The organism is Modestobacter caceresii (assembly GCF_000761485.1).
Lineage (GTDB): Bacteria > Actinomycetota > Actinomycetes > Mycobacteriales > Geodermatophilaceae > Modestobacter > Modestobacter caceresii.
This window is the reverse complement of record NZ_JPMX01000042.1, coordinates 1-89,229: the sequence shown is the minus strand read 5'-3', so window position 1 is coordinate 89,229 and position 89,229 is coordinate 1. Positions and strand designations below refer to the sequence as shown.

General features: G+C 74.1%; 72 protein-coding genes and 3 pseudogenes. 34 read left to right on the top strand and 41 right to left on the bottom strand.

Annotation, left to right across the window (positions count from 1 at the left end; translation table 11 throughout):
* Window positions 1–862, bottom strand: a pseudogene (locus IN07_RS23965) (hypothetical protein); the annotation flags it as partial.
* Window positions 863–1,523: 661 nt separating this feature from the next.
* On the opposite strand from IN07_RS23965, the gene IN07_RS10665 reads away from it, so the two are divergent.
* From IN07_RS10665 to IN07_RS23960, 6 genes are all read left to right on the top strand, one after another.
* The gene (locus tag IN07_RS10665) at window positions 1,524–2,435 is read left to right on the top strand and encodes an alpha/beta hydrolase (RefSeq protein WP_197058432.1); all 912 of its coding nucleotides are present in this window, start codon (window positions 1,524–1,526) and stop codon (window positions 2,433–2,435) included.
* Complete coding sequence (locus tag IN07_RS10660) at window positions 2,432–3,157, top strand: YveK family protein (RefSeq protein ID WP_197058431.1); 726 nt, start codon at window positions 2,432–2,434, stop codon at window positions 3,155–3,157. The genes IN07_RS10665 and IN07_RS10660 overlap by 4 nt, the downstream gene beginning before the upstream one ends.
* Entirely contained in the window at window positions 3,157–4,647 is a 1,491-nt protein-coding gene (locus IN07_RS10655) for a hypothetical protein (protein ID WP_197058430.1), read from the top strand. Before IN07_RS10660 ends, IN07_RS10655 begins: the two co-directional genes overlap by 1 nt.
* 72 nt (window positions 4,648–4,719) lie before the next feature.
* Window positions 4,720–5,853, top strand: coding sequence for a sugar-transfer associated ATP-grasp domain-containing protein (locus tag IN07_RS10650; RefSeq protein WP_036335699.1), 1,134 nt, complete (start codon window positions 4,720–4,722; stop codon window positions 5,851–5,853).
* A 76-nt stretch (window positions 5,854–5,929) separates the two neighbouring features.
* On the top strand, window positions 5,930–6,685 hold the full coding sequence (locus tag IN07_RS10645) for a hypothetical protein (protein ID WP_036335697.1): 756 nt from the start codon (window positions 5,930–5,932) through the stop codon (window positions 6,683–6,685).
* Window positions 6,682–7,674: a sugar-transfer associated ATP-grasp domain-containing protein gene (locus tag IN07_RS23960; RefSeq protein ID WP_052091122.1), complete on the top strand. Its 993-nt coding sequence runs from the start codon at window positions 6,682–6,684 to the stop codon at window positions 7,672–7,674. Before IN07_RS10645 ends, IN07_RS23960 begins: the two co-directional genes overlap by 4 nt.
* A 30-nt stretch (window positions 7,675–7,704) precedes the next feature.
* Here the strand turns inward: IN07_RS23960 and IN07_RS10635 are convergent, their stop codons facing one another.
* Window positions 7,705–8,580 carry an ATP-grasp fold amidoligase family protein gene (locus IN07_RS10635; RefSeq protein ID WP_052091121.1) on the bottom strand — a complete coding sequence of 292 codons (876 nt, stop codon included), beginning with the start codon at window positions 8,578–8,580 and terminating at the stop codon, window positions 7,705–7,707.
* A 112-nt stretch (window positions 8,581–8,692) separates the two neighbouring features.
* Here IN07_RS10635 and IN07_RS10630 point away from each other — a divergent pair, with 112 nt between their 5' ends.
* Window positions 8,693–10,543 carry an ABC transporter ATP-binding protein gene (locus tag IN07_RS10630; protein ID WP_197058429.1) on the top strand — a complete coding sequence of 617 codons (1,851 nt, stop codon included), beginning with the start codon at window positions 8,693–8,695 and terminating at the stop codon, window positions 10,541–10,543.
* A 98-nt stretch (window positions 10,544–10,641) separates the two neighbouring features.
* Here IN07_RS10630 and IN07_RS10625 read toward each other — a convergent pair whose 3' ends face one another.
* The 7 genes from IN07_RS10625 to IN07_RS10595 form a co-directional block, all read right to left on the bottom strand.
* Window positions 10,642–11,640 carry a glycosyltransferase gene (locus IN07_RS10625; RefSeq protein ID WP_052091120.1) on the bottom strand — a complete coding sequence of 333 codons (999 nt, stop codon included), beginning with the start codon at window positions 11,638–11,640 and terminating at the stop codon, window positions 10,642–10,644.
* A gap of 2 nt (window positions 11,641–11,642) precedes the next feature.
* A complete protein-coding gene (locus IN07_RS10620) occupies window positions 11,643–12,764 on the bottom strand; it encodes an acyltransferase family protein (protein WP_036335695.1) in 1,122 nt (373 codons plus the stop codon).
* Window positions 12,765–12,939: 175 nt separating this feature from the next.
* Complete coding sequence (locus IN07_RS10615; protein ID WP_052091119.1) at window positions 12,940–13,491, bottom strand: acyltransferase; 552 nt, start codon at window positions 13,489–13,491, stop codon at window positions 12,940–12,942.
* The gene (locus tag IN07_RS10610; protein WP_036335693.1) at window positions 13,492–14,745 is read right to left on the bottom strand and encodes a polysaccharide pyruvyl transferase family protein; all 1,254 of its coding nucleotides are present in this window, start codon (window positions 14,743–14,745) and stop codon (window positions 13,492–13,494) included.
* Window positions 14,742–16,355: a lipopolysaccharide biosynthesis protein gene (locus IN07_RS10605; protein WP_081975324.1), complete on the bottom strand. Its 1,614-nt coding sequence runs from the start codon at window positions 16,353–16,355 to the stop codon at window positions 14,742–14,744. Before IN07_RS10605 ends, IN07_RS10610 begins: the two co-directional genes overlap by 4 nt.
* On the bottom strand, window positions 16,352–17,341 hold the full coding sequence (locus IN07_RS10600; RefSeq protein WP_156119128.1) for a glycosyltransferase: 990 nt from the start codon (window positions 17,339–17,341) through the stop codon (window positions 16,352–16,354). The genes IN07_RS10605 and IN07_RS10600 overlap by 4 nt, the downstream gene beginning before the upstream one ends.
* Window positions 17,342–17,537: 196 nt before the next feature.
* Window positions 17,538–18,458, bottom strand: coding sequence for a hypothetical protein (locus IN07_RS10595; RefSeq protein WP_036335692.1), 921 nt, complete (start codon window positions 18,456–18,458; stop codon window positions 17,538–17,540).
* A 307-nt stretch (window positions 18,459–18,765) separates the two neighbouring features.
* On the opposite strand from IN07_RS10595, the gene IN07_RS10590 reads away from it, so the two are divergent.
* From IN07_RS10590 to IN07_RS10560, 7 genes are all read left to right on the top strand, one after another.
* Window positions 18,766–19,917, top strand: coding sequence for a hypothetical protein (locus tag IN07_RS10590; protein ID WP_036335691.1), 1,152 nt, complete (start codon window positions 18,766–18,768; stop codon window positions 19,915–19,917).
* Entirely contained in the window at window positions 19,914–20,573 is a 660-nt protein-coding gene (locus IN07_RS10585; RefSeq protein WP_036335689.1) for a CHAP domain-containing protein, read from the top strand. Before IN07_RS10590 ends, IN07_RS10585 begins: the two co-directional genes overlap by 4 nt.
* An 18-nt stretch (window positions 20,574–20,591) precedes the next feature.
* A complete protein-coding gene (locus IN07_RS23955) occupies window positions 20,592–21,563 on the top strand; it encodes a glycosyltransferase family 2 protein (RefSeq protein ID WP_052091117.1) in 972 nt (323 codons plus the stop codon).
* A 156-nt stretch (window positions 21,564–21,719) separates the two neighbouring features.
* Window positions 21,720–22,841, top strand: coding sequence for a hypothetical protein (locus IN07_RS10575; RefSeq protein WP_036335688.1), 1,122 nt, complete (start codon window positions 21,720–21,722; stop codon window positions 22,839–22,841).
* 5 nt (window positions 22,842–22,846) lie between these two features.
* Complete coding sequence (locus IN07_RS10570; RefSeq protein WP_036335687.1) at window positions 22,847–23,896, top strand: glycosyltransferase family 4 protein; 1,050 nt, start codon at window positions 22,847–22,849, stop codon at window positions 23,894–23,896.
* Window positions 23,897–24,245: 349 nt separating this feature from the next.
* The gene (locus IN07_RS10565; RefSeq protein WP_036335747.1) at window positions 24,246–25,130 is read left to right on the top strand and encodes a tyrosinase family protein; all 885 of its coding nucleotides are present in this window, start codon (window positions 24,246–24,248) and stop codon (window positions 25,128–25,130) included.
* 14 nt (window positions 25,131–25,144) lie between these two features.
* Window positions 25,145–25,468 (top strand): hypothetical protein, encoded by a 324-nt coding sequence (locus IN07_RS10560; protein ID WP_156119127.1) that lies wholly within the window; start codon window positions 25,145–25,147, stop codon window positions 25,466–25,468.
* Window positions 25,469–25,665: 197 nt separating this feature from the next.
* On the opposite strand, the gene IN07_RS10555 is transcribed toward IN07_RS10560, so the two are convergent.
* Window positions 25,666–27,204 carry a sugar transferase gene (locus tag IN07_RS10555; protein ID WP_036335745.1) on the bottom strand — a complete coding sequence of 513 codons (1,539 nt, stop codon included), beginning with the start codon at window positions 27,202–27,204 and terminating at the stop codon, window positions 25,666–25,668.
* Between the two features lie 438 nt (window positions 27,205–27,642).
* On the opposite strand from IN07_RS10555, the gene IN07_RS25190 reads away from it, so the two are divergent.
* The 3 genes from IN07_RS25190 to IN07_RS25735 all read left to right on the top strand — a co-directional run bounded on the left by IN07_RS25190 (window position 27,643) and on the right by IN07_RS25735 (window position 31,123).
* A complete protein-coding gene (locus IN07_RS25190; RefSeq protein WP_036335683.1) occupies window positions 27,643–28,674 on the top strand; it encodes a hypothetical protein in 1,032 nt (343 codons plus the stop codon).
* A 116-nt stretch (window positions 28,675–28,790) separates the two neighbouring features.
* The gene (locus IN07_RS10545) at window positions 28,791–29,300 is read left to right on the top strand and encodes a diguanylate cyclase domain-containing protein (RefSeq protein WP_052091116.1); all 510 of its coding nucleotides are present in this window, start codon (window positions 28,791–28,793) and stop codon (window positions 29,298–29,300) included.
* A 1,025-nt stretch (window positions 29,301–30,325) separates the two neighbouring features.
* On the top strand, window positions 30,326–31,123 hold the full coding sequence (locus tag IN07_RS25735) for a hypothetical protein (RefSeq protein WP_197058428.1): 798 nt from the start codon (window positions 30,326–30,328) through the stop codon (window positions 31,121–31,123).
* Window positions 31,124–31,259: 136 nt separating this feature from the next.
* On the opposite strand, the gene nrfD is transcribed toward IN07_RS25735, so the two are convergent.
* The 3 genes and pseudogenes from nrfD to fdh all read right to left on the bottom strand — a co-directional run bounded on the left by nrfD (window position 31,260) and on the right by fdh (window position 36,860).
* The gene (nrfD, locus tag IN07_RS10535) at window positions 31,260–32,360 is read right to left on the bottom strand and encodes an NrfD/PsrC family molybdoenzyme membrane anchor subunit (protein WP_036335681.1); all 1,101 of its coding nucleotides are present in this window, start codon (window positions 32,358–32,360) and stop codon (window positions 31,260–31,262) included.
* Window positions 32,357–33,484, bottom strand: a complete 1,128-nt coding sequence (locus tag IN07_RS10530; RefSeq protein ID WP_036335678.1) for a 4Fe-4S dicluster domain-containing protein — start codon at window positions 33,482–33,484, stop codon at window positions 32,357–32,359. Before IN07_RS10530 ends, nrfD begins: the two co-directional genes overlap by 4 nt.
* A gap of 31 nt (window positions 33,485–33,515) precedes the next feature.
* Window positions 33,516–36,860: pseudogene (gene fdh, locus IN07_RS10525) on the bottom strand (formate dehydrogenase).
* A 512-nt stretch (window positions 36,861–37,372) separates the two neighbouring features.
* Here fdh and IN07_RS10510 point away from each other — a divergent pair.
* From IN07_RS10510 to IN07_RS10495, 4 genes are all read left to right on the top strand, one after another.
* Window positions 37,373–40,012 carry a putative bifunctional diguanylate cyclase/phosphodiesterase gene (locus tag IN07_RS10510; protein WP_156119125.1) on the top strand — a complete coding sequence of 880 codons (2,640 nt, stop codon included), beginning with the start codon at window positions 37,373–37,375 and terminating at the stop codon, window positions 40,010–40,012.
* Window positions 40,009–42,636, top strand: a complete 2,628-nt coding sequence (locus tag IN07_RS10505; RefSeq protein WP_036335668.1) for a diguanylate cyclase domain-containing protein — start codon at window positions 40,009–40,011, stop codon at window positions 42,634–42,636. The genes IN07_RS10510 and IN07_RS10505 overlap by 4 nt, the downstream gene beginning before the upstream one ends.
* A 34-nt stretch (window positions 42,637–42,670) precedes the next feature.
* The gene (locus IN07_RS10500) at window positions 42,671–43,492 is read left to right on the top strand and encodes an MBL fold metallo-hydrolase (protein WP_036335666.1); all 822 of its coding nucleotides are present in this window, start codon (window positions 42,671–42,673) and stop codon (window positions 43,490–43,492) included.
* Between the two features lie 150 nt (window positions 43,493–43,642).
* Entirely contained in the window at window positions 43,643–44,635 is a 993-nt protein-coding gene (locus IN07_RS10495) for a glucosyl-3-phosphoglycerate synthase (RefSeq protein WP_036335664.1), read from the top strand.
* A gap of 92 nt (window positions 44,636–44,727) precedes the next feature.
* Here the strand turns inward: IN07_RS10495 and IN07_RS10490 are convergent, their stop codons facing one another.
* Both IN07_RS10490 and IN07_RS10485 read right to left on the bottom strand, forming a co-directional pair.
* Window positions 44,728–45,393 carry an HAD family hydrolase gene (locus tag IN07_RS10490; protein WP_036335662.1) on the bottom strand — a complete coding sequence of 222 codons (666 nt, stop codon included), beginning with the start codon at window positions 45,391–45,393 and terminating at the stop codon, window positions 44,728–44,730.
* A 74-nt stretch (window positions 45,394–45,467) separates the two neighbouring features.
* A complete protein-coding gene (locus IN07_RS10485) occupies window positions 45,468–46,574 on the bottom strand; it encodes an NDMA-dependent alcohol dehydrogenase (protein ID WP_036335661.1) in 1,107 nt (368 codons plus the stop codon).
* Window positions 46,575–46,705: 131 nt separating this feature from the next.
* On the opposite strand from IN07_RS10485, the gene IN07_RS10480 reads away from it, so the two are divergent.
* Together IN07_RS10480 and IN07_RS10475 are read left to right on the top strand one after the other, a co-directional pair.
* On the top strand, window positions 46,706–47,227 hold the full coding sequence (locus IN07_RS10480) for a DUF5946 family protein (RefSeq protein WP_036335659.1): 522 nt from the start codon (window positions 46,706–46,708) through the stop codon (window positions 47,225–47,227).
* Window positions 47,228–47,268: 41 nt separating this feature from the next.
* Window positions 47,269–47,943 (top strand): TetR/AcrR family transcriptional regulator, encoded by a 675-nt coding sequence (locus IN07_RS10475; protein WP_052091115.1) that lies wholly within the window; start codon window positions 47,269–47,271, stop codon window positions 47,941–47,943.
* Window positions 47,944–48,028: 85 nt separating this feature from the next.
* Here the strand turns inward: IN07_RS10475 and IN07_RS10470 are convergent, their stop codons facing one another.
* The 3 genes from IN07_RS10470 to IN07_RS10460 form a co-directional block, all read right to left on the bottom strand.
* Entirely contained in the window at window positions 48,029–48,655 is a 627-nt protein-coding gene (locus tag IN07_RS10470; protein ID WP_231558100.1) for a TetR-like C-terminal domain-containing protein, read from the bottom strand.
* 91 nt (window positions 48,656–48,746) lie between these two features.
* Window positions 48,747–49,079, bottom strand: a complete 333-nt coding sequence (locus tag IN07_RS10465) for a hypothetical protein (RefSeq protein ID WP_036335654.1) — start codon at window positions 49,077–49,079, stop codon at window positions 48,747–48,749.
* A 15-nt stretch (window positions 49,080–49,094) separates the two neighbouring features.
* A complete protein-coding gene (locus IN07_RS10460; protein WP_036335652.1) occupies window positions 49,095–49,985 on the bottom strand; it encodes a 1,4-dihydroxy-2-naphthoyl-CoA synthase in 891 nt (296 codons plus the stop codon).
* Between the two features lie 124 nt (window positions 49,986–50,109).
* On the opposite strand from IN07_RS10460, the gene IN07_RS10455 reads away from it, so the two are divergent.
* Window positions 50,110–50,904 (top strand): endonuclease/exonuclease/phosphatase family protein, encoded by a 795-nt coding sequence (locus IN07_RS10455; protein ID WP_036335651.1) that lies wholly within the window; start codon window positions 50,110–50,112, stop codon window positions 50,902–50,904.
* A gap of 44 nt (window positions 50,905–50,948) precedes the next feature.
* On the opposite strand, the gene IN07_RS10450 is transcribed toward IN07_RS10455, so the two are convergent.
* Window positions 50,949–51,620 (bottom strand): Pr6Pr family membrane protein, encoded by a 672-nt coding sequence (locus IN07_RS10450; RefSeq protein WP_036335649.1) that lies wholly within the window; start codon window positions 51,618–51,620, stop codon window positions 50,949–50,951.
* On the bottom strand, window positions 51,617–52,090 hold the full coding sequence (locus IN07_RS10445) for an NUDIX domain-containing protein (protein ID WP_036335648.1): 474 nt from the start codon (window positions 52,088–52,090) through the stop codon (window positions 51,617–51,619). Before IN07_RS10445 ends, IN07_RS10450 begins: the two co-directional genes overlap by 4 nt.
* 82 nt (window positions 52,091–52,172) lie before the next feature.
* Here IN07_RS10445 and IN07_RS10440 point away from each other — a divergent pair, with 82 nt between their 5' ends.
* Both IN07_RS10440 and IN07_RS10435 read left to right on the top strand, forming a co-directional pair.
* Window positions 52,173–52,520: a VOC family protein gene (locus IN07_RS10440; RefSeq protein ID WP_231558099.1), complete on the top strand. Its 348-nt coding sequence runs from the start codon at window positions 52,173–52,175 to the stop codon at window positions 52,518–52,520.
* Between the two features lie 29 nt (window positions 52,521–52,549).
* The gene (locus tag IN07_RS10435; protein ID WP_036335646.1) at window positions 52,550–52,846 is read left to right on the top strand and encodes a hypothetical protein; all 297 of its coding nucleotides are present in this window, start codon (window positions 52,550–52,552) and stop codon (window positions 52,844–52,846) included.
* 46 nt (window positions 52,847–52,892) lie between these two features.
* Here the strand turns inward: IN07_RS10435 and IN07_RS23950 are convergent, their stop codons facing one another.
* The 12 genes and pseudogenes from IN07_RS23950 to IN07_RS27045 form a co-directional block, all read right to left on the bottom strand.
* Window positions 52,893–53,489, bottom strand: coding sequence for a hypothetical protein (locus IN07_RS23950; protein WP_052091114.1), 597 nt, complete (start codon window positions 53,487–53,489; stop codon window positions 52,893–52,895).
* On the bottom strand, window positions 53,489–55,180 hold the full coding sequence (locus IN07_RS10425) for a PHP domain-containing protein (protein WP_036335645.1): 1,692 nt from the start codon (window positions 55,178–55,180) through the stop codon (window positions 53,489–53,491). Before IN07_RS10425 ends, IN07_RS23950 begins: the two co-directional genes overlap by 1 nt.
* Window positions 55,181–55,304: 124 nt before the next feature.
* Window positions 55,305–56,027 carry an IclR family transcriptional regulator gene (locus IN07_RS10420; RefSeq protein ID WP_231558098.1) on the bottom strand — a complete coding sequence of 241 codons (723 nt, stop codon included), beginning with the start codon at window positions 56,025–56,027 and terminating at the stop codon, window positions 55,305–55,307.
* Between the two features lie 44 nt (window positions 56,028–56,071).
* Window positions 56,072–57,082: pseudogene (locus IN07_RS10415) on the bottom strand (PDR/VanB family oxidoreductase); the annotation flags it as partial.
* A gap of 78 nt (window positions 57,083–57,160) precedes the next feature.
* The gene (locus IN07_RS25185) at window positions 57,161–57,481 is read right to left on the bottom strand and encodes a hypothetical protein (RefSeq protein WP_064972399.1); all 321 of its coding nucleotides are present in this window, start codon (window positions 57,479–57,481) and stop codon (window positions 57,161–57,163) included.
* Entirely contained in the window at window positions 57,478–58,569 is a 1,092-nt protein-coding gene (locus IN07_RS10405) for an aromatic ring-hydroxylating dioxygenase subunit alpha (RefSeq protein WP_036335643.1), read from the bottom strand. The genes IN07_RS25185 and IN07_RS10405 overlap by 4 nt, the downstream gene beginning before the upstream one ends.
* 78 nt (window positions 58,570–58,647) lie before the next feature.
* Window positions 58,648–59,418, bottom strand: a complete 771-nt coding sequence (locus tag IN07_RS10400; RefSeq protein ID WP_036335642.1) for a TIGR03084 family metal-binding protein — start codon at window positions 59,416–59,418, stop codon at window positions 58,648–58,650.
* Window positions 59,415–60,959, bottom strand: a complete 1,545-nt coding sequence (locus tag IN07_RS10395) for a class I adenylate-forming enzyme family protein (protein WP_231558097.1) — start codon at window positions 60,957–60,959, stop codon at window positions 59,415–59,417. Before IN07_RS10395 ends, IN07_RS10400 begins: the two co-directional genes overlap by 4 nt.
* An 18-nt stretch (window positions 60,960–60,977) precedes the next feature.
* The gene (locus tag IN07_RS10390) at window positions 60,978–62,243 is read right to left on the bottom strand and encodes an ABC transporter substrate-binding protein (protein WP_036335640.1); all 1,266 of its coding nucleotides are present in this window, start codon (window positions 62,241–62,243) and stop codon (window positions 60,978–60,980) included.
* Window positions 62,240–63,451: a branched-chain amino acid ABC transporter permease gene (locus IN07_RS10385; protein WP_036335639.1), complete on the bottom strand. Its 1,212-nt coding sequence runs from the start codon at window positions 63,449–63,451 to the stop codon at window positions 62,240–62,242. The genes IN07_RS10390 and IN07_RS10385 overlap by 4 nt, the downstream gene beginning before the upstream one ends.
* Window positions 63,444–64,337 carry a branched-chain amino acid ABC transporter permease gene (locus IN07_RS10380; protein ID WP_036335638.1) on the bottom strand — a complete coding sequence of 298 codons (894 nt, stop codon included), beginning with the start codon at window positions 64,335–64,337 and terminating at the stop codon, window positions 63,444–63,446. The genes IN07_RS10385 and IN07_RS10380 overlap by 8 nt, the downstream gene beginning before the upstream one ends.
* 25 nt (window positions 64,338–64,362) lie before the next feature.
* The gene (locus tag IN07_RS27045; RefSeq protein WP_036335637.1) at window positions 64,363–65,925 is read right to left on the bottom strand and encodes an ATP-binding cassette domain-containing protein; all 1,563 of its coding nucleotides are present in this window, start codon (window positions 65,923–65,925) and stop codon (window positions 64,363–64,365) included.
* A gap of 235 nt (window positions 65,926–66,160) precedes the next feature.
* Here IN07_RS27045 and IN07_RS10370 point away from each other — a divergent pair, with 235 nt between their 5' ends.
* From IN07_RS10370 to IN07_RS10340, 7 genes are all read left to right on the top strand, one after another.
* On the top strand, window positions 66,161–67,039 hold the full coding sequence (locus IN07_RS10370) for a PaaX family transcriptional regulator (RefSeq protein WP_231558096.1): 879 nt from the start codon (window positions 66,161–66,163) through the stop codon (window positions 67,037–67,039).
* 61 nt (window positions 67,040–67,100) lie between these two features.
* Window positions 67,101–68,009: an SDR family NAD(P)-dependent oxidoreductase gene (locus IN07_RS10365; protein WP_036335636.1), complete on the top strand. Its 909-nt coding sequence runs from the start codon at window positions 67,101–67,103 to the stop codon at window positions 68,007–68,009.
* 5 nt (window positions 68,010–68,014) lie between these two features.
* On the top strand, window positions 68,015–68,878 hold the full coding sequence (locus tag IN07_RS10360; RefSeq protein ID WP_036335729.1) for an amidohydrolase family protein: 864 nt from the start codon (window positions 68,015–68,017) through the stop codon (window positions 68,876–68,878).
* Entirely contained in the window at window positions 68,875–70,419 is a 1,545-nt protein-coding gene (locus IN07_RS10355; protein ID WP_036335634.1) for an acyl-CoA synthetase, read from the top strand. The genes IN07_RS10360 and IN07_RS10355 overlap by 4 nt, the downstream gene beginning before the upstream one ends.
* On the top strand, window positions 70,416–70,874 hold the full coding sequence (locus tag IN07_RS10350; RefSeq protein ID WP_036335633.1) for a MaoC family dehydratase: 459 nt from the start codon (window positions 70,416–70,418) through the stop codon (window positions 70,872–70,874). The genes IN07_RS10355 and IN07_RS10350 overlap by 4 nt, the downstream gene beginning before the upstream one ends.
* A gap of 87 nt (window positions 70,875–70,961) precedes the next feature.
* Window positions 70,962–71,534, top strand: a complete 573-nt coding sequence (locus IN07_RS10345) for an LOG family protein (RefSeq protein WP_036335632.1) — start codon at window positions 70,962–70,964, stop codon at window positions 71,532–71,534.
* A 10-nt stretch (window positions 71,535–71,544) separates the two neighbouring features.
* A complete protein-coding gene (locus IN07_RS10340; protein ID WP_036335631.1) occupies window positions 71,545–72,660 on the top strand; it encodes an NAD(P)/FAD-dependent oxidoreductase in 1,116 nt (371 codons plus the stop codon).
* 22 nt (window positions 72,661–72,682) lie between these two features.
* On the opposite strand, the gene IN07_RS10335 is transcribed toward IN07_RS10340, so the two are convergent.
* The 6 genes from IN07_RS10335 to IN07_RS10305 form a co-directional block, all read right to left on the bottom strand.
* On the bottom strand, window positions 72,683–73,432 hold the full coding sequence (locus tag IN07_RS10335) for a sulfite exporter TauE/SafE family protein (protein ID WP_036335630.1): 750 nt from the start codon (window positions 73,430–73,432) through the stop codon (window positions 72,683–72,685).
* Window positions 73,433–73,560: 128 nt separating this feature from the next.
* Window positions 73,561–74,430: a WecB/TagA/CpsF family glycosyltransferase gene (locus IN07_RS10330; protein ID WP_052091113.1), complete on the bottom strand. Its 870-nt coding sequence runs from the start codon at window positions 74,428–74,430 to the stop codon at window positions 73,561–73,563.
* 150 nt (window positions 74,431–74,580) lie between these two features.
* Window positions 74,581–80,100 (bottom strand): pectinesterase family protein, encoded by a 5,520-nt coding sequence (locus tag IN07_RS25730; protein ID WP_052091112.1) that lies wholly within the window; start codon window positions 80,098–80,100, stop codon window positions 74,581–74,583.
* 269 nt (window positions 80,101–80,369) lie between these two features.
* Window positions 80,370–81,596: an MATE family efflux transporter gene (locus tag IN07_RS10315; protein WP_156119123.1), complete on the bottom strand. Its 1,227-nt coding sequence runs from the start codon at window positions 81,594–81,596 to the stop codon at window positions 80,370–80,372.
* Between the two features lie 22 nt (window positions 81,597–81,618).
* Complete coding sequence (locus IN07_RS10310; protein WP_036335628.1) at window positions 81,619–82,899, bottom strand: O-antigen ligase family protein; 1,281 nt, start codon at window positions 82,897–82,899, stop codon at window positions 81,619–81,621.
* Window positions 82,896–83,813 (bottom strand): glycosyltransferase family 2 protein, encoded by a 918-nt coding sequence (locus IN07_RS10305; RefSeq protein WP_036335627.1) that lies wholly within the window; start codon window positions 83,811–83,813, stop codon window positions 82,896–82,898. Before IN07_RS10305 ends, IN07_RS10310 begins: the two co-directional genes overlap by 4 nt.
* A gap of 143 nt (window positions 83,814–83,956) precedes the next feature.
* Here IN07_RS10305 and IN07_RS10300 point away from each other — a divergent pair, with 143 nt between their 5' ends.
* Window positions 83,957–85,297 (top strand): Wzz/FepE/Etk N-terminal domain-containing protein, encoded by a 1,341-nt coding sequence (locus tag IN07_RS10300; protein ID WP_036335625.1) that lies wholly within the window; start codon window positions 83,957–83,959, stop codon window positions 85,295–85,297.
* On the opposite strand, the gene IN07_RS10295 is transcribed toward IN07_RS10300, so the two are convergent.
* The 3 genes from IN07_RS10295 to IN07_RS25725 form a co-directional block, all read right to left on the bottom strand.
* Entirely contained in the window at window positions 85,290–86,315 is a 1,026-nt protein-coding gene (locus IN07_RS10295) for a GGDEF domain-containing protein (protein ID WP_231558095.1), read from the bottom strand. The genes IN07_RS10300 and IN07_RS10295 overlap by 8 nt on opposite strands.
* A 208-nt stretch (window positions 86,316–86,523) precedes the next feature.
* The gene (locus IN07_RS10290) at window positions 86,524–88,578 is read right to left on the bottom strand and encodes a bifunctional metallophosphatase/5'-nucleotidase (protein WP_052091110.1); all 2,055 of its coding nucleotides are present in this window, start codon (window positions 88,576–88,578) and stop codon (window positions 86,524–86,526) included.
* Window positions 88,579–88,757: 179 nt separating this feature from the next.
* A partial coding sequence (locus IN07_RS25725) for a hypothetical protein (RefSeq protein WP_231558094.1) occupies window positions 88,758–89,229 on the bottom strand: 472 nt, incomplete at its 5' end.

The window sequence follows — 89,229 nt, the reverse complement described above, 5'->3', positions numbered from 1 at the left end:
GGTTCCCGGTGCTCATGCCGCGCAGGCCGTCGACCCGCACGTTCTGGATCTGCAGGATGGCCTTCGGTGCGTTGGCGGCGATGCCGTCGGTCTGCGCGCCGCTCACGGCGCCGTCGATGTGGACGCCCTCGATGTGCACCGTGCCGGTGCAGTTGCGCACGTAGATGGCCCGCTGGTCATGGCCGGCCACCTTGGCCGACGGCAGCGCCCGGATGCTGCCGCCGATGATCACCGCGTTGCGGCAGTCCGCGATCGTGATCGGGCCGACCGCACGGTCGGTGGGCAGCTTGATCAGCACGTCACCGCCGCGGCCGCTCACCGTCGTCAGCGTGTCGGTGGCCGTCACGTTGGTGACGGGGTAGTTGGCGTAACCGGCGGGCGGCGCCCAGCTGAGCGCTGCACCGGAGGTGGTGGCCGCCGGCGCGGGGGCCGGTGCGGCGACCTGCTCGACCTTCACCGGCGCGGGGGCAGGAGCGGGGGCCGCCACCTCGGTACGGGGCGCCGCGGGCGCAGGGGCAGGAGCAGGGGCGGGGGCCGGGGCTGACGAGGAGGCAGCGAGGCTGTCGGCCCGCGCATCCGCCGACGCACTGGCCCGGGCGCCACCGGTCGTCTCCTTGACCGCGTCCTCGGTCGGGGCCTGCGTCTCGGCCGCGACCGGCGCGGGGGCGGCCTGACCGGGCGCGGGGGCAGCGACGTCGGCGGCGGGCACCGGCTCGGCCGCACCGGTGGCGGCTTCGGTCACGGGCACGAGGCACCCGAAGGCGATCGCGAGGGCGAGCCAGCGGCTGCGGCCACCGCCCATGATCGCGCGGCACGTGGCCGAGGCGGACTTTCGTGTGGAGACGAAACGGGAGCGAGGCACGCAGCGGAACGTAGCAGTTTGATTACGTCACGCCACAGCCTTGTGAAACTGCTGAGTCCGGTGATACGAGAGTCACATTCTGTGACTGTCGTTCCCGGAGCAGCCGGCCTCCGGCGCGTGAGGGCGCGCGGGCCTCGCCAGGTTCATCGGCAGTTCATGCGCCGACCGGTACCGACTGACAGCACATCGTCGATCCTGTCCCCGGTCACCTGTGCGGCGTGCACCCGAGCAGCACTCCGTGGCCCGGGCGCGCGACGACGCAGCGCCCACCGCGGCACCCGATCAAGTGAACGAGCTACCGCTGCACGGGCGTGCGCGGACTAAACTGGCCGCTCGCCACGCTGTGGGAACTCGACGAGTAAGGACGCACGGCAGTCACCGTGAGCGATCACAACCCGTCGAAAGTGAGTCACGTCACTCACGACCCGCGAGCAGCGCGGCCTGACCGCCCTGGCCGTGACAGCGCTCACGGCGACCACGGAGCCCTGGACGCTAGGTTCGTCACGTTGCGAGCCACCCCGTACCCCGCGACGGCAAGATGATGCAGCGCAGCCGCGCAGCACTGATGAGCCGACGGCCTCGACGAGACCCGGCCCCGCTGTCCTCGAACACCAGGGCCCTCGTCCGTCGCCGCCCGACGGATTCGAGAACCCCGATGCACGTGAAGAGCCCCGCCGCGTCGCGACCCGGCCTCCCCGCTGCCGCGCTCGGCGTGACCGCCCTGGTCCTGACGCTGAGCGCCTGCTCCTCGTCGTCCGAGCCGACGGCTCGGCTCGACCCCGGCCCGGACAACGTGCGCGTGGAGGAAGGCCTCACCTACTGGTCCGACGACCAGAGCGAGCTGAAGCTCGACGCCTGCCTCCCCACCGACGCCGAGGGGCCCGTCCCGGCCGTGCTGATCGTGCACGGCGGTGGCTTCACCGAGGGCGCGCGCGACAGCAGCGGACTGCGCACGCTGTGCGAGCTGACGGCCGAACAGGGTGCGGCCGCCTTCTCGGTCGACTACCGGCTCGCACCGGAGTTCACCTACCCCGCCCAGGTCGACGACCTCGCCAACGCGGTCCAGTGGCTGCGCGAGCCCGCCCAGGTGGAGGCGTTCGGCATCGACCCGGCCCGGATCGGCGCCATCGGCAGCTCGGCCGGGGCGATCATCGCGCAGAGCCTGGCCACCCGCGGGGAGGGCCCGCTCGACACCGGTGCCCGGCTGGGCGCGGTGGCGTCCCTGAGCGGCGTCTCCGTGCTGTCCCCCGAGGGCCTGGAGCTCGGCCGGCCCAGTGAGCAGGCCGCCGACCTGGTGCTCAACTACCTCGGCTGCACCTCGGTGGCCGACTGCCCACAGTCGGTGCCGGCCTCCCCCATCACCGGGGTCGACCCCTCCGACCCACCGATGCTGCTGGTCAACGGCACCGACGAACTCGTACCCGAAGAACAGCCCGAGGCGCTGGCGACAGCGCTGGAGGACGCCGGCGTCCAGGTAGAGCTGCTGATCGTCGATGCACCCAGCCACGGGATCACGCTGCTCGACAGCGACGTGCGACGTGCGGTCCTCGCCTTCCTGGAGGAGCAGCTGTGACCAGCACGCCGGACTCCCGCACCCCAGCACCCGAGAGGACCCCCTACATGACCATCGACACCGCTGCGCCCCCGCTCCCCCGGTACCGCCACGAGGACCCGGGCTCCATGCACCTGCGTGACGTGCTGCGCGTCATCCGCCGGAGCTGGATGATCATCGTGGCCGCCGTCGTCGCCGGCCTCCTCGCCGGCTGGCTCGTCACCGTCTTCATGCCGGAGCGCTACGAGACCGAGACCAAGGTGCTGGTCGACCCGGTCGTCTCCGTCGAGGCCACCGACACCCTGTCCCAGGCGTCCGCGCTCGTCGCCGACCGGGTGGAGACCTTCGCCGCGCTCGCCCAGACCCCCGCGGTGCTCGACCCCGCCATCGACGCCATCGGCGCGGACGTGGCCTCCACCGACCTGGTGGACAACGTCACCGCGGAGGTGCTCCCCCGCACGTCGATCATCAACATCACCGTCGAGGCGGGCACGCCGACGAACGCGGCCGAGCTCGCCAACGCGATCGCCGCCAGCCTCATCACCCAGATCGAGGGCGACGCCGCCGCCGCCACCCCGATCAGCCTGACCGGGACCGTGGTCGAGGCGCCGGAGATCCCCGACGAGCTGGCGTCGCCGCTGCTGCTGCTCAACCTGCTGGTGGGGCTCGCCGTCGGCCTGCTGGTGGCCTTCCTGGTGATCGTGTTCCGCCAGGCGCTCTCCGCGGGCACCCGGGGACGCTGATGTCGGCACCGCCGACGACGGCTGGGGCCCCCGCGCGGTCCGGCCCGGGAACACCGCCCGGGCCCGCCTGGGTGGTCTTCGCCGCAGCTCTGGCCTTCGTCCTGGCCGCCCTGGCCTGGATCGAGCCGGCCCTGCCGCTCGCCGTGCTCATCGCCCTCACCGGGGTGCTGATCGCTGCGTTCCGACCGAAGCTCTTCGTCCTGCTGGCGCTGGTCGTGATCATCCTCTCGGCGCCGATCCAGAACGTGCTGGGACAGGTGGGCACCTACGCGGACGAGGGCGTGATCGCCCTCGCCTTCGTCGCCCTCAGCACCCGTCGCCTGGTCACCGAGGGACGACTGGTCTGGCTGCCGGGGACCGGCTGGTTCCTGGGCTTCCTCGTCGCCGGGCTGGTCAGCGCCGCGCTGGCGGAGGTCCCCGCCGGGCTCGCCGTCCCCGCTGCCTTCATCGCCGTCAAGGGCGTGGTCTTCGCCTTCGCCATCGCGCAGCTGCACTGGACCCGCGACGACCTGGCCCTCCTGGTCCGCCTCGGCGTCACGGCGATCGTGGTGATGGCCTTCACCGCGCTGCTGAACCTCGCGCTCCCGGCAGCGTGGGCGAACTTCACCACCGGACGGCCGCCGATCAGCTACATCGGCCCGTTCCCGGCGATCAACGGTGTGTTCCAGCACCCGGCGGCCTTCAGCCGGTTCAGCGGGGTGCTCGCCGTCGGCGCGCTCGTCTACGGCCTGGTGGTCCGCCGTTCCCTCGCCAACACGATCCTCGTGCTGCTCTCCGGCGGCCTGGCCTTCCTGACCTTCCAGGTCAAGTCCATCGTCGGGCTGCTGGCCACGCTGGCGGCGGTCGGCACCCGCTTCCTCCGGCCGGTCGGGGTCGCGGCGCTCCTCGCCGTCGGTCCGCTCGTGGCGCTCCTCACCGTGCCGCCGCTCGCGGCGCTCATCGGTGGCGACATCGACATCTACCTCAACCAGGACTCCGCCCGCTCCATGCTCACCGCAGGCGGGGTCACCGTCGCGGCGCAGTTCTTCCCGCTCGGCGCGGGGTTCGGCCGGTACGGCAGCTCGACGGCCGCCGACGACTACAGCCCGCTGTACTACGCACTGGGCTTCCCCGGCCGCTACGGACTGGGCCCGGGGCCGGACTCCGGTCAGTTCCTCAACGACTCCCAGTGGCCGGCGATCTACGGCGAGACCGGCTGGTTCGGCGCGTTCTGCTTCGCGGCCGGGCTCGCCTGCATGCTCGTCGCCCTGCTCCGGCGCGTCTCCGCCCGCGAGGACGTCCTGGTCCGCTGGATGCGGATCACCGGGGTCGGCTGGCTGGTCCTGCTGCTCGTGGAGTCCGCGGTGGCCCCGGTGTTCGTCTCGTCGCCGTCCTTCCCGTTCGTGTTCGCGGCCGCCGGCGTCATCGCCTCCCTCCGCGTCGACGCGCGGCAGGCCGCGGCCCTGGGACGCCCCCCGGTCACGGGACACCGAGAACCGACCGTTCCTTGATCGTCTTCGGGCACAATGCCGTGGCCGGCCGACACCCCGGCGCCCTCGTGAGTCAGCGGTAGGAGGAGGAACGTGACCCTGAGCAGGCTGCAGCGCAACAAGTTGGTCTGGCTGTGGGGTTATCGGCCCGCGGACATCACCGCCTACGGCTTCGACGACGGGCGCCCGGCCGCCGACGCCGGCCGGTACCTGGGCAGCGACTGGAACCGCAGGTTCGTCCAGGACGTCGTCAACGACCCGCGCAACCACGTCCTCACCGAGCACAAGTGGGTCTTCTACCGCTTCGCCGACGGCTTCGGGTTGCCCGTGCCGCCGACCATCGGCTTCTTCGACAGCGTCCAGGGCACCACCTGGGACGGCGAGCGCCCGCTACGGACCGTGCCCCAGGTCCTCGCCGAGCTGGACCGTGTCCGTCCGACCGGGCTGGTGGTGAAGCCCGCCGGCGGGGGGCAGGGCGCGCAGATCACCATCCTCGACCGGATCGACCACGCGACCGGCACGGCCACGACCCGCACCGGCGAGGAGACCACCCTCGAGCGCGTCTTCGCCGCACTCGACCCGGGCGGTGAGCGCGGGGTCAGCGGCTACGTCCTTCAGCACGCCGTCCGCAACCACCCGGAGCTGGCACAGCTCGCCCCCACGACGACCAACACCTGCCGCGTGCTGACCACCGTCGCCACCGACGGGACCGCGCACGTGCACGCCGCGAGCATCCGCCTCGGCCGACGCGGCGGCATGATCGACAACTGGGGGTCCGGCGGGGTCAGCATCCCGATCGACGTGGCCACCGGCGTGATGGGCCCGGGCATCCTCAAGGGCGTGCCGGGTGACCTGACCGAGCACCCCGACACCGGCGAGCGGTTCGCCGGCCGGGAGCTGCCCCTGTGGCAGGAGACCGTCGAGCTGTGCCGCCGCGCCGCCGTCCTCTTCCCGGGGCTGCGCTTCCTCGGCTGGGACGTCGTGATCGGCCCGGACGGGCCGATGCTGCTGGAGGGCAACGTGCACTGGAGCCTGCGCGGCTCCCAGATGCTGGCCGCCGACGGCTGGCTCGCCGATCCGGACACCCGGGAGCGGGTCGAGGGCCTCGGGGTGCCGCTGCCCACCGGCCGGGTGTCCCGGCAGGTCGCCGCCGGGGTGCTCGCCCGCGGTCGGGACCGCGCCCGTCGGGTCGCCCGGCGGGTCGGGCGCACCCTCACCTCCCGATGAACCCCGGTACCGGACGGGGCCACCCGTTCGGTACCGCACCCGGCCCGTGACCCCTGGAACGAACGAGAGGACGGCGATGAGTGCCGCCGAGGACCACGAACCCGAGGACCACGCCCCCGTCCGACTGCTGTGGACCGGAGGCTGGGACTCCTCCTTCCGGCTGATGCAGGCGCTGCTCGTCGAGCACCGGCCGGTGCAACCGATCTACGTGGTCAACCCCGAGCGGCGCAGCACCCTGCTGGAGCTCACCACGATGGCCCGGATGCGCGAGCAGCTGCTCCAGCGGCTCGACGACCCGGCGATGCTGGCCCCGGTCGAGATGCACCTGCGCTGGGACTTCCCGCCGTCGGAGGAGCTCCAGGCCCTCAACGCGTCGATCCTGCGCAACGGCACCTGGATCGGCAGCCAGTACGTCTACCTGGCCGGTGTCGCCGAGCGGCTCGGCTGGTCGGGCGTGGAGGTCTGCATGCAGGCCCACGACGACGGCCCCACCGCGCTGCACCGCCTGGTCTTCACCGACGACCGCGGGACGCTCAGCTCCGCGCCCGAGGCGCAGATGTTCCGGTTCTGGTCCTTCCCCGTCCTCCGGACGACGAAGGGCGAGATGGCCGAGATCGCCCGGGAGCACGGCTTCCTGGACCTGCTGTCCCAGCGCTGGTTCTGCCACGACCCGCTCGGCGACCTGCCCTGCGGTCAGTGCCGGCCCTGCCAGCTGACCAACCGGGACGGCGTGACCTTCGCTCCCCCGGCGCTCGTCCTCGGTCGCAAGCTCGTGCGGACCCAGCGCCGGGTCACCCGGGCCGCCAGGCGCCGGGTCCGGCGCACTGCATGACCAGTCGCGCCACGCTGCTGCGCACCATGGCGCGGCTGGAGCGGCGCCAGTACGCCGGCCGCCTGCACCCGTCGATGTGGCGACGCGGCTTCCTCTCCAACCGCTGGTACGCCTACCCCGGCATCCACGACCCCGCCGTCCCGTTCATCAGCGACGCCGCGGTCGAGGCACGGCTGCGCCGGCTGAACGACCCGGCCGGCGCACGGCTGCTGGAGGACAAGAACGTCTTCGCCGACGTCGTGGTCGCCCGCGGCCTCGCGGCTGCCGCCCCCGAGGTCTACGGCGTCGGGCTCCGCGGCACGGTGCACGGCCGGTCGGCCGCGGCGCTGGACCGGATGCGGACCGCGCCGGACGTCGTCCTCAAGCCCCTCGACGGCGCCGGCGGACGCGGGGTCCGCATCGTGGCGGGCGAGCGGGTCGAGGGCCTGGTCGCCGGCGAGCCGGGAGCCGCCGTGCTCGTGCAGGAGCGGCTGGAGCAGCACCCGCAGCTCCGGGCCGTCCACCCGGGCTCCCTCAACACGCTCCGCGCGCTGGCCATCCGGCTGCCGGACGGCGACCCGGTGGTCGCCGCCGCGGTGCACCGGTGGGGCACCGCGGCCAGCGGCGCCGTCGACAACGTCAGCTCGGGCGGTCTGTGCAGCGCCGTCGACCTCGCGACCGGGCGCCTCGGTCCGGCGGTGGGGCGCCCACGGGAGCGGGGGCGCCCCACCTACGACCGGCATCCCGACACCGGGGTGCCGATTGCCGGGGAGACCGTGCCGCACTGGGGCGAGGTGCTCGACCTGGTCGGGCAGCTGATGACGGCCTTCCCGGAGGTGACGCACGTCGGCTGGGACGTCTGCGTCACCGACCGCGGCCCACTGGTGCTCGAGGGGAACGCCGGCGTCCCGAACCTCAACGTGTTCCAGTTCCACGGGTCCTTCCTGGCCGACTCGCGCGTGCGCCGCTTCTACATCGACCACGGCCTGCTCGCCGCCCGGCACGCCTGAGCGCCGCGCGCCCGGCGGCGGCCGCGCCGCTCAGCGCAGGGGGAGCAGCCCTCTGCGCCCGGTGACGGGGAGCTGCCACCAACTGCCCAGCAGCCGGTCCAGCTCGGGCTCGTACCGGGCCAGGCCGGCCGCGGGATAGGGGGTCAGCTCGCCGAACCACAGCACCCCGTCGTGCTCGTAGAAGTCGACCCGCATCATGTCGAAGTCCTGCGCGAGCAGGGAGGCCGCCTTCAGCATGTCCTCGAGGCGCTCGGGGCGGGGGGTGTCGGGCCCCGCGACGTAGCCACCGGTCCAGGGCATCGGCTCCCAGTCGGTGGTGTAGTACCGGGCCTTGTGCACGGCGCCGTCCTTGCTGTGCACGGCGACGGCGCGGGGCTGCCCGTCGAAGACGAACAGCTTGAGGTCGGCGGGCACCTCGCCCGGCGTGCCGATGAACTCCTCGACCAGGAGCCCGGGGCGGGCCGTGCGGTAGGCCCACTCGCCGCTGCGCCGCCAGTACGGCTCGTCCACCCAGCCGGCGACCTCGACCGCCAGCTTCTCGACGTCGGCGGGGCCACCGCTGATGATGACGCGCTGACTCGCGTGGTTCGGCTTCAGCACCCAGTTCTCGGGCAGGTCGACGTCACGCAGCTCGGCGACATCGGTGCCGAACCAGTACGTCTCCGGCGTCCGGGTGAGATCCGGCGCCAGCCGTGCCGCGTGCTCCTTCATGGCCAGCTTGTCGCAGGTCGCCCGGAGCAGGTCCCGACGGTCCCGGGTGATCCGCCACTGCACCTTGTCGTTGAAGGTCTCGAAGCCCATCACGGGAGGGAGCCGACCGTGCCGGAGGTAGAACTTCCTCGCCCGGCGCAGCTGGACAGGGACCAGCCGCTGCAGGTCGAGACGGGGGAACGGCGCCGGGGCCACGGCGCACACTTCAACAGACCCGCGACTGCGCCGCAAGGTCGCCCCCCTCGTCCCCACGCTCAGTGTGGGCCACGACGCTCCTCGTGGCCAGGCCACGACGGTAGGGTTCGCCGTGACCAAGACCCCGGCCGGGGTCGTGCACTCGAGTCCGGGAGGGCAGTTGTCACTGCCGAAGCAGTGGCCGACCCCCACCAGGGTCGTCCGGCGCTACAGGACCGCCTGGCAGCAGTTCGGCCCCTTCCTCGGCTCGTCGAAGTCGCGCATCGCGCTGATGGCGGGCGGCTCGGTGATCGCCGGCCTGGTCGAGGCCGCGCTGCTGGCGCTGGTCGCCTCCCTCGCCACCGCGCTGTCCCAGGGGCAGACGGAGGTCGACGCCATCCCCGGACCGCTCGACGTCACCGCCCCGCTCGTCGTCCTCTGCGCGGTGGGCATGGGGCTGGCCGTCTTCCGCGGCGCGCTGCAGGTGTGGCTCGCCTACGTGCCCGCCTCGATGAGCGCGTCGGTGATGGCCGCCCTCCGGCGTGACCTGTTCGAGCGGTTCACCTCGGCGTCCTGGAAGATCCAGTCGGCCGAGCGCGACGGGCACTTCCAGTCCCTGATGACCACCCAGGCGATCCAGGCCTCGGCGGCGGTCACCACCCTCTCCGAGGGCATCAGCGCCGTCCTCATGTTCTTCACGCTGCTCGCCTCCGCCTTCCTGCTCAGCGCCCCGACGGCGCTGATCCTCATCGGGGCCTCGGCGGTGCTGTTCGTGATGCTGGCCCCGCTGGCCCGCCGCCAGCGCGGCCACGCCCGGGCGCTGAGCGCGGAGAACGTCGAGTACGCCAAGGGCGTGCAGGAGATGGTGCAGCTGGCCGAGGAGACCCAGGTCTTCGGGGCCAACCGGGCCTACCGCGAGGCCGTCGAGAAGATGATCCAGGAGGTGCGCCGTCCGCTCCTGCAGACCCGCTTCCTCAACCGGGCCGTCCCGGCGCTCTACCAGAGCGTCGCGTTCTTCCTGCTGTTGCTCGCCCTCACGATCGTCCACCTGTCCGGGGCGACGGCGATCGGCGAGCTCGGCGCGGTCGTCCTCATCCTCATCCGGTCGCTGACCTTCGGGCAGCGGATCCAGGCTTCCTCCACCCGGATGAACGAGCTGATCCCCTACATGGGCCGGCTGCGCCGTGCGCTCGACCACTACGCCGGGCACACCCGGCAGGACGGCGACCACCCGCTGTCCCGCGTCGAGCGGCTCGGCATGTCCCACGTGGACTTCGCCTACGACTCCACGGCGCCCGTCCTGCACGACGTGTCCTTCGAGGCCAGCCGCGGTGAGGTCATCGGCATCGTCGGCCCGTCCGGGGCCGGGAAGTCCTCCATCGTGCAGCTGCTGCTGCGCCTGCGGCAGCCGACCAGCGGCTCCGTCACGGTCAACGGCCAGGACGCCCGCGACTTCCGGCTCAGTGACTGGCGGCAGCGCGTCTCCTACGTGCCGCAGAGCCCGCAACTGCTCTGGGGCACCGTCGCCGACAACATCCGCTTCTACCGCGACGACATCTCCGACGCGGAGGTCGAGGAGGCCGCGCGCAAGGCCTCGCTGCACGAGGAGATCCTCAGCTGGCCGAAGGGCTACCAGACGGTCATCGGGCAGCGGGCCGCGGCGATCTCCGGGGGCCAGCGCCAGCGACTGTGCCTGGCCCGCGCCCTGGCCGGGCGTCCCGACGTGCTGATCCTCGACGAGCCCACCAGTGCGCTGGACGTCAAGAGCGAGCAGGCGGTCCAGGAGTCCCTGGCGCGGATGAAGGGCGAGGTCCTGCTCTTCCTCGTCGCGCACCGGGTGTCCACGCTGTCGATCTGCGACCGGGTCATGGTGATGGGGGCCGGCCGGCTCCAGGCGATCGACGAGCCCCAGGTCCTGCTGCGCGACAACGACTTCTTCCGGGAGATCACCGCCATCTCGCAGGCCGGGCACAGCGTCATCTGACCCCGCCCGCGACCGGCACGGGTCGCGCCGGCTGGGTCAGCAGGCCGGACGAGCGCCCCGTGCGCCGTCCGGCCCCCTGAACCGCCGCGCGGCAGTGGTCAGGGCCGGGAGAGCGACGTGCCGGACTCGCCGGTCGTGCCGGGGTCGGTCTCGACCCGGACGCGCGCCGCAGCCGCGACGACCTCCGGGCAGAGCTCGTCGACCTCGACGGCGAAGCCGATCCCGCTGCTCTTCATCAGGCCCGCCAGCTGCTGCTGGTGGTCGTCGACGTGCTCGCCACGGGAACGGCGGCGGACGACGGCGATCGGCGCGATGCCCATCTCCAGCAGCCCGAGGACGCTGCCGACGCCGGCGTGGGTGATCACCACGTCCGCCTCGCGCGCGTACCGCTCGAAGTCCCGGGCGGGCAGCTCGCGGTGGACCTGACCCGGCAGCTCGACGGTCGGCTCGGTCTCCCCCAGCTGCCAGACCGTGTGGTCGTCGGCCAGCCCCAGCTCCAGGACGCGGTCGACGATCGAGTGGAACGGATAGCCGCGGAGCGTGCCGAGCGTGATGAACAGTCTCGCCCGCCCCTCGCCCTGCACCGCTCGAGGCACCATCCGGAACGCCGAGAACACGCTCGGGTGGGTGCCCCAGCGGCCTCCCGCCCAGCCCGGGTGCTGTGTCCGCAGCTGGGCGAAGCGCATCGCGGCCAGGACCCGGCCGCTGACGGAGGGGCCGTTCACCCGCGAGACGCTCTCGATGTAGAGCGTCGGGATCCCGGCCAGGTGCGCGGCAGGCAGCGCGGCCAGCGCCAACGCCGACCCCGTGCTCACCGCGGCGTCGAAGTGGTCCGACCGCAGCCGAGGCAGGATCGACCGGAACGCCCGGGCGATCTGCAGCCCCTCCCGCGGACGGATGTAGGGCACGTGCAGGACGTTCCGGCCCGCCAGGAGCGACTCGCTCTGGGCGGTGGGGAAGGTGATCCACAGCGAGTCGGCGGAGGCCCCGAGCCCCGGCGCCAGCCGGACCAGCTGGGCGAGATGACCACCGGTGGAGGCGGCCAGCACGAGCCGCCGCTCGGCGCCCGGCCGGAGCTCGGGCAGTTCCCGGGGCATCGTCATTCCCTCGTCTCGGTGGGCCGGGGCGTGAGGTCGCGCTGCGGGCTGACCGCCGCCTCCGGGTCGTTGGGGGTGGGGTCCTGCCGCACCCCGCGGGGACGGGGACCGCGGAGGAAGGCCGGTGGCGCGTACAGCCAGCGGACCCGGCTGGTGAGCCGGGCGAGACCGAACGACGCGAGGACGGTGAGGACCACCAGCGCCGTCTGCACGCCGACGTCGACCCACCGCGGCCACGCCGGGTCCAGCAGCGCGATCAGCGCGGTCGCCGAGACGATGACGTAGAGGTGCAGCAGGTACAGCTTCAGGCTGGCGGTGCCCATCGAGGTGAAGATGCCGAAGCCCGGCAGCCGGACCAGGTACCGCGTGAGCAGGATGCCGACGGCCACGGCGGAGAGCTGCCCGACGAGCACCACCAGCGGGACCCAGCGGAAGCCCAGGACGATCAGCGCGGTGGACACGAGGAGGGCGGCGAACGCGATCCCGAGGTGCACCGGCCGCGCCCGCTCGACGAGGTCCCGGATCTCCCGGGAGAACACCGCGCCCAGCACGAAGAAGAAGAACAGTGCGCCAACCCGGTTCCAGCCGATGTTGTGCGCGTCGACCAGGCCGCTGGTGAAGAGGGTGGAGACCAGACCCGAGCCGGCCAGCTGTGCCCAGACCGGTGCACGGGCGATCAGCCAGCGGCCGAGCGTGAACAGGAAGAGGGCGTAGAGGAACCAGTAGCTGCTGCTCGGCCAGAACAGGATGAGCGGCAGCGCCAGCGGGTCGGTCGCGGGGATCTCACCGAGCTCGCCGTTGAGCCCGGGGACGACGAAGTAGAAGACGGTCCGGATGATCGACCACAGGACGTAGAGGTACAGCAGCGGCAGGAGCCGGCGCTTCCACAGGGCACGGAACTTCGTGGCCCCGTGCCGGCCGGCGAAGATCCCGGCGATGAGGAAGAACGCGGGCATCGGGAAGAGCTCGAAGACGGCCTTGGCCCGGCCGAGCACCGCGTCGACGTCAGCGGTCTTCAGGTACAGGGTCACGTGGTAGGCGATGACCATGAAGATGGCCAGGCCCTTGACGGGCTCGAGCCACGCGAACCGCCCCGTCGTCGGGGCTGTGCTGTGGGCGCTCATCGAGGATCCGTTCTTCCTACGGCCTGGTCCGTCGCCCGACCGTGTCCGGTCATGTGATCCCGTGGTGACCTGTTGGTCATCCGCGCGGACCCTAACAGCCGGTACACCGGCGACGAGGGGACCGTGATCATCGGACGGCTGACCCGGGACAGGTTCACTTGACCGGGGACGGCGTTCACTCGACCGGGGAGGACGCCGGCTCCGCCAGCGACGGTGCCGGCTCCGAACCCGAGGGGCCCAGGCGCCGGATCAGCCGTGCCGGCACCCCACCGTAGACGCCGTCGGGCTGGGTGTCGGCGCTGACCAGGGTGCCGGCGGCGATGACGCAGCCCTCACCGATGGTCACCCCGCCCAGGACGGTGACGCCGGCGCCGAGCCAGGCGCCGGCCCCGATCGTGATCGGGGCGCTGACCGGTGCCCCGGCGCGCTGCTCCCGCGGCCCGATCTCGTGGGAGGTGGGCAGCAGGCTGACCCCGGGGCCGAGGTGGACCCGGTCGCCGATGACGACGCGGGCGTTGGCCCCGATCGTGGCGTTGACGTTGACGAACGCGCCCCGGCCGATCTCCAGGTGGTCGACGCCGCCCACGAAGCGGATCCACGGGTAGACCCGGGCGCTGCCGTGCACCCGGACGCCCAGCGCCCGGAGCAGGCGCGCCCTGGTGCGCGGCGCCCAGACCGGGCTGGCGGCCACCGTGCTGGCCAACGCGCCCCGCAGCCTGCCGGCCATCTACGCCTGCCCGGTGGGGGCGGAGGCCAGCAGGTCGACCGTGTTGCGCTGCGCCATCGTCACGACGCCCGGGAGCGCCTGCCGGATGGACTGCCGGGCTGCCGAGTCCGCAGGGAGGACCTGGTCGACCACGTCGACCACGACCGCCGAGAAGCCCGGGACCGCGTCGATGCGCAGCTCCGGCGTCCCGAACAGCTGCATGAGGCCCTCGACCTTGCCCTGGGACGCCAGGGTGATCGCCGGCACGCCGTGCAGCAGCGACATCACCGCCAGGTGCATGCGCCCGGTCACCGCGATGCTCGCCCGCGCGGTCAGCCCGCGGACCTGCGCCGGGGTCAGGATCGACGGCACGCCGCTGACGTCGGGGAGCTCGCCCACCCGCGCCATCAGCGCGGCGCAGGCCTCCATGTCGCCGCTCTGCGCTCGGTCGACGTGCGGGAGGACCAGCACGTGCAGGCCCCGCTGCAGCAGCGCCTCCACGACGCGGACGTACTCCTCGGTCTGGTCCACCCGGCCGGCGAGCAGCCCGCTGACGTTGACCAGCGCGACCGGCCGGGTGACGTGCTGCAGCAGCTCGTCGGCCGCGGAGCCGTCCACGCTCCGGGCGGCGAAGACGACGTCTGCGACCTCCTCCACCGGGGTGATCCCGTCACGGCGGGCCCGCTCGGCGGAGATGGGGTCGCGGAGCAGCAGGCGCACCCCGTCCCGGGCCGCGGCAGCCAGCGACCGCCGAGCCGCGACCCGTGCGCGGTCGCTCCAGCTGAACCCGATGACCCGGGTCTCGACCCCGGCGAGAGCGGCCGCCCGGGCGAGGTTCGACCGGCGCGCCGACGCCGGCAGCGAGTACCGGCCGTCCATCACGTCCGCGCCCAGGACGGACAGCTGGGCCGCACCCGCGAGAGCCCGGCCGAACGACGCCACCGATGCCCGGTGGTCGGCTCCGGTCCCGTACACCAGGTGCGGGATCTCCAGCACCTCCACGCGCTGCCGGAACTCCTCGGGCAGCTCCACCGACGCGCGGTCGGGCACGACCAGGGTCACCGGGCCGGCGGTGTTCTCCAGCACCGCCTCGAGCATCGCCTGGTCCCCGACGTTGCCGCCGCCGGGCGCGGCGAGGAGCAGGTGCCTGCTCCGGTCGCGCGGCTCGGCGCGCACCCGGGACCGGACGATCCGGCGGTCGACGAGGCTGGGCAGCCCCGATGCCACCACCGCCCGTCGCCAGATCCGGTGCGCGCGCTCGATGGCCTTGGTCATGCGTCCATACCCGCCTTCGGGGTCGTGATCGGGTCAGTGGCAGCCGCACCGGTGAGGCTGAGGGTGGTCGGGTCGGCGGTCCGGCCGGTGGGTGCGTCGGCATCGCCCGGGGACCGGGTGGCCGGACGGCCGGAGCCGCGCCGGAGGGACCTGCGCATCCCCGCGATGCCGCGCAGGTCGCGCCGGAACGTCGGCCAGACGAGCGCGATGAGGCCGGTCGAACCGAGGACGGCGAGGACCCCGACGACCAGGCGCAGCGCATGCGCGTCGTCCGGCAGCGCCATCGTGGACAGGAAGGACAGCGCCGAGGCGGTGCTGAAGACGAGCCCGGTGCGGAGCCCGTTGCCGAACATCCGCCCGGCAGGGGCGTCGGAGACGCGCGCGATCCACAGCAGCGCCACCGGCCAGGACAGGGCCACCCCGATCGCGTAGCCCACCGCCACGCCCTGCAGCCCCCAGGCGGAGCCGACCACGATGATGACGGCGAGCACGGGCCTGGTCACCAACGCGTAGACGAACTGCGAGCGCGTCAGCCCCTTGGCCAGGAAGACCCAGGAGATGGCGTAGGTGGCGGCCTGGAAGAACCCGGCGACGAGCAGCACCCGGAAGATCGGCACCGCCTCCGTCCACTGGGACCCGAGCATCACGAACACCACGGACTCGGCCTGCGCGAACAGCACGGCGAACAGACCGCCGATCAGGGTGAGCAGCGCGACCTGGCCGAAGCTGATGAACTCGGCGAACCGCTTCCGGTCGTCCTGCAGCCGGGAGAGGACCGGCAGGGCCACGCGGGTCGCCGGTGCCTGGACCTGCAGCAACGGCATCATGACCAGCTGGAAGGCGCGGTTGTAGAGCCCGACGGGCGCGGCACCGAAGCGCGCACCCAGCACGAGGGTGTCCATGTTCCGGCCCACGTAGTTGAGCAGGTGGGAGCCGAGCAGCGGCATGCCGTACCCGATGAAGGGCCGGACCGACGCGCTCCGGTCCACCCAGCCCGGCAGCCACCGGTTGGTGGCGACCAGGAACACCTGCGCGACCAGCCCTTGGGTGAGCTGCTGGGCGACCAGCGCCCAGTAGCCGGCCCCGAGGACGGCGAGCACGATGCCGACGACCACCCCGGCGACCTGCCCGCCGATCTCGGAGAGAGCCAGCTTGCCGAACCGCAGGTGCCGGGTGTGCATCGCCCGGTACTGGGTGGACACCCCGTTCAGCAGGAACGTGGCGGACATGACGACGGCGACGAGCGTGAGCCGGTCGTCGTCGAAGGCCATCGCGATCAACGGCGACGCGGCGCAGACGAGCACGGCCAGGACCGCGCCCATGCCGGTGTTGAGCCAGAACAGGTTGTCGCGCTGCCCGTCGGAGAGCGTCTTGGCCTGGACGGCGGCCGAGGAGAGCCCGAAGTCCCGGAACAGCTCACCGAAGCCGACGATCAGGGCCACGATCGCGATGAGCCCGTAGTCCTCGGGGTCGAGCAGCCGGGCGAGGACGGCGATGCCCACCAGCTGGACGAGCACGCGGATCCCCTGGCCGCCCAGGGTGACGGCAGCACCCCGGGAGGCTCGTGCGCCGAGCCCCGGGCCCTCCCCCGCTCGTGGCTCCGCGTTCACCCTCGCCCGCTGAGCACTCGGGCCCGGCGGTAGGCGTCGCGGTGGCGGAGCCCGATCCGCTCCCAGTCGCGGTCGTCGAGCCGCGGCTCCCCGTCCTGGCCGGTCGCCGTGGCGGCGATCGCCGCCTCGAGCACCTGGGGGGTCAGCTCACCGGTGTACTGCAGGATCCACTCCGAGCCAACCTCCTCCGACAGCGCCGCGTTGGTCGGCGACTCCGGTACGAGGACCGGCCGACCGAGGGACAGCGCCGCGAAGAGGGACCCGGAGTTGTGCATGCTCCCGCGGTAGGGCAGGACCACCAGCTGCGATCGGCGGATCTCGTCGACCAGCTCCTGGTCGCTCACGAGCCGGAGCAGGGTGTCGATGCGCGGGTCGCCCTCGCACGCCTCCTGCACCAACTCGGCCTGGCCGGGGTGCGGGTTGCCCACGATCCGCAACCGGAGGTCGGCCCGGTCGATGCCCCGGAAGGCGTCGATGAGGACGTCGACGCCCTTGTACGGCCGGATGATGCCGAAGTAGAGGACCCGCCCCGGCTCCGCCTCGGGCTGCGGGTACTGGGCGAAGGGCTGCCGGTAGTGGCCGTGCGGGATCGTCACCGTCTCGCGTCCGGCGGTGACCGGACTGGCCGGGTTCAGCCGGATCACCAGGTCGACGTGCCGGTAGAACCGGTCCAGCGACCGGTGGTCGGCTCGACTGCCCTGCTCGTGCGGACTGAGGTTGTGCGCCGTCCACACCAGCGGGATCCGCCGCAGCCGCAGCCGGAGGAGCAGCAGCTCCAGCAGCCGGCGCTTCACGAAGCGCAGCCACGGCCGCCGGCTGTCGCGGATGAGCAGCTCCGGCCAGTGCACGTGCAGCACGTCGTACCGGCCGAACAGCCCCGTCTGCCAGTCGAAGAAGCGGATGTCCACGTCCGGGGCGGCGCCCTGGACCATCTGGTCGGCGTACTGCGTGGTGCCGTCCGGCTCGCGCAGGGAGTGCAGCACCACCAGGCGCTGCTCGGGGTCGGTCCCAGCGGCCGCCGGACGCAGGGGCCGGCGGCCGGTCACGGCCGGCAGTGCCCGTCGCCAGGCACTCCAGCGTGCGGCCCGACGCACATCGCTCCTCGCGCGGTCATGGGTGTCGCCGCCCACGGGACAGCGGACGGGGCCTCGGTGCAACGGACATGGGGCAGTGGGCTCCCGCTCACAGCCAGGAGGAGAAGGTGGCGGCCATGTCGGAGTGCGTCCAACCCGGCACGGTGTGCCCCTGCTCGTGGTACTGGACCCGCACGTCGGCCGCGACCGGCTTCGCGAGAGCTGCCAGCGCGAGGCCGTGCTTCTCCGGCGGCACGACCGGGTCCACGAGGGAGACCACGGTCTTCACCCGCTTGCCCGCCCATGCGCTCTGCGGCAGGCGGGCGGGGTTCGTCGCCGCGACGAGCGCCGGGTCGTTCCCGTAGACCGGACCGATCCGCCCGGGGTCCCGGGCGTAGAGGTCCTCCATGTCGTAGGTCGCGTTCGCGAGGTAGATCCCGCGCATCCCGCGGACCATGTCCTTCGCGTAGGCGTAGGTCATCAGCGAGCCACCGCCGGAGTTCGCGCGGGCGAAGGCGACGCCGATGTTGAACACGCCGCTCATGTACTTGTCCCAGTTCACCTGGTGGGTGAGGGCGGCCTGCGTGGTCCACGTGCTGCCACCGAAGTTCGGGCAGACACAGACCGCACCCCGGTCGACCATCAGCATGCCGGGGTAGGCGTAGGCGCCGTCGAGGGCGGTGTGCGTGCTGCCGTTCGAGTGGTACATCCAGGCCACCGCGCCGGGCTTCGGCGCCTTCGGCGGGGTCGCCCACGGCACGTAGAGTCGGGCCCGGTCCTTGCCCCACACGACGTCGATGACCTCGAACTTCTTCTTCCCGATCCGGGTGGTCCGGGTGTCGGTCCGGGACACCTCACCCGGCAGCTTCGGGATGGGGGTGTAGACCGGGGCCGCCTGGGCGGGCCGAGCCGCGACGGCCACGCCGGCGAGCCCGGCAGCGGCACCCAGCAGGACGGTGCGGCGACTGGCCAGGGGCGAGCGGACGGCGGACAGGTCGGACGCGGGGACGTCCGGGCGGACTCGGGACACGGGCTAGGCCCTCCATGAGAACCGGGACGGGTGGTCGGCACCGAGCCGCAGGACCGCAACAGGTGTACCGGAAAACTAGCCTCCACCGAACGCAGATGCCAGGGAAGACCTGTGGCCGATCCCGTCCGGGTGTCACCCGATCGGGGGATGGCGCCGCGACAGCGCACGCACCGTCGACCCCGTCCCCGTCCACCGGTGACCGACAGAGGCAGGCGTGGCCGGGTCGGCACGTACCCTGGACCGAAGGCGACTTCCCTGGCCCAGGGCCCGCCGTGACACCGTCGCACGCACCGCCCGGAGGAGGAGCATGGCCTCGATCGCCGTCCTGGACCCTGCTCCCGGGGCCCGGGTGCGGGGCACGGTCGTGGTGCGGGTCGAGGTGCGCGGCGGCAGCAGGGTGGGCGATGTCACGGTCGCCATCGGCGATCCGGAGTTCGGGACCCGGCCGGCCGAACGGGTCGGCGACCGGACGTACGCCGTCCGCTGGGACACCACGCGCAAGCTGGTCGACCCCGAGGTGCCCGCACCGGCCGATGCACTGTTCTGGATCACCGCCTCGGCGGTCGTGGACGGCATCCGGGTGGAGGCGCCCTACATCGCCGTCGTCACCGCCAACGACCGGGACGCCGTGCGTGCGGAGTCCGCCGGCGGATGGCGGGAGGAGCTCGCCTGGGCCGCGGACTACAGCGGTTCGACCGAGCAGTGGCTGGCCAGCAACACCGCGGTCGTCGGGGCCGAGTACGCCTCCGTCGAGCCCGACCCGGTCCTCGGGCCGGCGCGGCGGGCCGTCCGGGTCTCCGTGCCCGACAGCGCGCGGGGCGACCGCGACCAGCCGACGTCGTCCACCGTGCGGTTCCAGTCCTCGAGCAGGTCCAACATCCGCGAGGGCGACGAGTTCTGCGTCGGGTTCGCGTTCCTGCCCCCTGACGACTTCCCCTCCGTCCACCCCCGGGACGGCGTGCTCCGCCCCGGCGGCGAGGCGTCCGGCTACATCGCGGTCTTCCAGTTCTACGGGCCGCCGTACGAGCAGGGCTCCCCGTTCGTGCTGCACACCGAGCGCCGCACGCCCGGCGACCCGATCGACGAGTTCAGCGTGCGGGGCAACGAGCTGAACCCCGGCGACCCGGTCCCCTTCCTCTCGCTGCCCTACCGCCGCGGGCAGTGGACCGACGTGGTGTTCCGGGTCCGGGCGTCGTCGTCCATCGCGTCCGGCTGGGTGGAGTGCCACCTCAACCAGGGCGAGTCGACGGCGGTCCGTCCGATGCAGCTCGCCGACGGCCGGCTCCGGGTCCCCCGGGTGCTCCTCCGGCCGGACTCCGAGGCCCACCGGACCGACATGCAGCTCTACCGCGTGGCCGGCCGCTTCGACCGGGTGACCCTCTGGCACACCGGCCACAAGATCGCCCGCACGGTCGAGGAAGCAGACCCGGGCTCCTACCGGAACGGGGCGTCGGCGTGATCGACCCGCACGCCCCGTCCCTGCGCGGCGACCAGCCGACCGGCCCCGACGGCCGGGACGCCCCGGCCTCCGGTCGGCGGCCGGTCAGCCGTCGCACGTTCCTGCTCGGGGGCGGCGCCGTCCTCGCCGGTGGTGCGGCTGTCGTGGCGGGGCTGTCCCGGTCGGGGCAGCCCGACGTCCCGCCGGTGACGGCGCCGCCCCCGGAGACGCCGGCGCCGTCCGAGCTGGTGCCCGGCTCCCTGGACGCGGTGCTGGCCGAGGCCGACCGGACCGCCGGGCGCCGGCTGCTCGGCAGCCCGTGGCGCGCCTGGTTCGGTGAGACGTCGGAGCCGTGGAGCGCCGTCTACGTCACCTGGTTGCTGCGCGAGAACGGGGTGCAGCGGACGGCCGACCCCGTGACCCTCTACGCGGAGCTGCAGCGCGACGGCCGGGTGGGCTCGGACCCGGAGCCCGGGGCGCTGGTCTTCTACTCCCGGGGGGAGGTCAACCGCCCGCACCACGTGGGGCTGGTGACCTCGGTGACCCGCGGTGTGCCGCAGACGGTCGAGGGCGACCACCCCTTCTCGCTGCCCTACCCCGAGCGCTTCGTGCGCCGGTACGCCCGCCCCTGGGAGGAGCAGGCGCTGATCAGCTACGGCTACCCTGCCTACGCCTGACCGCCTCCTGGAGGAAACGTGCTGATCAGCGTCGTGCTGCCCGTCTACAACGACGCAGCCCACCTCGCCGACGCGATCGACCGGGTGCTGGGCCAGGAGGGGGTCGACGTCGAGCTGGTGCTCGTCGACGACGGCTCCACCGACGGCTCGCGGGCGATCGCCCAGGCCGCGGCCGACCGGGACGACCGGATCCGGTTCGTCCCCCTGCCGGAGAACGGCGGGGTCGCGCGTGCTCGGGAGCGCGGGGTGCAGGAGGCGACCGCGGACTGGATCTGGTTCGTGGACTCCGACGACGGCTGGCCGCCCGACGCCGCCGCCCAGCTGCTGGCTGCCGCCGCGGCGTTCCCGGGCACGGACGTGGTCGTGGCCGGTGCTCTCGCCACCTTCGAGTCCGGCAAGGCACCCACCAGCAAGGAGCCGCCGGCCGGCCCACCCGTCCCGGGCCACGAGGCGTTCAGCCTCTTCCTGACCGGCCGCATCACCGGGCACCTGTGGAACAAGCTGTTCCGCCGGGAGCTGCTGGGCAGCATCGACTTCACCCCCGCCCGGGTGCAGTCCGACCTCGCCATGGTCGCCCAGGCGGTGGCCGGGGCCCGCTGGGTGGGCTTCCTGCCGGTGACCGTCTACGAGTACCGGGTGCGCAGCGCCTCGATCATCACCACCCGGTCCCGGCGCGTGGAGTCCCTCGAGCTCATCGCCGCCGCCGTCGAGGGCGCCGCCCGGCGGGTGGACCCGACGGCGATCGGGACGGCCGAGTACCGCTACTTCGTGACCCGCTACCTCACCCTCTCCGGGCTCAAGGACGCCGTCCTCGGCTCCTACAGCCCCGCGGAGAGCGCGCAGCACGTCCGCCGGCTGCGCCGTCGGCTGGGGGTACGGGAACTGGTGCTCCTGGCCCGCCGGCGGGACGCCAAGCGGCTGGCGCTGGCGATCTCGGCGAAGGTGTCCCTCTCCGCCTACCGCCGGCTCCTGGCCGTCGCCAACCGGTGAGCAGCCGGGCGGGGGTGAACGGTGCGTTACCGTTCGACGGCTCCGTGGGCCGCCCGACCTGCGCCCCCCTAGGGTCCCGTCGAGGCCATCTGCGGACCTGCGTGTCCTGAGGTGCCGACGACGCCACCGCCGCCACCGTCACCGAAAGGCGCCCGCATGACGAAGGTCTTCGCGATCGGCCGCGGCCAGTACGAGAACGTGGGGGACATCATCCTGCGCCGGCAGCTCCTCGACTGGGTGCGTCCGGTGGGCGAGCTGCACGTCTACGTGGGGGCCTCCCCTGCCGGCTACGACGAGGGCCTCGGGCTCCGGCCGGGCGACCACGTCTACCGGTCACTGCGGGCCTGGTACCGGGTCGCCCTGACCTCGGCCGCGCGGGGCCGGGCCGCCTACGTCTTCAAGCCCGGGGAGATCCAGCTGACCCTCGTGGGCATGAAGGAGCACCTCTCCCTGCTGCCCCTGCTGCTGACGCTGAAGCTGCGGGGCGGCGCCGCCGTCCGGGCCGGGGTCGGCACGCGCAACTACGCAGCCGTGCCCCGTGCCCTGATGCGCCCGTCCATCGCCCTGTCGGACCGGACCCTGTGGCGTGACGACGCGACCGGCCGCTACATGGGCACCGGCGCGGTCATGCCGGACCTCGCCTTCGGCGAGGGGGCCGACGACGCCGCCGTCGCGCGGTTCGCCTCCCCCGCCCCCGAGCGCAACGCGCTCGTGGTGTCGATGCGCGGCGAGGACCCGGCCCGCCCCTACCCGAGTCAGGCCTGGCTGGACGGCGTCCGGGCGTACGCCGCGGCGCACGACCTGGAGATCTGGGCGGTCACCCAGGTGTGGACCGACGAGGAGCGCACCCAGCGACTGGCGGCGGACCTGGGCGGCCAGACGCTCGGCTGGGACGGCCCCACCGGTCACGACGAGCAGGAGCGCCGGCTGCGGGAGCTGTACTCCCGCACCGCGATCGCGCTGTCGGACCGGCTGCACGTGGTCATCGCCGCGTTCACCGAGGGCGCGGTGCCGGTCGGCTCACCGGTCGGGGACTCCGACAAGGTGGACCGGCACTTCACCACCATCGGCATCCCGGGGGTGACCGTGTCGGCGGCCACCGACTCCGCCGACGAGCTGGTGGCCCGGCTGGAGACCCTCGCCGGACGGCGGGCCGAGCTGTTCGGCGCCCTCCTGGAGGCGCGCCGGCGGCTGCGCGGGCACCGCGACGACATCCAGCAGGTGCTGTCGGGGCGCTCCCCATCGGCCCCGGCCACCACCGAGCCGGTCGCGGGCTGATCGCGGTGACGACCCGGCCGACCGTGCACCACCTGGGCCGCGTGGGGGACATCCCGGGTGGGATGACGCAGGTCATGAACGGCTACCTGGCGTGGCCCTTCCCGCGGGTGGACGTCGCGGTGATCACCTCCCGGGGGGACCCGCACGACCTGCGGGCCGCCCTGGTGAAGGGCACCGGTGCGCTGGGCAGGGTGCTGCGGCTGCCCCGGCGGTCCTCGGTCGTGGTGGCGCACCTGTCCGAGCGCGGGTCCTTCGTCCGCGAGGGCGCGCTGATGCGGGTGGCGCACCGCCGCGGGATCGCCACGGTGGCACACCTGCACGGCAGCTCGTTCGCCGCCTTCGCCGCCGCGCACCCGCGGCTCACCGGGTGGGCGCTGCGTGGCGCCGACCGGGTGATCAGCCTGTCGGCCGAGTCCTCGGAGGTGGCGGCCCGCTTCGTGCCGGCCGAGCGGGTGGTGCTGATCCCGAACGCGATCCCCTCCAGCGCGCCCGTGGCGAAGGAGGACCTGGTGGTCTTCGGCGGCGTCGTGTCGCACCGCAAGGGCATCGACGTGCTGCAGGAGGCGTGGGCCCGGATCGACGCCCCGGGCTGGGAGCTCGTCGTGGCCGGCCCCGTCCAGGACGCCGCGCTCGTGCGTGCGGACGTCGAGGGGCTCACGATGGCCGGTTCGCTGGCGCACGAGGAGCTCATGGCGCTGCTGGACCGGTCCCGCATCGCGGTGCTCCCGTCCCGGGACGAGGCGATGCCGATGTTCATCCTGGAGGCGATGGCCCGCGGCAACTGCGTGGTCTCCACCGACGTGGGGGGCATCGCCGCGGTCCTGGGGGACGAGCACGGCATCGTCGTCCCGCCCGGGGACGTGGAGGCCTTCCGGGCCGCCCTGCAGTCGGTCCTCAGCGACCCGGAGCGCCGGTCCCGGTTGGCCGAGTCGGCCCTGCAGGCCTTCGAGGAGCGCTTCAGCGCCGACGCGGTGTTCCCGCGGGTCGAGGACCTGTGGCTCGCCGCGCTCGCCGACCGCCGTCGCCCCACCTCCGGCGCCGCGCGGGCCGACTGAGCCTGTCGGTCACCGGACAGTCACCGTACGAGTAGCGCCCGCTCCGACATGCACTGAATGAGTCACCGAATGCACGCGATGAGTGACATTTGGGAATGCTCATGGTGACCCCCTGATCACGGGGAGAAGTGACAGCTCGCTCATTCCATATCCGCGAGAGATGTGGCTATGGTGTCGACGAGATTACGAGTGATCGACCTTCGAGTTCGCGCCTTCCAGCTGCGGATTCCCGACGGTTCGATTACCTCTGTCGTACGTCACCAACTGTTCTCGAAGGGTCGGACATGCTGGAACGAGGCCCTGCGGCACCGATCGCCCCCCCGTCGCGCCGGGAAGGGGTGTGCTCCTGATGACCGGGACGAGACGGAACATCCTGAGCCTGTCCTCGACCGAGGTGCAGCGGCTGACCTCGGCCTTCAACGTGCTCAAGGCCAACGGCACCTACGACCAGTTCATCCGCAACCACGTCGCCGCGATGAACGTCGCGACCCCCCCGGGCTCCACGCGCAACGCCGCCCATCGCGCACCCGCCTTCCTCCCCTGGCACCGGGCGACCCTGCTCGACATCGAGAACGCCCTGCAGGCCGTCGACCCGTCGATCGAGGGCATGCCCTACTGGCGGTGGCAGAACGACACGGCCCTCAACGGTGGCGACCCGCGACGCTCGCCCTTGTGGACCGCGGGGGGCATCGGCGGCGACGGCGACCCGGCCCGAGGCAACCGGGTGCTCAACGGGCCGTTCGCGCACTGGGTGGCGCTCATCGTCAACAACAGCACCGGCGCCCTCGTCCCGCGCTCCACGCCCGGCCTGATCCGGCTCCTTGGTCGCGACCCCCGCGGGTCGAGCAGCCTGCCGACCCCGGCACAGGTCACCGACGCAATCGACCGCTACACCACCTACGACAGGTCCCCCTGGGACGCCAGCGTGGCGACCTTCCGCAACCGGATGGAGGGCTGGTCCGGAGGCCCCCGCATGCACAACCTGGTGCACCGGTGGGTGGGCGGCGACATGCTCGCCGGCACCTCGCCGAACGACCCGGTCTTCTGGCTGACCCACGCGAACGTGGACCGGCTCTGGTGGGTCTGGCAGGGGATGCGGGGCGTGAACAACTACCAGCCCACCTCCGGCGGTCCCACCGGGCACAACCTCAACGACTCGATGCAGGGCCTGGTCGTCCCGCGGACCCCGGCTGACGTCCTCGACATCAACCGGCTCGACTACAACTACGTCTAGGAGGACCGAGGCACATGGATCGCAGACGTTTCGTGATCGGGGCCTCCGTGGCCGTGGCCGGCACCGCGGTGGCCGTGACCGGCACCCCTCCGTTCGGCGACGTGCCGAGTGCGGCCGCGGCCGGGGAAGAGCGCTTCACGTCCCGGGGGCGCGCGGTGGCCATCCAGAAGATCGGCAACAGCGCGCACGCCGTCATCAACGGTCGGCACGGTGTGCACATCGAGCGGATGCTCGACGGGTACGCGACCCACCTGCTCCCCTTCGGTACGTACAAGTCACCGCGGAAGCTCGTCGAGGCCGTCATCCAGGCCGAGGACGCCGGGCTGCTGATCATCTGACGCGTCCGACACGGACGGCAGGACGGAGGCGGGGCGCTGGCAGACCAGCGCCCCGCCTCCGTCGTGTCGGGCCGTCACCGGGCGTCAGGGGTGCGCGTCAGGGGTGCACGGCCCACTGACACCGGCGCCGGAACGACGTCGGGGTGGGCCCGGGGCTGCATGCGCAGCCCAGGCCCACCCCGGTCGGCGGCGGTCGGTCAGTAGGCGCCGGAGCCGCGGAAGACCGCACCCACGGTCTTCCACAGGATCATGAAGTCGAAGGCCAAGGACCAGTTCTCCACGTACCGGACGTCGATGCGCACCGAGTCGTCCCAGGAGAGGTCGGAGCGGCCACTGACCTGCCACAGCCCGGTGATCCCGGGCTTGACCAGGAAGCGGCGGTGCATGTCGAAGCCGTAGCGCTCGACCTCGGTGGGCAGCGGCGGGCGCGGCCCGACCAGCGACATCTCACCGCGCAGCACGTTCAGCAGCTGCGGCAGCTCGTCGAGGGAGTAGCGGCGCAGCACCCGGCCGATCGGGGTGACCCGCGGGTCGCCCTTCATCTTGAACAGGACGCCGTTGCCGTCGCTCTGCTCGGCCAGGTCGGGCACCATCCGGTCGGCGCCGGCGACCATGGTGCGGAACTTCAGCATCCCGAAGGTCTGCCCGTCCCGGCCGACGCGCTCCTGCCGGTAGAACACCCCGCCACGGCTGGTGAGCCCGACGGCCAGGGCCAGGGCGGCGAGCACCGGCAGGATGAGCAGGATCCCCACCGTCGCGGCCGTGCGGTCGAAGGACTCCTTGGTGAGCCGGCGGACGCCACGCAGCTCGGGCCGCTCCATGTGCAGCAGCGGCAGCCCGCACACCGGGCGGATGCGCACGCGGGGGCCGGCGATCTCGGTGACCGCAGGAGCCAGCAGCAGCTCGGCGCGGGTCTTCTCCAGGTCCCAGCCCAGCCGGCGCAGCGCCGGACCGTCCAGCTCCGGAGAGGGCAGCACCGCGACGGTGTCGACCTCGTAGGCGTGGACGACGTCGACCACCTCGTTGAGGGTGCCCAGCACCGGCAGCCCGTCGAAGGCCTGCGGGGACTCCCCCTGCGGGCCGGCCGGGAGGCAGCAGCCGATCACCCGGTAGCCGTGGTAGGCCTCACGGTCGATCTGCGCGTGCAGCGCGGTGACCCCGCTGCGGTGACCGACGAGGATCGCCGTCTGCAGGAAGCGCCCCTCGGCGCGACGGCGGTGCACCCACTGCCGCTGCAGGTAACGCTGCAGCAGCGAGAGACCGGTGGCCAGGGGCAGGGCGACCACGATGAAGCCCCGGGCGATCTCGAGCTTGAAGGCCCAGGAGACGGTGCCGACCAGGGCGAGCAGCAGGACGGCGGCGGAGAAGACCCGGCGGAACTCCTCCGGGCCCACCCACAGGAAGCGCTCCTCGTAGCTGCGGCTGACGAGCATCAGGGTCACCCACGCCACGGGGAGGATCGTGGCCATCCAGACCGACGCCTGCTGGCCCGCGGACATCCCCGCGGGGCCGAAGCGGGTCAGGTAACCGACGGTGGCGGCGGCGCCGGCCGCTGCCGCGTCCCCGAAGGCGATGCGACGCACGTACTGGGCACGCCAGGCCCGGCGGGCCACGGTGCCCTCACCGCGCAGCCAGGAGCGTGCGAACGTGCGGCGCCGCGGCTCCTGCGCCCGGTGCTTGGACGCCGTGCCCCGTCGAGGACGGACGGCGCTGTTCCGCTCGTCGATCATGCTCATGCAGTGCACCCCCGGGAGGTCGGCGCCACGGGAAGCGCACCTCGTAGCCATGTCTTGGACGGACCGACGACTGCTCTGTCCGACCGGCCAGGGTGAAGGTAACGAAGTCGTAGCAATAGCGGCACCCCGAGAGAATGGAAGTTCCACGGGTCTTGGTGTACTGACCATTTCCGAGTACGCGCAGTCAGTCGGCCAATACTGACTGCAAGGACACACGCGGCATTTCCCGATACCCGATCCATCTGGTAGCGGGTGAATTGAGTCACTGCGGGCGGGCTGTCGGGGACCTCGGGCGCAGACGCTGCGAGCCGCTGGCGTCGACTCCACCCCGCTCAGCGTGTCGATGCGGACACGCCGTAGTCGTCTAGGCACAGGCTGCCACGACAACTACCTTGCTGCCGTCGGCTCCTGCCGGCGCGCGAGGGGGGAACGCAGGACGTGCAGACCGATCGACCAGACCCGGAGACCTCCGGCCGGCACCGCCGGGTCCAGGTGCCACCGGCGCCCCCCGAGACCGGCCGGCACCGGGTGGTCACCGCACCGCCGCCCCGGGCGGCCGAGCCCGCACCGCCGCCTGGGACGACCGAGCCCGCGCTGCCGATCCCGGAGCCGCTGCGGCCGGTGCGCCGCCGGCACGCGGCGGACGAGGCGCCGAGCTCGCACCCCGATGCCCGCCGCCGGCGCAGCCGGACACCGCAGCGGGTCCTCGCCGGCGCCACCCTGTTGCTGATCACCGCGACGCCGGTGCTCGCCCGGTCCACCACCGCACTCGGCATGCACGACGCGGTCGCCGCCGAGATCGCCGCCCACCCCGACCAGGCCGACGACACACTGGCGGCGCTCACCGCCGGCGGCGTCCTGGCCGGCGCGGCCTCGCCCAGCCCGGCCGTGGTGCCGCCCGCTCCTGACGGCCCCGGCGCGCGGGCAGCGGAGCCCGACGGCACGGCTCCAGCCCCGGCGAACGCCGCGGCCACCCGGCCCGGTGCTGCGCCAGGCCCCGACAGCGCCGGCCGACCGGCCCCTGGTCCGACCACCACCAGCAGCGCGTCCGCCGGCTCGCCCACCGGGAACGGGGAGCCGACGCCGCCTGGCACCCGCCCGGTGACACCTGTGCCGACCGACGCCAAGCCGACCGACGCCAAGCCGACCGACGCGAAGCCGACCGACGCGAAGCCGACCGGGGCGACGCCGGCGGACGACAGCACGCCCGCGACGAGCAGCCAGCCGGCTCCGGAGACCACCGACGCCCCGTCGACCGACGAGCCGCCCGTCCAGTCCTTCCTGACCCAGGACGCGCCGCCACCGAGCCCCACCCAGCCGTCCACCGGTGCGCCGGGAGCGACGGTCGCGCCGCAGCCCTCGGAGCCGGCACCGACCGCGACGACCCCGCCGCCTCCGGAAACAGCAGAGGCGTCGGACGGCACCGTCGCCGCGCTCATCGAGCGGGTGGGCACCCTCGTCGGTCGCTGAGCCGGGGCCGCGGCGGACCACCCGCCTCAGCGGCGGGCAGCGGCCGCTCCCTCCGACGAGGCACCCCGGTCGTCGCCGGCCTCAACCGAGCCGTCCAGGACGCCGACACCCCCGTCATGCCGATCGCCGCCACCCCGGTCGCCGACGAGGTCCCGTCACCGCCGGGCCTCCACGCCGCCGCCGTCTCCCTGCTGCCCACCCGGGCCACGTTGCTCGACCGCATCACCGAGCAGACGGCCGCCTCGGACGTCGCCCCCGCGGCGCTGGTGCTCGTCGGACTGCTCCGCCGGGACACCGGCTGGCCCCTGCCGGGCGACCAGCTCGACCAGGTCGCTGCTGCGCTGTCGGCCAACGTCCGTGGCGACGACTGGCTGGCCCGCTCCGGGCCCACCGAGTTCGCCGTGCTGCTGGGCGCGGCGGCACACCACGCCGAGACCGCGGCCGACCGGCTCCTCGAGGTCGTCGCCGGCACCGGCGTCCCCGGCCTGACCGCCTGCGCCGGCATCGCCGGGCTCTCCCCGGACACCTCCCCCAGCGAGGTGCACCGCCGGGCCACCCTGTGCCTCACCGCGGCGCGCAGCATCGGCGGCGGTCGGGTCATCCGCTACCGCGGCACCCGCCGCTGACGACACGTGTCCACCGCAGCGGCGCGGTGGACACGTGGACGATCGGCGTCCATCCCCCAGGCCTGCCCCGTGCCGCCGTGTCCCGGCGGCACGGGGCAGCTCCACGTGTCCGGTCGACCGAGCCCGGACGGCGCTGGCACCCACCCGTCGCCGGGTCGCTCCGCCACGCCCCCTAGGCTGCCGCTGCGCTCGTCTCCCGGACCTCGGTGCCGCCCCTTCGGATCGGAGGGGTCACCGTCCCGCTGGGGCACCGCCGAGGACCTGTCGGCAGGTCGCTCCAACGGACCGATGGCCTGGTGGACCCGCGATTGACGGGAACGTCCGACCGGGCGAACCTTGGCGTGGGGACGCTGCCAGCGTGGGCAGAGTGGCCGAGACGAGGGAACTCCGTGGCGTGGTGGTGGCTGCTGGTCGCATGGCCCCTGGTGGGGTTGCTGGCCGCTGCCGTCTTCCACCTCGTCGTCAGCCACGTGCCGCCGGACCGCTGCCATGAGCTGACCCCCGTAAAACGCGCCCACCTCCCCGGCGGGCACCCCTTGAGGCTGCGCCGCCGACCCGCCTCCCGTCCACCGACCGGCCGCCCCGGTGGCCCACCCCTCACCCGGCACCGCCCCACGACCACGACCGGCGCGCCGATGCCCCTCGGCCTGGCCCGCGGGCCGGTCCACCGTCTCCCCCTGCAGGCCCAGCTCGTCCCGGGGCGCCGGCGGCGCGCATCGAGCCGGACGCCCCTCCCCCAGGTGCCGGGTGCCGTGGCGCAGGCGTGCTGCGCGCCCCGGCGGACCGCCGGCCACGGTCCGCTCGCCGCAGCTGCGCGGGGCGCCGTCACCGTCTTCGTCTCGACACCCCCCCACCAGCCGCCGCGCTCGGTCCCGCTCCCCCTCGCCGGCATCGCGCCGGGTGCTCCCGCCCACCGCCTCCGGCCGGCGTGGACGCGTGGGGGGCCCGCGCGCCCGGGGCCACGGGGGCGCGGCCCGCAGCGGCTGCTCGCCCTCACCGCGCTCTCGGCCATCGCGCTCGCACCGGTGCTGGCCCGATCGGGCAGCACCCTCGGGTTCGACGACCCCCTCCAGGCCGAGCTCGCCGCCAACCCCGACCAGTACTCGGCCACCTGGGAGGCGCTCAACCGTGGGGCCGCGGCATCCGGGCTGACCACCCCGGTCGCCATCCCCGAATGGCGGTCTCCGTCGACCAGGACGGTGTCGGACGAGCTCGACGACCGGTCCACCAGGCGGGCACCCGACCCCGGACCCACCACGGCCGCCACCGAGTCGAGCCGGACCACCGCCCCACCTGCGACCTCCACCGACGACGCGCCCGGCGACGGGCCGACGGTGCCACCCGGCGCCGTCCCCGACGACCCACCGCCGGCGAGCGGTGCCGCGACCGGCGGGGTCACCCGCACCACCGTGCCGACGCCGACACCGACGCCGTCGGACCCGGCCGACCCCACCGCGCCTCGGCCCACCCCGACCCCCAGCCCGACCGATCCCGAGCCGACGCCCACGCCGACGCCGACGCCGACGCCGACCGATCCGGAGCCCACGCCGACCCCGACCCCGACCCCGACGCCGACGCCGACCGACCCGGAGCCCACGCCGACCCCGACCGACCCGGAGCCGACCCCCACTCTCAGCCCGACCGACCCGGCCGAGCCGACGGAGCCGGCGCCCACGGAGCCAGCACCGACGGAGCCGGTGCCGACGGAGCCGGTGCCGACGGAGCCGGGCGAGCTCGACGAGCCGGATGCGGCGGCCGCGGCCGGCGACGTCGCATCCCCCCGGCCCCCAGAGGCTGCGCCGGGGACTCCCACCGCGCCCTAGGAGCCCGGCCCGGCACGGGGCTGCCGCCGACGGCCACCTGGTCACCGACGGCCACCTCGGGTGTGCAGTGCCCGGGACGCCGAACTGCCCCGCACCACCAGCGGTGGGACGGGGCAGTTCGGTCGGAGCTGGTCGCTCAGCGGGTGACGGAGCGGGCCTCGTCCTGGCGCGCCTGCTCCTCGCGGGCGGCCATCCGTGCCCGCTGCGGGACCACCGTGTACTTCGGGTCCCGCGCGCTGGCCATGCCGGCCTCGAAGACCCCGAACCGGGTGAGCAGCGAGCCGGCGGCCAGCAGCGCACCGGAGACCGCGGCACCGACCCGGGTGCGGCCGGCCACCACGGTCAGCCCGGCACCGCTGGCGGTGCAGGCCTTCGCGGCCTTCATCATGGTGCCCGCCTTGCCCAGCTGGTAAGGCTCACCGACGATGCCGTGGTCGTGCTCGACCTTGTGCATCGCGGCCAGCTCGACCGCCGCGCCGGCGACCGCCATCTTCCGCGCGGGCCCGGCCTCGTCGACCGGGGTGAACGCCATGCAGATGCCACCGCCGGCCGCCATCCCGGAGCCGGCGAAGACGAACGGGAGCTCCTTGTACGGCTCGTGCCACGACGGCACCGCGGTGTTGGCCAGCAGCACCGCCGTGTACGTGGTCATCGGACCACCGAAGACCGCAGAGGTGCTCCCCACGACCTTCCGCAGCGCAGGGAACCAGCCGGCGATCCGGCGCAGCCCGAACTTCTGCAGACCGGGGAAGGCCTCCAGCAGCTGGATCCCCGCGGTCGCCGCGGTGAGGGCGCTGAACGGCGCCAGGATGTAGGAGCCCACCGACAGCGGCGACGTCGGCTTGATCACCCGCAGCATGTGCAGGAACCGCGCCGGCCGCCCGAGGTCGTGGATCAGCCAGACCACCGAGGCCAGCGCCCCGCCGCCGGCGGTGTAGTGCGCGGCCCGGGTCAGCGCCGGGCGCCCGGTCACGTCCGCGATCGCGCCGAGCACTGCCGACGAGCCCGCCGCGCCGCCCAGGAACAGGTACAGCGGCACGTCCGGGGTCTTCCACACCGGCGGCTTGATGATGGGGCGGCCGTAGTACGAGGTGAACTCGGCCTCGTCGACGGTCGGGTCGCCGTCCCGGCCACCGCCGCGCCGGCCGCCCTTGCGCCGCTTCTTCTCCCGCGCCTGCGCCGGCGGGCCGTCGGCCCGGCGCCAACCGGCGCCCGGCGTCGCCAGTCCCTCGGTCATCGGCGCAGCCCCTTCCGGGAACCGAGCACGGCCGAGAGCGCGAAGCCGACCACCATGGCGGCCCCGCCGACGGCGTGCTTCCACATCGACGGCAGGTCCCGGGTGGTGACGATCGGGTCCGGCGGGAGTCCGTAGACCTCCGGCTCGTCGAGCAGCAGGAAGAACGCCCCGGCACCGCCGACGCCGTCGTCCTCGTCCCGCCCGTAGAGCCGGGCGGTCTCCACACCCTGCTCCTTGAGCGTCGCCAGCCGGGCATCGGCCCGGGCCTGGAGCTCGTCGAGGTCGCCGAACTGGATCGACTGGGTGGGGCACGCGGTGGCGCACGCCGGCTGCAGGCCGTCGGTGAGCCGGTCGTAGCACATCGTGCACTTGAAGACCCGGCCGTCGTCCTTGCGCTGGTCGATGACGCCGTAGGGGCAGGCCGGCACGCAGTAGCCGCAGCCGTTGCAGATGTCGCCCTGCACGACCACGGTGCCGAACTCGGTGCGGAACAGCGCCCCGGTCGGGCAGACGTCCAGGCAGCCGGCGTGCGTGCAGTGCTTGCACACGTCCGAGGACATCAGCCAGCGGATCTCCCGGTCGGCCGAGTGGCCGGTCTGCGGGTCGAACTCGCTGAGCGCCTCGGCGTTGAGCACGCTGGACTGCGCGGTCAGCCCGCCGTCGGCGTCGCCACCGGCCGAGACGGCGTGCGGGTCGACCGAGCCACCCCCACAGCCCCCGCCGCTGCCGCAGCCGGCCGCGGGTGCGGCGGCACCCGCGCCACCGGCGCCCGGCAGCCCGACCCCCGGCATGGGGAGGTCGACGGCCCGGCTCTGCTCGACGAACGCCACGTGCCGCCAGGAGCTGGCCCCGAGCATGCCGGTGTTGTCGTAGGACATCCCGGTCAGCGCCATGGCGTCGCGGTTGCCGTCCGCGTCGTCCATCGGGAGCGTGTTCCACTCCTTGCAGGCGACCTCGCAGGCCTTGCAGCCGATGCACACCGAGGTGTCGGTGAAGAAGCCCACCCGCGCGGGGTGGTCCTCCGCGTAGCCGGCCTCCCCGCTCACATCGGGCAGCGGACCGTAGAGCCGGTTGGCCGGGTCGTTGCCGGTGAGCGCCGGGCTCGCCGAGCTGACGGTCGTCACGAGCGCTCCTCTTCCATCGGGTCGAGCCGCATCAGCTCGTCCCCTCCTCGATCGGGGCCCGGCCGCCACTGGGGACCAGGCCCGACTGGACGCCCGCCCGGATCCGGTAGTCCTCCACGTACTGCACCAGCGCCTTGCCGCGCGGACGCCGCCCGGGCTGGATGTCGCAGGTGGCGACCTTCGTCTCCTGGATGTGCACGTTCGGGTCCATCACCACGCCGAACAGGTCGTTGCCCGAGTCGCCCGTGGACAGTCCCTGCTCGCCCCAGTGGTAGGGGATGCCGATCTGCTCGACGACCTGGCCGCCCTTGAGCTTCATCGGCCGGATCCGCTCGGTGACCAGCACCCGGGCCTCGATCGCCGTCCGGGCGCTGATCAGCGTCGCCCAGCCGCCGTTCTCCAGCCCGCGCTCCTCGGCCAGCTGTGGGCTGACCTCCACGAAGAACTCCGGCTGCAGCTCCGACAGGTAGGGCAGCGTTCGGCTCATCCCACCGGCGGTGTGGTGCTCGGTCAGCCGGTAGGTGGTCATCGCGTAGGGGTAGACCGTGCTGCGCGGCGGGTTGCCCCGGTTCCACGCCCCCTGGATCTCCTCCCGACCCGGGTTGGCCTGCTGGCCGTAGAGCGCGTTCTCCACCGGCGACTCGGCCGGCTCGTAGTGCGCCGGCATCGGGCCGTCGGCCAGACCGGCCGGCACGTAGAGCCAGGCCTTCCCGTCGGCCTGCATGACGAACGGGTCGGCACCGCCGAGGCCGGCCTGCGCGGTCGCGCCCTCCGGCGGCACGTAGTCCGGTCGCTTGGTCGCCTCGAAGTCGGGGACGTCGTGACCGGTCCACGTGCCGGCCTCCTCGTCCCACCAGACGTAGGCCTTGCGCTCGCTCCACGGCTTGCCGTCGGGGTCGGCCGACGCGCGGTTGTAGAGCACCCGGCGGTTCGACGGCCAGGCCCAGCCCCACTCGGCGGCCACCCAGTCCTGCTCCCGCCCGGGCTTGCGCCGGGCGGCCTGGTTGACCCCGTCGGCGTAGACGCCGGTGTAGATCCAGCAGCCGCCGGTGGTCGACCCGTCGTCCTTCATGTCCAGGTAGGTCGAGAGCATCTCGCCGTCCGGACCCCAGCCGTTGATCTCCCGCAGGACGGCGTCGGCGCTGGGCTCGTCGTGCTCCCCGTGCGTCGGGTAGTCCCAGGTGAGGTCCAGCAGCGGACGGTCCCGCGGGTCGGTCGACCCGGCGAGCTTCTCCCGCAGCCTGCGGCCCAGGTGGAAGTAGAACCACAGGTCGCTGCGGCACTCGCCCGGCGGCTCGACCGCCTTGTGCCGCCACTGCAGCAGCCGCTGCGTCTGGGTGAAGGTGCCCTCCTTCTCCACGTGCGTGGCCGCCGGCATGAAGAAGACCTCGGTGGCGATGTCCTCGGTGACCAGCTCGCCGGTCTCGATCTCCGGGGCCGTCTTCCAGAACGTCGCCGACTCGATCATCTGCAGGTCGCGGACGACCAGCCACTCCAGGTTGGCCAGGCCGAACCGCTGCATCCGGCCGTTGGCGCTGCCCACCGCCGGGTTCTCCCCGACCAGGAAGTAGCCGGGCACGTTCCCCTGGATCATGTCGGCGACCGTGGTGTACGTGCCGTGGTCGCCGGTGAGCCGGGGCAGGTAGTTGAACGCGAAGTCGTTCTCCGGCTGCGCCGCGTCGCCCCACCAGGACTTGAGCAGGCTCGTCGTGTACGAGCGCATGTTGCCCCAGAAGCCCACCCGGTCGTCGCTGGAGGCGCAGAAGCTGTCCAGGTCGGTGTGCTGCTGGGCGTGGGGCATCGGGATGTAGCCGGGCAGGATGTTGAACAGCGTCGGGATGTCGGTGGAGCCCTGGATGCTCGCGTGCCCGCGCAGCGCCAGGATCCCGCCGCCCGGGCGGCCCATGTTGCCCAGCAGCGCCTGCAGCACCGACGCCGTCCGGATGTACTGCACGCCCACGGTGTGGTGCGTCCAGCCCACCGAGTAGACCCACGCGGTCGTCCGCTCGCGGTTGCTGTTGGCGGTGACCCACTCGGCGACCTTGAGGAACACCTCGGGCTCGATGCCGCAGATGTCGCTGACCATCTCCGGGGTGTACCGGGCGTAGTGCCGCTTGAGCACCTGGAAGACACACCGCGGGTGCTGCAGCGTCTCGTCCCGCTTCGGCTTGCCGTGGATGTCGGCCGAGCCCTGCGCGCCCTGCTGCTGGTCGGCCTCCTTGACGCTCTCGGTCTCGTCGTCGGTGCCGTCGTCCGCGGTGTCGTCGGGCCGGTCGTCCTCGCGGAAGGCCGACCCGCCGGGCTGGCTCGGTGAGCGCTGACCGGCCGAGGAGGGCACGTTGACGCCCTCGTACTGCCAGGTGGTCTCGTCGTACTGCCCGGTCTCGGGGTCGAAGCCGGAGAACAGGCCGTCGAGGTCCTCGGTGTCCTGGAAGTCCTCGCGCAGGATCGCCGCCGCGTTGGTGTAGGCGACGACGTACTCGCGGAAGTCCAGGTCGTTGTCGAGGACGTACTTGATGAGCCCGCCGAGGAAGGCGATGTCGGTGCCCGCGCGCAACGGCACGTGCAGGTCGGCCAGCGCGCTGGTGCGGGTGAACCGCGGGTCGATGTGGACGATCTTCGCGCCCCGCGCCTTGGCCTCCATGACCCACTGGAAGCCGACCGGGTGGCACTCGGCCATGTTCGAACCCTCGATCACGATGCAATCGGAGTTCACCAGGTCCTGCTGGAAGTTCGTGGCGCCGCCACGACCGAACGAGGTCCCCAGACCGGGGACCGTCGCGGAGTGCTATATGCGGGCCTGGTTCTCGATCTGTACAGCGCCCATGGCGCTGTACAGCTTCTTCATCAGGTAGTTCTCCTCGTTGTCGAGGGTCGCCCCGCCGAGGCTCGCGATGCCCAGCGTGCGGTTCACCTGGTGCCCGTCGACCTCGTCCTGCCAGCCCTTGCGGCGGGCGTCGAGCACGCGGTCGGCGATCATCTCCATCGCCGTGTCCAGGTCGAGGTCCTCCCACTCCGTCCCGTGCGGACGGCGGTACTTGACCGTGGTGACCCGGCTCGGGCTGGTGACCAGCTGCTTGCTGGCGCTGCCCTTGGGGCAGAGCCGGCCGCGGCTGATCGGCGAGTCCGGGTCGCCCTCGATCTGCACGACCTGCTCGTCCTTGACGAACACCCGCTGGCCGCAGCCCACCGCGCAGTACGGGCAGACCGACTGCACCACCCTGTCGGCGGTGGCCGTGCGGCTGACCACCTGCTCTGTCGCCTTGCTGCGCGCGGCCTTGCCACGCCCCAGCGGGTCAGGACCCGTCAGCTGCCGGAACACCGGCCATGCATCCAGCCACGTCTTCACCCCGACGAGCTTGCCACCCGGAGGCACCGTTCGCGCGCCGAGCCCTCCCGCGGGTCGCCCTGTCCCTCCGCGCGGGCCCGCCTCCGGGAGGACGACGCGGCACGGGGGGCTGGTGCGCCTGAGTAGCGTCGTCGGGGACACCAGGAGGCGCCCCATCGCAACCGACCATGCACGCTGCTCAGAAGCCCACCTCGACTGCCCGTGCGCCGGTGACGCGGCCGTCCACGCCCGGCACGCCGGCGAGCCCCGGCCCGGCGCCGAGGGGATGGTCGACTGCCCCGAGTGCGGTGAGCCCAGCAGCCTCGTGCGGATCGCCACCTGGGGTCACTGCCGGGTCTGCCGCACCGCCGACTCCCGGGCGACCCAGCCCCTGCGCTGGTGAACCGGCCCGACTGAGCGGTCGCCCCCTCCGCCCTCGCCCCTCCACCCCCGCCCCCGCCCCTTCGGGTGAGTGGCGCCGGCCACTGGTGCAGTCCGGCCGCCCGCGGTCCGACAACTGATCCGTGACCTCCGGAGCCCTCGCCGCACCCATGCGGGCCATGGCCGCTCCGACGCGGGGCGGCCCGGCCGCCGTCCGCACGCTCAGCCGGCCACTGCTGCTCTCCGTCCTGGCGGCCTGCGCCACCCTGTCCGCCGGGCTGCTGCCGGGACGGACCGCCGTCACCGTGGCGGTGACGGTGAACTTCCTCGCCGTCGTCGGGGTGCTCGTCCTCCTCACCCGCGCCGGGCGCCGGAGCGCCCACCCGGCCGGCTGGCGCTGGTACGCCGCCTCGGTCGCCGTGGGCGCCGGCGGTGCCCTGGCCGCCGCGTCGGTGCTGCCCTGGGGGCAGACCGCCCTGGGCAGCGTCCCCGGTCAGCTGCTGGTGGTCGTGGCGATCCTGCGGATGCTCGACCGGGCGTCGCTCCGGGCCGCCCGGGCGCAGGTGGCGACGATGTTCACGCTCTTCGTGATCGCCGACCTGCTGACCGTGCACACGCTCTACCACCTGACCATCGCCCGGGACGGCGTACTGGCCCTGTCGGAGACGATCGCGCTCTTCGCGCTGCTGTCCAGCATCGCCCTCGGCACCGGCTTCTCGCTGGTCCTCATCGCGGTCTGCCCCGCCGCCCAGCGTCCGGTCGGCTGGCTGCTGTTCGCCTCCCAGGTCGCCACCGCACTGGCCGGCGCGTGCTCCTCGATCGCCTCCGGGCCGGGCTACGTCCAGTACCTGGCCTGCGCGCTGAGCGTCCTCGGGCTGGCCCTGCTGGTGGTCGCCTGCCACGCCGACCGACCGCAGCCCACCGCCGACCGCGGGCGCGTGGACGGCTCCGCCCTCGGCGCCATGCTGCCGCACGCCACCGCGCTGGCCGGCGGCTCGCTGCTGCTGCTCAGCGTCCCGGTCACCGGGACGCTCACCATCTTCGGGACGACGCTCGGCGTGCTCGGGCTGGGCGCCCTGCTGGCCCACCAGGTGGCGTCCTGGCGCACCCAGCAGCGGCTCACCACCGACCTGCAGCGCAGCGAGGCCTACTTCCGCACGCTGGTGCGCGGCAGCGCCGACCCGGTGCTGATCCTCGACGACCAGCTGCAGGTGCAGTGGGTCTCCCCCGCCATCACCGCGCTGCTCGGCCTGGACCCCCAGCGCATCGTCGGCCACTCGATCGCCGCCGCCGTCCACCCCGACGACGCCCCGGGCCTGGTCGCCGCCCTCAGCGCCGCCTCGACCGACCCGATGGAGACCAAGACCCGGACGGCGCGGGTGCGGCACCTCGACGGTCGATGGCGACTCATCCAGTCCCAGGTCCGCGACCTGCGCGGCGACCCCGACGTGGGCGCCCTGGTGCTCTACTGCCGGGACGTCAGCGCCAGTGCCCCGCAGCCGGCCGAGCCCGTGGTCACCTTCAGCACGAGCGACCCGGCGACCGGCCTGCCCAACCGCTCGGCCCTGACCCAGCGCCTCGCCGCCACCCTCCGCGCCCCGTCGGCCAGCAGCGCCTCCCTCGTCGTGCTGGGCGTCGACGGGCTCCCTGCGGGCGACGACGTCGCGGTGCTGCGCGAGCTCACCACCCGGTTCGCCCGGGCCCTGCGCGGCGACGACTGGCTGGCCCGCTCCGGGGTGAGCGAGTTCGCCGTCCTGGTCTCCGGCACGGTGGCCGACGCCGAGGTGATCGCCGGCCGGCTGGTCGCCGCCGTCGAGCCGGTCGCCATCGGCAACGGCACCCTGCGGCTGACCGCCGCGGCCGGCGTCACTCCCCTGGACGCCGACGCGGACGCCGGGGACGCGCTGCGCTGGGGCGACCTGGCGCTGCGCAGCGCCCGCGCCGCCGGTCCCGGCCGGGTCCGCCGGCACTCCGACGCCCTCCGGATCACCCAGCAGCGCGAGGAGACCCTGCGCACCGACCTGCACCAGGCCCTCGCCGAGGGTCAGCTGCGGCTGGTCTACCAGCCGGTCGTCGACCTGGCGCTGCACCGCACCGTCTCGGTCGAGGCGCTGCTGCGCTGGCGGCACCCCGTGTACGGCGAGGTGTCGCCGGCGGAGTTCGTGCCCCTGGCCGAGGAGTCGGCGTTGATCACCGAACTGGGTCGGTGGGTGCTCGCCGAGGCCACCGCCACGGTCGCCGCACTCCCGCACCCGGACCTGGCGGTGGCGGTCAACGTCTCGGCGCGGCACGTCCGCAGCGGCGAGCTGGTCTCCGACGTGCTCCAGGCCCTGGGGTCCAGTGGGCTGTCCGCCTCCCGGCTGGTCCTGGAGATCACCGAGTCGGTGCTGCTGGACGACGAGCACGTGACCGACGACCTGGCCGCCCTGCGGCGGCTGGGTGTCCGGATCGCCGTCGACGACTTCGGCACCGGCTGGTCCTCGCTGGCCTACCTCGTCGGCCTGCCGATCGACGTCCTGAAGATGGACCGGCAGTTCCTCGCCGACGTCGAGACCGACCCGCAGCGCCGGGCACTGTGCAGCTCCGTCCTGCACCTGGGCACCAGCCTGGGCCTCGTCGTGGTCGTGGAGGGCGTCGAGACGGCGACCGAGCTGCAGCTGCTGCGCGACATGGGCCACCGGTTCATCCAGGGCTACCTGCTGGCCCGGCCGCTGGACGAGGCCGCGCTGACCACCCAGCTCCCAGGGCTGGGCGGGGCGCCGGTGCCCACCTCGGCACCGGGGCTGCCCCGGGCCGCGGACGACGGACTGCCGAGGTGAACCAGGTCAGGCGGGCACCGCTGAGCCTGGTGCTGCTCGGCGCGCTGGTCGCCCTGGGCATCGCCGTGCCGGCCAGTCCGCACGGGGCCGTGCCGCAGTGGGACAACCTGGTGCTGGCTGCGCTCGGCGGGTGGGCGGCCTGGCGCTGCGCCCGGCTCACCCGTGGGATGGACGTCCGCGACCGGCTGCCCTGGCAGGTCCTGGGCGCCAGCTCCCTGCTCTTCACCTGCGCCAGCCTGGTCACCGGGCTGGGCGTCGGCGGTGCGCTCGGCCAACTGGGCCTGGGTGACCTGCTCGTGCTCATCGCGGCCCTCGGGCCGACGGTCAGCGCCGCGCTGATCGGTGGGCGGGTCCGCGGCACCCGCTGGCCGATCCTGGTGATCGACGGGGTGCTGGTCACCCTCGCCCTCGTCGTCGTCGCCGACGTGCTGGTGCTGGCCCCGGCAGTGACGCCGGGCGCGATCGACCCCGACCTGCTGCCCCTGGTGCTCGCCTACGGCATCTACCCCGCGGTGGCCGTGGGCGTCGTCGGGGCCCTGTGCACGGTGTCGACCGCGGCCGTCCGGCGTCCGGCGACCGCGATGATCCTCATGACCGGGCTGCTGGGACTGGCCTCGGCGCTGCTCGCCGTGCACATCGTGCAGCCGGGCACGACGTGGGCCGCCGCGGCCGACGTGGCGATCGCCGGCGCACTGGTCGCCGCCGTCCACGCCGTCCAGCTGGCCAGCGCCGTCCCGGGCCGGTCCTCCGCCGCCGACTCCACCCCGACGGTGAACTCCGCCGGCCTGGTCATCGACGTCCTGGCCCTGATCGGGGTGCCGGTCACCCTGGTGACCGCCCTGCTGCTCGACCTGCGCGTCCCCGACGGCGCGCTGGCCTGCACCGCCGTGGTGGTCCTCCTGCTGCTGGTGCGGCTGTTCATGCGGATCCGGGACGGCGACCGCATCGAGGAGGACCTGCTGCGCAGCGAGGAGGACTTCCGCGGCCTGGTCGAGGCCAGTTCGGACGGCGTGGCGATCGTGGACGCCGAGCTCCGCCTCGAGTTCACCTCCCCCGCGGCCCGGACCCTGCTCGGGGTCGTCGAGGCCGACCCGCACCCCCTGCTGCTGGACCTGCTGCACGAGGAGGACCGCCCCCGCGTCCGCCGTGAGCTGACCACCGCGGCCGGCGGGGTCACCCCCGTGGTCCACCTGCGGCTGCACGGCCCCGAGGGCGAGCGCCGGGACCTGGAGGTCACCCACCACGAGCGCCCCGGCAGCGGGCGGCGGGTGCTCCACCTGCGGGACGTGACCACCCGGCGACGCCGCGAGCAGGAGCTGGAGCGGATGGCGTTCACCGACCACCTCACCCGGCTGCCCAACCGTGCACTGCTCTTCCAGGAGATGGCCGCCGGGTCGGCGACCACCGCCGAGCGGTCCCTGCTGGTGCTGGACCTCGACGGGTTCAAGGCGGTCAACGACTCCGCCGGCCACGAGGCCGGTGACCTGCTGCTGGTCGAGGTGGCCCGGCGGCTCCAGGGCCTGCTGCGCACCGACGACCTGGTCGCCCGCCTCGGCGGCGACGAGTTCGCCGTGCTGCTGGCCGGGGGCGAGGACGCCGCCGTCGAGGCCGCCCAGCGGGTGCTCGACGTGCTCGCCCGGCCCTGCCGGATCGGCGACCGCACCTTCACCGTCGGCGCCAGCGTGGGCATCTGCCGGGTGCACCCCGGGGGCGGCCAGCTCGCCTTCCGCCAGGCCGACGCCGCCCTCGGCGCCGCCAAGCGGGCCGGCAAGGGCTGCTGGCGGCTGCACACCGACGACCGGGTGGCGCAGGCCGCGGCCAGCAGCTCCGTCGCCACCGCCCTGGCCGACGGGGAGGTCCAGCTCCGCTTCGACACCATCGCCAACGGCGACACCGGCATCCTCGCCGCGCTGCACGCCCAGCCCGTGTGGCTGCACCCCGAGCTCGGCGCGCTGCCCGCGGCGGAGCTGTGGGCCGCCGCCGAACGGCAGGGCTGCACCGCGGCCCTGCAGCAGTGGCTGATCACCCGGGCCTGCGCCGACGTCGCCGCCCTCGACGACCAGTTGCTCGTCGCCGTCGACCTGCCTGCGGGGCTGGTGCACGCCGACGAGCTGCCCGGCGAGGTGGCCGTGGCGCTGGCCGCGGTCGACCTGGCACCTCCCCGGCTCACCCTCTTCGTCACCGAGGAGGTGCTGCAGACCTCGTCGGCAGCCCTCATCCCCGCGCTGCACGCCGTGCACCGGACCGGGGTCCGGATCGGGCTGGACGACTACGGCATGGGCTCCACCCTGTGGTCGCAGCTCTCCCGGCTGCCCCTGGAGGTGGTGATGGTCGACGTCCGCAACCTGTCGGCCGGCGGCAACCACGACCGGACACTGGAGGTGCTCGGCGCGATCGGCCGCAGTGCCCGCGACTTCCAGGTGTCCACCGTGGCCAAGGAGATCGACTCCCGGCAGCTGCTCCACGAGCTGCGCGTGCAGGGCGTGGTCGCCGTCTCCGGCCCGGTGCTGCCGACCGGCCTGACCGTCGCCGAGGTGGCCGCCCTGCTGCGCCACCCCGGTCCCGCGGTGGTCGCCCCCGCACCCGTCCCCGTGCCGCTGCCGCGACCACGCGCCGGAGTGTGACGACCGGGCGGGTGGTCGGCGCGACACTGACCCGGTGACCGCGCCGTCCCTGCACTTCCTCGGCCACTCGACCGTCCGGGTGGAACTGGTCGGCCGGACGGTGCTCACCGACCCGCTGCTCACCCACCGGCTGGGCCCGCTGCGGCGGGTGGTCCCCCGCCTGGCCCCCGAGGCCTGGGCCGGCGTCGACCTGGTCGTCGTCTCGCACCTGCACAACGACCACCTGCACCTGCCCTCGTTGCGCCGGCTGGGCCGCAGCACGCCGATCGTGGTGCCCCGCGGCGCCGGCCGGTGGCTCGGCCGGCACGGCTTCACCGCCGTCGAGGAGCTCGGTGCGGGTGCGAGCCTCACCGACGGCGGCCTCACCGTCACCGCCACCCCCGCCGACCACGCCGCCCACCGCTGGGGGCCGCGGTTCACCCACGGCCCGCACGCCCCGGCGGTCGGGCACCTGCTCGCCGGGGACGGCGTCACCGTCTACGCCGCCGGCGACACCGACCTCTTCCCCGGGATGGCCGACCTCGGCGACGACGGCGTGGACGTCGCCCTGCTGCCGGTGTGGGGGTGGGGCCCCACGCTCGGCCCCGGCCACCTGGACCCGGCCGGTGCCGCCCGGGCGGTGGCACTGCTCCGCCCGCAGGTCGCCGTCCCGGTGCACTGGGGCACCTTCGCCGTCGCCGGGCTGACCTCGGTGCCCAGCCCCTGGCGGGCCCGGATGCGGGCACTGCTCGTCGAGCCACCCCGCCGGTTCGCGGCCGCGGTCGCCGCCGCGGGCTCGGCCACCGCCGTGGCGCTGACCGCCCCCGGCGCCCGCGTCGCACTGGACGCCGCGGAGCCCGGCCGGGAGGGCACCTGACCGACCTCCGGTGCACCGATCGGTCCGTCCCACGGGATTTGCTGGGTGGCCACACAGCCGTCACCCTGGGTCGCAGGGGGAACGTGAAGTTCATGTGAACGCCGCCCCGCCGACGTGCCGGAGGTGGCTGGATTGCTCGACAGTGGGCTGATGCGACCTGACGCCCGGGCCTGGTTCGAGCACCGCACCACGTCGGCCACCTCCCTGGCCGAGATCGACGTCGATGCGCTGCTGCTGGCCAAACGCCGCGGCGGCCACCGGGTCAGCGTCGTCCTCCCCGCGCGGAACGAGGAGACCACCGTCGGGGTCCTGGTCCGCGACCTGGTCGAGCGCTGGGTCGAGGGTGTGCCGCTGATCGACGAGCTCGTCGTCATCGACTCCCACTCCACCGACGCGACCGCCGAGGTGGCCCGGGCCGCCGGCGCCGAGGTCGTCGCGGTCGGCGACGTGCTGCCGAGGCAGGGCGACCGTCCGGGCAAGGGCGAGGCGCTGTGGAAGTCCCTGGCGGCCACCACCGGCGACCTCGTCGTCTTCATCGACTCCGACCTGCTGGGCGACGTCAGCCACTACGTGCCGGGGCTGCTCACCCCGCTGCTCACCGACCCCCGCATCGAGTACGTCAAGGGCTGCTACACCCGCCCGCTCACCGTCGACGGCGAGCACCGCCCGGCCGGCGGGGGCCGGGTCACCGAGCTCACCGCCCGTCCGTTGCTGAACGCGCTGTGGCCGGAGCTGGCCGGGTTCGTGCAGCCGCTGGGCGGGGAGTACGCCGGCCGCCGCTCGGCCCTGGAGCAGGTGCCGTTCGTCTCCGGCTACGGCGTGGAGGTCGGCCTGCTGGTCGACCTGCTGCAGGTCTGCGGACTCAACGGGCTGGCCCAGGTCGACCTCGGCACCCGCACGCACTCCCACCAGACGGACGAGGCGCTGGGCACCATGGCCGGCCAGATCGTCTCGACCGTGCTGTCCCGCGCCGAGCGCGGCCGGTCGGACCGGCGCCGGCTGGAGCCCGGCGGGCTGCTCACCCAGTTCGCCCACGACGGGCGCGGCTTCGTGCCGACCAGCCACACCGTCGCCGTCGACGAGCGGCCGCCGATGTGCGCGGTCGACGAGTACACCGCGCACCGCGCCGGCGTCGTCGGCTGAGGAGCGGCCACCGCACTGTGCGATGAGGGCGCGTTCCCGGCCGGGAACGCGCCCTCACTGCACAGTGCCCCGCCGAGGGGCCGGAGCATCACTCAGGCGAGCGGGGTGTCGTCCAGCGCGGCCGCGAGGTCGCCGGGGGTGTCGTAGATCCCGACCGCACCGGCGTCGTGCAGCTCGTCGTCCCCGAAGCCACCGGAGCGGACGACGATCGCCGGCATCCCGGCGTTCTTCGCCGCCACCACGTCCCACACCGAGTCGCCGATCATCACGCTGCTCGTCTCGTCAGCGGCGCCGAGCATCTGCCGCGCCACCTGCAGCAGGTCCGGCTCGGGCTTGGACGACTCGACGTCACCACTGGAGGTGACGGCGTCGGCGAGGTCCCGGGCGTCGAGCAGGTCGAGGAAGGCCTCCACGTGCTTCGGCTTGCCCGAACTCGCCAGCACCAGCCGGTGCCCGCGCTCCTTGACGGCCACCAGCAGGTCCCGGGCGCCGGGCAGCGGGGCGATCTCGTCGATGAACGGGTCGACCTCCTCCACCCACCGGTCGCGGGCCTCGGCACCGATCCGCCGTTCGACCTCCTCCCCGCCGAGGGCGGCGACGAGCTGGTCACCGCCCATGCCGATCAGGCGGTGGATGCGCCAGACGGGGTAGGTCTCCCCCAGTGAGCGCAGCGCCCGGTACCAGGCCAGGGCGTGGTGGTAGTTCGAGTCGACGAGGGTGCCGTCGACGTCCATGACGGCGATGGTGGGTTCGGCCATGCCCGCTGACCTGCCCAGTCACCCGGACGACCACCCCTCCAGGGGCCAAAGTCGCGATTTTGGCCCTGGAGAGGTCAGTGCTGGTGCTGGAGGACGCCGCGGATGACCGTGCCGTCGCGCTGGTCCTGGTAGCCCTGGTTGACCTCGTCGAGCGAGTAGCGCTTGGTGATCAGCGAGTCGACCTCGAGCGCGCCGTCCTCGTAGAGCCGCAGCAGCCGCGGGATGTCCCGGTAGGCGTTGCACATCCCGTACAGCGCCCCCTGCACCCGCTGCTCGTAGACGGTGGTGATGTTGCCGGGCAGCGCGACGGTCGTCGCCATCGTGTGGTCGGCCAGGCCGGTGAGCACCAGCGTGCCGCCCTTGCCCAGGCAGCGGTAGGCGCCGCCGGTGATCTCCGGGCTGGTCGTGCCGGTGGCCAGGATGACGACGTCGGCCCCCGTGCCGCGGGACAGCTGCTTCGCCAGGCTCGCCGCCTCCTCGGTGCTGGCGACCGCGTGGGTGGCGCCCAGGGTCTGGGCGAACTCGCGGCGGAAGGCCACCGGGTCGACGGCGACGACGGCGCCTGCACCGGCCATCGCCGCGCCCTGCACGGCATTGCAGCCGACCCCGCCGGTGCCGACGACGACCACGACGTCGCCCTGGCGCACCGGCCCGGCGTTCACCGCGGACCCCCAGCCGGTCGGGACGCTGCAGGCCATCAGCGCGGCGACGTCCAGGGGCAGGTGCGGCTCGATCTTGACGCAGGAGAACTGGGACAGCACCGAGTGCTGGGCGAAGGCACCGACCATGCAGAAGCCGCCGAGCTCCTCGCCGTCCAGCCGGAACGGCCAGGTCCCGTCCGGCATCTGCCCGGTGCCGATCGTCGCGCCGAGGTCGCAGAGGTTGGAGCGGCCGGTGGCGCACCAGCGGCAGTGGCCGCACGCCGGCAGGAAGGAGGTGACCACGTGGTCGCCGGGCTGCACGCCGGTGACGCCGGCCCCGACGGCCTGGACGACGCCGGCGCCCTCGTGCCCGCCGACGATGGGGTAGCGCTGGCTCTCGAACCGCAGGTGCTCGTCGGAGTGGCACAGCCCCGCATAGGCCATCTCGACCAGCACCTGCCCCGGGCCGGGGTCGACCAGCTCGAGCTCCGCGACCTCCCAGTCGCCGGGACCCCGCAGCACCGCGCCGTGCGTCTTCATCCACCGTCTCCTGTCTCGAGCGTGACCTGGCCCACGCTAGGGGGTCCGGCGTCACCTCTCGCCGTCGGGTGGCACCCAGTGCCACCCGTCCGGTCGGCGGTGCCCGTCCCCGTACGGCACGATCGACCGTCGTGACCGGCGCCGACACCCCGAGCCCCCAGCAGGCGCCGGAGACCTCCGCCTGTCCCGGCTGCGGTGCGGTGCTCGCCGTCGTCCCCGGCCTGGTCGGCACGCACCCCGGCGCCTCGGCCAGCTGCGCCGGGCTGTTCGCCGTGACCGTGCGCGGCCTGCGCGAGGAGGCCGGACAGGACGTGCGGGCCGCATCGCTGCTCCGGGTGTCCACCGACGCCTACGACGCCCAGCACCTGGTGCCCGGCGGACCGGCCGCCGCACCGGTCCGGCTCTGCCTGGAGCTGGAGCGGAACGTCGACCACGCGCGCTCGGCCGCACTCGGCAGCCGGGTGGACGACGCCGCCCCCCGTGACCTGACCGCACCGGCGCGCTGGACGACGACCGTCGCGGACCTGGCCGCCGACCTGGACGTCGTGGACCTGCCGGCACTGGTGCGCGCCTGGGCCGACGCGGTGTGGGCGGACTGGGCACCGGCGCACGACCGGCTGCGCGCCGCCGCGGACACGGCCCTGACCGGCTGACACAGCATCGCGAGCGTCAGTTGCGCTCTACATTGTCGACCGTGGACGCGGCGACAGGAGGACGCCGGGAGCGCCGCAAGGCGCAGACCCGGGCGGAGATACGCGCGGCGGCTCAGCGCCTGTTCGCCGAGCGCAGCTTCGACGCGGTGACCATCGCCGACGTCGCCGCGACCGCCGACGTCGCGGTGCAGACCGTCTTCAACCACTTCGACAGCAAGGACGCGCTCTTCTTCGACGGCCGGACGCCCTGGGTCGAGGGGGTCGCCGCCGCCGTCACGGCCCGGCCGCAGGGCACCGGACCGCTGGCCGCGCTGCGCAGCTACCTGGAGAGCGACCTCCACCAGCTGCTGGAGCAGGAGGCGCAGCCGGAGCACCGCAGCTACCTGGAGGCCCTGGCGTGCTCGGCCAGCCTGCAGGAACGGGAGCGGACGCTGGTCGAGCAGGCCGGCGTGCGGGTGGCCGCTGCGCTGGCGACGGCACTCTCGGCGACGGAGCAGCCGGACGGCGCCTCGGTCGACCTGCTCAGCCGGCTGGCGGCCGACCTGTTCCTGGTGGCCGGGCGGGTGCTGGTGCTCGCGAACCGCCGCCAGGTGCTCGGCACGGAGCGCGGCGCCGCAGCGCACGGACCCGAGCACGCGACCACCGCCGCCACCCTCGCCATGCTCGAGGACGGGGTGCGCCGGCTCGCCCGGCAGCTGGACGTGCGGATCGACTGAAGGAGGACTCCGCTGCCCCCGCCCCTCGGCCCCGTCCAGAGGCTCGTCCCGAGCTCGCGAGGGATGAGGAGGACGGGGCCCTCCCTCAGCCGGGCGGCAGCTGCGCCAGCTCGACGATCGGCAGCAGCACGTCGGTGACCAGCTGCTCGACCTGCGCGGTGCTCATCGTCGCCGGACCGAAGGCCGTGTAGCGCTGCCACCACAGGGCCTGCACCGCCGACCCCAGCAGCGCGACCCGCTGGTGCGGCAGTTCACGCCCGCGGGCGGCCTCCCGCGCCGCGAGCTCGCGCACCGCACCGGCCAGCGGGCGCACCAGCGCCTCCTCGAGGCCGGCGCGCAGGTCGTCGTCGTGCCGGGCTGCCCCGACCAGGCTCGCGGCGGCTCGCTCCGCCCGGTCCAGCGGCCGGGTCCAGCGGGCCAGCAGCTCGCAGAGGTCGCTGCGCAGCGACCCGGAGTCGGCGGGCAGCTCGACCAGCGGCGCGGTGCTCAGGGCGTGCCGCGCCAGTGCGGCCATCGTGGGCCACCGCCGGTAGATGCCGGCCTTGCCGGCCCGGGCCCGCGCGGCCACGCGGTCGCTGTTGAGCCTCCCCCAGCCCTCGTCGGCGAGGATCTCCACCGCCACGGCCACCAGTTGCTCGGACAGCTCCGAGGACAGTGGGCGCCCCGGAGGACGGGCGCCGGCGGGTCGCGGAGGCAGGTCGGTCGTGGTCACCGTGCAATCGTGCCCAAGAAGGTGGAGTGACCACAACAACCGAGCGACTCCAATCGAGAACACATGTCGCCGGGCAGGTCGGGGAGCGCCCTCAGGCCGACGCGGCGGGCTCCACGTGCACCTGCAGGCTGGCCCCGTCGTCCGCCGTCCAGCCCTTCGCGCCGGCCTGCTCCACCATCCCGTCGAAACGCTGCGCCCAGTCGTCGGCGGTCGCCTGCGGCTCGGCCGCGGCGCGCAGGGCCGCCACGTCGAGCAGGCCGGTGTCCCCCTCGGTCAGCCGGCCCAGGCCCGCCTCGCGCAGCGCCCGGTCGACGTCCTCGTCGGTCAGCGCGCCGACGGCCAGGTGCAGCCGGGCCAGGTCGTCGACGTCGGCCACCCGCACCTCGGGCACCTCGTCGGCACCCCCGATCACCTCGACGATCATCCGTGTCCTCCTCCTTCAGGCGTGCCATGGGAAGCGGGAGAAGTCGGCCGGGCGCTTCTCCAGGAACGAGTCCCGACCCTCCACCGCCTCCTCGGCCATGTAGGCCAGCCGGGTGGTCTCCCCGGCGAACAGCTGCTGACCGACGAGCCCGTCGTCGATCAGGTTGAACGAGTACTTGAGCATCCGCTGGGCGGTCGGGCTCTTGGCCACGATCCGGCGTCCCCAGTCCAGCGCGGTGGCCTCCAGCTCGGCGTGCGGCACGACCCGGTTCACCATGCCCATCCGGTGCGCCTCCTCGGCGGAGTACTCCTCGCCGAGGAAGAAGACCTCCCGGGCGAACTTCTGCCCGACCTGGCGGGCCAGGTACGCCGAGCCGAACCCGCCGTCGAAGCTGCCCACGTCGGCGTCGGTCTGCTTGAACCGGGCGTGCTCGGCGCTGGCCAGGGTCAGGTCGGCGACCACGTGCAGGCTGTGCCCGCCACCGGCCGCCCAGCCCGGGACGACGCAGACGACGACCTTCGGCATGAACCGGATCAGCCGCTGCACCTCCAGGATGTGCAGCCGTCCGTTCGCGCCGTCGCCGGCCTCGTAGCCGTACTTCCCGCGCACCCGCTGGTCCCCGCCGGAGCAGAACGCCCAGCCGCCGTCCTTGGCGCTGGGGCCGTTGCCGGTGAGCAGCACGCAGCCGATGTCGGTGGCCAGCCGCGCGTGCTCGAAGACGGCGAGCAGCTGGTCGACCGTCTGCGGCCGGAAGGCGTTGCGCACCTCGGGCCGGTCGAGGGCGATCCGCACCACCCCGGCGTCGACGGCGCGGTGGTAGGTGACGTCGGTCAGCTGCTCGAAGCCCTCGACCGGCCGCCAGGCGGTGGGGTCGAAGATCTCGGAGACGTCGGCGCGGGCACTCACGGTCCCGAACCTAGCCGCAGCAGGATGCCCCCGCTCCGCCGAGCCGGGGTCTCCTCGCCGCCCCGTGCTCTGCTCAGCCCGGGTGAGCGGAGCACGAGTGGCCCCGGACTGGTCTGATGGAGGTGTGGAACTCCGGATCGGGACGTTGAACCTCGCCTCCGGCCGGGACGGTGCCGGTCGCTCGCTCGACGCCGCGGCACTGCGGGGCGCGCTGGCGGAGGTGGACGTCGACGTCCTCGCCGTCCAGGAGGTCGACGTGGGCCAGCCCCGGTCGCACGGTGTCGACCAGGCCGCCGAGGTGGCCGCCGCGCTCGGTGCGCCCGAGTGGCGGTTCGCCGCAGCCGTCGCCGGCACCCCCGACCCGTTCCGCAGCTGGACCCCGGTCGACCCGCCGGTGCTCCGCGGGTCCTGGGAGACGCTGACCGGCCCGCACTACGGGATAGCGCTGTTCAGTCGGCTGCCGGTCCACCGCTGGTCGGTGCTCGCGCTGGGCGCCGGCCGGGCCCGGCTGCCGCTGCGGGCGCCCGACCCGCGCACCGGGCAGACCCGCCGGTGGTGGTTCCCCGACGAGCCGCGGCTGGCGATCGCCGCCGAGCTCGAGCACTGCACCGTGGTCTGCACCCACCTGTCCTTCGCGCCGCACACCGCGCTGCGCCAGCTGACCCGGCTGCGCCGGTGGTGCGCCGAGCTGCCCGGCCCGGTGGTGCTGGCCGGCGACCTCAATCTGGTGGGGCCGGTGCCCGCGCGGGTGTTCGGCGCCACGCGACTGGTCAGCGCGCCGAGCTATCCGGCCCCGGCGCCGCGGGTGCAGTTCGACCACCTGCTCGGCCCGGCCGGCCTGGACCCGCAGCGCCCCGAGGTGCGGCAGCTCCCGCTCGGCGACCACCGGCTGGTCACCGTGTCGGTGTCCCCGGGCTGAGCCCTCGCGCGGGCCGCGTGGCCCCCGGGGGCGCCCGCCCACGGTCAGCTCTGCGCGGCAGCCTCCTCGCGCTCCCGTCGGCGGCCGTCGGTCGCCGGCAGCCACCGGTCGGCCGCCCAGTAGACCAGCAGGAACACCAGGGCCAGGAGCACGACGAGAGCGGTGTTCCGCAGCGCGACCGCGAGGCCGAGGTCGCGGGCGTCGAGGAAGAAGTAGGGGTACCAGCGGCTCTGCGCGCCGTGCCACATCGTCCAGCCGATCCAGGCCACCGGGAAGATCATCGCCCAGGCGACCGTGCCGCCGGTGATCCGCGGCCGCGGCCCGAAGACCAGCCAGCCGCCCACCATGGCCAGCGGTGCCAGGTAGTGCAGCACGAGGTTGGTCCACACGGTCACGCCGGTGGGGTCGACGGTCGGCGACAGCAGGACCGAGAAGACCAACCCGGTGACCGTGATGGCCAGCAGCGCGTCGAGCACCAGCACCCGCCAGAGGCGGCCGGAGCGCACCGGGTCGAGCGCCAGGGTCGTCGCAGCGGCCAGCACCAGCACGTTGCTCCCGACCGTGAACAGGCTCAGCCACCGGACCACCTCTGTCACCGTGGTGGTGCGGCCGCCCGCCGCCTCGAGCACGGTGCGCACCAGGGACGTCGCCAGGCACGCCCCGACGACGAGTGCCACCACCGCCCAGTAGCCCCGCGCGATCTGCCGTCCGCTCATGTGGCGTCGGAGCCGGTCACCGCGCGCGCCAGCACCGGCAGGGTCGCGGCGAGCCCGGGGTGGAGCACGGGCAGCGCGTCGAGGGCGAACCAGCCGACGCCGGCGCTCTCCTCGTTCAGCGCCAGGTCGTCGGGCTCGAGCGCGCCGGCGGGCGTGGCCAGCACGGTGGTGTAGCTCCAGCCGCCGTGGTCGTCGACCCACTCCGCGCCGAGGACGACGTCCACAGGGCGCAGCCCGAGCTCCTCCCCCGCCTCGCGCAGCGCGCCGTCGGCCGCGGACTCCTGCGGGTGCAGCGCGCCGCCCGGGGTGCCCCAGGTGCCGCCGTGGTGCGACCACTCCACCCGCAGCTGGAGCAGCACCTCGACACCGTCGGCACCGGGCCGGTGCAGCAGCAGACCGGCCGCGCCGGCCAGGCCCCAGTGCCGGTGGCCCAGGGCGCAGGTCGTCCAGCCATCGGTCGGAGAGCGCACGCCGACAGTCTGCCGTGGGTTGACCGGTCGCCGCGCGGGGCACCGGTCGGGCACGACCGATCGAGGACGAGGGAGTGCTGACGTGGCGAGTGGCGTGGCGAGTGTGTGGGTGCCGGTGACGGACATGGACCGGGCCCGGGCGTTCTACCGGGACACCCTGGGGCTGTCCGAGGGGAAGACCACCGAGGACTGGAGCGAGTTCGACGCCAACGGCCTGATGATCGGGCTGAACGCGCGGGAGAGCGCCCAGCCCGCCAGCGGCGGCGCGGTGATCACCTTCCAGCCCGACGGCGACCTGGACGCCGAGGTGGCCGCCCTGCAGGACAAGGGCGTGGAGTTCGGCGGGATCGCCGACCACCCGTGGGGCCGGCTCGCACCGTTCAGGGACTCCGAGGGCAACGACCTGCAGTTCTACGCGCCACCGTCCTGAGCTGCCGGCCCGACGGGCAGGATGACGGCATGGAGACCGTGCAGCTGCGCCGATACGTGCTCGAGCCGGGCCGGATGGCCGACTTCCTGGCCTGGTTCCCGACCCTGCTGCCGGTGCGCGAGCAGTACGGGTTCCGGGTGCTGTTCGCCCTGGCCGACGAGGAGCACCAGACGTTCACCTGGGCCGTCGCGCACGACGGCGACCAGGACGAGTTCCGCCGGGTGGAGGAGACGTACCACGACTCCCCCGAGCGGGCCCGGGTGTTCGAGACCTTCCCGGCGTGCGTCGCCGACAAGGAGATCGGCTTCGCCGTCTCCGCCGTCTGAACGTCCGCGGGGGCAGGGACGGACCGTCCCTGCCCCCGCGGGTCGCTCAGTGCCCGCCGCCCTCGCAGCACTGGTGCGGGTCCTCGATCTCGAACGGCTGGAGCACGCCCCCGGCGGCCCGCTCGACCAGCAGGGTGAGCCGGCCGCCGGAGAACCGCGGCCGCAGGAACCCGTTCGGCCCGGTGTCCACGACGTCGGTGCCGGCCGGCTCCACGCCGATCCCGACGACCTGCTCGATCGCGGTGGCGGCGATCAGGTCGGCCACGGGCACCCGCCCGGTGACCGACGCCGACCCCGGGAAACGGACCGCCCGGCCGGCGTCCCCGGCAGCGGCCTCGACCAGCGCCGTCCGGGCCGGGCCGGCGACGTCCGCGTCGTGGGTGCCGCCGGCCACGACCGGGCCGGCCAACGCCCTCGCCAGGACCGACCGGGTCGCCGCCGGGTCGGCCGGCTCCCCGGTCAGCCGGATCGAGACGCCGACCCGGGGCGCCGGGGCGGAACCGTCCACGTGGGTGCAGACCAGCTCCGCCGCGGCCCCTGAGCCGGCCAGCGCCTCGTCGACCGCCGCCAGCAGGTGGGCGTCGGCGACCCGGTCGGCCGCCGGCGCCCCGCCCCACCAGACCGCCGTCAGCGATGCGGTCATCAGATCGCGTCGACGAACACCGGGTTGGCGTAGAACCAGAGGTCCTCCCACGGGTTCGCGTCCCCGACGACGTCCATCAGCGGGTTGCCGTTGCTGTCGAGCTGATTGCCGTCGCTGCCGCGCAGGCGCACGTAGAACGACCGCTCGACGTTGGTGAACGTGTGCTCGAACGTCCACTGGGCCCGGCCGCGGCCCACCTCGAAGGTCTTCGCCACGGTGGTCTCCGGGGCGGTGAACCGGTCCCGGTCGCTGGCCTCGCCGGTGATCGGGCCGCTGATCAGGTCGACCTTGGCGAGCTTCGGCACGTCGCCGTTGGCGTTGGCGCCGCCGGCCACCTTGACCGTGATGGTCACCGTGACGCTGCCGCCGCGGCGCACCCAGGTGCGGCCGCCGAGCGTGGCACCCTGCGGGTCGCCGTCCTTCGCCGAGCGGACCCGCACGTCCAGGCCCTCGATGATCCGGCCGTGCACGGCCACGACCTTGCCGGCCTGCAGGCCCTGCATGATCCCGACGTAGGAGCGGGAGTCCGATCCCACCAGGGTGCTGCTGTACTGGCCGGGCCAGAAGTCGCCGTACTGGGTGATCGGCCGGCCGGTGTCGACGGCGTCGCCCTTGGTGCCGTTGGTGTTGAAGTCCAGCGGGCCCTGGACCCGGGTGTCCCGGAAGACCCGGTGCGAGTCCGAGGTGGCGGTGACCCACCACGGCTTGCCCTCGGCCAGCAGCGAGTCCCAGAGCCCGCCGAGGGTGGCGGTCATCCAGTCGAAGCCACCGAAGGTGCGGTAGGACTCCGGCGGGTACGGCAGGAACCGGTCGGCACGGGCGCCGGCGTTGTCGTAGTAGCCACGGCCGCTGCCGGGACCGCCCTGCGAGACCGGGATGCCGGCGGCCTGGTGACCGGGCGCGCCCTCCATGCCGACGGCGACCGACGGGGCCGCGTCGCGCCAGTTGCGGAGCTCGTGCGGGCTGTCGATGCCCTGCCGGGAGGGGTGGTTGGCGAACATCAGCGCGATCTCGGTGCGCCGGTTGCGCACCTGGTTGTCCAGGTACTTCAGCGCCTCGATGGCGTAGGGCTCGACGTTGCCGGTGACGCCCTTGGCCGCCAGCGCGCTGCCGTCGTAGCCGGCCTCGAACGCCTTGAGGATGTCGACGGTCGCGTTGCCCGGGGGCAGCATGACGGTGGCGTGCTCGGCGCCGGGGATGTTCCACTCCAGGCCCTGGTAGATCATCGTGCCCGCGTACTGCCGGCGGACCTTCTCGATCTCCGGGGTGATCTTGTCGATCGAGAGCTTCTGGTGGGCGACGCCACCGTGGTCGGTGATGACCATCCAGTCCAGGCCGTACTGACGGCCCTTGATGACCTGGGTCGCCACGTCGTACTGCGCGTCGGGCGAGTACTTGGTGTGGATGTGGTGGTCGCCGGCGTAGTACCGGGTCCGCCCGGTCCACGCGTTGGTCGTCGTCCCCGCGCCCGCGGCGGCAGCGACTCCCTGGCCGACGCCGGAGACGGCGCCGCCCAGCCCGGCGGCGGCACCGGCGACGACGGCCGTGGTGACGAGGAAGGCCCGCCGCGAGACCGACAACGGGTCGTCGGCCTGCGGGTCGGCCCAGGTGCCCTCCACGCCGGAGACCTCACCGTGGGAGTGGTCGTGATCGTGGTGGTGGGGGTGGTCGTGGTGGTGGTCGTGGCTCATCGAGGCGCTCCCGCATCGTCCGCACTGCATCTGTCGCGGGAACTCTGCGTCGCCGGTACAGACCAGCGGGTGACACCCAGGAGATCATCGGGCGAACAGCCGACGTCCGGGAGCGCGCCATACCTCAGGCCTGGTCAGGGCCTCCGGACAGGGTCCGGCTGATCGCCCGGGCGGCGGCCCGCACGCCGGGCGCCATCGGCCGGACGGCGGCGGCCGAGCTGCCCCGCACCACGATCGACAGCGCCGCGACCACCTCGCCCCGGGCGGAGATCGGCGCGGCCACCGAGACCGCGTCGTCGGTGACCTGCCGGTCGCTGACCGCCACCCCGGCGCGGCGGACCTCGGCCAGCACCCGGCGCAGCTGCACCGGGTCGGTGATCGTCTGCGCGGTGTACCGGCGCAGCGGCGCGGCCAGCACCTGCTCCTGCACCGCGGTCGGTGCGTGCGCGAGCAGCACCAGCCCGACCCCGGTGGGCGGCAGCGCGAACCGGCCGCCGACCTCGGTGTAGACCGCGACCGCGTCCCGGGCGGCGAACCGCTCGACGAACACCACCTCGACGCCGTCCCGCACCGCCAGCTGGACGTTCTCGTGGGTCACCTCGTAGAGGTCCTCCATGAACGGCAGCGCCGCCTCCCGCAAACCCAGCCCGCGCGGCGCCAGCGCGCCCAGTTCCCACAGCCGCAACCCGACCCGGTACCGGCCGTCGGGGTCGCGCTCGAGCCCGCCCCAGCTGCACAGCTCGCCGATCAGCCGGTGTGCGGTGGACAGCGGGACGTCGGTGGCCCGGGCGATCTCGGAGAGGGTCAGCGCGCGCCGGTCCCGGGTGAACGCGTCGAGGACGGCCAAGAGCTTGCTGCCCGCCGTCCGGCGGGCCACCGGACCGGCCGGGCTCAGAGCTCCAGGACGAGCTTCGGACACGCGGCTCGGGAGACGCAGATGAACATCGTGTCGTTCGCCGCCTGCTCCTCCGGGCTCAGCAGCGAGTCGCGGTGGTCGACGGTCCCCTCCAGCACTCCGGTCTCGCACGTGCCGCACGTCCCCTCCTGGCACGAGGAGAGGACCGGGATGCCCGCCTCCTCCACCACCTGCAGGATCGACTTGTCCGGCGGGACGGTCAGCGTCGTGCCCGACAGCGTCAGCTCGACGTCGAAGTCCCCGCTGAGCACCCGCTCGCCCTGCTCCTTCGGGGCGAATCGTTCCACGTGCAGCGACCCGGGCGGCCAGTCGGCGCACCGCTGCTCCACCGCGGCCAGCAGCGGCTCGGGGCCGCAGCAGTACACCTTCGTGTCCGGCTGCGGGGTGCCCAGGATGCGGTCGAGGTCGATCAGCCCCACCTCGTCCTGCGGGTGCAGCGTGACCCGCAGACCGTGCCCGGTCTTCGCCTCCAGCGCCTCCAGCGCCTCGAGGAAGGCCATCGACGTCCGGGTGCGCCCGCCGTAGTGGAACTCCCAGGTGGCGCCGGCCTCCTCGGCGGCGGCCGCCATCGGCAGGATCGGGGTGATGCCGATGCCGCCGGCGAGGAACACGTACCGCTGGGCGGGCACCAGCTCGAAGTGGTTCCGCGGCCCCCGGACGTCGATCTCCGTACCGTCCTGCACCTGGTCGTGCACGAGGGCCGAACCGCCCCGCCCCGCCGGCTCGCGGAGCACGCCGATCTGCCAGACCGCCCGGTCGTGCGGGTCGCCGCACAGCGAGTACTGCCGGGTCAGCCCGCCGGGCAGCAGCAGGTCGATGTGCGCACCGGGCGACCAGGCCGGCAGGTCGGCGCCGGTCGGGTCGCGCAGCTCGAGGACGACGACGCCCTCCGCGCCCGTCGTCCGCCGGGCCACCTGCAGCCGCAGGTCGACCTCGTCATGCGTGCTGTGCACTGCTCTCCTCGTCGTGGGGTCACGCCCGCATCGCCAGATCCCGCCCCGGCCCCGTCCCGAGGCTCGCCCCGAGCTTGCGAGGGGTGAGGAGGACGGGGTCCTTCGACTTTCTCAGGCGGGGACCGGGACCCTGCGGATGATCACCAGCGGGTCGGTCACCAGGTGGGCGGGCGGGGTCGGCAGCGGGCCTGTCACCGGGGGCTCGACCGGTCCACCGGCCGGGTGGTCGGGATGGGCCAGCAGCCACTCCCACATCTCCACCGGGTCCGACGCCTCGGCCTCGGCGCCGCAGTGGCACAGGCCGCGCAGCCGGTCGGAGCCGGGCAGCCAGTTGACCCGCAGCACCCGCTCGCCCTCGAGCACCTGTCGCGGCGCGGGCAGCGTCAGCCCGGGCTCGGTGCGCGACCCGTCCCGGGGCTCGGGGACGGTCACCGGGTGGCCGCCGCGGGGGTGCGGGCCGGCGGGGTGGCCGGTGCCTGCTCGCCGGCGCCCTCGGCCGCCAGCCGGGCGATGATCCGCCGGGCGGCCAGGCCACCGGTGTCGATGTTGATGGAGAGCTCCTGGTAGCCGTCCGGCTCGCCGGTCAGCACCTTCTCCAGCACGTCGAGGGCGACGACGTCCTGCAGGACGACGGTGCGGTTGCTCTCCCGCAGGAAGTCCGAGACCCCCTCGTCGTCGAGGGCGAAGTCGCGGGCGACCGCCCAGAAGTCGTGCGTGGTGGACTCCGTCTCCGGGGTGATCGCGTAGACGACCTCGACGTGGAAGGCGTCCGGGTCGGTGCCGTCGTCGTTCGGCAGCACCCCGACCGGGGCGATCCGGCTGTGCAGCTTGTACAGGCAGGGCGGGGTGAACTCGATGTCCTGCCAGCGGGTGATCCGGCCGGTGATGCCGGTGCTCTTCGCGTAGAACGGCGGGCACTCCGCGTCGGCCATGTGCCGGCTGACGTAGACGACCCCGGCGGCGTCGTCGACCTCGGTGGTGATCGGGGTGTTCGCCACCTCCGGCGTCCCGATGTACCCGCCGTGCAGGTAGGTCTCGTGCGAGAGGTCCATCAGGTTGTCCACGAGCAGGCTGGCCCGCGCGGCGAGCGGCTCCATGCCGCTGACCGTCGTCCAGCCCTCCTGGGCCAGCCACGGTGCCCGCGGGATCGCGGCGCCCTCCGCCTTCTCGGCGTCGCCGATGAACACCCAGACGAAGCTGTCCTGCTCCACCACCGGGTAGCTCTTCAGCCGGGCGGTGCGCGGCACCCGGGTCTGACCGGGCACGGCCACGCAGCCGCCGTCGGCGCCGTAGGTGAAGCCGTGGTAACCGCAGACGACGGTGTCGCCGACCAGGTGGCTGGGCTCCTGCGAGAGCGGGAACCGGCGGTGCACGCAGCGGTCGCTCATCGCGGTGACCTCGCCGGCCTCGGTCCGCCAGAAGAGGATCGACTCCCCGCAGATCGTGCGGCTGAACAGCTCGCGGCCGACCTCGCGGCCGTAGGCGGCCACGTACCACTGGTTGCGGACGATCGACGTCATGGGCTTCCTCCCGCTGGTGTCCTCTTCGACCCCTCCAGCGTGACGGCAGTCACGGCGGAGAACAGCCCTCCTTCCGCCTCACGGAAGCCCATCGCTGCCCCGTCCGGGCGGGCCGGCGAACGCCTGTGCCACGTCGAGCCACGCGTCGGCGTCCGGGCCGACGGCGACGAGGGACAGGGCGGCCCGGGGCCGGCGCTGGACCACCCGCAGGCAGAAGTCCAGCAGTGGCCCGGTGACCGACTGCCCGGCGTCCGGCGGGCCCTCGGTCCAGCGCGAGCCGTCCGCACGGGTCAGCTCGACCCGGATCGGGGCCGTCGGCGCCGGGCGGCCGTGTGCGGCGAAGGCGAACGCCCGGGTGCGCGCGCCGAGGTGGGCGACGCGGTCCAGCCGGGCGGAGGGGCGGGGCGGGCGGCCGAGGGCGTCCCCGACGTCCACGCCGTGCGCCCAGGTCTCCATCAGCCGCGCCGTGGCCATCGACGCCGCGCTCATCGGCGGGCCGAACCAGGGCAGCCGGGTGCCGTCGGGCACGGCCGCGAGGGCCTCGGCGAGGGCTCCCCGGCCGGTCCGCCACCGGGCCAGCAGCACCGCGGGCGGCTCGGCCGCCCCCTCCTCGGCCCCGCCCACCACGGCGTCGGCCGGCTCCGCGGCCGCCCGGACGGCGAACGCGGCGGGGTCCGCGGCGGCCAGCAGGGCGACCTCGTCGGTCCAGGCCAGGTGGGCGACCTGGTGGGCGACGGTCCACCCGGCCGCGGGGGTGGGCCGGGCCCAGTCCGCGGGCTCGAGCGTGCCGAGCAGCTCCTCCAGCGCAGCGCCCTCGGCGGCCAGGTCGGCCAGCAGCCCGGGCCTCACGGCACCGTCGACGGCTCGGCGGCGATCCGGCGCAGCTCGGCGCGCTGCACCTTGGCCGAGGCGGTCATCGGCAGCTCGTCCACGACCCGCCACGAACGCGGCACCTTGAACGGCGACAGCCGCTCCCGGCAGTGGGCGGTCAGCTCGTCCGGGTGCGGGTCGCGGCCGCCCGCCGGGACGACGAACGCCACCACCAGCTCCCCCCACCGCTCGTCCGGCACCCCGACGACGGCGGCCCGGGCGACGTCCGGGTGCTCGGCCAGCACCTCCTCGACCTCGACCGGGGACACGTTCTCCCCACCGGTCTTGATCATGTCCTTGAGCCGGCCGACGACCCGGCAGGCACCACCGGCGTCCATCGCGGCCAGGTCGCCGGTGTGCAGCCAGCCGTCGGCGTCGATGGCCGCGGCCGTCGCGGGCGGGTCGTCCAGGTAGCCGCGGGTGATCCGCGCGCCGCGCACCCACAGCTCCCCCGGCGTCCCGGGCGGCACGGCGTCGCCGTCCGGGCCGGCGATCCGCACGTCGGTGCCGGCCAGGGGCGCCCCGACGGTCTCCCGGCGCATCGGGTCGGGGTCGGTCGGCGCGGTCTGCAGCACCGCCCCGCAGGTCTCGGTCATGCCGAAGGTGATCGACAGCCGCGCGTCGAAGACCTGCTCCACCCGGTCGACGAAGGCCGGCGTCACCGTCATCCCGCCGGTGAACAGCACGCGCAGGTCGGGCAGCCCGGGCGGGCCCTGGGCGGCCAGCAGGTCCAGCAGGGTGGGGGCGGCCGACAGCATGGTCACCCGGCGGTCGGCCAGCGCCTGCAGCACCGGTCCCGGCGCGAACGGCAAGACGACGTGCTCGGCCCGGGCCCACAGCGCCCCGACCACCCCGAGCACGTTGCCCGCGGTGTGGAACAGCGGCATCGGGTTGCACCAGGTCCGGCCGGCGGTGGGCCCCAGCCGCTCGGCGAAGGCGTGCCCGGTGACGACCATGGCGCGGTGGGTGATCCGCACCCCCTTGGCCCGGCCGGTGGTGCCGGAGGTGAACTGCACCTGGGCGAGGCTCTCGGGGTCGACGACCGGCAGCTCCCCCGGCACGGCCTCCGGCAGGGCGGCCCGCCAGTCGGCGCCGACCCGGACGACCTCGACGCCGGCGACGGCCGCGCAGAGGTCGGCCACCGGGTTGCCGGCGACGTCCTCGGCGGCGAAGACGCAGGCCGCGCCGGAGAGCCGCAGGGCGTGTTCCAGCTCGGCCGGCCGAGACCGGGGGTTGATCGGCACGAGGGTCATCCCGGCCAGGGCGACGCCCAGTTGCAGCAGCACCGGCGCCGGCCCGTTGCCCAGGCAGGTGGCGATCCGGGCACCGGGCGCCCGGTCGCGCAGCAGCCCGGCGGCCACCACCCGGGCGTCGGCCAGCAGCTGTGCCGCCGTCCAGGTCCCCCCGGTGGCCGGGGTGCTCAGCAGCAGGTCCTCGGGGCCCTCCCGGACCGCCCGGTGGAGGACGTCGCCGAGGACGCCCTCCACCAGGCCGACGCCCGGCGACCGCAGCTCGCTCACCGCCAGCGCCGGCACCGCTCAGCCCCCGTAGGAGAAGGACTCCGCGCTGGGGCCGCTGAACTCCTCCAGCAGCGCCAGTCCGGCCTCGGCGGCGGCGCCCACCTTGGAGACGTAGACGGTGGTGGTGGGCGACTGCCCGGGCTGGGAGTAGTCCAGCCCGTCGGGCAGCAGACCGTCGGTGTCCACCGACGAGCTCTCCTGCAGTGCGGCGACGACGCCCTCCGGGGTCAGCTCCCCGGCCTCGCAGGCTCCCTCGAGCGCCTGCCGGAGCAGCTCACCCTGGACGTAGGCCAGCGGGACCTCCCAGCCCACGTCACCGTCGGGGGCGACGGAGGCGTAGAGCTCGTTGGCGGCCTGGACGCCCGGGGCGTCCGAGGCGTACGGCGCCACGCTGGTGATGCTGTAGGCGTTGGCCACAAGCGCGTCCGCGACCGGGCTGCCCAGCAGCGAGGGGTTGAACGTCGGGTTCATCCCGACGATCGGGACGTCGGCCCCCTGGGTGGCCAGCACCCCGGCCAGCGAGGCGAGCTGGGTGGGCGCGGCGGCGAGCACGACGCCGGCCACGTCGGCCTGGACCAGCGCCGAGGCCTGCGCGGACAGGTCGGTGGTCTGCGAGGTGATCTCCTGGGCGACGATCTCCACGCCCCGCTCCTCGGCGGCGTGCTCGGCCCCCGCCAGGGCGTCGCCGCCGTAGTCCCCGGCGAAGTAGACGACACCGATGCGGCCGCCCTCGGGCACGCCGAGCTCGTCGACCAGGTAGTCGACGGCGTTGGCGGCCTCGATCGCGTAGCTGGCGCCGGGGAGCTGGTTGTTCTCGTACTGCAGCGCGGAGCCGGTCCACCCGACGCCGCCGACGTAGACGTCGTCCTGCTCGGCGAGCGGCAGCACGGCCGCGCTGGTCGGGCCGCCGAGGACCTGCTGCAGGGCGATGACGTCCGGCGCCATGCTCCGGTAGAGGGTGACCGCGCGCTGCGGGTCGTAGCCGTGGTCCTGCACGTCGACCACGACGTCCCGGTCGCAGACCCCGCCGTCGGCGTTGACCTGGTCCCAGTAGGCGTTGGTCTGGGTGACCTGCACCGCGGCGCCGGCGGCGAACGGCCCCGACAGGTCGGTGAGCATGCCGACGGTGATCTCGGAGTCGGTGACCCCGCTGCCGGTGGTCACGTCACCCTCCCCACCGCCGCCCTCGCCCGACGCGTTCGGGTCCGTGGTGCTGCAGGCGGCCAGCGAGAGCATCGTGACGGCCGCGGCGGTCAGCGCACAGGTGCGGGGCAGGTGCTTCATCGGGTGGTCTCCTTCGACCGGGGGTGGGTGACCGCGGCCGGGTGGCTGCCGTCTGGGGTGCTGGGGTCGGTGGTGCCGGAGGCTGGGGCGGTGCGGCCGGTGGGTCCGGGACCGGGCGTGTCCGGGTCGGTGGTGCCGGCGTCGCCGGAGGGACCGCCGCCCCCGAGCCGGTGCCGGAGTCGACGACCGGCGCCGGCGAGGCCGCCGCGGAGGAGGACCAGGACGGCGATGATCGCCAGCCCGTAGACGATCCGGGAGGCCGTCGAGGGGTCCAGGCCGCCCGAACCGGGGGCGGCGAGGAAGGGCAGCGCCGAGCTGTACTCGGCCAGCACGAGCGGCAGCGCGGTCACGAAGAGCGCGCCGACGACCGCTCCGGCCACCGAGCCCAGCCCGCCCAACACGATCATCACCAGGAAGTCGACCGACGCGGTCAGCGAGAAGACGTCCGGCGCGACCCGCCCGTAGGCGAGCGCCAGCATCGCGCCCGCGGTCCCGGCGTAGGCGGAGGAGACGACGAAGGCCGCCGCCTTCGCCCGGGCCACCCCGATGCCCATGGCGGCTGCCGCCGTCTCGGAGTCACGGACGTTGGCCCAGGCCCGGCCGGTGCGGCTCGCCCGCAGGTTCCCGGCCAGCCAGCAGGCCACCACCGCGAGCAGGAGGAAGAGGTACCAGAGCCGGTGCAGCCCCTCGAACTCCACGCCGCCGACGGCGAGGTAGTCGGGGTCGCGGTTGCTGAAGCTGAACCCGCCGAGCGCGAAGGACTCGACCGACCGGCCGGTGAACCCGCCGGTCCAGTCGGTGAGGTTGAGCAGCAGGTGCCGGACGACGAAGACGAGCCCCAGGGTGGCCAGGCCCAGGTAGATGCCCCGCAGCCGGCCGGCGACGGGTGAGAAGGCGGCGCCCACGCCCGCAGCGACGAGCGCGGCCAGCGCCAGCCCCAGCACCGGGGGCAGACCCCCGCCGGTGACCGACGTCGTGGTCTCACCGGTGGACCACGCGTACACGTAGGCGCCGATCGCGGCGAAGGCCGCGTGCCCCAGCGACAGCTGCCCGGCGACGCCGACCAGCAGGGTGAGCCCGACCGCCCCGATGGCCGCGGCCATCACGAACAGCCCGGTCTGCAGCCAGAAGTCGTCGAGCACCAGGGGCAGCGCCAGGGCGACGACGAGGAGCGCGACGCCGCCGAGCCGACGGAGGAGATCAGACACGGACGGCCTCCTTGCTGCCCATGAGGCCCGAGGGCCGCACGAGCAGGACGACGATCATGACCACGTACGGCGCGACCTCGCCGAACCCGGCGCCCAGGACGTGCTCGAGGTCGCCCTCGTAGCCGGTGACCAGGGCACTGGTGAGCCCGATGAGCAGGCCGCCGACGACGGCGCCGGGCACCGAGTCGAACCCGCCGAGCACCCACGCCGGGATCGCCGCGAAGGCGCTGAGCGCGATCGTCGGGGCGACCCCCGGGGAGGGGAAGGAGGTGAGGAAGACGCCGGCGACCGCGGCGAGCACACCGGCCAGCGCCCAGCCGGTGGCCGCGGTGCGGGACAGCCGGATGCCCATCAGCGAGGCGGTCGGGCCGTCGGCGGCCGCGGCGCGCATGCCCACACCGAGGTCGGTGCGGGAGAAGAGGTACCAGAGGGCGGCGAACGCGACCACCGTCACCCCGGCCGCCACCACCCGTCCGGTGGGCAGCGCGATGTCGCCGAAGCGGACCACCGAGGCCCCCCACGGCGCACCGACCGGGAGCACCTGGTTGCCGATCCGCCGGGTCAGCTCGGTGAGCAGCACGATGTCCACCCCGAGCATGAGGATGGCCGCGGCCCCGGGCTCGGGATCGGCGAGGTTGCGCACCAGGAGCGCGTTGATCAGCACCCCGACCAGCGCCGCACCGAACAGCGCCACCAGCATCGCGGGCCAGAAGCCGATCGTCGGGTGCAGGACCGCGACCAGGTAGGCCCCCAGCAGCACGATCGAGCCGTGCGCGAAGTTCAGCACCCCGGTCGAGGTGAAGACGATGGCGAACCCGGCCGCGATCAGGCTCAGCACCAGCCCGTAGGACAGGCCGTTGAGGACCTGGGTGAGGAAGTAGCTCATCTCGGGGTCTCCGCTCCGCTGCCGTTCACGCTGCCGACGCCCCGAGGTAGGCCCGGAGCACCTCGGGGTCGCGCTGGACCTCGGCCGGGGTGCCCTCGGCGATCTTCTTGCCGAAGTCGAGGACGGTGACCTGCTCGGCGAGCCCCATCACGAAGGGCATGTCGTGCTCGACGAGCAGCACCGACAGCCCCAGGTCCCGGCGCACCTGGCGGATGGTCTCGGCCATCTCCTGCGACTCCCCGTGGGTCATCCCGGCGACCGGCTCGTCCAGCAGCAGCAGGGACGGGCGGGCGGCCAGCGCCCGGCCCATCTCGACGCGCTTGCGGTTGCCGTAGGACAGGCTGTGCACGGGCACGTGCAGCAGCGGGCCCAGGCCGAGGAGGTCGGCGATGTCGCGGACGGTCGACCGGTGCGCGCGCTCCTCGCGGCGGGCCCCGGGTGTGCGCAGGGCACTGGCCAGGACTCCGGAGCGCATCAACCGGTGCCGACCGACCAGCAGGTTGTCCTCGACGGTGTCCTCGAGGGCCAGCGAGATGTTCTGGAAGGTCCGCGCGACGCCCAGCCCGGCGGTCCGGTGGGAGGGCAGCGCGGTCAGCTCGTCCTCGCCGTAGGTCACCCGCCCCTCGGTGGCGCGGTAGGCGCCGCCGAGCACGTTGATGCAGGTGGACTTGCCCGCCCCGTTCGGCCCGATCAGCGCGTGCACGGTGCCGGGCTCGACGGCGAAGGAGACCTCCGACAGCGCGGCGATGCCACCGAACCGGACGGTCAGCCCCTCGACGGCGAGCCGCTTGGGCGCCTCGGCGGTCGGGATCCCCGGCTCGGTGACGACGACGGCCGCGGGACGCTCCGGCGCAGCGGCGCCCAGGTAGCGCTGCCGGACGTCGTCGCTGGCCGCGAGCTCGTCGGCGCTGCCGGCCGCGGTCACGTGGCCCACCTCGAGCACGTAGGCGCGGTCGGCGACCCGCAGGCCCATCACCGCGTTCTGCTCGATGAGGAGGACGGCGGTGCCCTGGGCGTTGATCGTGGTGACGATCTCGCCGATCTGGTCGACCAGGAGCGGGGCGAGGCCGAGCGAGGGCTCGTCGAGCAGCAGCAGCTGCGGGGAGGTCATCAGCGCGCGGCCCATCGCCAGCATCTGCTGCTGGCCACCGGACAGCAGCCCGCCGAGCTGGGTGCGGCGCTCGGCGAGCACCGGGAAGAGGTCGAAGACCCGGTCGCGGGCCTCGTCCCGGGCCTTGGCGTCGCGGACGGTGAACCCGCCGGCGCGCAGGTTCTCCTCCACGGTGAGGTCCCGGAAGACGCGCCGCCCCTCGGGCACCTGGACCAGCCCGCGCCGGACCACCGTGGAGGTGTCCAGCCCGGCGAGGTCCACGCCCTGGTAGCGGATCGTGCCGCCGGTGACCGCGCCGCCGTAGGAGCCCAGGGCCCGGGAGACCGCCCGCAGCAGCGACGTCTTCCCCGCGCCGTTGGAGCCGAGGACGGCGACGACCGACCCGGCCGCGACCTCCAGCGACACGTCGCGCAACGCCTGGACTGCGCCGTCGTAGGAGACGTCGAGGTGCTCGACGCTCAGCAGCGGTTCGGCCATCGCCGTCCTTCCTGGTCGCTCCCGAGAGGGACGAGCGGCGCTCGTCCGACGTGGTCGGTGTCACACGAAAGCTAGAGAGGGTCTCGACGCGCGTCAAGGAGTTGTCTAGCTTTGTGTCCGAGTCGCCGCCCGGCGGCTCGGACGGGGGGTACCTGTGGAGGCGACTGCGGACGTGGGTGCGGTGGAGGCGACTGCGGACGTGGGCGCAGTGGAGACGACTGCGGACGTGGGACCTGTGGAGGCGACTGCGGACGCGGACGCAGCGGTGAACTCCCAGGCGGCTCCGGCGCCGGCCGACCGCGGGGCGGACGGGCCGCACCGGCCCCAGTCGCTGCTGCTGGGCTTCCTCGGCGGTTTCGTACAGGGCCGGGAGGTGCCCCCGCTGCCGGCGGTGGTGCTGCTCGACCTCCTCGGGGAGCTCGGCGTCACCGAGGCCGCCGCCCGCGCCACGCTCAAGCGGATGACCCACCGCGGCCTGCTGGAGCGGTCGCAGGTGGGGCGCACCGCGCGCTACCAGCTGACCGCCCTGAGCGAGGGGGTGCTGAGCCGGGCCGGCCGGCGGGTCGACTCCCCCACCCCGTTCGAGCACCCCGAGGGCAGCTGGACGCTGCTGAGCTACTCGATGCCGGAGAGCCTCCGCGACCTCCGGCACCGGGTGCGCTCCCGGTTGGCGTGGGCGGGCTTCGGCGGGCTGCGCGACGGGCTGTGGATCGCCCCGGGCACGGTCGACGTCGCGGAGGTCTTCGCCGAGGCCGGCCTGGAGGACGCCGCCGGGCTGGCCGACTGGTTCGCGGCGCAGCCGCTGCCGGGCACCGACGTCGACGGACTGGTGCACCGGGCCTGGGACGTCCCGGCCGTGCTCGCCGCGCACGAGCTCTTCCTCCAGGCGTGGGCCGCACCGCCGGAGGACCTCAGCGAGCTGGGGCGGGCCACCCTGCTCATCGCCGACTGGCTCCGGCTGCTGGGGACCGACCCCGGGCTCCCCGCGCGCCACCTCGGCCCGGACTGGCCGGCCGCCCGCAGCACCGACCTCTACCGGCGGACGTTCGCCGCCCTCCGGCCCGGGGCCGACGCCGCCCTGACCCGGGCGGTCCGCGCCGCTCCCGGCCCGTGACCCCACCCACCCACCGATCCCCCCAACCGTCGCCACCACGGCGTCGAACGAAGGAGCACTCATGGACCTGACCGGCAAGGTCGCCGTCGTCACCGGATCCGGACGGGGCCTCGGCCTCGCCTACGCCACCGAACTCGCCCGCTGCGGGGCCGCCGTCGTCGTCAACGACGTCGACCCCGACGTCGCCGAGGCCGCCGTGCAGTCGATCACCGACGCCGGGGGCACCGCCGTCGCCGAGGTCGTCGCGGTCGGCAGCAGCGAGGCCGCCCAGGCGCTCGTCGACCGGGCGGTGGACGAGTTCGGCCGGCTGGACGTGCTGGTCAACAACGCCGGCATCCTGCGCGACACCACCGTGTGGAAGATGACCGACGAGCAGTTCGACGCCGTCCTCACCACCCACCTGCGCGGCACCTTCACCTGCACCCGTGCCGCCGCGATCCGGATGCGCGAGCAGGGCGAGGGCGGCCGGGTCATCTGCATCGGCTCCCCCACCGGCCAGGTCGGCAACTTCGGCCAGACCAACTACGCCGCCGCCAAGGCCGGGATCGTCGGCATGGTGCGCACCTGGGCGATGGAGCTGGCCCGGGCCGAGATCACCGTCAACGCCGTCGTCCCGGTCGCCGCCACCGCGATGACCGAGACGGTGCCCTTCCTCAAGCCCTACGTCGACGCGCTCGCCGCCGGAGACCCGCTGCCGGCCTTCGCCCGGCAGGAGCTGGGCTTCGGCAGCCCCCAGGACGCCGCCGGCCTGGTGGCCTTCCTCGCCTCCGACGCCGCGGCCGGGATCACCGGGCAGGCCGTGGGCATCGGCGGCGACCGGCTCGCACTGTGGAGCCACCCGACCGAGGTCGTCGTCGAGTTCGCCGACGGCACCGGCTGGTCGCCCGACGCCATCGCCGAGGCGTGGCCGGCGAAGTTCGCGTCGTCCCAGCAGACGGTGGGCCAGCAGCTGCCGGAGCCCCCGAAGTGACCGGGCTGGACCTGGACACGCTGGTCGCGATCGACGTGCACGTCCACGTGCACGCCGACCAGCACGGGCACCTCGCGCTGGACGACGAGCTCAACGCCGCCGCCAGCCAGTACTTCAAGGGCGACCCCTACGACCCGACCGTCCCCGACATCGCCGCCGACTACCGGGGCAAGCAGATGGCCGCGGTCGTCTTCACCGTCGACGCCGAGGCGGCCACCGGGCAGATGACGCTGTCCAACGAGGAGATCGCCGACCTCGCCGCGCAGCACCCCGACGTCCTCATCCCGTTCGGGTCGATCGACCCGGCTCGCGGGGTGGCCGGCATCCGGGCGGCCCGCCGGCTGGTGCAGGAGCACGGCGTGCGGGGGTTCAAGTTCCACCCCAGCCTGCAGGACTTCCTGCCCAACGACCGCGCGGTGTACCCGCTGTACGAGGAGCTGCAGTCCCTCGGCGTCCCGGCGCTGTTCCACACCGGGCAGACCGGGATCGGCGCCGGGCTGCCCGGCGGGCGCGGGATCAAGTTGCGCTACTCCGACCCGATGCTGCTGGACGACGTCGCGGCCGACTTCCCGGGCCTGACGATCATCATGGCCCACCCCTCGGTGCCCTGGCAGGACGCCGCCATCTCGGTGGCCACCCACAAGGCCAACGTCTACATCGACCTCTCCGGCTGGTCGCCGAAGTACTTCCCGCCGCAGCTGGTCCGCGCCGCGAACACGATGCTGAAGCGGAAGGTGCTGTTCGGCTCGGACTACCCGCTGCTGCGCCCGGAGCGCTGGATCCGCGACTTCGAGGCCCTGGAGATCAAGGACGAGGTCCGGCCGCTCATCATGAAGGAGAACGCGATCGTGGCCCTGGGGCTGCGGTGAGGAACGCCGGACTGGGCTCCTGGCCCGAACGCCGGCTGCGGAGCTCCCCGCACAAGCCGGCGCTCTGGTTCGAGGGGACGACGACGACGCACGGCGAGTTCGCCCTGCGGGTGCGGCGGGCCGCCACCGCGCTGGCCGGGCTCGGGGTGCAGCGCGGTGACCGGGTCGCGTGGTTCGGCGGGAACCACCCGGCCGGGCTCGAGGCGCACTACGCGTGCGGCCAGCTCGGCGCGATCTGGGTGCCGGTCAACGCCCGGCTCACCCCGCCCGAGGCGCAGTACGTGCTCGAGCACTCCGGTGCGTCCCTGGTCGTGCACGGCCGGGAGCACGGGGCGACGGCGGACGCCCTGCGCGCGGCCCTGCCCGCCGTCCGGCACTGGGTGGCGGCCGAGCCCCCACTGTCCGGCGGCGCCGACTCGCTGGACTGGGCGGGGCTGCTGGCGGAGGCGGAGCCGGTGCAGCGCGACGAGCCGGTCACCCTCGACGACATCTGCCTGATCATGTACACCTCCGGCACCACCGGACGACCCAAGGGCGCGGTGCTGACCCACGGGAACATGACCTGGTCGTGCATGAGCCAGGTGCTCGGCTTCGACTTCACCCCCGACGAACGGACGCTTGCCCTCGCCCCGCTCTTCCACATCGGCGGGCTGAACGGGACGCTCAACCCGACCCTGCTGCGCGGCGGCTGCGTCGTGCTCGTGCGGGGGTTCGACCCGCCGGCGACGTTGGCGGTCATCGCCGAGCAGCGGGTGACGTCGTTCTTCGCCGTCCCCACGATGCTCGACGCGCTCAGCCGCCAGCCGGACTTCGGCACCCTCGACCTCTCGGCGCTGCGCACCATCGGCGCCGCCGGGGCACCGCTCCCCCTCCCGCTGCTGCGCACCTGGCTGGAGCGTGGGGTGACCGTGCAGCAGGCCTACGGGATGACCGAGACGGCCCCGGCCGGCACCGCGCTGGACAGCGCGGACGCGGTGACCAAGGTCGGGTCGGCCGGGAAGTCGCAGTTCTTCACCGACGTCCGGGTCGTGCGGCCCGACGGGACCGAGTGCCCGCCGGGTGAGGTCGGCGAGATCGTGCTGTCCGGGCCGAACGTCATGGCCGGGTACTGGAACGCGCCCGACGCCACCGCCGCCGCGATCGTGGACGGCTGGTACCACTCCGGGGACGCCGGCTCCACCGACGAGGACGGCTACCTCTACATCCGCGACCGCTACAAGGACATGATCATCTCGGGCGGGGAGAACGTGTACCCGGCGGAGGTCGAGTCGGTGATGCTGGAGCTCCCCGAGGTGCAGGAGGTCGCGGTGATCGGCAAGCCCGACCCGCACTGGGGCGAGGTCGGCCTGGCCGTCGTCGTCCCCGCGCCCGGGGCCCCCCGTGACGCCGACGCGCTCCGCGCCGCGCTGCGAGAACGGCTCGCCGGGTTCAAGGTGCCCAAGGAGGTCCGCTACGTGGACGAGCTGCCCAAGACCGCGACCGGCAAGATCCGCAAGCCGGACCTGCGACAGACGTACGTGCCAACCGAGGAGGACGCATGACCAGCACCACCACCACCATCGCCGAGCTGCCCTCGCTGAAGGGCCAGGAACTCGGCACCAGCGACTGGTACGAGGTGACCCAGGAGGCGGTCAACCTGTTCGCCGACGCCACCGGTGACCACCAGTGGATCCACGTCGACGTCGAGCGGGCGAAGGCGGAGAGCCCCTTCGGCGGCCCGATCGCGCACGGCTACATGACCCTGTCGCTGCTCGTGCCCCTGGTCTCGCAGACCTACACGGTCACCGACGCGAAGATGGGCGTGAACTACGGACTGAACAAGGTCCGCTTCCCCGCGCCCGTGCCGGTCGGCTCGAAGGTCCGGGCGCGGGTGACCCTCAAGGACGTGGAGGAGATCGCCGGCGGGCTGCAGAACACCGTCACCGTCACCATCGAGCGCGAGGGCGGCGACAAGCCGGTCTGCATCGCCGAGTGGGTCACCCGCACCTACGCCTGAAAGGACCCTCCTGCCCCCCACCGCTCGCAAGTTCGCGGCGGGCCCCTGCAGGAGGGCCATGACGGCGATGCGCATACCGTCCGAGGCGTGCGCATCGCCGTCTTCACCGGGTCCCACGCCGGGCCGCCGTCCCACCAGCGGGCTGCCGCCACCTTCGCCACCGAGCTGGCCCGGGCCGGCGTCGGCATCGTCTACGGCGGGGGGAACGTCGGGCTGATGGGCGTCGTCGCCGATGCCGCGCTGGCCGCCGGCGGCGAGGTGGTCGGGGTGATCCCGCAGCACCTGGTGGACGACGAGGTGGCGCACCCCGGCCTGCCCCGCCTGGAGGTCGTGCAGACGATGCACGAGCGCAAGGCGGTGATGGCGGACCTGTCCGACGCGTTCGTCGCCCTGCCCGGTGCCGCCGGCACCCTCGAGGAGCTGTTCGAGGCCTGGACCTGGGGCATGCTCGGGCTGCACGCCAAGCCCACCGCGTTCCTCGACGTCGACGGGTTCTGGCAGCCGCTGCTGGACCAGCTGCGCCGGATGGTCGACGACGGCTACCTGGCGGCCAACCGGCTCGACGCCCTCGGCGTGGTGCACGACGCCGCGGAGCTGCTGGCCTTCGTCGCGGGCTACGAGCACCCGGCGCGCAAGTGGACCCCGCCACCGGCCGCCTAGCCTGCTGCCCATGGAGCACGCGGACGTCGTCGTCGTCGGGGGCGGGCCGGCCGGCGCGGCGTGCGCGGCCGCCGTCCGCCGGGCCCGGCCGGACGCCGACGTGCTGGTCCTCGACCGCGCCGACTTCCCCCGGGACAAGGTCTGCGGGGACGGGATCGCCCCCGAGGCGCTGGACGTGCTCGCCGCGCTGGGGATCGACGTCCCGGCGCTGACCGCGGGGTTCCCCGCCGTCCCCCGGCTCCGCCTGCAGGGCCCGGGCGGGACGACGGTGGAGCGGGCCCTGCACCGGCCCTCGCTCGTCGTGCCCCGTGCGGTGCTCGACGGGCGACTGCTCGCCCAGGTGCTGGCCACCGGCGTCCGGTTCCGGCGGCACACCGTCCGCCAGGTCACCGTGCGCCGCACGCACGTCGAGGTCGACGACGTCGTCCGCGCCGGGGTGATGGTGGGCGCCGACGGCGCCGAGTCGGTGGTGCGCCGGGCGCTCGGGCTGGCCCCCAACCCGCCGGACCGGCTGGCCATCGCGATCCGCGGCTACGCCCCGGTGCTCCCCGGCCTGGACGGCGTGCAGGTGGTGACCACCACCGACCAGCGCTGGCCGGCCTACGCCTGGTCCTTCCCGATCGGCGACGGACGGGCCAACGTCGGCTACGGCGAGCTCGTCTCCGGGGGCGTGACCCGCACCGAGCTGGTCGCCGGGCTGCACCGGATGCTGCCGGGCGTGCGGCCCGAGGGGCTGCGCGCGCACCGGCTGCCGCTGTCGACCGGCCGGCCCAGGCTGCCCGGGGGCCGGGTGCTGCTGGCCGGGGACGCCCAGTCACTGATCAACCCGCTGACCGGGGAGGGGATCTTCTACGCCGTCCTCTCCGGCGCCCTGGCGGGCACGGCGGCCGGCCACGGTCCGCGCGCCGGTGAGGTGCACCGGCGGCTGCTGCGCCGCCGGCTCGGCGGGCACCTCCGCGCGTCGGCGGTGACCTCCCAGCTGAGCCGGTGGCCGGTGCTGATGGACGCCGCCGTGCGGGCGGCGCGGGCCGACCAGCGGGTCTTCGACGACGTCGTCGCCCTCGGGCTGGCCGACGGCCGGCTCACCGCCCGGACCCTGGCGGCCACCGCACGCCGGCTGCGCTGACCCTCGAGCGACAGGGGCCCCGTCACAGACTGCCGACCGACGTCGCCACGGTCGCCAGCCCCGTGACCATGACCAGACCGAGCGTCAGCAGCCGGAACGGGGCCAGGGGCAGCCGGGAGCCGTAGGCCACGCCCAGGAGGTTGCCCAGCACCGCGCCCGGGAGCCAGCACGCCAGCAGCAGCCCCACCCGGTCCAGCGACAGCCCACCCGTCAGCCCGATCACGGCGAGGGCCATGGCGTTGCAGGCGAGCAGGTACACCGCCATGTCGGCGATGAACGCCCGGGGCGCCACGTTCCGGTGGGAGAGCAGGATCACCGGCGGGGGGCCGTTCATCGAGGTCGTGATGCCGAGGAACCCGCCCAGCACCCCGGCGACACCCGGCGCGAGGCGGGACGGCGCCCCCGGCTCACCGGACCGGACGGCCGGCCGCCGGAGCAGGAGGAAGCCCGCGGCGACGACCGCCACGACTCCAGCCGTCACCTTGAGCGCGTCGGCGTCGACCCGGTCGAGGGCGAGGTGGCCGAGCAGCAGTCCGGGGACGCAACCCACCACCAGGTACGTGGACCGTTGCCGGTCGACCGAGTGCCGGAGCCGGAGGACGGCTCCGATCCGGGTCACCACGCCGACCGTGAGGTTGATGACGACGACGTCGGTCAGCGGGATGCCGGCGAGCAGCAGGAGCGGCGCGCACACCAGGGAGTAGCCGAAGCCGGTTCCGCCGGCCAGGACGCTGGCGGCGAAGACGACCACGCCGCCGGCCACCAGCAGCATCCCGTCCACCGTCCCCCCCTCCCCCGCATCGGCCGCGCTACCGGCCGATCATGCACGTGAGCAGGGCGGACGCCGGGTGACCAGGAGCAGGACGGCCACGCCACGCCGGCGGCGCCGACCGGGCGGGCTCAGGAGCTGGTGGCCTCCGCGGTCCACCGGTCGTCGACCTCGGGCCAGGCGTACCACCGGAGCCGCTGGAATCCCGGGGCGCCGAGGACCTCGGCGCGCAGCGCGGCACGGGCACGGAGCGCCGCCACGGCCTCGACCGAGTACCGCCGCCACATCCGCTGCGGCTCGCGGGCCAGCCGCACCAGCCAGTTCAGCTTCAGCGGATAGGCCCAGGCGGGGTAGTAGCCGGCCTGCTGCACCTGGTCGAGGAAGCCGCCGCAGGTGAGCACCAGCCCCCGCGGCAGGTGTCGGGCGACGTCCAGGACGAACTGCTCCTGCAGGGGGGCACCGAGCCCGGCCAGCACCACGGTGGGCCGGGTGCGGGCCAGCCAGACGTCCAGCTCCTCCGGGGAGGGCCGGCCGGCGTAGCCGTCGCGGACGGAGACCAGCTCGCCGTCCGGCGGGAGCAGAGCGGCCACCGCGCGCCGGAGGCTCGCCACGTCCTCCGGTCGCCCGCCGACGACGGCGACCCGGGGCGCCCGGAGCCGGCCCAGCAGCTCCGGGAGGACGAGATCGGCGCTGGTGCGGGGCACCAGTCCCCCGCCCAGCAGGCTGCGCAGGAAGAGCCCGTCGACGCCGAGGTAGGTGAGGCGCCCCAGCAGCTCGGGTGCCGCGTGCAGCAGCTCCAGGGCGCTGTGGTGGTTCACCCAGGAGACGGTGACCACCGGCTGGCCGGTGTCGTGCAACCGGGCGAGATGGCCGGCCACCTCAGCGACCGGGTCGGCCTGCGGAGCCGACGCGGGCCGGCTGACCGGCTCGGCCCGGCGGAGGGCTCGTTCGGTGCTGAAGTCGACGATCGAGCCGAGTGGTGATGTGTCCGGGGTGCGCACGCGCTGTCCTCGCCTCGTCCGATCCTGTTGTGCACAGCCATCTCATCCCGCGAGGGGGCCCCGGTGCTCCTGCGCAGGCCGGTACGTCACCCGGGAGGGGGGGCTGGCAGCAGCCGGCCCACCCTCCCGGGTGACGAGGACCCGGTCGGGTCAGATCGGGCGCTTGGCCGGCCAGACGATCTCGTCGTCGGCGACCGCGCCGTCCAGCCGCTGGAAGTACTCGCCACCCGCCGGCAGGACCCCCTGCTCGGCCAGGGACGTGGCGACGATGCGAGCCAGTTCGATCGCCCCCCGAGCCTGGAAGTGGGTGTCGTCGGCGCGGCCGTCCGGGTAGTTCGGGTACTCACCCGGCTCGACGTGGAGGAAGTAGTCCTTCGTCCCCTCCGGCCCCAGCTCGTTCCACAGGTCGGTGCTCATGGCGGTCAGGTCGACCACCGCGACGCCCTGCTCGGCGGCCAGCGCTCGCATCGCGGCCGGGTACTCACCGTGGGTGCTCTTGGCGACCCCGTCCTCGGTGAACCGGCGACGCTCCACCGAGGTCACCAGCACCGGGGTGGCACCGGCGGCCCGGGCACCGTCGACGTACTTCTGCAGGTACTCCTGGTACGTGCCGTACGGGTCGGTGTACCGGCTCGGGTCGTCGGCCTTCTGGTCGTTGTGCCCGAAGGAGATGAGCAGGAAGTCACCCGGCTGGATCTCCGCCAGCGTCCGGTCGAACAGGCCGCTGTCGTAGTAGTCCTTGGAGCTGGCCCCGGACTTGGCGTAGTCGACCACCGTGGCGTTCTCGGTGGTGAACAGCCCCAGCGCCTGGCCCCAGCCGGTCCGCGGGCCCTCGTTGGCCTGGTAGACCGACGCGGTCGAGTCACCGATCACGAAGACGCTGAGCGGGCGGGTCTCCCCGTTGCCCTCGGTAACCGTCGCGCTCGCCGTCGCCGCCGCGGACTCGTTGCCCGTGACGTCGACCGCGGTGACCCGGTACCAACCGGTCGAGCCGACCGGGACGGTGTTGTCCAGGTAGGTCGAGGCGGTGATCGGGGCGCTGGTGAGCCGGGCGTAGGTGCCGGTCTCGGTCAGCGCGCGGTAGACCACGTACCCGGCGGCGTCGGGCTCGGCGTTGTCGGCCCAGTCCAGCGTCACCGCACCCGGTGCCACCGTGGCGGCGAGCCCGGCCGGCGCGGCCGGCGCGGTGGTGTCCGACGGCGGCGGCTCGACCTCACCGGTGGGGTTCCAGCCGTCCTTGCCGGCCAGGTAGTCCCACTTGGTGTACTGCTCGGCCCCGGCGGCCGTCAGCTGCGGACGGTTCTCGTTGACCCCGGCACCCGGGCCGGTGTTCTGGAACTCGGAGAACCGGGCCTCGGTCCAGGAGAACCCGCTCATGTCCGTCCACGGCGCGGACTTGATCGCCGCGGGCAGCTCGGTGTCGCGGATGACGACCTGGGCGATGGCGTTCACGTCACCGCTGGGGTGCCACGGGCGGCCCAGGTGGAAGGTGCCCGCCGGGGCGTCGCTCTGCACGGTGCTGTCGGTGATCAGGATCCCGTACGGGAGGCTGATGTCGATGCTGCCGGCCGTGATGTAGCCGTTGTTGGAGCTGCTGCCCCGGGTGGACGCGAAGATCGTGCTCCGGTCGAACACCGCGGTGCCCCGGCCGAAGATGAAGTCCACGTCGCCCTCGACGTAGCTGTCCACGAAGTACGACCGCGCCTGCACGCCGGTGCCGGGCGAGTCGACCATCAGGGTGTCCTGGTCGCCCAGGAACCGGACGTTGTCGAAGACCAGCCGGTCACCCTGGGTCTTCAGCGCCAGCGCCTGCTTCGCCGAGAGGTCGGAGGACTCCTCGTCGAAGTCGTTGGCGAAGGTGAGGTCCCGGACCGTGACGTCGCTGCCCTTGATCAGCACCGTGGCGCTGCCGGAGGAGCCGTAGGTGCCGGAGCCGTCGGGCTTGGGTGTCCCGGCCGCGTGGGCCTCCACGATGACCACGTCGGCGGCGTCGCCGGTGGTGCCGATCAGCGTCACGTGGTTGCGCGACATCGTGACGACCCCGCGGTACTCACCCGGGGTCACCGCGATGACGACCGGGTCGGCCGCGGTGCCCGCGCCGGCTGCGTCCACCGCGGCCTGCACGGTGGTGAAGTCACCCGAGCCGTCCTGGGCGACCAGCAGGTCGTGGTCGGGCAGCGGCGTGCCCACGGTGGTCAGCGTGGCCGGCGCCGAGGCGGCCGACACGTTGCCGGTGGTGTCCACCGCGGTGACCAGGTAGCTGTACTCGACACCCGGGGAGACGGCGGTGTCTTGGTAGCCGGCCTCCGTGAGCAGCTCGGTGGTCAGCTGGTTGGCCGCGGTGGCCTCGACCGTGCTGCCGGTGGCCCGGTAGACGTGGTAGCCGGCCAGGTCGGCCTCGCCGTTCGCCGTCCAGGTCACGGCCACACCGGCGCCGTCCGCGGCGGCGGTGAGGCCGGCCGGTGCCGCCGGGGCGGTGATGTCGCCGGCCGCCGGCTCCTCGGAGCCGATCGGGTTCCAGCTGTCGCTGCCGGCCAGGTAGTCCCACTTGGTGTACTCGGTGGCCTCGGCGGTGGTCAGCTGCGGCCGGTTGGCGTTCACCGTCGCACCGGCACCGGTGTTGGCGTACTCGGCGAAACGACCGTCGGTCCACAGGTTCGGGGACATGTCGGCCCACGGCTGGCTGGTCCGGATCGCGGCGGGCAGCTCGGTCTCGCGGATGGTGACCTGACCACGCGAGTTCGGCATCTCGACGCCGTTCTTCGTGTAGTCGTCGCTCCAGCCGCGCCACGGGCGACCCAGCGAGAAGGTCTCCGCCGGGGCGTCGCTGGTCACCGTGCTGTTGGTGATCAGGATCCCGTACCGGTTGTCGTCCGCGGTGCTCGCGGCGGTGAGGTAGCCGTTGTTGGAGCTGCTGCCCCGGCTCAGCGCGTGGATCGTGCTCCGGTCGAACACCGCGGTGCCCCGGCCGAACACGAAGTCGACGTCGCCCTCGATGTAGCTGTCCACGAAGTAGGACCGGGCGACCTTGTTGGCGTCGCCCGAGTTGACCAGCAGGGTGTCCTGGTTGCCCAGCACGCGCACACCGTCGAAGACCAGCCGGTCACCGGTGGTGTTCAGCGCGACCGCCTGCTTGTCGTTGAACGTCGCCGCCGCCTCGTCGAAGGCGTTCTCGATCGTCAGGTCGCTGACCGTGACGTCGTTGCCCTTGACCAGCACGCTCTGGCTGTTGCCGGTGCCGTACGCCGAGCCGGTGGCCGGGTTGGTGGTGCCGGCGGCGTTGTCGTAGCTGAGCACGACGTCGGTGGCCGTCCCGGTGGTGCCGAGCAGCGAGACGTTGCTGTCGGTGATGCTGACCAGCTCGCGGTAGGTGCCCGGCTTGATCGCGATGACGACCGGGTCGCCCGCCGTGCCGGCGCCGGCGGCGTCGACGGCGGCCTGCACGGTGGTGAAGTCACCCGAGCCGTCCTGCGCGACCAGCAGGTCGTGCACCGGCAGCACCTCGCCGGTCGGGGTGGCCGAGACGGTCGCCGAGGCGGCCGACGCGTTGCCCGCACCGTCGACGGCGGTGAGCACGTAGGCGTACCCGGTCCCGCTGACCACTGCGCGGTCGGTGTAGTAGGAGCCGGTGAGCAGCTCGGTGTTCACCTTGTTCTCCGCCGTGACCTCGACCGTGGTGCCTGCGGCCCGGTAGAGGTCGTAGCCGGCGAGGTCGCTGTCGGCGTTCGCCGTCCAGGTCAGCTCGACCTGGGCGTTCCCGGCGGTGGCCGTGAGGCCGGCCGGCGCTCCCGGGGCGGTGGTGTCGGCCGGCTCGGTGGGCAGCTGCTGCCCGACCGGGGCCCAGCCGTCGGTGCCGGCGAGGTAGGCGGCCTTGGTGTACTGCGCGGCCTGCTCGTCGGTCAGCTGCGGGCGGTTGGCGTTGACCGTCGCGCCCGGGCCGGTGTTCTGGTACTCGGAGAAGCGACCCGACGTCCACGGGGTGGTGGCGTTCCAGTCCTTCCAGGGCTGGGTGGTGTTGATCGCCGCACCCAGCTCGGTGCCGCGGATCGTCACCTGGGCCTGGGAGGTGGCACTGGCCGGGTAGGGGCGGCCCAGGTAGATCGAACCGGCTGCCCCGTCGGTGACGATCTCGCTGTCGGTGACCAGGAAGCCGTAGGGGTGCGCGGAGCTGATCGACGAGTCGGTGATCGCCGCGTTGGGCTGGTCGAGCACGTGGATCGTGCTGTCCTCGAAGACGGCGACGGCGCGGCCCAGGACGATGTCCTGCCCACCCTCGACGTAGGCGTTCGAGAAGAAGAGCCGGCTGTAGGTGGTGGTGTTCGCCGTCTGCAGCTGCAGGGTCTGCTTGTTGCCGAGGAAGGCGACGTTGTCGAAGACGTCGCGGTCACCGGAGTTGACCTTCAGCGCGGTGGCCTGGGCGCCGGCGACGCCGGTGCCGTTGGTGTTCACCACGGTCAGGTTCAGCAGCGACCACTCGTGGCCGGACAGCGAGACGGTCGGGTTCACCGCGTCGGCGGCGGTGAGCACGGTGTCGGCGGGGTCGGTGGTGGCACCCATGACCGTGACGCCGTACCGGTTGCCCGAGGTGACCAGGCCCTCGTAGGTGCCCGGCTGGACCAGGACCAGCTTCGGGTCGGCCCGGTGGTCGGCGTTGTTCGGCACCAGGTCCACGCCGGCCTGCACCGTCGTGGCGTCGGCGGAGCCGTCGGAGGCGACGACCACGTCGGCGTCCACCGGGGTGGCGACGGCGGCAGCCGAGGGGGCCGAGGTGTTGTCCGCGGTGTCGGTCGCGGTGACCGTGTAGGAGTACCGGGTCCCGACCGTGGCGGTGGAGTCGGTGAACGAGGTGCCCTCGACCAGCGCGTCGGTCAGCTCGACCGGCTCGCCGCCGGCCTCGGTGCGCTGGACGGAGTGGCCCGCGAGGTCGTCCTCGGCGCCGGCTGCCCAGCTGACCGTCACCGAGCTGTCGCCCAGCACGGTGCTGACCTCGGCCGGGGCTGCCGGGGCGGTGGTGTCGACCGGCGTGGCGGCCGTCGCCTGCCGGGCGCCCAGGCTGCGGGTCAGTGCGAGGTCGCCCGCGCCGCCCCAGTACGTGCTGGCGCCGTCCTGGACGAACCACTGCCCGGTCTCCGGGCGGAACACCGCCATGTCGCTGCTGCCGTCGCCGTCGTAGTCCGCCGGCACTGCCACGTCACCCGCGCCGCCCCAGTACGTGCTGGCACCGCCCTCGACGAACCACTGCCCGGTCGACGGACGGAACACCGCGACCTCGGCCGCACCGTCACCGTCGTAGTCCGCCGGCACGGCCACGTCCCCGGCCTCGCCCCACCACGAGGTGGCGCCGCCCTGGACGAACCACTGGCCGGTCGACGGGCGGAACACCGCGACGTCGGTCGTGCCGTCGCCGTCGTAGTCCGCGGAGACGTCGACGTCACCCTCGCCGCCCCACCAGGTGGCGTCCTGCCCCTGGACCAGGAAGCGGCCCTCGGCGGGCCGGAAGACGCCGAGGTCGCTGGCGCCGTCCCCGTCGAAGTCGGCCACGGCGGTCGAGCCGGTGGCGGCGGCGGCGCTGGGCACACCGACGACGACGCTGCCGAGCAGGGCGGCGGCGACCAGGGTGGCACCGCCGGCACGGGACGCGAGTGCGGGCGGACGGGAGGTGCGAGACACAGACGAGCTCTTCTCTGCAGGGGCCGAGGAGACAGGCTCCGAGGACGGCGACACGCCGATCCGCACACCAGCGGGCGCTCGGGGGGTCGCGGCGGAACGCTACGGTCCCCATTGCGCACAAGGCAACGCAGAGTCAGCATCGCCACCGCCCTGATCCGGGTTTCACCTGTTCGGGTGCATGGCCACTCGCCACCGCGCTGCCGCTCGACTACGTACAGTGAGCAATTTTCCGGTCAATGGAACGACGCGGTCGGGCGGCGCGGGCTCGGTCAGGCCGCCGCGGCGCCCAGCTGCAACGAGCGGCGGTACAGGCTCCACCAGATGGTCCCGGAGACCAGACCGGCCGCCACGTACCCGACCGCGACGCCCTGGACGCCCGCCAGCGCGGCGCCGGTCCAGGCCAGGACCAGCAGTGCGGGCGCGGACATCAGCTGGGCGGCCAGGCTCCGGCCCGAGTCGACCAGGCCGTGCAGCCCGGTGGCCGCCCCCGACTGGACCCCGATGGCCACCAGCCAGAGCCCCAGCACGGCCACGATCCCCCGGACCTCCGGCCACTCCGGCCCGAGCACCGCGCTCACCGCACCGGTGGGCAGCAGGAGCAGCACGCTCGTCCAGAGCACCGCGACGCCGGCCAGCGTCGCGCCGACGGTGACCGACCAGCGCAGGTGCTGCCCCGCGCCCCGGCCGCGCAGCTGCACGCTGCGCACGGTGGCGATCGTGTACGCCCCCTGGAACAGCACGTTCACCGGACTGAGCGCGGTCAACGCCAGCCGGAGCGCGCCGGCCAGCGCCAGGCCGAACTGCGCCGCGAGCCCGTAGACGAGCACCTGGTAGGCGCCGAACCCGGTGAGCGACTCGAGGCAGTAGCGCCGGATCAGCTGGGAGTTCTCCCGCAGGAACCGCCAGCCCAGGACGACGTCCGGGCGGACCCGGTCGAGCAGCACCGCCAGCGGCAGCGACGCCGCCCCGGCGACCCCCCAGGCCAGCAGCAGCGACGCGGCGCTCACCCGGTCGGTGACCAGCGGCAGGGCGAACGCGGGCACGAGCAGCACCACCCAGACGCCGTCCAGCGCCGACGCCGCCCCGGCCCGCCCGGCGCCCAGGAGGCAGTACCGCCAGGCGTCCTGCACCAGCAGCCCGGGCAGCGTCAGTGCGAGCACGACCAGGGCCGGCCCGACGCGGCCACCGATCGCCAGCCCGACCCCCGCCACCAGCACCGCGGCCAGGCACCCGCCCGCCGCCGCCAGCCCGGTGACCGCCCGGGTCAGGACCGGCCAGTCGCCGGCCGGGGCGCCGGCGTGCCGCACCAGCAGGGTCTCCCCGCAGGCCGCGCGCACCAGCCCCAGCATGATCAGGTAGGTGGCCACGGCGACGGCGAACGCGCCCAGCTCGGCGGGGGCCAGCTCCCGGGCGGCGACCAGGGACAGGGCGAAGTTGGTGACGCTGGAGAGGCCCTGGTCGAGCAGGGTGAACAGCCGCTGGCGTCCCGGGCGCACCTCCTCGCCCGGGATCGCCTGATCAGCCGACACGGACACCGGACGCGGTGCCCACCGGCACCGCCACGTCGTCGGGCGGCTCGGCGTCGTCGGGCGGCTCGGGGTCGTCGGACCGGAGCAGCCCGAGTGCCAGCACCAGCGCGAGCGGGACGAAGTGCCCCACGTCGACGTCCTCGGCCACCGACCAGACCGCGGTGAAGACGACCAGTGCCAGCGCCGCCGCCTCCGCGCGCCGCCAGGCGACCCAGCCGGCCACGACCAGCGCGGCCAGGAAGAGCAGCAGGGCGACCGCGCCGCCGCGGTACAGCAGCCCCAGGTAGCTGCTGTGACTGCCCAGGCTGGCCACCAGCCCGGGCACCCGCTCCTTGACCCCGGAGCCCAGCAGCGGGGTGGGCGAGGCGAGCACCCGGTCCAGCGTGATCGCGTAGATCTCGCCGCGCGTCTCGGCCGACCCGGCCCGGGTGCCGTTCAGCGACGCGATCAACGCGGGGACCGGCAGCACCGCCAGGACCGCGACGCCGCCGGCGACCGACAGCGAGACCAGCGCGGCGAAGCCGGGGGCGCCCAGTCGGCGCCGCAACAGCACCGCCCCGGCCGCGACGAGGGCGACCAGCAGGGCGAGCACGGTGTTGCGCGAGTACGACAGCACCAGCGACGGCAGCAAGACGACGACGCCCGCGCCCGTGAGCGCCCAGCCCCGCACCCCGGGGCGCCGCCGGCCGAACGGGTCCACCAGCAGCAGCAGGATCCCCAGCGCGGCGAGTGCGCCGCCCCACGTCGGGTTGCCGAGGATGCCGCCGCTGCGGATGACCGGCATCGCGAAGTAGTCGGGGAAGGCCAGGTGGGTGACCGCGAAGGCGGTGATGCTGGGATCGGCCAGCACCGAGCCGGGCAGCAGCCGCCCGAGCGGCAGCACCAGGTCCTGTGCCCGCGGGTAGACCAGCAGCGCGAGCAGGGTCAGCGCGGCCTGGACCAGGGCCAGCCCCACCAGGCCCGCGGCGGCCTCGGCGAGCTGCCGCCGGGACGGCCGGGCGGCGACGAGCAGCACCAGGCAGACCCAGACGAGGAGGTTGAGCACAGCGCCCAGCACCCGTCCGGCCGGAGGGCCCTGGACGAGCGCGAGCAACAGGCTCAGCCCGAGGAAGCCGGCCACCCCGGTCAGCAGCAGCGGCGGCCGGTGATCGGCACGGGCGCGCAGCACCAGCCGGACCAGCAGCCACGGCCACCACAGGAAGCCGGCGCCGGCGAGCCAGAGGACGGCGTAGCCCAGCACGAACCGGCGGGACAGCGCCGGGGAGGTCACCGGCGGATCTCCGCCCAGACCAGCGGGCTGACCCACCGCAGCGGCGTCCACCGGCGGAGCGCGAGACCGGCCCGCTGGGCGCGGCCGCTCGCCGTCCAGCCGTGCTTGCGGTGCAGCCGGGTGTGACTGGCCTCGTACCAGGCGTCGGTGGTCGGGCTGCGGGTCCAGCGCTCGGCGTGCACCACCGGGGAGTCCGGCGCGACCAGGCACAGCCGCCAACCGGCCGCGACCGCCCGCACCGACCAGTCGATGTCCTCGGCGTACAGGCGGAACCGGCGGTCCAGCGGCCCCACCGACGTCCAGGCCGCGCGGCGCACCGCCACGCACGTCCACGGCAGGTACTCGCCGTCCTGCAGCAGCCGGACCGGGGCACTGGCGGCTCCGGCGTTGCGCTCGCGCCAGGCGGCCGAGCGGCGGAGGACCCGCCGCTGCCACTCCAGCAGCCGGCCCTGACGCAGGCCGGCGGCACGCAGGAACTCCAGCACCGGACGGGGCAGCCGGCCCGAGCTGAACACCGGCTCGCCGTCGTGCCCGGTCAGCAGCGGCCCGGCGGCCGCCACCTCCGGGTGCTGGTCCAGCGCGGCCACCAGCCTGTCGACGACGGCCGGCTCGAGCTCCAGGTCGAAGTTGACGCTCAGCAGGACGTCGACCGGCGCCGCCGCCAGCAGCGCGTCGACGCCCCGGTCCACGTTCACGGCGAAGCCCGCGGGCTCGTCGTTGACCAGCGTGACCGCGGCCGCGGGGAGGCGGGAGTAGCGCCCGGGCCCCGGGTCGTTGACCACCAGCACCAGCGGCAGTTCCCGGGCGAGCCGGAACAGCCACCCCGGCACCTCCGGGTCGCCGTGCAGCACGCACACCACACCGACCCGGCCGGTCGCCGCGCCCGGCACGGCCGTGCTCTCCGTGCCCGTCACTGTCGCCTCCGCGCCCACGTCCGTGCGCCGTTCGCGACTTCTCGCAAGCGGCTGGTTACGCTACGTCGGCTCGGCGCCACCGAGGGCACGGTACAGGTGCGGACGTCGCCACCGGGACACCGTCGATGTGATGAGGCACCTCCATGACCTTCCGCGAGATCTCCCGCGCGCTCCGCCGCGGTGCACTGCCCATCGCGCTGTGCGTCGTCCTCGGCGTCGCCCTGGCCCTGGCCTGGTCGCTGTTCCGCACCCCGGTGTACGTCGCCGAGTCGCAGCTGTTCCTGGGTGCGTCCGAGGAGGCCGACGAGGGCGTGGTGACCCGGCAGGACACCGCCTACCTGCAGCAGCGGATGCAGTCCTACGCGGCCGTGCTGGGCAGCCCGCTGCTCGGTGAACGGGTCGCCGACCGCCTCGACCTCGAGCTGACCGGCGCCGAGGTGGCCGGGGAGATGACGGTCGAGGTGCCCCCGGAGACGGTGCTGCTCACCGTGCGCGTGGGCGACCCCTCGCCCGAGCGCGCCCAGGAGATCGCCAACGCCGTCGGGGAGACGTTCTCCGAGCTGCTGGCGGAGCTGGAGGACGCGCCGGGCTCCACCGTCGACACCGTGCAGGTCAGCACCATCCGGCCGGCGGCGCTGCCGACCACCCCCGCCGCGCCGACCACCGCGGTGCTGCTCGCCGTCGGCGCCCTGCTCGGGCTGGCCGTCGGCATCGCCGTCGCCTTCCTGCGCGAGTCGCTGGACGACACCGTCCGGGACGTCGACGAGCTGTCCGCCGCCGGCATCCCCGTCATCGGCGTCGTCCCGCTGCGCGACCGGCGGCACCGGGACCCGGCCGAGGGGATGGCCCCCGACCGCGGCGAGGCGCTGCGCCGGATCCGCGCCCACCTCGGGGACCGTCCGGGCCGCCGCACCCCGGCACCCCGCACCGTCACCGTGCTCGGTCCGACCGCGCGCGCCGACAGCGCCGCCCTGGGTTGGGACCTGGCGGGCGTCTTCGCCGCAGCCCGGTTGCGCACGGTGCTGGTCGAGGCCGACCTGTGGGCGCCCCGGGCGGCCGGGCTGCTGGGCCTGCCCGAGCAGACCCCCGGGCTGGCCGAGGTGCTGGCCGGGCGTCTCCCGCTCCAGGAGGCGCTGCGGCCGGGCCCGCACGGCCTGCGGGTGCTGCCGGCCGGCCGGGCGCCGGAGGCGGGGGGCGAGGACCTGCTCGACGGCCCCCGGATGGCCGAGGTCCTGGCCAGGGTCTCCGGCGACGCCGACGTCACCATCGTCGTGCCCCCGCCCCTCGACCGGCGTTCGGGGGCTGCGTCGCTGACCACGCTCAGCGACGGGGTCGTGCTGGCCGTCCGGGCCGGGGGCACGACGCGGCGCGAGCTGCACGACGTCACCTCCCTCCTCGACACCCTCGGTGCGCCGCTGGTCGGCGCCGTCCTGGAGTCCTCCGACCGCCCGGCCCGGCGGCCGCTCCCCCACCGGGTCAGCTGACCGCCGCCACCTCGACCCGGCCGCGGCCGGCACGCTTGGCCGCGTACAGCGCCGCGTCGGCGGCCGCGTAGAGCTCCTCCAGCCTGGTGGCGTGCGTCGGGGCGTGGGCCACGCCCAGGCTCACCGAGATCGCCAGCAGGCTCCCGTCGGGCAGCGCCAGGGGCGCAGCCCGGACCGCGTCGAGCACCTCGGTGGCCCGGGCGGCGGCCACGTCCGCCGGGCAGTCGGGCAGCAGGACGGCGAGCTCGTCACCGCCCATCCGGCTGAGCACGGCGTCCCCGGCGCGGACCACCGAGCGCAGCACCGCGGCGATGTGCACCAGGGCGTCGTCGCCGACCGGGTGGCCGTGCTCGTCGTTGATCGTCTTGAACGAGTCGACGTCCACGAGGACCAGTGAGGTGCCCCGCGGCGCGACCGGAGCGGCCAGCGCGGTGCCCAGCGCCGTGTCGAGCACCCGCCGGTTGACCAGCCCGGTGAGAGAGTCGGTGGCGGCCTGCTGCTGCAGCTGGGCGACCAGCCGGGTCTGGGTGTCCCCGGCGCGCACCAGCATCGTCGCCATGACCACGAGCACGGCGCCGAAGAAGCTCAGGTCGCTGACCGCGTGGCCGGCCGGCTGCAGGTGGAACAGCACCACGGCGTCCCCGGCGAGCGCGACGGCGGTCACCAGCACCACCGCGGTGTGCCGGAGGTGGACGCCGGCCCAGAGCACCGGGAAGGCGAGGAACGCCTGGCCGGCGGCGGAGGGGTCGCGGGTGATCCAGTTCATCCCGCAGCACAGCACGACGCCGACGAGCGCGGTCAGCACGTACCCGCCGCGGGCGTCGACCCGGGCGGGGTCGGCGAGCCGGTAGACCACGGCCAGGACCGCGAGCAGTGCGGCACACAGCCAGGAGGCGACGACGCCCCCGGTCGTCACCGCGTTGGGCCCGAACAGCGAGAAGACCAGCAACGTCACCGCACAGACCAGCAGCACCGGGACCGCGGTCCGCGCTGCCGTCCGAGGGTCGCGCGCCCTCATCCGCTCGTTGATCTGCACCCTCCGGTGATCGGCAGCCAGGGAGGCCGACTGCCTCCCACGGTCCCCCGGCCGCCCCGTACGGGTGAGTCCCCGCCCGCTGCAGGGCACCGACGGCGACGGGCCCCCCACCGGAGTGGAGGGCCCGTCGTCGTCGTGCGGTGGTCCGTGCCTCAGCTCGGGACGGTCACCCGAGCCGGTGCACCCGCGGTCACCGCAGCCAGGTGCCCAGCACCTGCCGCAGCCACGAGGCCAGCTTCTGCGCCAGGGTGCCGCGGTCGACCGGCTGCGCCCGGTCGGTCACCTGCACCTCGACCGTCGCGGTCGAGCCGGAGGTGACGCCGGTGGCCGTGACCTCGACCGTGCCGGTGTCCACGGAGCCCGGCACCCGCACCTGGACCGTCGCGGCGCCCTCGGCGTCGGTCGTGACCCGGCCCAGCCGCCGGCCGTCCACGGTCACCTCGACCCGCTCGGCGGGGCCGAAGCCGCTCACCGAGAAGGTCACCAGGTCGCCGCGGGCGAAGGTCGACGGCGAGACCGCCACCTCGGCCGCCGGCTGCTGCGGCTGCTCGGAGGCGTCCCCGACGGTGACCCGTCCGGTGAACTCCTCGGGGCTGAGCGGGGAGAACTCCTCCAGGTAGCCCTGGAAGGCGTCGAAGTCGATCAGACCGGTCTGCTCCGTGGTGCCCTCGGCGAAGGTGGTGAAGTTGTCGCCGCCGGAGGCCAGGAAGCTGTTGGTCGCCACCCGGTAGGTGGCGTTGGTGTCGATCGGCTCCCCCGAGATCCGGATGCTGTCGACGATGATCCGCTCGCCGGGGGCCGCCTCCGGGTCGTAGGACCAGGTGAGCTCCTCCGAGGTGCCCAGGGCCAGGAACGGCCGCGAGCTGCCCTCGGGCTGCCACTGCTGCTCCAGCACCTGCACCAGCTGCGCCCCGGTCAGCGAGACGACGACCAGGTCGTTGGCGAACGGGGTGACCTCGTTGGCCTCGGCCAGCGTGATCTCACCGTCCTCCCCGTAGAGCAGGTCGGCCCGCAGGCCGCCGGGGTTGACCAGGCCGAGGTCGGCCGGCTCGATGGCGCTGTCCGCGGCGCCGTACACGTAGCTGTCCGCCACCAGGCCGCCGAGGGCCGAGTAGGACCCGCGGTCCTCGATCTGCTCCCCCGCCGGGCCGGTGGTGAAGGCCCGGGTGATGTCGGCCGTGACCGACCCGACGACCACGCTGCCGAGCTCGTCGGCAGCTGCCTGGGCGGCCGCGACGGTCTCGGCGACCTCGGCGACGCGCGGGTAGGCGACGACCAGCTCCTCCTCGGGCACCTCGGTCAGCGCCAGGTTCTCCACCGTGGAGGTGGTGACCTCACCGGTCGACTCGTCGTAGCTGAGCACGATCCGGCCGAGGTCCGCGGCGTAGGAACCCGTCTGGATCACCGGCCGGGTCTCGTCGGTGCCCGGGACCGGCGCTTGCCAGGCGTAGGTCTGGTGCGTGTGCCCGGTGAAGATCGCGTCCACGTCGGCGTCCACGCCGTTGACGATCGCGGCGAAGGCGGTGTCCGCGGCGAGCTCGGCCTCCAGCGTGCTGGTGGCCTCGCCCTCCGGTGCACCCTCGTGGGCGACCAGGACGATGACCTCCGCCTCGTCCCCGACGCCGTCGGTGAGCTCGTCGGTCACCCGGTTCGCGGCCTCCACCGGGTCCCCGAACGTGATGCCCTCGATGCCGGCCGGGGAGACCAGCGAGCTCGTCTCCTGGGTGACGACGCCGATGACGCCGACGGTGACGCCGGCGGCCTCCAGCAGCGCGTACTCCGGCAGCACCGGGTCACCGTCGGTGCCGTAGACGTTGGCGCCCAGGTAGTCGAAGTCGGCCAGGCCGCTCTCGCCGTCGACCCCGACCCGGCCGGTCAGGTCGGCGAAGCCGCGGTCGAACTCGTGGTTGCCCACGGCCGAGGCGTCCAGCCCCAGCTCGTTGAGCACCTCGATCGTCGGTGCGTCCTGCTGGCTGGCGGAGACGAACGGCGAGGCGCCGATGTTGTCCCCGGCCGACAGCAGCACGGTCGCGTCGACGTCGTCCCGGGCCCGCTGCTCCTCGACGGTGCCCGCCAGGGCGACCGCGTCGTCCAGCCGGCCGTGGAAGTCGTTGATCCCGAGCAGCTGCAGCTCGGTGGTGCCGTCGTCGCTGACGGGCGACTCCACCGCCAGGGCAGGGGACGCGCCGAGCAGGGCACCCCCCACGGTGACGGCGGTGACGACAGCGACCCTGCGGGCCGTCATCGAGTGGGCAAAGGGCACGTGTGGCCTCCGGGTGCGACGGGTCGGTACGACGCCGAGGACTGTCACTCATTCGTGTGAACGCGACGTGTCGACATGAAAGCAGTCAGTCGTCGATACGGACAGGTCCTGTTCACCTCCGTCTGCTCCGGACGGCTCGCCCCCGCGGCCGGCCGGCCGGCTCAGTCGCCGCGGAGCAGGTCGGCGACCGCCCGGGTGACCACCCGGGCGGCGCCGTGGGCCGCGATCGCCGGCCCCGTCGCCCGCTCGGCATCGACCGACATGCCCAGCGCGACCAGGACCGCGTCGGGCCGCGCCGCACGGAGCCCGTCGAGCCACGCGATCTGCCAGGGGCTGCGGTAGGCGTCCCGGACGGCGACCACCAACGGCCGTCCGTCCGCCGCGGCGGCGACCTCCTCCGCGGTGACCCCGCCCTCGGTCACCGTCTGCACCGCGGCCAGCAGGCCGGCCTCGGCCAGCGGCTGGGCCAGGCTCCAGGCGGCGTCCCCGACGGCCAGGTTGGTCTCGGCGCGCAGCTCGGCGACGACCGCCGGCCCGGTCAGCGGCGCGACGTCCCGCGGCCGGAGGGCGGCCCGGGCAGCGGCCCGCCCGGTGTCCGGGTCGGTCGCCGGGGGCGCGGGGCGCTCGGCGTCG

Coding starts and splice junctions, on each gene's coding strand:
- IN07_RS10655 (WP_197058430.1), top strand. CDS start 3,157: ATGTCGGCACCGCCGACGACGGCTGGGGCCCCCGCGCGGTCCGGCCCG.
- IN07_RS10645 (WP_036335697.1), top strand. CDS start 5,930: ATGAGTGCCGCCGAGGACCACGAACCCGAGGACCACGCCCCCGTCCGA.
- IN07_RS23960 (WP_052091122.1), top strand. CDS start 6,682: ATGACCAGTCGCGCCACGCTGCTGCGCACCATGGCGCGGCTGGAGCGG.
- IN07_RS10625 (WP_052091120.1), bottom strand. CDS start 11,640: ATGCCCCGGGAACTGCCCGAGCTCCGGCCGGGCGCCGAGCGGCGGCTC.
- IN07_RS10620 (WP_036335695.1), bottom strand. CDS start 12,764: ATGAGCGCCCACAGCACAGCCCCGACGACGGGGCGGTTCGCGTGGCTC.
- IN07_RS10615 (WP_052091119.1), bottom strand. CDS start 13,491: ATGGCCGGCAGGCTGCGGGGCGCGTTGGCCAGCACGGTGGCCGCCAGC.
- IN07_RS10610 (WP_036335693.1), bottom strand. CDS start 14,745: ATGACCAAGGCCATCGAGCGCGCGCACCGGATCTGGCGACGGGCGGTG.
- IN07_RS10590 (WP_036335691.1), top strand. CDS start 18,766: ATGGCCTCGATCGCCGTCCTGGACCCTGCTCCCGGGGCCCGGGTGCGG.
- IN07_RS10575 (WP_036335688.1), top strand. CDS start 21,720: ATGACGAAGGTCTTCGCGATCGGCCGCGGCCAGTACGAGAACGTGGGG.
- IN07_RS10565 (WP_036335747.1), top strand. CDS start 24,246: ATGACCGGGACGAGACGGAACATCCTGAGCCTGTCCTCGACCGAGGTG.
- IN07_RS10560 (WP_156119127.1), top strand. CDS start 25,145: ATGGATCGCAGACGTTTCGTGATCGGGGCCTCCGTGGCCGTGGCCGGC.
- IN07_RS10555 (WP_036335745.1), bottom strand. CDS start 27,204: ATGAGCATGATCGACGAGCGGAACAGCGCCGTCCGTCCTCGACGGGGC.
- IN07_RS10545 (WP_052091116.1), top strand. CDS start 28,791: ATGCCGATCGCCGCCACCCCGGTCGCCGACGAGGTCCCGTCACCGCCG.
- nrfD (WP_036335681.1), bottom strand. CDS start 32,360: ATGACCGAGGGACTGGCGACGCCGGGCGCCGGTTGGCGCCGGGCCGAC.
- IN07_RS10510 (WP_156119125.1), top strand. CDS start 37,373: ATGGCCGCTCCGACGCGGGGCGGCCCGGCCGCCGTCCGCACGCTCAGC.
- IN07_RS10495 (WP_036335664.1), top strand. CDS start 43,643: ATGCGACCTGACGCCCGGGCCTGGTTCGAGCACCGCACCACGTCGGCC.
- IN07_RS10490 (WP_036335662.1), bottom strand. CDS start 45,393: ATGGCCGAACCCACCATCGCCGTCATGGACGTCGACGGCACCCTCGTC.
- IN07_RS10485 (WP_036335661.1), bottom strand. CDS start 46,574: ATGAAGACGCACGGCGCGGTGCTGCGGGGTCCCGGCGACTGGGAGGTC.
- IN07_RS10465 (WP_036335654.1), bottom strand. CDS start 49,079: ATGATCGTCGAGGTGATCGGGGGTGCCGACGAGGTGCCCGAGGTGCGG.
- IN07_RS10450 (WP_036335649.1), bottom strand. CDS start 51,620: ATGAGCGGACGGCAGATCGCGCGGGGCTACTGGGCGGTGGTGGCACTC.
- IN07_RS10435 (WP_036335646.1), top strand. CDS start 52,550: ATGGAGACCGTGCAGCTGCGCCGATACGTGCTCGAGCCGGGCCGGATG.
- IN07_RS23950 (WP_052091114.1), bottom strand. CDS start 53,489: ATGACCGCATCGCTGACGGCGGTCTGGTGGGGCGGGGCGCCGGCGGCC.
- IN07_RS10425 (WP_036335645.1), bottom strand. CDS start 55,180: ATGAGCCACGACCACCACCACGACCACCCCCACCACCACGATCACGAC.
- IN07_RS10405 (WP_036335643.1), bottom strand. CDS start 58,569: ATGACGTCGATCGTCCGCAACCAGTGGTACGTGGCCGCCTACGGCCGC.
- IN07_RS10390 (WP_036335640.1), bottom strand. CDS start 62,243: ATGAAGCACCTGCCCCGCACCTGTGCGCTGACCGCCGCGGCCGTCACG.
- IN07_RS10380 (WP_036335638.1), bottom strand. CDS start 64,337: ATGAGCTACTTCCTCACCCAGGTCCTCAACGGCCTGTCCTACGGGCTG.
- IN07_RS27045 (WP_036335637.1), bottom strand. CDS start 65,925: ATGGCCGAACCGCTGCTGAGCGTCGAGCACCTCGACGTCTCCTACGAC.
- IN07_RS10365 (WP_036335636.1), top strand. CDS start 67,101: ATGGACCTGACCGGCAAGGTCGCCGTCGTCACCGGATCCGGACGGGGC.
- IN07_RS10350 (WP_036335633.1), top strand. CDS start 70,416: ATGACCAGCACCACCACCACCATCGCCGAGCTGCCCTCGCTGAAGGGC.
- IN07_RS10340 (WP_036335631.1), top strand. CDS start 71,545: ATGGAGCACGCGGACGTCGTCGTCGTCGGGGGCGGGCCGGCCGGCGCG.
- IN07_RS10335 (WP_036335630.1), bottom strand. CDS start 73,432: ATGCTGCTGGTGGCCGGCGGCGTGGTCGTCTTCGCCGCCAGCGTCCTG.
- IN07_RS10300 (WP_036335625.1), top strand. CDS start 83,957: ATGACCTTCCGCGAGATCTCCCGCGCGCTCCGCCGCGGTGCACTGCCC.
- IN07_RS10295 (WP_231558095.1), bottom strand. CDS start 86,315: ATGAGGGCGCGCGACCCTCGGACGGCAGCGCGGACCGCGGTCCCGGTG.
- IN07_RS10290 (WP_052091110.1), bottom strand. CDS start 88,578: ATGACGGCCCGCAGGGTCGCTGTCGTCACCGCCGTCACCGTGGGGGGT.